102 protein-coding genes, 4 tRNA genes and 1 pseudogene (1 of these 107 cut by a window edge) are annotated in these 113,050 nt (G+C 63.2%); 52 read left to right on the top strand and 55 right to left on the bottom strand.

Annotated features, from left to right (window positions below; all coding sequences use genetic code 11):
• Window positions 1-129 precede the first annotated feature (129 nt).
• From ABID37_RS13655 to ABID37_RS13675, 5 genes are all read right to left on the bottom strand, one after another.
• Window positions 130-819 carry a D-lyxose/D-mannose family sugar isomerase gene (locus ABID37_RS13655; RefSeq protein ID WP_354195626.1) on the bottom strand — a complete coding sequence of 230 codons (690 nt, stop codon included), beginning with the start codon at window positions 817-819 and terminating at the stop codon, window positions 130-132.
• Window positions 820-862: 43 nt separating this feature from the next.
• Entirely contained in the window at window positions 863-1,615 is a 753-nt protein-coding gene (locus ABID37_RS13660) for a heme ABC transporter permease (RefSeq protein ID WP_354195628.1), read from the bottom strand.
• A gap of 60 nt (window positions 1,616-1,675) precedes the next feature.
• A complete protein-coding gene (locus tag ABID37_RS13665) occupies window positions 1,676-3,457 on the bottom strand; it encodes a glucan ABC transporter ATP-binding protein/ permease (protein WP_354195630.1) in 1,782 nt (593 codons plus the stop codon).
• A 274-nt stretch (window positions 3,458-3,731) separates the two neighbouring features.
• Entirely contained in the window at window positions 3,732-12,323 is an 8,592-nt protein-coding gene (locus ABID37_RS13670) for a glycoside hydrolase family 94 protein (RefSeq protein ID WP_354195632.1), read from the bottom strand.
• A 344-nt stretch (window positions 12,324-12,667) separates the two neighbouring features.
• The gene (locus tag ABID37_RS13675; RefSeq protein WP_354195634.1) at window positions 12,668-13,009 is read right to left on the bottom strand and encodes a RidA family protein; all 342 of its coding nucleotides are present in this window, start codon (window positions 13,007-13,009) and stop codon (window positions 12,668-12,670) included.
• 214 nt (window positions 13,010-13,223) lie between these two features.
• Between ABID37_RS13675 and ABID37_RS13680 the strand changes: the two genes are divergently transcribed.
• A complete protein-coding gene (locus ABID37_RS13680; RefSeq protein ID WP_354195636.1) occupies window positions 13,224-13,562 on the top strand; it encodes a protein tyrosine phosphatase family protein in 339 nt (112 codons plus the stop codon).
• A gap of 12 nt (window positions 13,563-13,574) precedes the next feature.
• On the opposite strand, the gene ABID37_RS13685 is transcribed toward ABID37_RS13680, so the two are convergent.
• The 3 genes from ABID37_RS13685 to ABID37_RS13695 form a co-directional block, all read right to left on the bottom strand.
• Window positions 13,575-15,623, bottom strand: a complete 2,049-nt coding sequence (locus ABID37_RS13685; RefSeq protein ID WP_354195638.1) for an oxidoreductase — start codon at window positions 15,621-15,623, stop codon at window positions 13,575-13,577.
• A gap of 161 nt (window positions 15,624-15,784) precedes the next feature.
• Window positions 15,785-16,258: a DUF3828 domain-containing protein gene (locus ABID37_RS13690; protein WP_354195640.1), complete on the bottom strand. Its 474-nt coding sequence runs from the start codon at window positions 16,256-16,258 to the stop codon at window positions 15,785-15,787.
• Between the two features lie 25 nt (window positions 16,259-16,283).
• Window positions 16,284-17,852, bottom strand: coding sequence for a trimethylamine methyltransferase family protein (locus ABID37_RS13695; RefSeq protein WP_354195642.1), 1,569 nt, complete (start codon window positions 17,850-17,852; stop codon window positions 16,284-16,286).
• Between the two features lie 208 nt (window positions 17,853-18,060).
• Between ABID37_RS13695 and mutL the strand changes: the two genes are divergently transcribed.
• Window positions 18,061-19,896: a DNA mismatch repair endonuclease MutL gene (mutL, locus tag ABID37_RS13700; protein WP_354195644.1), complete on the top strand. Its 1,836-nt coding sequence runs from the start codon at window positions 18,061-18,063 to the stop codon at window positions 19,894-19,896.
• 62 nt (window positions 19,897-19,958) lie between these two features.
• Window positions 19,959-20,195 (top strand): DUF2093 domain-containing protein, encoded by a 237-nt coding sequence (locus ABID37_RS13705; RefSeq protein WP_354195646.1) that lies wholly within the window; start codon window positions 19,959-19,961, stop codon window positions 20,193-20,195.
• 67 nt (window positions 20,196-20,262) lie between these two features.
• Here the strand turns inward: ABID37_RS13705 and lpxK are convergent, their stop codons facing one another.
• The 11 genes from lpxK to ABID37_RS13760 all read right to left on the bottom strand — a co-directional run bounded on the left by lpxK (window position 20,263) and on the right by ABID37_RS13760 (window position 32,039).
• Window positions 20,263-21,291 carry a tetraacyldisaccharide 4'-kinase gene (lpxK, locus tag ABID37_RS13710; protein ID WP_354195648.1) on the bottom strand — a complete coding sequence of 343 codons (1,029 nt, stop codon included), beginning with the start codon at window positions 21,289-21,291 and terminating at the stop codon, window positions 20,263-20,265.
• Between the two features lies 1 nt (window position 21,292).
• Window positions 21,293-22,609, bottom strand: coding sequence for a lipid IV(A) 3-deoxy-D-manno-octulosonic acid transferase (gene waaA, locus ABID37_RS13715; protein ID WP_354195650.1), 1,317 nt, complete (start codon window positions 22,607-22,609; stop codon window positions 21,293-21,295).
• A complete protein-coding gene (locus tag ABID37_RS13720) occupies window positions 22,606-23,394 on the bottom strand; it encodes a lysophospholipid acyltransferase family protein (RefSeq protein ID WP_354195652.1) in 789 nt (262 codons plus the stop codon). Before ABID37_RS13720 ends, waaA begins: the two co-directional genes overlap by 4 nt.
• 2 nt (window positions 23,395-23,396) lie before the next feature.
• The gene (locus tag ABID37_RS13725; RefSeq protein ID WP_354195654.1) at window positions 23,397-23,639 is read right to left on the bottom strand and encodes a DUF4170 domain-containing protein; all 243 of its coding nucleotides are present in this window, start codon (window positions 23,637-23,639) and stop codon (window positions 23,397-23,399) included.
• Window positions 23,640-23,720: 81 nt separating this feature from the next.
• Window positions 23,721-24,542: a 3'(2'),5'-bisphosphate nucleotidase CysQ gene (locus ABID37_RS13730; RefSeq protein WP_354195656.1), complete on the bottom strand. Its 822-nt coding sequence runs from the start codon at window positions 24,540-24,542 to the stop codon at window positions 23,721-23,723.
• Window positions 24,529-25,872 (bottom strand): TldD/PmbA family protein, encoded by a 1,344-nt coding sequence (locus ABID37_RS13735; RefSeq protein WP_354195658.1) that lies wholly within the window; start codon window positions 25,870-25,872, stop codon window positions 24,529-24,531. The genes ABID37_RS13730 and ABID37_RS13735 overlap by 14 nt, the downstream gene beginning before the upstream one ends.
• Window positions 25,873-25,980: 108 nt before the next feature.
• Entirely contained in the window at window positions 25,981-26,826 is an 846-nt protein-coding gene (locus ABID37_RS13740; protein ID WP_354195660.1) for a patatin-like phospholipase family protein, read from the bottom strand.
• Window positions 26,823-28,169: a M16 family metallopeptidase gene (locus ABID37_RS13745; protein ID WP_435521564.1), complete on the bottom strand. Its 1,347-nt coding sequence runs from the start codon at window positions 28,167-28,169 to the stop codon at window positions 26,823-26,825. Before ABID37_RS13745 ends, ABID37_RS13740 begins: the two co-directional genes overlap by 4 nt.
• A gap of 3 nt (window positions 28,170-28,172) precedes the next feature.
• A complete protein-coding gene (locus ABID37_RS13750; protein ID WP_435521565.1) occupies window positions 28,173-29,543 on the bottom strand; it encodes a M16 family metallopeptidase in 1,371 nt (456 codons plus the stop codon).
• A 71-nt stretch (window positions 29,544-29,614) separates the two neighbouring features.
• Entirely contained in the window at window positions 29,615-30,169 is a 555-nt protein-coding gene (gene rsmD, locus ABID37_RS13755) for a 16S rRNA (guanine(966)-N(2))-methyltransferase RsmD (RefSeq protein ID WP_354195662.1), read from the bottom strand.
• 1 nt (window position 30,170) lies between these two features.
• Window positions 30,171-32,039 carry a pseudouridine synthase gene (locus ABID37_RS13760; protein WP_354195664.1) on the bottom strand — a complete coding sequence of 623 codons (1,869 nt, stop codon included), beginning with the start codon at window positions 32,037-32,039 and terminating at the stop codon, window positions 30,171-30,173.
• 77 nt (window positions 32,040-32,116) lie between these two features.
• Here ABID37_RS13760 and ABID37_RS13765 point away from each other — a divergent pair, with 77 nt between their 5' ends.
• Entirely contained in the window at window positions 32,117-32,563 is a 447-nt protein-coding gene (locus ABID37_RS13765) for a nucleoside deaminase (protein ID WP_354195666.1), read from the top strand.
• A gap of 24 nt (window positions 32,564-32,587) precedes the next feature.
• Here the strand turns inward: ABID37_RS13765 and ABID37_RS13770 are convergent, their stop codons facing one another.
• The 3 genes from ABID37_RS13770 to ABID37_RS13780 all read right to left on the bottom strand — a co-directional run bounded on the left by ABID37_RS13770 (window position 32,588) and on the right by ABID37_RS13780 (window position 37,355).
• Window positions 32,588-33,253, bottom strand: a complete 666-nt coding sequence (locus tag ABID37_RS13770) for a hypothetical protein (RefSeq protein WP_354195668.1) — start codon at window positions 33,251-33,253, stop codon at window positions 32,588-32,590.
• A 177-nt stretch (window positions 33,254-33,430) separates the two neighbouring features.
• Entirely contained in the window at window positions 33,431-36,352 is a 2,922-nt protein-coding gene (ileS, locus tag ABID37_RS13775; protein WP_354195670.1) for an isoleucine--tRNA ligase, read from the bottom strand.
• Between the two features lie 229 nt (window positions 36,353-36,581).
• A complete protein-coding gene (locus ABID37_RS13780; RefSeq protein WP_354196015.1) occupies window positions 36,582-37,355 on the bottom strand; it encodes a MipA/OmpV family protein in 774 nt (257 codons plus the stop codon).
• Between the two features lie 202 nt (window positions 37,356-37,557).
• Here ABID37_RS13780 and ABID37_RS13785 point away from each other — a divergent pair, with 202 nt between their 5' ends.
• Window positions 37,558-38,112, top strand: coding sequence for an HdeD family acid-resistance protein (locus tag ABID37_RS13785; protein WP_354195672.1), 555 nt, complete (start codon window positions 37,558-37,560; stop codon window positions 38,110-38,112).
• 10 nt (window positions 38,113-38,122) lie between these two features.
• On the opposite strand, the gene ABID37_RS13790 is transcribed toward ABID37_RS13785, so the two are convergent.
• Together ABID37_RS13790 and ABID37_RS13795 are read right to left on the bottom strand one after the other, a co-directional pair.
• Window positions 38,123-39,085 carry a bifunctional riboflavin kinase/FAD synthetase gene (locus ABID37_RS13790; RefSeq protein ID WP_354195674.1) on the bottom strand — a complete coding sequence of 321 codons (963 nt, stop codon included), beginning with the start codon at window positions 39,083-39,085 and terminating at the stop codon, window positions 38,123-38,125.
• A gap of 21 nt (window positions 39,086-39,106) precedes the next feature.
• Complete coding sequence (locus ABID37_RS13795) at window positions 39,107-39,967, bottom strand: TIGR01459 family HAD-type hydrolase (RefSeq protein ID WP_354195676.1); 861 nt, start codon at window positions 39,965-39,967, stop codon at window positions 39,107-39,109.
• Window positions 39,968-40,199: 232 nt separating this feature from the next.
• Between ABID37_RS13795 and ABID37_RS13800 the strand changes: the two genes are divergently transcribed.
• Window positions 40,200-42,128: a TadE/TadG family type IV pilus assembly protein gene (locus tag ABID37_RS13800; protein ID WP_354195678.1), complete on the top strand. Its 1,929-nt coding sequence runs from the start codon at window positions 40,200-40,202 to the stop codon at window positions 42,126-42,128.
• A 56-nt stretch (window positions 42,129-42,184) separates the two neighbouring features.
• Here ABID37_RS13800 and ABID37_RS13805 read toward each other — a convergent pair whose 3' ends face one another.
• Window positions 42,185-43,003, bottom strand: a complete 819-nt coding sequence (locus tag ABID37_RS13805) for a DUF2189 domain-containing protein (RefSeq protein ID WP_354195680.1) — start codon at window positions 43,001-43,003, stop codon at window positions 42,185-42,187.
• A gap of 197 nt (window positions 43,004-43,200) precedes the next feature.
• On the opposite strand from ABID37_RS13805, the gene ABID37_RS13810 reads away from it, so the two are divergent.
• From ABID37_RS13810 to ABID37_RS13825, 4 genes are all read left to right on the top strand, one after another.
• Window positions 43,201-43,716 carry a CAP domain-containing protein gene (locus ABID37_RS13810; RefSeq protein ID WP_354195682.1) on the top strand — a complete coding sequence of 172 codons (516 nt, stop codon included), beginning with the start codon at window positions 43,201-43,203 and terminating at the stop codon, window positions 43,714-43,716.
• A 169-nt stretch (window positions 43,717-43,885) separates the two neighbouring features.
• A complete protein-coding gene (gene groES, locus ABID37_RS13815) occupies window positions 43,886-44,182 on the top strand; it encodes a co-chaperone GroES (RefSeq protein ID WP_035026152.1) in 297 nt (98 codons plus the stop codon).
• 68 nt (window positions 44,183-44,250) lie between these two features.
• Entirely contained in the window at window positions 44,251-45,891 is a 1,641-nt protein-coding gene (gene groL / locus ABID37_RS13820; RefSeq protein WP_354195685.1) for a chaperonin GroEL, read from the top strand.
• 303 nt (window positions 45,892-46,194) lie between these two features.
• A complete protein-coding gene (locus ABID37_RS13825) occupies window positions 46,195-46,374 on the top strand; it encodes a CsbD family protein (RefSeq protein ID WP_354195687.1) in 180 nt (59 codons plus the stop codon).
• Window positions 46,375-46,459: 85 nt separating this feature from the next.
• On the opposite strand, the pseudogene ABID37_RS13830 reads toward ABID37_RS13825, so the two are convergent.
• Window positions 46,460-47,576 (bottom strand): annotated as a pseudogene (locus tag ABID37_RS13830) (metallophosphoesterase).
• A 163-nt stretch (window positions 47,577-47,739) separates the two neighbouring features.
• On the opposite strand from ABID37_RS13830, the gene fumC reads away from it, so the two are divergent.
• The 3 genes from fumC to ABID37_RS13845 all read left to right on the top strand — a co-directional run bounded on the left by fumC (window position 47,740) and on the right by ABID37_RS13845 (window position 49,723).
• On the top strand, window positions 47,740-49,137 hold the full coding sequence (gene fumC / locus ABID37_RS13835; protein WP_354195689.1) for a class II fumarate hydratase: 1,398 nt from the start codon (window positions 47,740-47,742) through the stop codon (window positions 49,135-49,137).
• Between the two features lie 41 nt (window positions 49,138-49,178).
• Window positions 49,179-49,307: a hypothetical protein gene (locus ABID37_RS13840; protein WP_354195691.1), complete on the top strand. Its 129-nt coding sequence runs from the start codon at window positions 49,179-49,181 to the stop codon at window positions 49,305-49,307.
• 125 nt (window positions 49,308-49,432) lie between these two features.
• A complete protein-coding gene (locus ABID37_RS13845; RefSeq protein ID WP_354195693.1) occupies window positions 49,433-49,723 on the top strand; it encodes a Dabb family protein in 291 nt (96 codons plus the stop codon).
• Between the two features lie 19 nt (window positions 49,724-49,742).
• Here the strand turns inward: ABID37_RS13845 and ABID37_RS13850 are convergent, their stop codons facing one another.
• Window positions 49,743-50,300: a DUF1697 domain-containing protein gene (locus ABID37_RS13850; protein ID WP_354195695.1), complete on the bottom strand. Its 558-nt coding sequence runs from the start codon at window positions 50,298-50,300 to the stop codon at window positions 49,743-49,745.
• Window positions 50,297-51,553: a threonine ammonia-lyase IlvA gene (gene ilvA / locus ABID37_RS13855; RefSeq protein WP_354195697.1), complete on the bottom strand. Its 1,257-nt coding sequence runs from the start codon at window positions 51,551-51,553 to the stop codon at window positions 50,297-50,299. Before ilvA ends, ABID37_RS13850 begins: the two co-directional genes overlap by 4 nt.
• A gap of 161 nt (window positions 51,554-51,714) precedes the next feature.
• On the opposite strand from ilvA, the gene ABID37_RS13860 reads away from it, so the two are divergent.
• The 5 genes from ABID37_RS13860 to ABID37_RS13880 all read left to right on the top strand — a co-directional run bounded on the left by ABID37_RS13860 (window position 51,715) and on the right by ABID37_RS13880 (window position 57,405).
• Window positions 51,715-52,842, top strand: coding sequence for an alpha/beta hydrolase (locus tag ABID37_RS13860; RefSeq protein WP_354195699.1), 1,128 nt, complete (start codon window positions 51,715-51,717; stop codon window positions 52,840-52,842).
• Window positions 52,843-53,008: 166 nt separating this feature from the next.
• Window positions 53,009-54,121, top strand: a complete 1,113-nt coding sequence (locus ABID37_RS13865; RefSeq protein WP_354195701.1) for an alpha/beta hydrolase — start codon at window positions 53,009-53,011, stop codon at window positions 54,119-54,121.
• A 204-nt stretch (window positions 54,122-54,325) separates the two neighbouring features.
• Window positions 54,326-55,348, top strand: a complete 1,023-nt coding sequence (locus ABID37_RS13870; RefSeq protein WP_435521566.1) for a tripartite tricarboxylate transporter substrate-binding protein — start codon at window positions 54,326-54,328, stop codon at window positions 55,346-55,348.
• A gap of 76 nt (window positions 55,349-55,424) precedes the next feature.
• On the top strand, window positions 55,425-55,886 hold the full coding sequence (locus ABID37_RS13875) for a tripartite tricarboxylate transporter TctB family protein (protein WP_354195703.1): 462 nt from the start codon (window positions 55,425-55,427) through the stop codon (window positions 55,884-55,886).
• 10 nt (window positions 55,887-55,896) lie between these two features.
• Complete coding sequence (locus tag ABID37_RS13880; RefSeq protein WP_354195705.1) at window positions 55,897-57,405, top strand: tripartite tricarboxylate transporter permease; 1,509 nt, start codon at window positions 55,897-55,899, stop codon at window positions 57,403-57,405.
• A 16-nt stretch (window positions 57,406-57,421) separates the two neighbouring features.
• Here ABID37_RS13880 and ABID37_RS13885 read toward each other — a convergent pair.
• Window positions 57,422-57,507: transfer RNA gene (locus ABID37_RS13885), tRNA-Leu, on the bottom strand.
• 92 nt (window positions 57,508-57,599) lie between these two features.
• On the bottom strand, window positions 57,600-58,592 hold the full coding sequence (locus ABID37_RS13890; RefSeq protein ID WP_354195707.1) for an acyltransferase family protein: 993 nt from the start codon (window positions 58,590-58,592) through the stop codon (window positions 57,600-57,602).
• Between the two features lie 271 nt (window positions 58,593-58,863).
• Here ABID37_RS13890 and ABID37_RS13895 point away from each other — a divergent pair, with 271 nt between their 5' ends.
• Both ABID37_RS13895 and ABID37_RS13900 read left to right on the top strand, forming a co-directional pair.
• Window positions 58,864-59,964, top strand: a complete 1,101-nt coding sequence (locus ABID37_RS13895) for an NADH:flavin oxidoreductase/NADH oxidase (RefSeq protein ID WP_354195709.1) — start codon at window positions 58,864-58,866, stop codon at window positions 59,962-59,964.
• Between the two features lie 76 nt (window positions 59,965-60,040).
• Window positions 60,041-60,280 (top strand): DUF2188 domain-containing protein, encoded by a 240-nt coding sequence (locus ABID37_RS13900; protein ID WP_354195711.1) that lies wholly within the window; start codon window positions 60,041-60,043, stop codon window positions 60,278-60,280.
• A 90-nt stretch (window positions 60,281-60,370) separates the two neighbouring features.
• On the opposite strand, the gene wrbA is transcribed toward ABID37_RS13900, so the two are convergent.
• The gene (gene wrbA, locus ABID37_RS13905; protein WP_354195713.1) at window positions 60,371-60,970 is read right to left on the bottom strand and encodes an NAD(P)H:quinone oxidoreductase type IV; all 600 of its coding nucleotides are present in this window, start codon (window positions 60,968-60,970) and stop codon (window positions 60,371-60,373) included.
• A gap of 181 nt (window positions 60,971-61,151) precedes the next feature.
• On the opposite strand from wrbA, the gene ABID37_RS13910 reads away from it, so the two are divergent.
• The 4 genes from ABID37_RS13910 (at window position 61,152) to ABID37_RS13925 (ending at window position 64,011) form a co-directional block, all read left to right on the top strand.
• The gene (locus ABID37_RS13910; protein ID WP_354195714.1) at window positions 61,152-61,892 is read left to right on the top strand and encodes a competence/damage-inducible protein A; all 741 of its coding nucleotides are present in this window, start codon (window positions 61,152-61,154) and stop codon (window positions 61,890-61,892) included.
• A gap of 69 nt (window positions 61,893-61,961) precedes the next feature.
• Window positions 61,962-62,795: a universal stress protein gene (locus ABID37_RS13915; protein WP_354195715.1), complete on the top strand. Its 834-nt coding sequence runs from the start codon at window positions 61,962-61,964 to the stop codon at window positions 62,793-62,795.
• Between the two features lie 112 nt (window positions 62,796-62,907).
• Window positions 62,908-63,405: a xanthine phosphoribosyltransferase gene (gpt, locus tag ABID37_RS13920; RefSeq protein ID WP_354195717.1), complete on the top strand. Its 498-nt coding sequence runs from the start codon at window positions 62,908-62,910 to the stop codon at window positions 63,403-63,405.
• A 111-nt stretch (window positions 63,406-63,516) separates the two neighbouring features.
• Window positions 63,517-64,011 carry an NUDIX hydrolase gene (locus ABID37_RS13925; protein ID WP_354195719.1) on the top strand — a complete coding sequence of 165 codons (495 nt, stop codon included), beginning with the start codon at window positions 63,517-63,519 and terminating at the stop codon, window positions 64,009-64,011.
• A 71-nt stretch (window positions 64,012-64,082) separates the two neighbouring features.
• Here the strand turns inward: ABID37_RS13925 and tig are convergent, their stop codons facing one another.
• Window positions 64,083-65,555: a trigger factor gene (tig, locus tag ABID37_RS13930; RefSeq protein WP_354196019.1), complete on the bottom strand. Its 1,473-nt coding sequence runs from the start codon at window positions 65,553-65,555 to the stop codon at window positions 64,083-64,085.
• Between the two features lie 362 nt (window positions 65,556-65,917).
• On the opposite strand from tig, the gene ABID37_RS13935 reads away from it, so the two are divergent.
• Both ABID37_RS13935 and ABID37_RS13940 read left to right on the top strand, forming a co-directional pair.
• A tRNA-Leu gene (locus ABID37_RS13935) sits at window positions 65,918-66,002 on the top strand.
• Window positions 66,003-66,113: 111 nt separating this feature from the next.
• The gene (locus ABID37_RS13940; protein ID WP_354195721.1) at window positions 66,114-66,272 is read left to right on the top strand and encodes a hypothetical protein; all 159 of its coding nucleotides are present in this window, start codon (window positions 66,114-66,116) and stop codon (window positions 66,270-66,272) included.
• A 37-nt stretch (window positions 66,273-66,309) separates the two neighbouring features.
• Here ABID37_RS13940 and ABID37_RS13945 read toward each other — a convergent pair whose 3' ends face one another.
• Window positions 66,310-66,894, bottom strand: a complete 585-nt coding sequence (locus tag ABID37_RS13945) for a GDYXXLXY domain-containing protein (RefSeq protein WP_354195723.1) — start codon at window positions 66,892-66,894, stop codon at window positions 66,310-66,312.
• The gene (locus tag ABID37_RS13950; protein ID WP_354195725.1) at window positions 66,891-68,006 is read right to left on the bottom strand and encodes a DUF2157 domain-containing protein; all 1,116 of its coding nucleotides are present in this window, start codon (window positions 68,004-68,006) and stop codon (window positions 66,891-66,893) included. Before ABID37_RS13950 ends, ABID37_RS13945 begins: the two co-directional genes overlap by 4 nt.
• Window positions 68,007-68,243: 237 nt before the next feature.
• Here ABID37_RS13950 and ABID37_RS13955 point away from each other — a divergent pair, with 237 nt between their 5' ends.
• The 3 genes from ABID37_RS13955 to trmFO all read left to right on the top strand — a co-directional run bounded on the left by ABID37_RS13955 (window position 68,244) and on the right by trmFO (window position 70,326).
• Window positions 68,244-68,384, top strand: a complete 141-nt coding sequence (locus tag ABID37_RS13955) for a DUF1127 domain-containing protein (RefSeq protein ID WP_354195727.1) — start codon at window positions 68,244-68,246, stop codon at window positions 68,382-68,384.
• Window positions 68,385-68,432: 48 nt separating this feature from the next.
• Window positions 68,433-68,573: a DUF1127 domain-containing protein gene (locus ABID37_RS13960; RefSeq protein WP_354195729.1), complete on the top strand. Its 141-nt coding sequence runs from the start codon at window positions 68,433-68,435 to the stop codon at window positions 68,571-68,573.
• A 343-nt stretch (window positions 68,574-68,916) separates the two neighbouring features.
• Window positions 68,917-70,326, top strand: a complete 1,410-nt coding sequence (gene trmFO / locus ABID37_RS13965; RefSeq protein ID WP_354195731.1) for a methylenetetrahydrofolate--tRNA-(uracil(54)-C(5))-methyltransferase (FADH(2)-oxidizing) TrmFO — start codon at window positions 68,917-68,919, stop codon at window positions 70,324-70,326.
• A gap of 11 nt (window positions 70,327-70,337) precedes the next feature.
• Here the strand turns inward: trmFO and ABID37_RS13970 are convergent, their stop codons facing one another.
• From ABID37_RS13970 to yajC, 4 genes are all read right to left on the bottom strand, one after another.
• On the bottom strand, window positions 70,338-71,183 hold the full coding sequence (locus ABID37_RS13970; protein ID WP_354195733.1) for a phytoene/squalene synthase family protein: 846 nt from the start codon (window positions 71,181-71,183) through the stop codon (window positions 70,338-70,340).
• A gap of 4 nt (window positions 71,184-71,187) precedes the next feature.
• A complete protein-coding gene (locus ABID37_RS13975; RefSeq protein WP_354195735.1) occupies window positions 71,188-71,577 on the bottom strand; it encodes an Mth938-like domain-containing protein in 390 nt (129 codons plus the stop codon).
• A 40-nt stretch (window positions 71,578-71,617) separates the two neighbouring features.
• Window positions 71,618-74,182 carry a protein translocase subunit SecDF gene (gene secDF, locus ABID37_RS13980; RefSeq protein WP_354195737.1) on the bottom strand — a complete coding sequence of 855 codons (2,565 nt, stop codon included), beginning with the start codon at window positions 74,180-74,182 and terminating at the stop codon, window positions 71,618-71,620.
• 62 nt (window positions 74,183-74,244) lie between these two features.
• Window positions 74,245-74,580 (bottom strand): preprotein translocase subunit YajC, encoded by a 336-nt coding sequence (gene yajC, locus ABID37_RS13985; protein WP_354196021.1) that lies wholly within the window; start codon window positions 74,578-74,580, stop codon window positions 74,245-74,247.
• A 177-nt stretch (window positions 74,581-74,757) separates the two neighbouring features.
• Here yajC and ABID37_RS13990 point away from each other — a divergent pair, with 177 nt between their 5' ends.
• Window positions 74,758-75,672 carry an ATP-binding protein gene (locus ABID37_RS13990; RefSeq protein ID WP_354195739.1) on the top strand — a complete coding sequence of 305 codons (915 nt, stop codon included), beginning with the start codon at window positions 74,758-74,760 and terminating at the stop codon, window positions 75,670-75,672.
• 138 nt (window positions 75,673-75,810) lie between these two features.
• Here the strand turns inward: ABID37_RS13990 and ABID37_RS13995 are convergent, their stop codons facing one another.
• From ABID37_RS13995 to serS, 4 genes are all read right to left on the bottom strand, one after another.
• Complete coding sequence (locus ABID37_RS13995) at window positions 75,811-77,028, bottom strand: peptidoglycan DD-metalloendopeptidase family protein (protein ID WP_354195741.1); 1,218 nt, start codon at window positions 77,026-77,028, stop codon at window positions 75,811-75,813.
• Window positions 77,029-77,135: 107 nt separating this feature from the next.
• Complete coding sequence (locus ABID37_RS14000; RefSeq protein WP_354195743.1) at window positions 77,136-77,783, bottom strand: protein-L-isoaspartate(D-aspartate) O-methyltransferase; 648 nt, start codon at window positions 77,781-77,783, stop codon at window positions 77,136-77,138.
• Window positions 77,780-78,538, bottom strand: coding sequence for a 5'/3'-nucleotidase SurE (gene surE, locus ABID37_RS14005; protein WP_354195745.1), 759 nt, complete (start codon window positions 78,536-78,538; stop codon window positions 77,780-77,782). The genes ABID37_RS14000 and surE overlap by 4 nt, the downstream gene beginning before the upstream one ends.
• Window positions 78,538-79,842, bottom strand: coding sequence for a serine--tRNA ligase (gene serS / locus ABID37_RS14010; protein WP_354195747.1), 1,305 nt, complete (start codon window positions 79,840-79,842; stop codon window positions 78,538-78,540). Before serS ends, surE begins: the two co-directional genes overlap by 1 nt.
• 206 nt (window positions 79,843-80,048) lie before the next feature.
• Between serS and ABID37_RS14015 the strand changes: the two genes are divergently transcribed.
• Window positions 80,049-80,744, top strand: a complete 696-nt coding sequence (locus ABID37_RS14015; protein WP_354195749.1) for a fumarylacetoacetate hydrolase family protein — start codon at window positions 80,049-80,051, stop codon at window positions 80,742-80,744.
• Between the two features lie 57 nt (window positions 80,745-80,801).
• On the opposite strand, the gene ABID37_RS14020 is transcribed toward ABID37_RS14015, so the two are convergent.
• Together ABID37_RS14020 and ABID37_RS14025 are read right to left on the bottom strand one after the other, a co-directional pair.
• Window positions 80,802-81,302 carry a MaoC family dehydratase gene (locus tag ABID37_RS14020; protein ID WP_354195751.1) on the bottom strand — a complete coding sequence of 167 codons (501 nt, stop codon included), beginning with the start codon at window positions 81,300-81,302 and terminating at the stop codon, window positions 80,802-80,804.
• Window positions 81,303-81,466: 164 nt separating this feature from the next.
• Entirely contained in the window at window positions 81,467-82,759 is a 1,293-nt protein-coding gene (locus ABID37_RS14025; protein WP_354195753.1) for a DUF445 domain-containing protein, read from the bottom strand.
• 178 nt (window positions 82,760-82,937) lie between these two features.
• Between ABID37_RS14025 and speB the strand changes: the two genes are divergently transcribed.
• From speB to ABID37_RS14040, 3 genes are read left to right on the top strand one after another with little or no spacing between them, the layout of a single operon-like run.
• Window positions 82,938-83,927: an agmatinase gene (speB, locus tag ABID37_RS14030; RefSeq protein ID WP_354195755.1), complete on the top strand. Its 990-nt coding sequence runs from the start codon at window positions 82,938-82,940 to the stop codon at window positions 83,925-83,927.
• Window positions 83,928-83,955: 28 nt separating this feature from the next.
• Window positions 83,956-84,888, top strand: coding sequence for an N-acetyl-gamma-glutamyl-phosphate reductase (argC, locus tag ABID37_RS14035; RefSeq protein WP_354195757.1), 933 nt, complete (start codon window positions 83,956-83,958; stop codon window positions 84,886-84,888).
• A complete protein-coding gene (locus tag ABID37_RS14040; RefSeq protein ID WP_354195759.1) occupies window positions 84,885-85,727 on the top strand; it encodes an aminoglycoside phosphotransferase family protein in 843 nt (280 codons plus the stop codon). Before argC ends, ABID37_RS14040 begins: the two co-directional genes overlap by 4 nt.
• Here ABID37_RS14040 and ABID37_RS14045 read toward each other — a convergent pair.
• Window positions 85,711-86,805, bottom strand: coding sequence for a COX15/CtaA family protein (locus tag ABID37_RS14045; RefSeq protein WP_354195761.1), 1,095 nt, complete (start codon window positions 86,803-86,805; stop codon window positions 85,711-85,713). The genes ABID37_RS14040 and ABID37_RS14045 overlap by 17 nt on opposite strands.
• Window positions 86,806-86,957: 152 nt before the next feature.
• Between ABID37_RS14045 and ABID37_RS14050 the strand changes: the two genes are divergently transcribed.
• Complete coding sequence (locus ABID37_RS14050; protein ID WP_354195763.1) at window positions 86,958-87,188, top strand: DUF2842 domain-containing protein; 231 nt, start codon at window positions 86,958-86,960, stop codon at window positions 87,186-87,188.
• A 73-nt stretch (window positions 87,189-87,261) separates the two neighbouring features.
• Here the strand turns inward: ABID37_RS14050 and ABID37_RS14055 are convergent, their stop codons facing one another.
• The gene (locus tag ABID37_RS14055; protein ID WP_354195765.1) at window positions 87,262-89,100 is read right to left on the bottom strand and encodes a L,D-transpeptidase family protein; all 1,839 of its coding nucleotides are present in this window, start codon (window positions 89,098-89,100) and stop codon (window positions 87,262-87,264) included.
• A 188-nt stretch (window positions 89,101-89,288) separates the two neighbouring features.
• Between ABID37_RS14055 and ABID37_RS14060 the strand changes: the two genes are divergently transcribed.
• Window positions 89,289-89,684: a rhodanese-like domain-containing protein gene (locus ABID37_RS14060; RefSeq protein ID WP_354195767.1), complete on the top strand. Its 396-nt coding sequence runs from the start codon at window positions 89,289-89,291 to the stop codon at window positions 89,682-89,684.
• Between the two features lie 101 nt (window positions 89,685-89,785).
• Here the strand turns inward: ABID37_RS14060 and ABID37_RS14065 are convergent, their stop codons facing one another.
• Entirely contained in the window at window positions 89,786-90,700 is a 915-nt protein-coding gene (locus tag ABID37_RS14065) for an alpha/beta hydrolase (protein WP_354195769.1), read from the bottom strand.
• Between the two features lie 48 nt (window positions 90,701-90,748).
• On the opposite strand from ABID37_RS14065, the gene ABID37_RS14070 reads away from it, so the two are divergent.
• Window positions 90,749-91,210 carry a MarR family winged helix-turn-helix transcriptional regulator gene (locus ABID37_RS14070; protein ID WP_354195771.1) on the top strand — a complete coding sequence of 154 codons (462 nt, stop codon included), beginning with the start codon at window positions 90,749-90,751 and terminating at the stop codon, window positions 91,208-91,210.
• Between the two features lie 45 nt (window positions 91,211-91,255).
• Here the strand turns inward: ABID37_RS14070 and ABID37_RS14075 are convergent, their stop codons facing one another.
• Window positions 91,256-91,615 carry a gamma-butyrobetaine hydroxylase family protein gene (locus ABID37_RS14075; protein ID WP_354195773.1) on the bottom strand — a complete coding sequence of 120 codons (360 nt, stop codon included), beginning with the start codon at window positions 91,613-91,615 and terminating at the stop codon, window positions 91,256-91,258.
• 178 nt (window positions 91,616-91,793) lie between these two features.
• Here ABID37_RS14075 and moaA point away from each other — a divergent pair, with 178 nt between their 5' ends.
• From moaA to ABID37_RS14115, 8 genes are all read left to right on the top strand, one after another.
• The gene (moaA, locus tag ABID37_RS14080; protein WP_354195775.1) at window positions 91,794-92,789 is read left to right on the top strand and encodes a GTP 3',8-cyclase MoaA; all 996 of its coding nucleotides are present in this window, start codon (window positions 91,794-91,796) and stop codon (window positions 92,787-92,789) included.
• Window positions 92,790-92,872: 83 nt separating this feature from the next.
• Window positions 92,873-93,793, top strand: a complete 921-nt coding sequence (locus ABID37_RS14085; protein WP_354195777.1) for a DMT family transporter — start codon at window positions 92,873-92,875, stop codon at window positions 93,791-93,793.
• Between the two features lie 11 nt (window positions 93,794-93,804).
• Complete coding sequence (gene mobA / locus ABID37_RS14090; RefSeq protein WP_354195779.1) at window positions 93,805-94,422, top strand: molybdenum cofactor guanylyltransferase MobA; 618 nt, start codon at window positions 93,805-93,807, stop codon at window positions 94,420-94,422.
• Window positions 94,419-94,928 carry a molybdopterin-guanine dinucleotide biosynthesis protein B gene (gene mobB, locus ABID37_RS14095; protein WP_354195781.1) on the top strand — a complete coding sequence of 170 codons (510 nt, stop codon included), beginning with the start codon at window positions 94,419-94,421 and terminating at the stop codon, window positions 94,926-94,928. The genes mobA and mobB overlap by 4 nt, the downstream gene beginning before the upstream one ends.
• Before the next feature lie 200 nt (window positions 94,929-95,128).
• Complete coding sequence (locus tag ABID37_RS14100) at window positions 95,129-95,842, top strand: ABC transporter permease (RefSeq protein ID WP_354195783.1); 714 nt, start codon at window positions 95,129-95,131, stop codon at window positions 95,840-95,842.
• Complete coding sequence (locus tag ABID37_RS14105; RefSeq protein ID WP_354195785.1) at window positions 95,839-96,669, top strand: ABC transporter permease; 831 nt, start codon at window positions 95,839-95,841, stop codon at window positions 96,667-96,669. Before ABID37_RS14100 ends, ABID37_RS14105 begins: the two co-directional genes overlap by 4 nt.
• Before the next feature lie 62 nt (window positions 96,670-96,731).
• On the top strand, window positions 96,732-97,601 hold the full coding sequence (locus tag ABID37_RS14110; RefSeq protein ID WP_354195787.1) for an NAD(P)-dependent oxidoreductase: 870 nt from the start codon (window positions 96,732-96,734) through the stop codon (window positions 97,599-97,601).
• A gap of 102 nt (window positions 97,602-97,703) precedes the next feature.
• Window positions 97,704-98,177, top strand: coding sequence for an Lrp/AsnC family transcriptional regulator (locus ABID37_RS14115; protein ID WP_354195789.1), 474 nt, complete (start codon window positions 97,704-97,706; stop codon window positions 98,175-98,177).
• 28 nt (window positions 98,178-98,205) lie between these two features.
• On the opposite strand, the gene ppx is transcribed toward ABID37_RS14115, so the two are convergent.
• On the bottom strand, window positions 98,206-99,741 hold the full coding sequence (ppx, locus tag ABID37_RS14120; RefSeq protein ID WP_354195791.1) for an exopolyphosphatase: 1,536 nt from the start codon (window positions 99,739-99,741) through the stop codon (window positions 98,206-98,208).
• Window positions 99,738-101,942 carry an RNA degradosome polyphosphate kinase gene (locus tag ABID37_RS14125; protein ID WP_354195793.1) on the bottom strand — a complete coding sequence of 735 codons (2,205 nt, stop codon included), beginning with the start codon at window positions 101,940-101,942 and terminating at the stop codon, window positions 99,738-99,740. Before ABID37_RS14125 ends, ppx begins: the two co-directional genes overlap by 4 nt.
• 167 nt (window positions 101,943-102,109) lie before the next feature.
• On the opposite strand from ABID37_RS14125, the gene ABID37_RS14130 reads away from it, so the two are divergent.
• Together ABID37_RS14130 and ABID37_RS14135 are read left to right on the top strand one after the other, a co-directional pair.
• Window positions 102,110-102,355 carry a zinc-finger domain-containing protein gene (locus ABID37_RS14130; protein ID WP_354195795.1) on the top strand — a complete coding sequence of 82 codons (246 nt, stop codon included), beginning with the start codon at window positions 102,110-102,112 and terminating at the stop codon, window positions 102,353-102,355.
• Window positions 102,356-102,406: 51 nt separating this feature from the next.
• Window positions 102,407-103,609, top strand: coding sequence for an FAD-dependent monooxygenase (locus ABID37_RS14135; RefSeq protein ID WP_354195797.1), 1,203 nt, complete (start codon window positions 102,407-102,409; stop codon window positions 103,607-103,609).
• A gap of 34 nt (window positions 103,610-103,643) precedes the next feature.
• On the opposite strand, the gene ABID37_RS14140 is transcribed toward ABID37_RS14135, so the two are convergent.
• The 4 genes from ABID37_RS14140 to ABID37_RS14155 form a co-directional block, all read right to left on the bottom strand.
• Window positions 103,644-104,447, bottom strand: a complete 804-nt coding sequence (locus tag ABID37_RS14140; protein ID WP_354195799.1) for an amino acid ABC transporter ATP-binding protein — start codon at window positions 104,445-104,447, stop codon at window positions 103,644-103,646.
• 18 nt (window positions 104,448-104,465) lie between these two features.
• Window positions 104,466-105,626 (bottom strand): amino acid ABC transporter permease, encoded by a 1,161-nt coding sequence (locus ABID37_RS14145; RefSeq protein ID WP_354195801.1) that lies wholly within the window; start codon window positions 105,624-105,626, stop codon window positions 104,466-104,468.
• Between the two features lie 3 nt (window positions 105,627-105,629).
• The gene (locus tag ABID37_RS14150) at window positions 105,630-106,814 is read right to left on the bottom strand and encodes an amino acid ABC transporter permease (protein WP_354195803.1); all 1,185 of its coding nucleotides are present in this window, start codon (window positions 106,812-106,814) and stop codon (window positions 105,630-105,632) included.
• Between the two features lie 99 nt (window positions 106,815-106,913).
• The gene (locus ABID37_RS14155) at window positions 106,914-107,942 is read right to left on the bottom strand and encodes an amino acid ABC transporter substrate-binding protein (RefSeq protein WP_354195805.1); all 1,029 of its coding nucleotides are present in this window, start codon (window positions 107,940-107,942) and stop codon (window positions 106,914-106,916) included.
• Window positions 107,943-108,386: 444 nt separating this feature from the next.
• Between ABID37_RS14155 and ABID37_RS14160 the strand changes: the two genes are divergently transcribed.
• The 5 genes from ABID37_RS14160 (at window position 108,387) to ABID37_RS14180 (ending at window position 111,635) form a co-directional block, all read left to right on the top strand.
• Window positions 108,387-109,559: a cystathionine beta-lyase gene (locus tag ABID37_RS14160; protein ID WP_354195807.1), complete on the top strand. Its 1,173-nt coding sequence runs from the start codon at window positions 108,387-108,389 to the stop codon at window positions 109,557-109,559.
• 55 nt (window positions 109,560-109,614) lie between these two features.
• Window positions 109,615-109,691: transfer RNA gene (locus ABID37_RS14165), tRNA-Pro, on the top strand.
• 111 nt (window positions 109,692-109,802) lie between these two features.
• Window positions 109,803-110,108, top strand: coding sequence for an ETC complex I subunit (locus ABID37_RS14170; RefSeq protein ID WP_354195809.1), 306 nt, complete (start codon window positions 109,803-109,805; stop codon window positions 110,106-110,108).
• A gap of 49 nt (window positions 110,109-110,157) precedes the next feature.
• Window positions 110,158-110,234, top strand: a tRNA-Arg gene (locus ABID37_RS14175).
• A 447-nt stretch (window positions 110,235-110,681) separates the two neighbouring features.
• Complete coding sequence (locus ABID37_RS14180; protein ID WP_354195811.1) at window positions 110,682-111,635, top strand: glycosyltransferase; 954 nt, start codon at window positions 110,682-110,684, stop codon at window positions 111,633-111,635.
• 161 nt (window positions 111,636-111,796) lie between these two features.
• Here ABID37_RS14180 and ABID37_RS14185 read toward each other — a convergent pair whose 3' ends face one another.
• Window positions 111,797-113,050 carry the 3' portion of a glycosyltransferase family 2 protein gene (locus ABID37_RS14185; RefSeq protein ID WP_354195813.1) on the bottom strand. Its footprint extends 285 nt past the window's final position, so 1,254 of the gene's 1,539 nt are visible here — the last part of the coding sequence; its start codon lies off the right edge, out of view; its stop codon occupies window positions 111,797-111,799.

Consider the following 113,050-nt stretch of genomic DNA (forward strand, 5'->3'; position numbering starts at 1 on the left):
GCATTTCTAACTTGCCGCGCCCTGCCTTCCCAAGCGTGGGAGGCGACATTTCTATTTTGCACAACCCGCGACATTTCTACATCGCCGCCACATGATATATTGCAGGGTGGATTCAAGGATGACGTGCGACTACGCTGCGAGCCACCGCTCATAATCCGACACCAGCAGATGCACCGGCGCCACGTCTTCCTCGATCTGTGAAAAACGGCCGATCTGGTCGCGGAAGATGTTGTCGGTAAGATCGTCGTTCACGGTCGAGACCTCGCCGATCAGCACATCGCCGCCTTCGCCCCAGAATGCATGCCAGACGCCCGGCAGCAGCGTGACGCTTTCGCCCGGATCGAGTTTCAAGAGCCCGCCGGCCGGAAGCTTGCGGATGGTGCCGTCGACGGGAACCGAAACCTCGGCGTCGGGATCGATGCCGCCGCCCTCCTCGGGCATGAACAGTTCCAGCACCAACTTGCCGCCGCCACGGTTGATGATGTCCTCGGCCTTGATGACATGGCGGTGCATCGGCGAAAGCTGGTCCTTGCGCGAGATCATGATCTTCTCGGCATAGAGCATGCCGGCGCCCTTCTTCATGTCCTCGAAGCGGCCGTTGCGCACGGTGAACAGGAACAGGCCGAGTTCATCGAACCTGCCCTGGCCGTAGTCCGTGATATCCCAACCCAGCCGGGCGTCGAAAATGCCGGCGGAATCGGCACGCCGGTCCTGCATTTCCTGCGGCGACCAGTAAGCGAAAGGCGGCAATATGTAGCCGAAGCAGCGGATGAAGGCGTCGGCTTCGCGGATGATTTCGTTGACTTGCGAGCGCTTCATCATGCCTTCCTCTCACAATGGGCGGGCCATGTCCCTGCCCGGCTCATCGTTCGCCACGCGCCGCCAGCTTACGCATCGAAGCGATGCGCCGGCGGCTGATTTCGGTGCGCATCGCCATCATATGCAGGGCGAAGAACAGCAGCGTGAAGCCGATGGCCATGACCAGCAGCGGCCTGAGCAGGCTGCCGTCGATGGTCGGGCCGTCGAGGCGGAACACGGAGGCCGGCTGGTGCAGCGTGTTCCACCAGTCGACCGAAAACTTGATGATCGGAATGTTGACGAAGCCGATCAGCGTGATGATCGCGGCCGCCCATGCGGACTTGCTCGTGTCTTCCAGCGCACGGGTCAGCGCGATGATGCCGAGATACATCAGGAACAGCACGAAGACGGAGGTGAGCCGCGCATCCCACACCCACCACGTGCCCCACATCGGCTTACCCCAGATCGAGCCGGTGACGAGCGCCAACGCCGTGAAACAGGCGCCGATGGGCGCCGCGGACTTCAATGCCACGTCGGCAAGCGGATGACGCCAGACCAGCGTGCCCAATGCCGACGTCGCCATCAGCGCATAGCACATCATCGACAGCCAAGCGAACGGCACATGGATGTACATGATGCGTACGGTCGTGCCCTGCTGATAGTCCTCGGGGGCCGCGAAGCTCAAGTAGAGGCCGGCGGCCAGAAACAGGCAGGCCGCACCCGTCAGCCATGGAATGGCCCTGTCGGCGAAGCCGACGAAGCGCGTGGGGTTGGCGAGGTCCATCCAGTTGGACAGGCGGGTGCGAGAAGCGGTCATGACAAGCTACATAGTCCCGGCTGCTGCCGTGGGCAACAGCCGGAAGGACGCATGCCGATGTCAGGCCGCGGCATCCTCCTGCACGGCGGAGATGCGGGAAAGACGACGCACTTCCTCGTCGTTGAGCAGCCCGCCGGCACGCAGCAGCGCCGCAAAGCGACCGTTGCGCAGGGAGAGTTCGGCGAAGCCACCCATTTCGACCACCCTGCCCTTGTCCATGAACACGACCAGATCGGCGTCGCGCACGGTGGTCAGGCGGTGGGCGATGATGAAGGTGGTGCGGCCGCGACGCAGTTCGTCGATGGCCTGCTTCACCCGCTCCTCGGTCTCGACGTCCAGCGCGCTGGTCGCCTCGTCGAGAACAAGGATCGGCGCGTTCTTCAGCACTGCACGGGCGATGGCGATACGCTGGCGTTCGCCGCCCGAAAGCTGCCCGCCGCGCTCGCCGACGATGGTGTCGTAGCCTTCGCCCTTGGAGAGGATGAAGTCCTGTGCGGCGGCGGCGAGCGCTGCCTCATGGATTTCCTCATAGGTGGCGTCGGCGCAGCCGATGCGGATATTCTCCTCGATCGAGCGATTGAGAAGGCCCGCATCCTGGAACACGGTGGCAATGCAGTTGCGCAGCGAACGGGCGGTGACGGTGCGCGTATCGATGCCGTCGACGAGGATGCGCCCGCGCTGCGGCGTGAACACGCGCTGCAACAGGTTGATGAGCGTGGTCTTGCCGGCGCCGGTCGGTCCGACGATGGCCACGGTCTGCCCGGCAGCCACCTCGAAGGAAACATCGTCAAGGCCCTGCCCCGAATTCGGGAACTCGAAGCCGACATTCTCGAAGCGGATATGGCCGGTGACCTTGCCGATTTCGCGGAGGCCCGCAGGTTCCCGCACCTCGAGGGCCGAGTCCTCCATGCGGTAGAACTCCTCGAGCTTGGCCCGGGCTTCCGAAATCTGGTTGACGAAGGCGGAAACCTGGTCGAGGCGGGCGATCAGCAGCGTCGCGAAACCGGTGAAGGCAATGACGTCGCCAATGCGCAACTGGCCATGCATGACAAGGTAGGAACCGATCAGCAGCACCACCATCATCGAAATGGTGGAGGACAGCCGGTGCAGGGCACTCGCCAGCGCCCACCAGTCGAGCACCGGATACTGCGCATCCAGCAGGTCGCTGACGAAGCGCTTCAGCGCCGCGGTCTCGTGGCCGATGCGGTTGTAGCTCTGCAGCACGGCAACGTTGCTGACGGAGTCCGACACGTGGGCGAACACCTGGTGGTAGTGGCGTTCGACGCTGGCCTGCCCTTCCCGCGTCTTGCGCATCACCAGCCTGCCGATGATGAAATAGAGCGCGCCCAGCACCAGCAGCACCATCGACATGCGCAGGTCGAGGGTCAGCGCGGTGGGGATGAGCAGCATCAGCGCCACAGCGGTGGAAAGATGCTGGCGCATGAATTCCAGCCACAGCGTGAACAACGTCTCGACGGCACGCAGCAGCGTGTGCAGCGAATTGGAGGTGCCGCGCATGTGATGCCAGGCAAGCGGCATGTTGATGATGCGCTCGAAGGATTGCGAGAGCACGTCGCCGCGCAGCCTGTGGGCGAAACGATCCGCGCCGCGCGCCACCAGCACGAAAGCGATGATGTTGAAAACGCCCAGCCCCGCCCAGAAGACGAGCGACGGCACCACGTTGACGCGATCGGAAATGGCGTCGATGACCCGGCCGAACATGATCGGCTCAAGGATGGCGACAATGGCCAGGGTGACGTTGGCGCCGCAAATCAGGGCAACCCGCTTCTTGTCGGCGGCAAGATAGCCGAGCGCTCTCCAGTAGACTTGTAGAAGGGACACTCGTTTACTCCGCTAAACAGTTCATTGTGCAATGCACCATTTCTGGAAACGTATTAAACGATGCGTGCCAGAACAATGCTCCCTTACCGCTTCAGTTCCCGTTTCGCGAACAAAACATAGCTACGGAAAGTAATCTGCCGTGATCAGCTAACGGTTTGAGTTGAAAGGTAAAATGACCGCCATAAGGCGAAATTGCGGCAATCCGCGAAGGGACTGCCGCAATTTTAGCGGGAAATCAGGGGGAACGGGCGCAATGCCTCCCGATCGCCATTCTTCAGGTGGTTTTGACGGCACCCAGCCGGCTAACCGTTTTGGCGGCCGGTAACGTCAAAATTACTTCCGTCTGGCCTTCGTCCAGCGGGAAAGAATTTCCCTTGAGCTTTTTGCCGTTCACTTCAAGCACCGGCGCGGCAGCGGTCGTGCTGCGCTGCACCCGAATGGTCTGGCGCCCGCCGCCCAGCGCAAGCGTGGCCGTATAGCCCTCCCAATGCGAGGGTATGCGCGGATTGACCTCGACGACGCCGCCTCGCCTGCGGATGCCGAGGATCGCCTCGACCGCTGCCCGGTAAAGCCAGCCGGCGGAACCGGTGTACCATGTCCACCCGCCGCGCCCGGCCTTGTCGGCCCCATAGACATCGGCCGCCACGACATAGGGTTCGACACGGTAGTGCTCCGCGGCAGCCTCGTCCGGCGCATGGTTGACGGGATTGAGCATGGAGAAGCACTGATAGGCTTCATCCATCCGCCCCATCTCGGCAAGCGCGATGACATACCATGTTGCCGCATGGGTGTACTGGCCGCCATTTTCGCGCACGCCCGGCGGATAGCTCTTGATGTAGCCGGGGTTCTTCTCCCACTCGGAGAACGGCGGCGTGAACAGCTTGAGGATCTTGTTCTCCTCATCGACCAGCATTTCGCTGGCGCTGTCCATGGCCGTGCGCGAGCGGGCAGGATCGCCCTCGCCCGACAGCACGCTCCAGGATTGGGCGATGGAATCGATCTTGCATTCCTGCGACTCGCGCGAGCCGAGCGGCGTCCCGTCATCGAAGGTGCCGCGACGATACCACTGGCCGTCCCAGGCGCTGTTCTCCAGCGCCCGTTTCAGCACGGCGGCATGTGCCTGCCAGGCCTCGCTGCGTCCCTTGTCTGCCTGTGCCTTGGCGATCGGCGTGAAATCGCCCAGCGTCTTGAGCAGGAACCAGCCGAGCCATACGCTCTCGCCCCTGCCCTCGTCGCCGACGCTGTTCATGCCGTCGTTCCAGTCGCCGCCGAGGATGAGCGGCAATCCACCCGGACTGCTGCGCTTGACGGCGAGGTCGAGCGCACGGGCGCAATGCTCGTAGAGGGCGACGGATTCGCCACTCTTTTCCGGCAGGAAGAAGGCATCATGCTCGCCCTCGCCGAGCTGCTCGCCCTGAATGAAGGGCAGCTTCTCGTCGAGAATGGCCCGGTCGCCCGTCACGTCGATGTAGTAGGCCACGGCATAGGCCAGCCACACCACGTCGTCGGAGATCAGGGTGCGGACGCCGGCGCCGGTGCGCGGCAGCCACCAGTGCTGCACGTCGCCCTCGGGGAACTGGCGTCCCGCCGCATTGAGGATCTGCGCGCGGGCCAGGCTCGGATCATGGACCAGAAGGGCCAGCGTGTCCTGCAACTGGTCGCGGAAGCCGAAGGCGCCGCTTGCCTGATAGAAGGCCGAGCGCGCGCGGATGCGGCACGCCAGGCTCTGATAGGGCAGCCAGTGATTGACCATGAAGTCGAGCGTCTGGTCCGGCGTTTCCACCTGGATGGTGTCGAGGAAACCGCGCCATGCGGTTTCCGCCGCCGCAAGACGGCTGTCGAAGTCCGCCTCCCGGTGCTTCGCGATCAAGGCCGCCGCCTCGGCCGCGGTTTCGGCATCGCCCAGTAACCAGAGCAGGCTGATCTCGCCGCCCGCCGGCACCTCGATGTCGCGCGCCAGCGCGGCACAGGGATCGTCGCCGGCCTCGACCCGTCCGGACAGGGCTGTGCCCTTGAGCACCGCCTGCGGACGTTCGCTCGAACCGCCCTGCCCGATGAATTCGGCGCGATCCGCACTGACGGAGTCAGGCTGGCGGTCGCTGGCGAGGAACGCCACGCGGCCACCGAAGTCGAGATTGTACGGATTGGTGGCCAGCAATGCGCCGGTCGAGGCATCCTGCGAGGGGACAATCGTGCCTGCCGTGCGGGACCGGTGCGTGCCCAGAACCCATTCCGCATAGGCATAGACCCGCAGCCGCATCGCGTTCGCCCCGGAATTGCGGATGCGCAAGCGCGAAATCTTCACAGGGTCGGCGGGGTCGACCACATGCGCAAGCTCCGTATCCAGCACGCCGCGCCGGGCGCGGAAACTGGAAAAACCCTGCCCGTGAGTGGCCTCATAGGTCACGGCCGGATCGCGCACGACCGCCGCGAGCGGCGAGAAGGCGGCCCCACTGTCGAGATCGTGGATATAGACCCCCTCGCCCGGCCGGTTTGTCACCGGATCGTTCGACCACGGCGTGATCTGGTAGTCGCGGCTGTTGCGGCTCCAGGTGAAGCCAGCCCCTTCGGCCGAAGTATGGAAGCCGAAAGCGTCGTTCGACACCACATTGATCCATGGCTGCGGCGTGACCCTGTGGCCGGTAAGCCGCACGACATAGCGGCGGCCGTCGCCCTCGAAACCGCCGAAGCCGTTCCAGTTGGCCAGTCCCTTTCCATCCGCCGGCTTGTATTTGGCGGGCGCCACCGCCGGCAAGGGCAGCGGCACCGGCGCCTCTTCCCGCGAGGCCGGCGCGGCGGCCGAGCCATTCTGGACCTCGCGCGCCTGCAGGGCCGTGATCTCGGCACGCTCGATCTGGTCGCTGATCGTGCCGTTGCGCGTATGCAGGACCACCCGCGCCGAGGTCAGCAAGGTGCGATAGGTCGGCTCATCCATCAGGTCGCGGCGCACCGCGAAGATATGCTGGCGCGGACCGAGTTCGGAGCCGCGCAGGCGGCTGTTCTCGCACAGATAGTCAATCGCCTGCTGCAGATCCTGCACGTAGGAGGACGACTGCTCGTTGACGATGACCAGATCGGCCGTGAGCCCCCGCGCGCGCATATATTCCTGGTAGCGCAGGCCCTGCGCGACGATTTCGAGGTCGGCCAGATCGTCGATACGGATGGCGAAGATCGGATAGTCGCCCGAAATGCTGGTCGGCCACAGGCTGGACTGCTTGCCAAGCCCGGCGGTGATGGCTTCCGAGGGCAGACGCAGGTTCGGATCGGGATAGATCAGGTAGCGCGCCAGGCTCTGGCCGATGGCAGCATCCGCGAGGCTCAGGCCGAGATGGCGGGTCTGGACCTGTGAGCGGGTCCAGGACAGCATGGCCTGACGGGCAAAGCTTTCGGGATGATCGAGCCGGTTGATCGCGTCATCAAGTTCTTCCCTGTTCGAACCCACGCAGGTCCAGAAAGTGAGCGATATCTTCTTGTTGGCGGGCACGCGTACCCTGCGGCGCAGGGCGGCTATCGGGTCGAGTGTAAACCCGGCGCGGCCTTCAAGCCGCGTGCCTCCGTCCATGGCTGCCGGATCGGCGATGGTGCGTCCGCGCCCGATGAAGGCGCGCCGGTCCGTCTCGGCTTCCGTGTCGCGCGCCAGGCCGGTCGGATCGGTGACGAAATGTACGGCAACGATGTCGACCTCGCGCTCGTCGCGCTTGCGCCGGCGGGCGAAGATAGCGCCGTTGTTGGAGGAAATCTCCGTTTCCACGAACATCTTGGAAAAGGCCGGGTGGGCATTGTCCGAAGCCTCGGGCGCCAACACCAGTTCGGCAAAGGAGGTCACCTCGATATAGCGGTCGCTCGAACCGTCGTTGTGGAGCGTCACGCGGCGGCCCTCGCCGTGCCCTTCCGAGATGACGATGCATTCCACTTCCGAACGCAGCGATTGCACGCTCTTGGCGAAGGTCGCCTTGTCGTCGGAGAAGTAGGTCTGCGTCACCTCCCCTGGCGCCTGCTTCGGCTCGACGGTGGCAGACCACCATTCGCCGGTGTCGACATCGCGCAGGAAGATGTAGGAGCCCATCCGGTCTTCCACCGGGTCGGGTTGCCAGCGGGTTACGGCGAGGTCGCCCCAGCGGCTGTGACCGGAGCCGGTGGCCGTAACCATCACCGAATAACGCCCGTTGGACATCAGGCAGGTGGATCGCAAGGCCGTCGCCGGATCGGGGATGATGCGGGTGTCGAGGCTCTGCGTTTCCTGCTCGTCCAGCAAGGGCCGCTCTTCCGCTTCCGTGCGTACCGTATCGGCGGGGATTTCGCGCGGCGCCTTCTCCTGCAGCAGCAGTTCCGCGGATTCGATCACCGGGTCGGAATGGAAGCGGTCACGCAAACGCCCTTCGAACACGACGTTCGCCACGGCGGCGATGGACATGCCGGAATGGTGTGCATAGTAGTTCAGCACCACGGCATGGTCGGCGCCCTCCGGCACACGTTGCGGGGTGAAGTCCACGGCGTCGTGATAGCCGTAGCGTCCCAGCGCGCCGATGCTCCGCAGCCGCTTCAGGTTCTCCACCGCCTCGCGCGGCATGAACTGCGCCGCCAGAATGGTGGCATAGGGCGCGATCACGAGATTCTGCGCCAGGCCGCGCTTGAGGCCAAGGCCGGGCACGCCGAAATTGGTGTACTGATAGGTCAGTTCGCGGTCGCGGGCATTGTAGGCGGCTTCGGAAATGCCCCATGGCACGTTCCGCTGGCGGCCGTACTGCATCTGGCGCTTGATGACGAGATTGCTGGTCTGGTTGAGCAGGCTGCCCTGCGGCTCCTTCATCACCAGCGGTGGCATCAGATACTCGAACATCGAGCCCGACCACGACATCAGCGCGCCGCGAAAGCCGATCTCCACGATGGGGCGGCCAAGCTTGAACCAGTGCTCGGTCGGCAGGTCGCCCTTGGCGATACCGAACAGCGAGGTCAGGCGCGCTTCCGACGCCAGAAGGTCGTAACAGCTTTCGTCAAGCTGATGCTCCTCCGCGCGATAGCCGATGGAGAGCAGCTTGCGCTCATGGCGCATCAGGAAGGAGAAGTCCATCTCGAAGGCGAAGCGGCGCGCCCGCTCGCGCAGGCGAAGCAGGCGTCCCCGCAATTCCTCGACGGTGCGGTCGTCGCTGTGCGAATCGTGCACATGCGCCTCGCAGGTCGCCTCCAGCCGCGCAGCCCAGTCGACCACCACATCCGAACGGCCGGAGCCGACTTCCGCGTGGATGGCCGCCGCCAGCTTTCTGATCTCGCCGGCCAGCACCGACAGGTTGATGGTGCGGATGGACGCCATCTCGGGCTGTTCCTTGATGGTGTGCACCGCGCGGCGCATGCCATCCAGGCGGTCGGCCAGCCGTTGGCGCAGCGGACGCAACTGGCGGCGGTCGTCCGGCAATTCGTCAAGGCTTTCATCGAGAATGGCGACAACGTCGAGCACGCCTTCAAAATCGCCATGGAGATGCACCGACGGCGCTTCCGCCCATTCGGCACAAGTTGCCGCGACCGTCACCAGATGGCCGGCGAGATTGCCGCTGTCGACGGCCGAAATGTAAAGCGGATGCAGCGGCTTCAGCGTCTTGGTGTCGTACCAGTTGTACAGGTGCCCGCGTTCGCGCGGCATGTTCTCGATGGTCGACAGCGTTACCTCGATGCGCGAGACGGCATCGGCCATGCTGATCCAGCCGAAATCGCGCGCCGATACCACGGACAGAAGATAGACGCCGATATTGGTCGGCGAACTGCGCGGCGCCACAACCGGTGCCGGACTTTCCTGGAAATTGTCCGGTGGCAGGTGATGATGTTCCTCGGTGACGAAGCTTTCGAAATAATGCCATGTGCGCCGGGCCGCGATACGCAGCGCGTACATGTCGCTGGGCGCCAGGTGCAGCCGATCCTCGGTTTCGGCCGAGCGGCTGATAACCCAAGCGAAGGCCGGCGAGCCGACCCAGAACAGGGCGAAGAAGAAGGCGACGAACGCGCCGGTCGAATCGTTGAAGACCGGAATGGCCAGGCCGGCAACGCCGATGATGACGGCCCCGTACATGGCTGAATAATAGGAGCCGAGGTCATTCGCCCCGCCCTTGTGAGCCTGCGAGGCGGTGCGCCATTCGAGCAGGTTCTTGCGGGAGACGAAAAGCCGGTAGAGCGTGCGGATGATGGCATCGGTCATCATCCAGGCGGAATGCGCCATCAGCACCATGCGCAGCGCCACCATGGCCGTGCCGAAGGCGATGTCGCGCGCCAGGGCCGAGAAGTGGCCGCGCGGCGTGGAGTCCCGGCTCTTCGGCCACATGCCGTTGACGATGTTGAAGGTCGGCGCCATGAACAGGGTGAGGATCAGCAGCGCCTGCCATTGCGCGGCCTGGGTGAAAGGCAGCAACGTCCATCCGGCAATCGCCGCCATCACCCAGAAGATGGGCGTCAGCGTGCGGCGCAGATTGTCCACCATCTTCCAGCGCGACAGGGCCGGCACCCCCGACAGGGGGTTGATGATGAAGTTGAGAAGCTGCCAGTCGCCGCGTGCCCAGCGGTGCTGGCGCGAGGCATCGACCGAGTAGCGGGTCGGATAGTCTTCCACCAGTTCGACATCGGTGACGAGGGCCGAGCGTGCGAAGGAGCCTTCCACCAGATCGTGGCTGAGAATGGTGTTTTCCTCGAAGCGATCCCGCAGAGCCGCCTCGAACGCATCGATGTGGTAAAGGCCCTTGCCGGTGAAGGTGCCGGCGCCGAACACGTCCTGATAAAGATCGGACACAGCGAAAACATAGGGATCGAGGCCACGATCCGTCGAGAACACGCGCTGGAAGAACGAGGCCTCGTCGCCCGTGGTCAGCGAGGGCGTAATGCGCGGTTGCAGGATCGTGTAGCCGGCATTGACCTTCTTGCTGGCCGCATCGAAATGCGGGCGATTGAGCGGATGGGCGAGCTTGCCGATCAGCTTGGCCACGGCATCGCGCGTGGTGCGGGTGTCGGCATCCAGCGTCATCACATAGACGACGTTCTCCGGCAGCGGGGCATCCGGCGGCATGAAAGTGGTGTCGCCGTCGCCGCGCAGCAGCAGGTTCAGTTCGTGCAGCTTGCCGCGCTTGCGCTCCCAACCCATCCAGACGCCTTGCGAGGGGTTGTAGAGCCGCCGCCGGTGCAGGAGATGAAAGCGCGGCGTGCCCGTCGTCGGGTAGCGCTGGTTGAGACGAGCGATTTCGGCGCGGGCGAAATCGAGGATTTCCATATCGGCCTGGTCAAGCTCCGCATGGCTGTCGGGCCAGTCGGAGAGAAGCGCGAAATAAAGCTCGTCCGAGACATTGGCGAGGTGGTGCACTTCGATATTGCGGATGTTCTCCTCGACATCGTCGCGCGACCCTATCAACGACGGCACCACGACGAGGGTGCGCGCTTCGGTGGGTATGTCGTCCTTGTAGTCATAACCGACGAGACGTGTCGGCTTGAGGAACAGAAGCACCACCGTGTTGAAGAAACCGAGCATACCCTCGCTTGCCGGCACCGCGAACAGCACCAGCATCAGCACGATGGCCCACACCGGCAGGCCGAGCACGGCGAGCGCGTTGCCGCTCAGATAAAGCAGCAGCGCGGTGAGCGCGAACACGGGAACGAAGATGCCCAGCCAACCCGCCTTGCGGAAGGATCGCTTCAGCGACAGGCCGAAAGGCGGGTGATAGCCGATTTCCTTTTCCAGCACCTCGCGGCAGGCGCCGACGAGATAGAAACCGACATCGGAAGGCTCCCCGCCGGCGCCCGGGCGGCCGACCGACCTGGCCGCCATATCGACCGCAGTCTCGGCCACACTGTATTCTGAGCGGCCGGAGCGCCGCGCCAGTTCCTCGATGGCCGTGCGATATTGGTCGCGCGACGAGAAATCGAGCGCCGAATAGTCCGCCTTCTGGCGCAGGACCTCGTCGATGCGGCTGACTTCCTCGAACCAGACCGTCCAGTCGACATCGTTGATGAGGCGCAGGCCGCGGATGATGTTGCCGGTGGTGACGTTGCCGGCCGAAAGCGTCCTATGCTCGGCCATGATGATCTGCTCGGCGTCCGAATCGGATTTCTCCAACTCGCCTTCCAGCCATTCGAGCGCCCTGCCCGCATTCTGCGATCCGTCGCGCAAGCGGTAGAGGAGCTGGGTCGCGAAGGTGGTGTCGCGGGCATAGGCGCCGTAGCGGCTCAGCATTTCCTCGCGTTCGCCGCCGTCGGCCGAGGCAAGCGCCCGGTCCGCGACCTCATTGGCGATCACGCGCATCTGGCGCGCCCGCTCGACCCGCAGGGCAAGCCGGCGCAAATTCTCGATCAGGACAAAGCGCAGCAGGGACGGCAGGGCCCAGATTTCACCGATCTTCATCGGCTCGACGGACTGGAACCCTTCGACGATCGCCTTGAACGTCTGCGCCGAAACGGAGCTGTCCGAATGCGCGACATAGGCCCAGGCGATCGCCAGGGCGCGAGGCACACTGGTGCCGTCCGGAAGCTTGAGGGTCGGCAACTGGCGGTAGAAGCGGCGCGGCAGGTCGCGCTTGATCTGGTAGATGGTTTCCTCGACCAGATAATTGTTGTCGAGCAGCCATTGCGCGGCTGGCGTAATCGTTTCGCCCTTGGCCTGTGCGGAGTTGGTCGAGCGATAGACCTCCAGTATCCTGGCGGCGCTTTCGCGGATACGAGTCTGGAAATCGAAGGTGCCGAGCCCGGCCAGGCTCTGCGTTTCGCCCTCGGCCATCTGCTTGCCGAGCAGCCGCAGCCTGTCTTCCTGGTAGAACTGAGCCCTTATCGGCAATTCCGCCGCCAGGGGCATGGCAGCGGTTTGGGCTTCAAGGCGATCCGGGCTGATCTGAATATTCATTAAAAATCCACAAGGCGAAAAACGAGCGTGGCATCGGGGAGGCCATTGCAACCATAAACCGTTTTAAATGAGAATGGTTGCATCGCGCGACAGGCCGGGAGTCCTGGCTTCTCCCCTGCCTGCCACTCTGGCTGTTTCCCCCAATCCTAGAAGCGAAGCGCGTCGATCGAAAGGAAAGAATTCAGGCTTTTTCGTGTTCTGGGCGGGGTATGGCGGTTGCCGGCGGCCAACTCCGATAACGCTTTGCAACAGCCCTTAACGAAGAGGCCAAAGCGCGTGAGTCCCTGCAGATTGGAACGATGCCGCGCCCTTCGGACAAGACGGGCGCGGCACCGGCACTCTTGTCAGACAGCGGCGGTGACGATGATCTCCACCTTGTATTTGGGAGCGGCCAGCTTGGCTTCGCCGGTCGCACGGGCCGGAGCGTGTCCCTGCGGCACCCACTCGTCCCACACCTTGTTCATCTCGGCAAAGGTCGACATGTCGGAGAGCCAGATGATCGCCTGAAGGATCTTGGTCTTGTCGGAGCCGACCTCGGCGAGCAGCATGTCGACGGTGGCCAGAATATCGCGGGTCTGCGCCTCGACGCTTTCACCCTCACCCACCTGACCGGCCAGATAGGCGGTGTTACCATGCACGACGACCTGGCTCATGCGCTGGCCAACTTCGACACGACGAATGCTCATTTTGTCTTCCTTCCTGAAACCTGTCCGCCCTGACTGGGCAGGGCTTGTGTAGATAGAGCATTCCTCCACGGCAAGCCCGGCAGGGAGCGAAGATGAGGGCATGTCGCAAAAACACCGCGATGGCAGTTCCATATCTTGTCTGCGACCTTCAGCTTTGGCATGAAGGGCGCGCCCGCCGCAGGTCATGCGGCTCCCAGTCCTTCCAGAGGTATCCATGGAAATCCGTCAGATCAGCGAAGACTATTCGGTCACCGGCCAGATCGCGCTCGAGGACGTGGCACAGATCAAGGCGGCCGGCATCAAAAGCGTGATCTGCAATCGTCCTGACGGCGAACAGGTGGACCAGCCCACGCAGGATGCGGTGCGCGCGGCCGTCGAGGCAGCGGGCCTGACCTTCCGCTATATTCCGGTCGTGAGCGGCCAGATGACCGCCGACAACGTCGCTGATCAGGCCAAGGCACTGGAGGAGCTTCCGGCTCCGATTCTCGCCTATTGCCGCTCCGGCACCCGCTGCACCAATCTCTTCCTGGCCATCCAGCAGTCGAAGGCCTGACCTCAGCCCGCCTCAGATACGCAGGCCATAGCGCAGGCCGTCATAGATCGCGGCATGTATATTGCGCGAGGCGACGGCGTCGCCGATGCGGAACATGATCAGGCCGCGTTCGCCGTTGCGGACCGGGAAGATATCGCCGCCGTGCACCAGCCGCTCATAATCGATGGCGCCCCGGTTTCGCGACAGCGGCTTGAGGGCGAGATAGAGGTCATCGAGCGGCGCGGTGCCATGTTCCACCACCACCTGATCGACGCACCGCTCGGCGCTCCAGCCGTCGGCGAAATCCGACCCCAGCGTGGCCACGAGCTGGTTGCCCTCGCGCCGCACCGATCTCAGGCGCGTGTTGATGGTCACGGTGACGCCCTTTTCGTGGAAGACGCGCATATAGGGCACATGGTTCATGCCGCCCATTTCCGGCGCGAAGAACCGCTCCGGTGAAATCAGTTCCAGCTTCGAGCCGGCATTGGCGATCACCTCGGCCGTGCCCATGCCCTGATGGCCGCCATTGTCGTCGAACAGCAGCACGGTCTCGCCCGGTTTGACGCTGCCGGCCATGATATCCCAGCTTGAGGTGACGAGATCGTCGCCGGCCTCCAGAGGCGGATTCTGCGGCAGGCCACCCGTCGCGACCACGACCACATCTGGCGCCAGCGCCAGGACATCGTCCTGCTCCGCCCATGTGTCGTAGCGCATTTCGACGCCCAACCGGTCCAGCTCCGCCAGCCGCCAGTCGACGATGCCGATCAACTCCCTGCGGCGCGGGTTCTGGGCGGCGAGCCTGACCTGGCCGCCGGCTTCACCCGTGGCTTCCAAAATGGTGACGGAATGACCGCGCTCGGCGGTGACGCGCGCCGCTTCGAGGCCGGCTGGCCCCGCACCGACGACGACGATCTTCTTCAGCGGCCCATCCGTCCTGCGGATGATGTGCGGGATGGCCGCCTCGCGCCCGGTCGCGGCATTGTGGATGCAAAGTGCCTCACCGCCTTCATAGATGCGGTCGAGGCAATAGGTTGCCCCCACACAGGGGCGGATCTCGTGTTCGCGGCCTTCCATCACCTTCTTGACGATGTGCGGATCGGCAATATGAGCCCGCGTCATTCCGACCATATCGAGCTTGCCGGTGGCGATCGCATGGCGCGCGGTGGCGACATCGGCGATGCGTGCCGCATGGAAGGTCGGGAACTTCGTTGCCGCCCTCACCTCTCCGGCGAAATCCAGGTGCGGGGAAGAGCGCATGCCGGTGATGGGGATCACCTTGGTAAGCGCGGCGTCCGTCTCGATGGACCCGCGGATGATGTTGAGGAAATCGATGCGGCCGGACCCCGCCAGCCGCTGGGCGATCTCCACGCCTTCCTCCCGGGAAAGGCCGGTGGCGAAATCCTCGTCGGCCACCAGCCTGATGCCGACGACAAACGTGTTCCCGACTGCCTTGCGGATCGCGTCGAGCACCATGAAGGTAAAGCGCAGCCGGTTTTCGAGCGGCCCGCCGTGCTCGTCCTCGCGATGGTTGGTGGCGGGCGACCAGAACCCGTCCATCAGATGGCCGTAGGCCTCGAGTTCGATGCCATCCAGTCCCGCCGCCTGACAGCGCTGCGCGGCGGCAGCATAGTCCGCCACGATGCGCTCCATGTCCCAGTCTTCGATGGCCTTGGGGAAGGAACGGTGCGCGGGCTCCCGCACCGGTGACGGCGCCAGCACCGGCAGCCAGTCCCCCTTGTTCCAGCCGCTGGTGCGGCGGCCGAGGTGGGTGATCTGGATCATCACCTTGCAGTCATGCTCATGGCAGGCATCGGCCAGTTCGGAGAGCCACGGCACGATGGCGTCGTCATAAAGGTGCAGATTGCCGAAGGCAGGCGGGCTGTCGCGCGAGACGATGGCCGAACCAGCCGTCATGGTCAGCGCCATGCCACCCTTCGCCTTTTCCGCGTGATAAAGGCGATAGCGCTCCTTGGGCATGCCGTCCTCGGAATAGGCCGGCTCGTGGCTGGTGGACATGACGCGGTTCTTCAGCGTCAGATGCTTGAGCTGATAGGGCTGGAGCAAAGGGTCCTGGCTGGCCATCGTCTTTCCCGGTATGCGATGCTGGCGGTTCTGTTCGCTAAAGCGTGTCGCGATCTTTCAGATTCGCTCCTTACGCTTTAAGCGATTGTTTTTACGCATGTCGTTGTCCCGAAACCGGTTCCCACTTTCGGGCGACATGCTTGTGTGCCGGATGCCGGTTCCTATTCGGTCTCTCCGGCGAAGCATTCGAGTTCGCTCAGCCGCCAGCCATTCGTCTTCGACGCAATGTCGGCGACCTTCCAGCGGCCATCGATGTTCTTGAGCGACCACACCATTTCGCGGGAGGCGTCCTCGCTGTCGGCAAACAGGTCGAATGTCGCGGTTACCTCGGCCTGGTCGCCATTGACGGTTTCGGAAAGCTTCAGCGTGCGGGCAAGTTCGGCATCGTCGAAATCCTGCGCGTCCAGTGCCGGATCGGCATCTATGCAGGGCAGGCCGTCTGCGCTGGCGAGCGCCGCATCGTTCTGGTCGAACAGCTTTTTCACCGGCTCGACCAGACGGTCACGATAGTCCGGATCGCCCACGAACCGCCCCTGCGTGTAGAAGAACTTCACGGCATCGGATGCCGGGCCGGCCATGGCGGCGGCCGGAACGAGGCTTCCCAGGACGAGGGCAAGCAGCGGCAGTTTCATCATGATCCTCCTGCGATGAACCTGCCTTTCAATACCATGCATCCTCCATAGCGTCCTTGCGGCGCGCCATGAAATCCTGAAGCGCCTCGTCGATCGACTGATCGAGGGGCGGCGCTTCATATTCAGCCAGCATCTTCTTCCAGCGCCGATTGGCACGGGTGGCGGCATCCAGCGAACCTGCCGCTTCCCATTTCTCGAACGGCTCATTGTCGGCGATCTCGGAATCCCAGAAAGCCGTCTCGTAGTTGGCCAGCGTATGGGCGGAGCCGAAGAAGTGATTGCCGGGTCCGACCTCGCGGAAGGCATCGAGCGCCAACTGGTTGTCGTCGATCTTCACGCCGTCGAGATAGGTATGCAGCGCACCGCAGAAATCCGCATCCATGACGAATTTCTCGTAGGACATGGAGAGCAGCCCGTCGAGGAAACCGGCCGAATGCAGGATGAAGTTGGCGCCGCAATGCACCGCCGCCAGCATCGACATGGTGCCCTCGTTCATCGCATGCGCATCCGGCAGCTTGGAGGTGGTGAAGTTGCCGGAACAGCGCAGCGGCAGGTTGAGCCGCCGAGCCAGTTGGCCGATCACCATGGAGCCGACGGCCGGTTCGGGCGTGCCGAAGGTGGGGGAGCCCGAGCGCAGGGACATGGAAGACAGGAAATTGCCGAAGATCACCGGCGCGCCCGGCCGTTCGAGTTGGGTGAGCGCGCAGCCGGCCATGGTCTCGGCCAGGGATTGCGCAATCGCCCCGGCGTTGGTCACCGGCCCCATGGCACCGCCGAGGATGAAGGGCACGATCACCGCGGCCTGGTTGGCGCGTGCATAGGCGCGCAGTGCCAGTGTCATGGTGCCGTCCCAGACCAGCGGCGAGTTGACGTTGACATTGCCGAGGATCACGCAGTTTTCATCGGCAAAGTCGCGCCCGAACACGATGCGGGCCATCTCGATGGAATCCTCGGCCCGGGATTCGGCGGTGACCGAGCCCATGAAGGCACGGTCGGAATATTTGATATGGCTGTAGACCATGTCGAGATGGCGTTTGTTGACCGGCACATCGACCGGTTCGCAGATCGTGCCGCCCGAATGGTGCAGCCATGGCGAGGACTGGGCGAGCTTGATGAAGTTGCGGAAGTCCTCGATGGTGCCGTAGCGGCGGCCCTTGTCGAGGTCCATGACGAAAGGCGAGCCGTAGGCCGGCGAGAACACGACCTTGTTGCCGCCGAGCTGCACCGAGCGCGCGGGATTGCGTGCATGCTGGGTGAATTCCGCCGGCGCCGTCTTCAGCACCTCGCGCAGCAGGCCCGGCTCGAACTTCACCAGCACGCCGTCGACCTTGGCGCCGGCCTTGCGCCACAGATCGAGCGCTACCGGATCGTCGCGAAATTCGATGCCGATTTCGGCCAGGATGCGGTCGGCCGTTTCCTCGATACGGACGAGATTTTCTTCCGACAGGATGTCGTAGGTGGGAATGCCGCGGACGATATAGGGACGGCCGAGCCCTTGCGGCCCATGCGAGCGCTGCTCGCGCCTAGCATGGCGCCCGCCCCTTTCCCGACGCGAAGGTTGACCGCTTGTCTCGGCAACGGCTTCGACAGTACCCATGTCCTCCCCTCCGGATCTGATACGCATTGCACGAATATCATGCTAACTCCGGTCGATCCGGCTGTAACGCCTGAAAATCGTGATTGATCGTATGAGTTTTAATTATGCGACAGGCACCACCCCTCCCCTCGCAGGCGGCATGATTTGGCTGGGGGCGAACGGCACCGGTCGCTTTCTTAGCCCGACAGAATCCGGCTAATGTAGCGCCATGCCGATCCGTCAGCTTTCCGAAACCATGATCAACCAGATCGCCGCCGGCGAGGTGATCGAGCGCCCTGCCTCGGTGGTGAAGGAATTGGTCGAAAATGCGCTGGACGCCGGTGCCGGCCGCATCGAGATCGTCACCGGCGGCGGGGGCCTCAACCTCATCCGCGTGACCGACGACGGCTCGGGCATGAACGCGCAGGAGCTACCGCTGGCCATCGGCCGCCACTGCACTTCCAAGCTCGCCGACGATATCCACGACATCCGCTCGCTGGGTTTCCGGGGCGAGGCCCTGCCCTCGATCGGTTCGGTGGCGCGGCTTTCCATCCGCTCGCGAGCGCAGGACGGCGACAGCGGGGCAGAGATCGGGGTCGAAGGCGGGCACATTACGCCGGTGCGGCCGGCGCCTGCCAATCGCGGCACCACCGTTGAGGTGCGCGACCTGTTCTTCGCCACGCCGGCCCGGCTGAAGTTCATGAAAACCGAGCGTGCCGAAAGCTCGGCGACCAGCGACATCGTCCGGCGCATCGCCATAGCCTTCCCCTCGGTCCGCTTCACCCTGGCGGGAGCCGACCGCACGACGCTCGACCTGCCGGCGACCGTCGATGCGCCGGACGGGCGTCTGGAGCGCATCGCGCAGGTGATGGGGCGGGAGTTCGCCGACAACGCGATCCCCATCGATGCCATGCGCGAAGGCGTCCATCTGCAGGGCTATGTGTCGATCCCCTCCTACACCCGCGCCAACGCGCTCCAGCAATATGCCTATGTCAACGGCCGGCCGGTGCGCGACAAGCTCTTCGCCGGCGCGGTGCGCGGTGCCTATGCCGATGTGCTGCCGCGTGACCGCCATGCCGTGACCGTGCTGTTCCTGACGCTCGATCCGGCCACGGTGGACGTCAATGTGCATCCGGCCAAGGCAGATGTGCGGTTCCGCGATCCCGGACTCGTGCGCGGGCTCATCGTCGGCGCGATCCGCCAGGCGCTGGCCGATGCCGGCATCCGGGCGGCGACCACCGGGGCGGCCGGGATGATGGCGGCCTTCCGCTCCACGCCTCCACCATCGGGCGCCGGCGGCGCGTCTTTCATTCCCCGGAACGGAACGCCGTTTCGACCGGCGGCGGGTTTCGATCTTCAGGTGTCGCCCTATCGGCCGCTCGTCAACGGGCTTGCCGAAAGCCGGCAAGCCGCTTTCACGCCGATGACAGCAGCCAGCGCGGACATGCGGGCTGGCCAGGCGGAAGCCGACGAGCAATTGCAGCGGACGACCCTCGGCGCCGCGCGAGCGCAGGTGCACGAGAACTATATCGTTGCCCAGACCGGGGATTCGCTGGTCATCGTCGATCAGCATGCAGCCCATGAGCGGCTGGTCTACGAGGCGCTCAAGACGGCCTTGCATTCGCGCCCGGTGCCTTCGCAAATGCTGCTTCTGCCCGAAATCGTGGACCTTCCGGAAGACGATGCCGAGCGTCTCGCCCTGCATGGCGAGACCCTGGCGCACTTCGGCCTGCGGCTCGAACGGTTCGGGCCTGGCGCGGTGGCGGTGCGCGAGACGCCTGCCATGCTTGGCGAAGTCGACGTCCCGCAACTGGTGCGCGACCTGGCCGACGAGATCGCCGACCATGACACCACCGAAACGCTGACCGAACGCCTCCATCACATTGCCGCGACCATGGCCTGCCATGGTTCGGTGCGTTCCGGTCGTCGCCTCAAGCCCGAGGAGATGAATGCGCTGCTGCGGCAGATGGAAGCGACGCCGGGGTCCGGCACCTGCAATCACGGCCGCCCGACTTATATCGAGCTCAAGCTGGCCGACATCGAGCGCCTGTTCGGCCGGCGCTGACCCAAACTTGACCTCGCCACTTTTTGCGGCGATGACATGCTGATTGAATCTGGTACGCTTCCATGATGAACCGCTTTGAAGGTCCCGGCAGCCGGGAGGCCCGCATCCGTTATCTCGATGGTGACTTTCAGGTCACCAGCCCCGGCGCTTATGTCCGGTGCGCGGTGACGGGCGAGCACATCACGCTCGACGAGCTGAAATACTGGAGCGTCGAGCGGCAGGAAGCCTATGCCAGCGCAAGGATTTCCTTCGAGCGTGAGCTGGAAATGAACCCGGACCTGCGCAGCCGGGCGAAGTAGCAGGATACGGCACCTCGATCGGACGGCGGGGAAAGCCGCGAACCGGTTCCCGTTTCGATCCGATGCCTTATCCCGCCAGACGCCGTAATTTCCAGCTTTCCACCGTCTCGTTGATGATGCGGGCCGGCGCCTGCTCCTGATCGAATACGGTTTCGATCTCCAGCACGTTCAGATGCTTCAGGAATTCGGGGCTGGCCGCGCCGTGGCGAAGCCGCACCGCATCCTTGGCGGTCGTGATCAGTTCCAGATCCTCCGCCCTGGCCATCGCCAGCAATTCATCCAACTCATCCGCGGCGTAGAAATGATGATCGGGAAAGGGGCGCGTACGAACCACCGTCGCGCCGGCCTTTGACACGGTGTCGAAGAATTTTTCCGGATGGCCGATGCCGGCAAAGGCAAGAAAGCGTCGCCCGGCGAAGCGCCCGGCATTGCACGGCCGGGTCCAGGCATCGAAGATCGGCTTGCCGGCGCGGGCCGCCTGCCGCACCACGGCATCGGCCGCGCTTCCCTCGCCCATGCGCAGGAGCGCGTGGGCATGGACAAGCTGGTCGACCACCCTGGCCCGCAAGGGGCCGGCGGGAATGACGCGACCGTTGCCGAGCCCATAGCGTGCATCCACCACCATCAGCGCGTAGTCGATATGGATGCGGGCGCTCTGGAAGCCGTCGTCCATGATGAGGAAATTGCAGCCGTGCTGCTCCATGAGGAGTCGCGCCCCGGCGGCACGGTTCGCCGTCACCGCTACCGGCGCATGCTCGGCCAGAAGTAGCGGTTCGTCACCGACATGCCTGGCCGCATCATGATGGGCATCGACGATATGCGGGCTGGAAAAGCCGCCGCCATGGCCGCGCGACAGGATGCCGGGCGCGAACCCCATGCTACGCGCCTGCTTCGCCAGCGCGATGGCCACCGGCGTCTTGCCGGTGCCGCCTACGGTGAAATTCCCCACGCACAGCACCGGGGCGGACATCTTCTCGCGCCGCGCCTTGTGCAGCCGGCGACCGGCGACGAAGGCATAGGCGGCGGAAAGCGGCGAAAGGCCAAATGCGCGCCAGTCCGGCTTTTCCCACCAGAAAGGCGGTGCCTCGCTCGCCATGTCAGCCCTTGCCCGCCCGGCTCAGCCTGGCCTGCACGACCAGCGGCTGGATGAAAGGCTCCAGCACCTTCATGGTGGCCGAAAGGGCGCCGCGCATGTCCTGCACGGTTGCGGCGGCGGCCGTCATCATGGTGCGGCGTGCTTCTTCGTTCACCAGCAGATAATTGACGGCGCCGGCCAGCATGTTGCGGTCACGCACCAGCTTGGCCCCGCCCCGGTCCAGCAGCCGCTTGTAGGCTTCGCGGAAATTCTGGACATTGCGGCCGGCCAGGACGGCCGTATCCAGCATGGCCGGTTCGAGCGGGTTCTGTCCGCCGGTAGAGGATAGCGACCGGCCGACAAAGGCGATTTCCGTAAGACGCAGATAAAGCCCCATCTCGCCGATCGTATCGCCGAGCAGAATGTCGGTGTCGGCGGCAATCGGCTGGCCGAGGCTGCGGCGCACCAGCTTGAGGCCCATGGAGCCGATCTGTTCCGCCAGTTCTTCGGCCCGGGCCGGATGGCGGGGCACGACGATGGAGAGCAGGCCGGGATGGCGCTTGCGCAGGGCGGCATGGATTTCCGCCGCCATCTTCTCCTCGCCTTCGTGGGTCGAGACGGCGGCCCATGTCGGCCGATTGCCGATCTGACGCTTCAGGACCTGCAACGCCTTTTCGTCCACCGGAGGGGGCGGCGTGTCCACCTTGAGGTTGCCGGATACGGTAACCGGCCGCGCGCCCAGCGTGCGGAAGCGTTCGCCGTCGATCTCGGATTGCGCCACGACATGGGCAAGGTTCTCGAACAGGGCTTCGGCAAGGCTTGTCCGCTTCTTCCACGAAGCGAAGGAACGGTCCGACATGCGCCCGTTGACCAGAACTTGCGGCACGTTGCGGGCACCGAGTTCCAGGATGGTCATCGGCCAGATCTCGGACTCGGCGATGATGGCAAGGTCCGGCACCCAGTGGTTCAGGAAACGGCTGACGGCCGGCTTGATGTCGAGCGGCACATATTGATGGATGACGCTGTCGCCCAACCGCTCGGTCACCACCTTGGCCGAGGTTACGGTCCCCGTGGTCAGGATGACGTTGACGCCGTAACCGAGGATGGTCTGCACCAGCGGAACGACGGCGATCGTCTCGCCGACGCTGGCGGCATGCACCCAGATCAGCGGCCCGTCGGGGCGCTCCTGCCCTGCAATGCCATAGCGCTCGCGGGTACGGCCCTTGTCTTCCTTGCCCTTGGAGGCGCGCCAGGCCACGTAAGGACCCATCAGCGGATAGGCTGCGGCTCCGGCATAACGGTAAAGGGTCAGCAGGGTGCGGGCGGCGCGTTCGCTCATCGCGCCCCGTCCACCAGGCTGTAGGCTTTTGCCGTCGCTTCGTTCAGCGAACTTGTCACTTCCTGCCTTTTGCGTTCCATTTCCGCATCGTCGGCATCCTTGGCCACGAAGACGGGCGTGCCGACCACGATGGAAGAGCGCCCGAACGGCAGGTTGATGGTCGTCTTGTCCCAGCTTTTTTCCAGCACCTTGCGGCGGCTGGTGGCGATGGCCGCCGGCAGGATCGGCCGGCCGGAAAGACGGGCAAGCAGGACGATGCCAAGTCCGGCGTCGCGCGGGGTGCCATGGGGAATATCTGCGATCATGGCGACGTTCTTGCCGGTCACCAGCGACTTTTTGAGGGCAATCAATGCCTTGGCGCCGCCCTTGTCGAGATGGCGGGCATTGTCGCGTCCTCCCGAGCCGCGCACCGCCTCAATACCGAATTTCTCGACCACCAGCGCGTTGAGCTCGGCATCTGCGCTGCGCGACACCATGGCCACAAGCGGCCGCCCCTTGGGATAGAATACGGGCGCCATGATGTGCTGGCCATGCCACAGCGCAATGATGCCCGGTTCGAGATGGCCGTATTCGCCACCCGCGATGGCGGTCGAACCCTTGGTCAGCGGATTGGTGAGCCGGATGAAGCGCAGCGCCTGCGCCAGCAGGCTGGCGACAGCGGATTTGGCGAAGCGCGACTGCGCCAAGGGCTGGCGAATCCGGCGCCACAGCCGTTTCGACGCCTTCTGGCGCTTGTCACCGGAGGCGGACGAGCTGCTCCGCACCGATGCGGCTTCCTGCTTCATGCTCAAGCGTCAACCTTGTGTTCCGGATCAAGCAGCCTGTGCAGATGCACCACGAAATAACGCATATGGGCATTGTCGACGCTTGCCTGTGCCTTGGCCTTCCAGGCGGCATGGGCTGCCTGATAGTTCGGATAAATGCCCACTATGTCCAGCGCGTTGAGGTCGCGGAACTGGTTGCTGCCAAGTTCCTTCAATTCGCCGCCGAACACCAGATGCAGAAGCTGCTTGTCGTCACCGCTGCTCATGTTCATCCTTTATCGGTAGAATTGCTGGCTTGGTCTAATCCAAACCGGCAAATATTTAAACCTGTACCAATACCCAAACTTCTAAGAATGCGTTGCAGCGCCTTCCGGCTGGGCAATGACGGCGGCAAGCTCGGCCAGGAGTTCGCCACTCCCGGCGATCAGCGCGCCATGGCGGATACGCTCGCCGGCGAACGGCGGGGTACGCCCGGTCGCATCCAGCAGCGAGCCGCCCGCTTCTTCAAGGATCAACGCCGCCGCGGCAAGGTCCCAATCATGGGAATCCGGCTTGACGAAGGAGGCGTCGATGCGCCCGTCGGCGATCATGGCCAGGCGGTAGGCAAGCGACGGCACATAGTCGACCCGTTGGGTGCGGGCGAGCAAATCCGGCTCCAGACGGTCGACGAGCGCCTTGGGACCGGCGATTTCGGGTTGCGGTCCGGGCGCCCTCACCGCAAGCCGCTTGCCGTCGAGAAAGGCCCCGGTGCCATGTGACGTCCAGAAAACCTCGCCCTTCGCCGGACAATCCAGCACACCGGCCAGCGACCTGCCCTGCTCGACCACGGCGACGCTGACGCACCAGGTCGAATTGCCGGCAAGGAATGCCCGCGTCCCGTCGATGGGATCGACGACGAAGGTGCGTCGCGCCGCAAGCCTGCTGCGGTCATCGGCAGTCTCTTCGGACAGCCAGCCATAGTCAGGCCGGGCCTTCAGAAGCGTTTCGCGTAGGAATTTGTCGGCGGCATAGTCGGCTTCGCTGACCGGAGACGTGCCGGCCTTAATCCACACCTGGGGATCCTTGCCGAAATAGCCCATGGCGATGGCGCCGGCCTGCTTCGCGGCCTCGCGCAGAAGGACCAGATCTTCCTCCGGTGCCGGAAGGCCGGGTTTGTCAGCTTCCGGCAAGGGTCATTCCTTCGATGAGCAAGGTGGGTGCCGCGGTGCCGAAATTCCGGTCCAGGTCATTGGCCGGCGTCATGCGCAGGAACATGTCCTTGAGATTGGAAGCGATGGTGACCTCCGAGACGGGATAGGCCAGTTCACCGTCCTCGATCCAGAAGCCGGATGCGCCCCGGCTGTACTCGCCGGTGACCATGTTGACGCCTTGTCCAAAGACTTCAGTTACATAGAAGCCGCTTTTCAACCCATGTATCAGGTCTTGAGGCGAAACCTCTCCGGCCTCGATGGTGAAGTTGGTGGAGGAAGGCGACACCGACGAGCCGTGGCGTGCGCCGCGCCCGTTGGTGACGAGGCCCAGTTCCAGCGCTGCCGAGGTCGACAGCAACCAGTGGTTCAGCACGCCCTTGTCGACCATCACCAGCTTTTCGCCGGCCACGCCTTCGCCGTCGAAGGGACGCGAGGCCTGGCCGCGCCGGCGCAGAGGATCATCGGTCACCGTAATCGCGGCATTGGCAACCTTGCCGCCCATCATGTCGCGCAGGAAGCTGGTCTTGCGGGCGACAGCCGCGCCGTTGATCGCTCCGGCAAGATGGCCGGCAATGCCGCGCGCCACGCGCGGGTCGTAGATAACATCGACCGTGCCCGTCGCCGCCTTGCGTGCGCCGAGGCGTTTCACCGCCCTTTCACCGGCCTTGCGACCGATATCCTCCGGCGAATCCAGGTCGGCGAAATGCTGGCGCGAGGAGAATTCGTAGTCGCGCTCCATGCCGGTTCCCTCCCCGGCGATCACGCTGGTGGAGCGGGAAAACCGCGTCGCCGCATAGTGCCCGACAAAACCGCCGGACGTGGCGAGCACCAGCCCGCCCATGCCCGCGCTGGCGCTGCTGCCGGCCGAATTGGTCACTCCCTTCACGGCAAGGGCTGCGGCCTCGGCAGCCAGTGCATCGTCCTTCAGCCGTTCGGCCGGTATTTCGGTGGCGTCGAACAAATCGAGATCAGCTTGCCGCTTCATCAGAAGGGACGGGTCGGCAAGGCCCTGGTAGGGGTCTTCCGGCGACACCTTGGCCATGGCGACCGCCCTTTCGGCCAGGGTGGCCGGATCGGAGGCCGCCGTTGCCGAAACGCTGGCAACGCGCCTGCCGATGAAGACACGCAGCGAGACGTCCTCGCTTTCCGAGGATTCGGTCCCTTCAACCTTGCCGAGCCGCACCGAGACGCCGGTGGAGCGGCCGAGGATGGCGACCGCGTCGGCCGCGTCGGCTCCGGCCTTTCTCGCCGCTTCGACCAGTACGGAAACACGGTCGGTCAGCTTTGCGGCGTCGATCTTGTCTGTCATGTCGAGTTCCCGTGGCGGGTGAGAATGCAGGCCCTTGCGTCCCCATCTATTGTCGACGCCCCGCTTTCGCAATGGCGAAGGGATATGCAGGCGGTTTTTGCGGCGATATCAATGCTTTTGGGGCTCGTAGCGGGCCTTTGCCGCTTCCTCGACCCTGCGCTTGACCTCGTCCTTGATCGAGGCGGTTTCCTTCATCACCGCATCGATCTTGAGGAAATCGAGCACCCTGAATTTCGAGACCGGCGGCCGGATCAATATGTCGGGCCGGCTCTGGCTCAGCTTGCTGTCGATGATCGATTGCATCATGAGCTGGGTGGCGCCGAACATCAGGTCGACGGAATTCGGACGCCGCAGGCCGTTTTCGACAGGGGCGCCGACCACGTCGATGGCGACCACGATATCCGCCTCATGGTCGACAAGGTCGAAAGGAACGGGGTTGTAGATGCCGCCGTCGATCAGCACCCTCCCGCCGCGCGTCACCGGCCTGAAAACGGCCGGAATCGCGGCCGAAGCGGCCAGGGCCGAGATCAGATCACCTTCCTCCAGCACGGCGAGCTTGTGACCGTAATAGTCGGTCGCCGTTACCTTCAGGGGAATCTGCAACTGGGCAAAGCTGGAGGGTATGATTTCGGGCAGGAATGCCTTCAGGATGCGCTCGACGTTGAACTGGCTGACATGCAGCCCGCCCTTCATCAGGTCGGCGAAACTGTCGGGCCGGGCCTGCCACATGCGGCTGGCGACCTCCGAGCGACGCGACAGGATCGAGCGGGCATAGTCGCGGATTTCGCGGCCCGTCATTCCCGACGCCATGGCGGCGCCGACAATCGCGCCGATCGACGAGCCGGCAATGGCAACGGGCTTGATGCCGAGTTCATCGAAGGCCTCGACGACATGGATATGCGCGAGGCCTCGCGCTCCGCCACCACCGAAGGCTATGCTGAATGTCGGGCTCATTGGACATTTGCCTTGTGCGCTTCGGGGCCGACCAGCATCATGGCCGGCTCGGTGGTGAGCAGTCTGGTGGCGACCCTTTTCACGTCCTCCACCGTAACGGCTTCGAGCAGTGCCGGCCGCCGCTCGATATAGTCCCTGCCAAGCCCGGCGAGCTGCAACTCCACCAATGTGCTGGCGATCGCGCCCGACGAGCTCAGATTGTTGATGGCATAGGCGCCGATCAGATATTTCCGGGCCGCTTCCAGTTCTGCAGCGGTCGGCCCCTCCTGTGCCATGCGCCGGGCCACATCCCGTACCACCTCGATCGTTTCGGCAGCCCTGTCCGAGCGGGTCGCGGTGCTGATCCCGAGGAAAGAGGAATAACGGCGGTTTGAAAGGACCGAATCGACGGAATAGGCGAGCCCGCGCTTTTCGCGCACCTCCTCGAACAGCCGGGAGGTGAAGGTGCCACCGCCGAGGATTTCGTTCATCAGGACCGCGGCGTAGAAATCGGGATCGGTGCGCTCGATGCCCGGAAAGGCCATCTGGATCGATGTCTGGGGCAGATCGTAGGTCACCTTGAGCTGCTGGCCGAGCTTGAGGTCGATGCGCTCCACCGGCTTCAACTGCTGCTTCTCGGGCAGGCTGCCGAACAGGCGGTCGAGATCGCGCTTCAGCGTTTCCGCATCGATGGCCCCGACCACGGCGACATGCAGGCCGCTGCGCGCAAACTGCGCCTTGTGGAAGGCGCGCAGGTCTTCGTCGGTGATGCCGGCGAGGCTCTGTTTCGTGCCTTCATCGGGCTTCGCGTAAGGATGGTCGCCGTAGATCGCCTGCATCCACTGTTTCCTGGCCTGCTCGTTGGGGTCGCGTTCGGCGGCATCGATGCCGGTGAGGATCTGGCTGCGGATGCGATCGATCGGCTGTTGGTCGAAGCGGGGGCTCTCGATGGCAAGACGCAGCAGTTCGAACGCCGCCTCCTTGTCGTCGGCCAGCACCCGCATGCTGCCATAGATATCGTCGCGGCCACTGGAAAAGCGTATTTCCGCGCCCGCCTCATCGAGCTTTTCCTGGAAGGTGTTGCTGTCGAATTCGCCCGCCCCTTCGTCGAACAGGCCGCTCATCAGATTGGCCAGCCCCTCCTTGCCGGCGGGATCCTGAGTGCTGCCTCCTTCAAAGGCGAAGCGCAGCGTGACGATGGGAACCGTGTAGTCCTCCACCAGCCAGGCGGTGATGCCTTTTTCGGAGCGCACCTCCTGTATGTTCACGCCCGCATGCGCAGGCAACGCAAGGAAAAGCAGGAGCGCAAGCAGGGCGACGAACCGCGCACCGGCATGGCTGTACGACATCGAAAGCTTCTGCATGGCTCAGTTCCCGCCTTTCGCCTGCGGAAGAAGATAGCCGGTCGTCGAACGCAACGGCAGGAGGTAGCGGGCTGCGGCGGCTTTCACCTGCTCCGGCGTCACCTTGGCGATGCGCTCCGGCCATTCCTGCAAATCCTGCACCGTTCCTCCGGTTGCCAGCGTGCTGCCGAAGATGTTGGCCATGCCGGACTGGCGGTCGCGCGCGAAGATGGTGGCGCGAACGAAGCGCTTCTTCGCCTTTTCCAGTTCGTCGGCGGTGACGCCGTCGCTGGCTATGCGGGCGACCTCTTTTGCAACTGCCTGCTCGACATCTTCCAGCGAGGCATCGCCGCGCGGCGCGCCATAGACGGCGAAGCTCGTATCGTCCAGCATCGTGCCGCTATAGGAGGCGCCGGCGCTCGCGGCGACACCCTGCTTCACAACCAGTTCCTGGTAGAGCCGGCTGCGCGTGCCGCCGCCCAGTATCTCGGCCAGCAGGTCGAGCGCCTCGGCCTCGCCGGGTTCCGCGGTGCTGTAGGACGGCACCACCCATTGCGCGGAAAAGCTCGGCACGCTCACCCGCCCGTCGGTCAGCGTCACCGTGCGCCGGGTGTTCTGCTCGGGCTCGACCGGGCGCAGGCGCGGCGGCAGGTCGGGCCCGCGCGCGATCTTGCCATAGGTGCGCTCGGCCATGGCCTTCACGGCCTCGGCCTCGACATCGCCGGCCACCACCAGCACCGCATTGTTGGGCGTATAATAACGATCGTAGAAAGCCTGCGCATCGGCGCGGTTCAACTGCTCCATCTCCTGCATCCAGCCGATCACCGGGATGCGGTAGGGCTGGTTCTGCCAGAGCGTGGCGCTGACTTCCTCGTCCAGCAGGGCGCTGGGGTCATTGTCGACACGCGAGCGGCGCTCTTCCAGCACGACATCGCGCTCGGTGGCGATCACCTCCTCGGTGAGGAGCAGATTGCGCATGCGATCCGCCTCGAACGCCATCATCCGCTCCAGCGCGTCGGCCGGCACCATCTCGAAATAGGCTGTGTAATCGTAGGAGGTGAAAGCGTTGTTGTTGCCGCCGATCTCGGCGACGGCCCGGTCGAACTCGCCGGCCGCGTGGTTGCGCGTGCCCTTGAACATCAGATGCTCGAAGAAATGGGCAATGCCGGATTTGCCCGGCGGCTCGTCGGCGCTGCCGACCTTGTACCATACCATATGGGTGGCGATGGGCGCGCGCCGGTCCGGGATCACGACCACTTCCATGCCGTTGTCGAGCACGAAGCTCGAAACCTGCCATTCCTTGCCCGCCGGCGCTTCCGCCAAGGCCGGCATTCCGGCCAGCCCCAGGAACAGAGCCAGCGACGCCACGCAAAGCCGGTACAAGTCTGGTTTCATTGCGGGCTCCGGTTGATCATGCGCCGAATCTCAAGGATTGCGGGTGATGTGAAGGCCGAAGGCGGCGGAAGTCAGGCGGCGGCGATGAAGCGGATCACCGTGTCGCCATAGCTGCGTTCATCGAGGATCGAAAAATCGGGACCGAGTTCGAACGGCACCGAGGCGGCTTCTTCCACAACGCACAGCGCATCCGGTTGCAGCCAGCCGCCGGCCCGGACGCTGCGCAGGGCCCGCTCGCCCAACCCCTTGCCATAGGGCGGATCGGCGAAAACCAGCCCGAACGGCGACATCGTCCCGATATCGCCGATGGCAGTCGCGTCACGGCGGAAGATCTTGGTTCTGCCCGTGAGCCCGAAGGCTTCGACATTGGTGCGGATGAGCCCTCGCCCCTCGGCCGATTCTTCGATGAAAACGGCATGCGAGGCCCCGCGCGACAGGGCTTCCAGCCCCAGCGCGCCGGTGCCGGCAAACAGGTCGAGCACGCGCGCGCCCTCCAGCCTGTCGGGGAACCGGTGGGCCAGCACGTTGAACACTGCCTCCCGCGCGCGGTCGGTGGTCGGCCGGATGGAATCGGTGCGTGGCGTGGCCAGCGGCCGGCCGCGGAGCGCACCACCGACGATCCTCATGCTACGACCTCTTCGGTCCCTTGCCCGAACTCCCACGGCCTGCGGGTTTGCGGGGCGCCCTCGTGCCATGCTTGCCGGCATCGGGCTCGCGCTCGCGTACCGGCCGTGCGCCGGGCGCCATCCACACATTGGCCTTGCGCTGGCCGGGCGGCTCCAGCGGCGGACGCTCCTTCTTGTGCAGACCCTCCTTGCCGCCTTCCGCCTTGCGTGGCGGCTTGCCGCCGAAACCGGGTTTCGGACGGGTGGAAAGCTTGCCCAGCGCCTCGTCGCGGCTGCTCTCGCGCATCTTGCGACGCTTGATGAGGCCGCCCTCGCCTATATCCAGTCGCGACGACTTCTTCGGCGCCGGCCTTGCATCGTCACCCTCGCCATCACGGCGCTTCTCGCCCCGGACCGGCTTGTTGGAAAACGGCTTGGCGATCTCGGCATCGAAATTGGCGCCCGATTCCTCGACCAGCCGTTCGCCCAACTGGTCGCGCAGCATCCGCCCCTTGATCTCCAGCACATGACCTTCCGGCAGTTCGTTCAACTGGAACGGGCCATAGGAGATGCGGATGAGGCGATTGACCTCAAGGCCAAGCGCGCCGAGAATATTGCGCACTTCACGGTTCTTGCCCTCACGCAGGCCGATGTTCAGCCAGGCGTTGGTGCCCTGGACACGTTCCAGCGCGGCTTCGGCGCCGCCATAGAACACGCCGTCGACCGCGATGCCGTTCTTGAGATCGGCCAGTGCCTTTTCATCGACCTTGCCGTGCACGCGAACGCGATAGCGCCGCAGCCAGCCGGTCGCCGGCAGTTCCAGCACCCGCGCCAGTCCGCCGTCATTGGTCAGCAGAAGCAGCCCCTCTGTGTTGATGTCGAGGCGGCCGATGGTCATCAGGCGCGGCAGGCCTTCGGGCAGGACATCGAATACCGTCTTGCGCCCTTCCGGGTCGCGGTTGGTGGTGACGACGCCTGCCGGCTTGTGGAACAGGAACAGGCGCGTGCGCTCGATCGGCGGGATCTCGATACCGTCGACCAGAATGATGTCGTTCGGCTGCACGTTGAAGGCGGGCGAATCGAGCACCGCGCCGTTGACGCGAACGCGACCGGCAGCGATCAACTCCTCGGCATCGCGGCGCGAGGCGATGCCGGCGCGCGCCAGCCTCTTGGCGATGCGCTCGCCCGTCTCTTCCTCAGCGGCGGCCGGACGCGGCCGTGGCTTGAACTGTCCCGCCGGCTTGCGACCGCCGGAGAAGTCCCGCTGGGGGCGATCCGTGCGCGGGCCTTTGGAAAAACCTGAACCGCCTTCACTGCGGCGGACGAACGGCCTGTCGCCCTCTTCCCGCTTGGCGAAAGGCTTTCCGCCGGGACGCGGCCCCTTGCCGAACCTGTTTTCGCCCCGGTTTTTCTCACCTCGGGGCGCATCGCCGTCCTCGCGCGGACGCCTGTCCTGCCGGAAATCGCGCTGCGGCCGCTCACCGCCTTCAGCCCGGCGCTTATCTCCGTCATAGGCGCGGAACGGGCGCTCCTCGCCTTCCCGCTTGCGGAACGGCTTGCCTTCAGGGCGTGGTCCCTTGCGGAAGGGCCGCTCCGCCCGTGCCTCGGCATCCTGGGGCCGGTCGGAGCGCTTGAAATCACGCTTCGGGCGCTCGTCTCGCGCAAAATCGCGCTTTGGGCGTTCGCTGCCCTCGAATTTCCCGGGTCCGTCGGCGCGCTTGGGGCCGTCGAACTTGCGTTTCGGGCGCTCCGGCCGGGAATCTTCTCCCGCGCGCTTGGAAAAGCTCTTGCCCCCCGGCTTGGAGAAGCTCTTGCCGGTACCCGGCCCGCGTTCATGGCGCCCGCCGGACTTCGCGCCGGGTCTGCGTTTTGATCTGTCGTCTTCGGTCATGTGGTGTTTGCTCTTTTGGCGGGCTAGATAGCAGGAGAGCCATCGGCTTGCGAGTGGATAATAGGAGAACAGCCTGCATGAAGCGACCGGACTTCATGGCCCTTGCGCTTCAGCAGGCAAAAGAGGCGGCAAAGCGTGGCGAGGTGCCGATCGGCGCCGTGCTTGTGGCGGATGGGGACATCATTGCCGAAGCCGGCAACCGAACCCGCGAACTCGCCGACCCGACCGCCCATGCCGAGATGCTGGTCATCCGGGAGGCCGCTGCCAAACTATCGGCCGAGCGGCTCGGCGGATGCGATCTCTATGTGACGCTGGAGCCTTGCACCATGTGCGCGGCGGCAATCTCCTTCGCCCGGCTGCGTCGGCTGTATTTCGGCGCTGCGGATGAAAAAGGCGGCGCGGTGGTTTCAGGCGTGAGGTTCTTCTCCCAACCCACCTGCCACCACACACCGGACGTCTATTCCGGCTTGGGGGAAACGGAGGCGTCCGCCTTGTTGAAGGATTTTTTCAAGGCAAGGCGCTAAGCACCTGCGCCCCAAGGATAAAGCCTACCAGGGCAGCCAGTCGCGCAGGCCACCCTTCTTGGTGGCGGCCCGCTTCAGTCGACGCTCCTTGACGCTCTCGTCCTCACCCAGATCGTCCTGTGGCGCGGTGGTGGCGGCCACACGATAGTCGAGCGGCGGCTCGCTCAGATAGCGCCGGGTGGTCGGGCTGCCCTGACGCGACTGGGCAAGGCGCTTCTGGATTTCGGGGCGCTGGGCCTTCGCCACACGGGCGTTCTCGGTGAGATCAAACTTGTCCGAGACCTCCTTCGGAGCTTCGCCCCTGCTTTCGGCCGGCAGGTCGTTGATGATTTCCGATTCATAGAAACGGTTGTTCTGATTGGCCGTCGCGTTGGCACGGATGCGGTCGCGGCGCTGCTCGGGCGATTCCGGCCACTGGGTGCTGGCGGTCTGGACGACATTGTCCTGCGGCGTGGGCAGGTTGCCCTTCTGGCCCGGGGCCGGCTTCACCAATTCAGGCCGCGGCTTGTAGTCGATCTTCTCGCGCTTCGGCGGCGCGAAGGTCAGCGCGCTGCTGAGATCGGTCGCAAGCTGCTCCGTGGCCGTCTTGTCGGTGCCGTAAGTGGGCGAGGAAACGCAACCGGCCAGCAGCAGGCCCGAAGTGGCGAGCGAAGCCAGCACGGCCAAACGGCCACGATGGGTGTCAGTCATGCCGAAGAAACTCACTTAGAGCGGCCCCCTGATTGATGCCGGCCGGACACGGGCAGATTCTGTCCTGTCCTTGTAATGGTAAATCCGGCGACAATTTGTCGGCGGAAGCCATGGTCTTTACCTCAAGCCCGGGCCAAGGGCAACGCGCGCTCGATCTACGCGCTGCCCTCTTGCCGATCAAAGACGGCCAAGCGCTTCCAATTTGCGCAGAACGGCCGCATCGCGGGCCGAGACATCGGGGAATGCGGGGTCGCTTCCGACATCGGCCGTATAGCGCCACGAGCGCGCGCATTTGCGCAGGCCCCGATCAGCCGCCTTCTCGATCACCACGGCAACGCCCGGAACCTCGCGCAGCGTGAAGGCATCGGCCGGCGCGGCATCCCGCGCAACGACGAGATCGCTGGTGATGCCGATCTCGGCGAGATCGACATCGGCGATCGCCTGCAAAAGCGCATCATCGGAGATATGAACGACCGGCACGGCCTCCAGCGACGAGCCGATGGTCTTCTTGGCCCGTTCCAGTTCCAGAGCCCCGGTGATGACGCTGCGCACCTGCCGCACCTTGCGCCATTTCGCGGCCAGTTCGTCGTTGCGCCATTCGGACGGAACCTGCGGGAACTGCTCCAGATGCACCGAGCGCGCCTGCGGGTAGCGGTCCGCCCATGCCTCTTCCGTGGTGAAGGGCAGCATGGGGGCCAGCCACTTCACCACGCAATCGAACAGATGGCGCACCACCTGAACCGCGGCCTTGCGCTTGAGGCTGGACGGCGCGTCGCAGTACAGGGCATCCTTGCGGATATCGAAGTAGAAGGCCGACAGTTCGACCACCATGAAGTCGAGCAATGCGCGGGTGATTCGCTTAAACTCGAAGCCGTCATAGCCGGAGCGGACCACCTCATCGAGCTCGGCGAGCCGGTGCAGCATCAGCTGCTCCAGCTCCGGCATCTCGGCCAGCGGCACATCCTCGCCCTCGTCATGGGCAAGTGTGCCCAGCATCCAGCGGATCGTATTGCGCAGCTTACGATAGGCGTCGATGTTGGTTTGCAGCACGTTCTTGCCGAGCCGCTGGTCTTCCCAGTAGTCGGTCGTCATCACCCACAGGCGCAGGATGTCGGCGCCCGACTTGGCCATCACCTCCTGCGGCACGACGACATTGCCGAGCGACTTCGACATCTTGCGGCCGTCCTCGTCCATGGTGAAGCCATGGGTGACAACCGTGTCGTAGGGCGCCCTGCCCCGCGTGCCGCAGCTTTCCAGCAGGGAGGAATGGAACCAGCCGCGATGCTGGTCCGAACCTTCCAGGTAGACATCCGCCGGCCATTTGAGATCGGGGCGGTCTTCCAGCGTGAAGGTGTGCGTGGAACCGGAATCGAACCAGACATCGAGAATGTCGGTCACCATCCGCCACGGCTCGTTGGCGCGCGAACCGAGGAAGCGCTCGCGCGCGCCTTCGGCAAACCACGCATCGGCTCCTTCCTGCTCGAAGGCTTCGAGAATGCGGGCATTGACCGCCTCGTCCTTCAGGATATTGCCGTCCTCGTCGGCGAACACGCAGATCGGCACGCCCCAGGCGCGCTGGCGCGAGAGCACCCAGTCAGGCCGGTCCTCGATCATGGCGCGCAGGCGGGTCTGCCCTGCCGCCGGCACGAAGCGGGTGGCGTCGATGGCATTCAGGGCGCGGGAGCGAAGCGTGGTGTTGTCGCCCAGGTCCTTGTCCATGTAGACGAACCATTGCGGCGTGTTGCGGAAGATCACCGGCTTCTTGGACCGCCACGAATGCGGATAGGAATGCTTGAGCCGCCCGCGCGCGAACAGCATGTTTTTGGCGATCAGCGCCTCGATCACGGCCTTGTTGGCATCGCCCTTCTTGCCGTTGTCGTCGATGACGCGCGCAGCGCCGCCTTCGCGATCCGGCCCGAACCCCGGCGCGTCCTTGGTGAAGAAGCCGGCATCGTCCACGGTGAAGGGGATTGCCGTGTCGATGCCGCGCGCGGCGAGGTCGCGTGCCGCATCCATCCATGCGTCGAAGTCCTCGCGGCCATGCCCCGGCGCGGTATGCACGAAGCCCGTGCCGGCGTCGTCGGTGACATGATCGCCGGGAAGCATGGGAACCGCAAATTCATAGCCGCCGCCGAAACCGGCGAGCGGATGGGCCAGCGTGATGGCTGCCAGCTCATCGGCGCTCACGTCCCGCAGGCGCTTGAATTGCAGCTTGGCCTTGGCGAAAGCCTCTTCAGCCAGTGCATCCGCGAAGATCAGTTTTTCGCCGGGCTGCGGCCCGAAATCATTCTCGGCTGCCGTAACCTCATACAGGCCGTAGGCAATGCGCGGCGAGTAGGCGACGGCGCGGTTGCCGGGGATGGTCCACGGCGTGGTGGTCCAGATGACGACCGCCGCGCCCGCCAGCGATGATGCGCTGCCGGCCACAGGGAACTTCACCCAGATCGTGTCGCTCTCATAATCCTGATATTCGACCTCGGCCTCGGCCAGTGCGGTACGTTCAACCACGGACCACATCACCGGCTTGGAGCCGCGATAGAGCTGGCCCGACATGGCGAATTTCAGCAGCTCGCCGGCGATGCGCGCCTCGGCGTGGAAATTCATCGTCGTGTAGGGCTTCTTGAAGTCGCCGATCACGCCCAATCGCAGGAACTCCTGCGTCTGCACATCGATCCAGTGCTGGGCGAATTCGCGGCATTCCTGCCGGAACTCGTTGATCGGCACCTCGTCCTTGTTCTTGCCGGCGGCGCGATATTTCTCCTCGATCTTCCATTCGATCGGCAGACCGTGGCAATCCCAGCCCGGGACGTAGTTGGAGTCGTAGCCGCGCATCTGGAACGAGCGGGTGATGACGTCCTTGAGGATCTTGTTCAGCGCGTGGCCGATATGGATGGTGCCGTTGGCATAGGGCGGGCCGTCATGCAGCACATATTTCGGCCGGCCGGCGGCATCCTCACGCAGCAGCTTGTAAAGGTCCATCTCCTGCCAGCGGGCCACGATCTGCGGCTCCTTCTCCGGCAATCCGCCGCGCATCGGAAAATTCGTCTGCGGCAGATAGAGTGTCTTGGAATAATCGATCGTCTCGACGGTATCAGTCATCGGTTCGCCATATCAATTGCCCGGTCGTAACGGACTCTGGGCTTGAAATTCACAATTCTGGAAAATGCGCGGGTTGCGCGCGCCACAATTCCCGGCGGCTCCGGCAGGCGAGTTTCACCTCAGCCCGCCCGGAACACCGGGCTGGTAATTCGTATCGCGAACACAACATGGCGCGGCTGGCGTGTCATGGCCGCGCTTCTAACCCATGAACGGCGAAGAATAAAGGCCGCTACATGGTAAAGTCGAAGCGATAGGTGGCCGAAACGCCGACCGTGAACTGGTCGCGCGAACCGCGCTCGCGCACGATGCTGGAATCGGCCGCCGGCCCTTTCAATCGGGAATATTCGCCGAACAGGCTGGTCGTGACAGGATCGCTGACCTTCCAGGTGATGGCGCCGCCGACACCGATTGCCCGGACACCGCCGCCGGGATCATACTCACTGATGCCGGATCGCCCGCTTTCGTCGGCACTGACACCGTAATAGGCATCGAAATACTTGGAGGACGCGAAGGAAACGCGCGGCCCGCCCGAGATGCGGATTTTCGGCGTGACATCGTGGAAGGCATCGACGGCAATGTCGGCAACCACGCCCTTGTGGGCACGGATGCCCTGCCGCGCCTCGGCGCGCATGCGCAGCCAATCCAGGGGATAGAACTCGAAGAAGCCGCCGACCTCGCCGCCCCATCTGACGGGATCTAGGCCGCGAATGCCGTCTTCGTCATTGTCGCGCTTCCACAGGAACTTGCCGGCCAAACCGACGCGCAGGTCGCCCTGATCGACCAAGGCAAGAGAGATATTGTCGTTGCGCGACGAAAACCGCACCGGGTTGCCGGCCTTGCCAAGTGAAATGATCGGCGTTGCGCTGAGAAGGTACTTCTTGCTGCCCTCGAAATCCGGCGCCACCATCGCGGTCGCGCCCACGGTAAGATACCAGTCGCCGGACAGCCACCCACCGATCCCGTCGGCAGCATTCGCCGCACCGGGCAGGCCAAAAGCGATCATCGCCGCCAGGGCGGATGTGGTCTTCAGCACACGCATGTCTCACCGTTTACGCAATACAAATGGGAGTTGCAGCAACTGTTGCGCGAAATTCGGTAAAATTTGATTTAAATCCGGAATGTTATGGGGGTTGTGGAAGCTGGACGCCGTGCGGCGGCGGTACTAGCCTGTGGTCGTGGACGGGTTCTCAGTCAGGAGAGGAACCATGACTTTCGACAGCAACACGATTCGCGGCGTCACTGACGAAGTGCGCGGCAAATGGGGATGGTTCGTGGCACTCGGGGTGCTGCTGCTCATCCTCGGCGGCATCGCCTTCGGAAATCTGTACATCGCCACCGTCGCCTCGGTCTATTTCGTCGGTTGGCTGATGCTGTTTTCCGGCATTATCGAGATCATCCATGCCTTCGGCGTGAAGACGTGGGGTCGCTTCTTCTTCTGGCTCGGCAGCGGCCTGCTTTATGCGCTTGCCGGCATCTTCGCCTTCTACAATCCGCTGCTGGCCTCTGTGGCCCTGACATTCCTGCTGGCCGTGGCGCTGGTCGCATCGGGTGCCCTGCGCGCATGGGTCGGCTACCAGAACTGGGAGCAGAAGGGCTCCGGCTGGATCGTGACGGCCGGCATCGTCACCATTCTCGCCGGTCTCGTCATCACCCTCGGCTGGCCGGTCAACAGCCTGCGGATCCTCGGCCTGTTCCTGGCCATCGACCTGATCTTCCAGGGCTGGACCTTCATCGCCTTCGGATTGGCGCTGAAGAAATAGGCGGTGGCTGTCAGAAACTGACGGCCGCGTCGAGATCGGACAGCGGCCGCACGCCGGCCAGAACCGCCCTCGCCTCGTCCTCGTCGCGCTTCATCTGCGCGACGAGCGCCTCCAGCCCGTCGAACTTTTCTTCTCCGCGCAGATAGCCGAAGAACGACACTTCGCAGACCTCGCCATAAAGATCGCCGGAAAAATCGAACACGAAGGTTTCCAGCAGCGGCGTGCCATTGTTGTCCACGGTTGGCCGGCGGCCGAAGCTTGCCACCCCGTCATGCAGCGTCCCGTCAGCGCGGCGGAACCGCACCGCATAGATGCCCTCGCGCAGCGCGACATCCGCCGGCAGGCACATATTGGCCGTCGGAAAGCCCAGCGTGCGGCCAAGCTTCTGCCCGCCTATGACCTCGCTCTGCACAGTGAAGCGGTAGCCGAGCAGGCCGGCCGCCTGCGAGACATCGCCCTGCACCAGCAGTTCGCGGATGCGGCTCGAGGAGATGATCTGCGCGCCTTCGTCGCGAAAGGCGTCGACCAGTGTCACGCCGAAGCCATGGCGCTGGCCCGCATCCATCAGGAAGGCCGGGCCACCCTGGCGATCCTTGCCGAAATGGAAGTTGAAGCCGGTCACCGCATGGCAGATGCCCAGATTGTCCTGCAGGATGACGGCGACGAAATCCTCGGCAGACTTCGTGGCGAGTTCCGCCGTGAACGGCTGTTCGACCACCGCTGCAAAGCCCATCTCGCCAAGCAGGCGCGCCTTCATCTCGGGCGGCGTCAACACGAATAGCGGCACCTGCGGGCGGAAGAACTTGCGCGGATGCGGCTGGAACGTAAGCACCAGAGCCGGCACGCCGCGCTTTTCGGCTTCCGCCAGCGCGCGCCGGAGCACGGCCTGATGGCCCCGATGGACGCCATCGAAATTGCCGATGGCCACGACGCCGCCGCGCAAATGCGCGGGTAGCTGCACATTTCCGGGCATGCGCTCCAACATGGACAAGACCTATTGGAGGCGCGGCATGACGGCCACGGGATTGTACCCGTGCTGCGTCAGGAAGGCTGCCAGCCTCTGCGGATCGGGCGCCAGCGGATCGCCATAGTCGCGGGCATGGATGCCGCCGGATATGTAAAGGGCATCGAATCCGTTGCCGACGGCGCCCTTGATGTCGGTCATCATGCCGTCGCCGATTGCCAGAATCTCGCTGCGTTCCAGTTTCCGTCCGACGGCCTCGGAAGCCGCCTTGAGCGCGGCGTCGTAGATCGGAGCATGGGGCTTGCCGGCGATCAGGGTGCGGCCGCCCATCTGGCCATAGTCGCGGGCAATGGCGCCCGCGCACCAGATCAGCCTGTCGCCGCGCTCCACCACGATGTCCGGGTTGGCGCAGATGAACGGCAGGTTGCGCGAACGCAGCCGCACGAGCAGGTCGTGATAGTCTTCCGGCGTCTCGGTTTCATCGTCGAACGGGCCGGTACAGACCACGGCCTGCGCCTCGAACTCCTCGACCAGTTCGACGTCGAGGCCGTCATAGATGTTGGTGTCGCGGTCGGGGCCGATATGGAAAATCCGCCGTGGCGCCTCGGCGATCAGGTCGCGCGTCACGTCGCCGGAACTGACCAGCCGGTCATAGGTGCCGTCGGGCACGCCGATCGCCCGCATCTGAGCGGTGACATCGGCGCCGAGGCGGGGCGAGTTGGTGATCATCACCACCGCCACGCCGCGGTCACGCGCCGCCGCCAGCGCGGCCGTGGCTTGCGGGAAATGGTCGACGCCGTTGTGCACGACCCCCCATACATCGCAGAGCAGAGCTGCATAGCGGCCCGATATGGCCTCGAGCGAAGGGATGATGGGGGAATGAACCGTCATGTCGGCGGGCATGTCCATGGCTGAAAATGGTCGGGTCTGTTGGCTTCGAGGCCCCGGATAAACGATGTGCCTTGGACTGTCACCAGCTTTCCTGCCTCGGCCGGCCACCGCCTGGTTAACGCCGATTGAAAAAGCGGCCGCGTTTTCAGGCGATTTCGCAAACCTGAAATTTATCCATTCCTGCGATTGTGCGCCCTCGACACCATTAATGGGCAGCGGGGGCTGAAGCCAGATGTTGCGGAAATTCCTGGCCGACAAGCGCGGCAACTACGCCATGATCACCGGTTTGCTGATGGCGCCGCTGTTTGGCGCCGTGGCCTTGGCCGTCGACTATTCGGAAATGTCGCGTCAGCGGCTGGACACGCGAAACGCGCTGGACGCGGCCAACATCGCCACCGCCCGCGAGCTACAGAGCGGCGTCAGCGATGCCAAGGCCATCGCCTACGCCAACGACTTCTATTTCGCCAATCTGCGCCATGTGAAGCCTGCCAAGACCAGTCTTGCCGTCAGGCTTCCAAGCCAGGTTGTCGGCGGGGGCACGATGGAAATGTGCGCCACGCTGAATTACTCGCCCTACTTTTTTCCTGCCGCCGCAATGCTGATGGGGCAGCAGTCAAGGGACTTCGACTTCAGAACCTGTTCCGCAGTGCGGCTGAAGAACACGCTGGAAGTCGCGTTGGTGCTCGATAATTCCGGCTCCATGGACTTCAAAGGTACCGGCTCAAATCAGACGCGCATGGAGTTGCTGAAAAAGGCCGCTGACGAGTTGATCATCACAATGGTCAATCAGGCTGACAGTGTGAGGCAGTTGGAAAGACCCATCCAATTCGCGGTGGTGCCGTTCGCCTCTTCGGTCAATGTCGGTAAAACCAATAAAGATGCTTCCTGGATGGATACGCGAGGGGTATCGCCCATTCATCATGAAAACTTTAATTGGAAAAGTTTTAATTGGCAGAATCGTAAAATCGAGAAGCAAAATGATGTGTACGTTAAGGTCGGAAGCGATTGGGGAGAGCAGGCAGGTCAGATTGTCACACGATTTACGCTATACAACGAGTTAAAATACTACAAGGATAAGAACGCGACCCAGACTGCAGCTTTCGCCGAATGGGAGGGCTGTGTCGAACAGCGTCCCTACCCCTATGATGTGTCCGATGAACTGCCCCGGCAGGGAGATCCTGCCAGCCTTTTTGTGCCCATGTTCTATCCGGACAACGCCACCAACGGCTACAATGACTGGCCGACGCGAAACTCAGGCAGCTATTCAGCCACGTATTCCTGGGACCCTCAAGTTGGAAGCGGTTCAAACAAGACAGGCAACAATCCATCTTCCTACATGCCAAAATACTTTGACATGCGGGTGGTGAAAAGTTCGAAAGTCACAGAACAGCTGGGGTTTGTTGCGCCATACCAATCGGAAAAACTTGATCAGGGCAAAGGTCCGAATGCCGGCTGCACCACATCCGCTATCACTCCGCTGGTTGACGTTACCAACACGGCTGGCATGAAGGAGATTAAGGACGCCATATCCGCCATGCAGCCGAAGGGCGGCACCAGCGTGGGAAGTGGTCTTGCATGGGGTTGGCGCGTACTCTCGAACGCTGAACCGTTCACTGAAGGGCGTCCAGAGACAGATCGCGGCAACGACAAGGTTGTCATCCTACTAACCGACGGCGCAAACACATATTATACACCCAAAAGCCTTACTCCCTTGAACGGCAATGATTCACGCGCAACCGACCATGAGCAGCAAGGCTCGATCTACGCCGATTACGGCTTTCAGAAACCTTTTGCCAAAACCTATGACTATGGTCGTCTGTTTATGGGTCTAACCAGCAATATCGATAAGACGTACCAGAACGATGCCAATTACTCGCGTGCCATGAACGAAAAGCTCCAGATGCTGTGCGCCAACGCCAAGGCTGCCAACATAATGATCATGACCGTCGGGCTCGACCTCGAGACAGAGGCCAAGAAGGACGCCAAGGTTCGCGATCAGATTACCGGTCTCAAGAACTGCGCCTCGGAATCTCGGAACCGGCGCGACCCGGATGATCCATCCAAGCCAGCCAAGCTATTCTGGAATGCTGCCGGCAACGACCTGTCGAACGCGTTTCGTGAAATCGCAGACGAACTCTCGAACCTGCGCATCACAAGCTGACAACAGTCTAGGAAACCAAGGCCCGGACGCAAGCACGCGCCGGGCCTTTTGCATTTCTACATCGGCCGCCGCATGGAGCGGTCGGGCTCCACCAGCTTGCGATAAAGGTGCCAGGTCGAATGGCCGAGCACAGGCATCACCACGGCCAGGCCGGCCAACAGCGGGATAGCGCCGATCACCAGAAGGGCGGCGACGATCAGGCCCCACAGCGCCAGGGGAAGCGGATTGGCCCACACGGCCCGCATCGAGGTTTCCACGGCTGCCACGGCGCCGGCGTCGCGATCGAGCATCAGCGGAAAGGCCACCACACTGGTGGCAAGGGCCACCACGGCAAAAATGAAGCCGGCGGCATTGCCGAGCAGGATGAGCATCCAGCCCTGCCTCGTAGTCAGCACCTCATTGAGGAAAACGCCGATGGAGGCTGGCGCCGCCTCGCCGAACAGGCTCGTATAGATGGATTGCGCCGTGTAGAGCCAGAGCAGGAACAGGGCGAACAGCATGATGCCGACGACGGCTATGGACGGCAAGGCCGGTGAGTAGCGCAGCTCCAGCGCATGCCGCCAGGAGGTGTCCATGCCCAGTTCGCGCCGGCGGCTGATCTCGTAAAGCCCGATCGCTGCGAAGGGTCCCAGCAGCGCGAAGCCGGACATCAGCGGATAAACCAGATGAATGGCCCCTGCCCCGGTCGTCCACCGCGTCAGGATCAGCCCGACGACGGGATAGATCAGGCACAGGAAAACATAGTGCGACGGCTTTTGCCGGAAATCATCCAATCCCAGACGCAGCGCGTCCATGATATCGGCGGTGCCGATGCGGCGAACGACGGGCTGCACACGCATGCCGCGCGCGTCCGTCATAACGTGGAAACTGGCCATGACCTTCCTCCCTGCCTAAGCAAGATGGGGCGGTCACCGCCAGATGGCCGCCCCGGGCTGCCACTTCAAAACGGTCGTGTCTTAGCAGATTTCGCTATCGCTGTCGCGCAACCGGGGCGCGTGTGCCGGTCCATTACGGAATTTTTACCGGCTGCCCGGCAAAAGCCATGATCGGCAGCCTATCAGGCGTCATGAGCATGTCCCGATCCGATTTTTCCTTTCCCGTCCTTGAGCCATGCCTCAACCGCCGCACTCTGGTGCTGGGGGCCGGTGCTTTCGCACTTGCCGGGCTGGCCGGCTGCGGGTCGCTGTCCCGGCAAGGCGCCGGCGGCGGGGCATCGACCTCGGCCAGCGCCGCGATGGCTGGAATTCGCAATGCCGAGGGCTTGCCCGTGCTCTCGCCGGACAGCCAGTTGGAGCGGGCCGCGTTGCAGCAGGCACACTATATGGCAGCGTCCCGCAGCATGACCCATACGACAGGGTTCGGAAAAGGGTTCCCCACGCGTGTGAAGAGCAACGGAATCAGGGGCGCGGCGGCGGAAAACATTGCAGAAGGCCGCATGGATGTCGCCCGCGCCATCGACATGTGGATGAACTCGCCACCGCATCGGCGCAACATGCTCGACAGCCGCTTCCATCGCTTCGGCCTGGCTTGGGCCAGCGGTCCCGACCGTCCCGAGTGGCGCTACTGGGCGATGGTGCTGGCGAGCTGAAAAAGGCCGCGCGCATTCATTCGCGCATGAAACGCTTTCCGGTCCTTGACACCGATCTGGCTGCTGACTATCTCATTCGCCGTTAGCACTCTGTTATGCCGAGTGCTAACAGGTCCGGCAGCGCCGGACGGAGGGAATTCTTTCTCATCATTGTGACCGAGGAAATCAAATGGCAAAGACGAAGTTCCGCCCGCTTCATGACCGCGTGGTCGTTCGCCGGGTCGAGTCCGAAGAAAAGACGGCTGGCGGCATCATCATCCCCGACACCGCCAAGGAGAAGCCGCAGGAAGGCGAAATTGTCGCCGTTGGTTCGGGCGCCCGCGACGAGAGCGGCAAGCTCGTTGCCCTCGACGTCAAGGCCGGCGACCGTGTCCTGTTCGGCAAGTGGTCGGGCACCGAAGTCAAGCTCAATGGCGAAGACCTTCTGATCATGAAGGAATCCGACATCATGGGCATCATCGGCTGATCCGGCCGGTCCCATTCTTCAACACTCACTGCAATCCGAATTTCGGGCCACAGGCCCAGGAGTAAGCAATGGCTGCCAAAGACGTAAAATTCTCCCGTGACGCCCGCGAGCGCATGCTGCGCGGTGTCAACATCCTCGCCGACGCGGTGAAGGTCACCCTCGGCCCCAAGGGCCGCAACGTTGTCATCGACAAGTCCTTCGGCGCTCCGCGCATCACCAAGGACGGCGTCTCCGTCGCCAAGGAGATCGAACTGGAAGACAAGTTCGAGAACATGGGCGCCCAGCTCGTTCGCGAAGTCGCTTCCAAGACCAACGACAAGGCCGGTGACGGCACCACCACCGCCACGGTCCTCGCCCAGGCCATCGTTCAGGAAGGCCACAAGGCCGTTGCCGCCGGCATGAACCCGATGGATCTGAAGCGCGGCATCGATCTGGCCGTCTCCGAGGTCGTCGCCGATCTCGTCAAGAAGGCCAAGAAGATCAAGACCTCCGAGGAAGTCGCGCAGGTCGGCACCATCTCCGCCAATGGCGAGAAGGAAATCGGCGAGATGATCGCCGAGGCCATGCAGAAGGTCGGCAACGAGGGTGTCATCACCGTCGAGGAAGCCAAGACCGCCGACACCGAGCTGGAAGTCGTCGAAGGCATGCAGTTCGACCGCGGCTACCTGTCGCCCTACTTCATCACCAATCCCGACAAGATGATTGCCGAACTCGAGGACGCCTACATCCTGCTCCACGAGAAGAAGCTCTCCAACCTGCAGGCCATGCTGCCGGTGCTCGAGGCTGTCGTGCAGACCTCGAAGCCGCTGGTCATCATCGCCGAGGACGTCGAGGGCGAGGCCCTGGCCACGCTGGTCGTCAACAAGCTGCGCGGCGGCCTGAAGATCGCTGCCGTCAAGGCTCCGGGCTTCGGTGATCGCCGCAAGGCCATGCTGGAGGATATCGCCATCCTCACCGGTGGCCAGGTCATCTCCGAGGATCTGGGCATCAAGCTCGAGAACGTCGGTCTCAACATGCTCGGCCGCGCCAAAAAGGTGCGCATCGAGAAGGAGAACACCACGATCGTCGACGGTGCCGGCAAGAAGGCCGAGATCCAGGGCCGCGTTGGCCAGATCAAGGCCCAGATCGAGGAGACCACCTCCGACTACGACCGCGAGAAGCTGCAGGAGCGCCTGGCCAAGCTGGCTGGTGGCGTTGCCGTGATCCGCGTCGGCGGCTCGACCGAGGTCGAGGTCAAGGAGAAGAAGGACCGCGTTGACGACGCCCTGAACGCCACCCGCGCCGCGGTTGAGGAAGGCATCGTCCCCGGCGGCGGCGTCGCCCTGCTGCGCGCCACCCAGGCGATCAAGGCTGCCGGCGCCAATGCCGACCAGGCTGCCGGCATCAACATCGTGCGTCGCGCCCTGCAGGCTCCGGCCCGCCAGATCGCTACCAACGCCGGTGCGGAAGCCTCGATCATCGTGGGCAAGATCCTCGACAACAAGAGCGCGACCTACGGCTACAACGCCGCCAACGACGAGTATGGCGATCTGATCCAGCTCGGCATCGTCGACCCGGTCAAGGTTGTTCGCACGGCGCTGCAGGACGCCGCTTCGGTCGCCGGCCTGCTGGTCACCACCGAGGCCATGATCGCCGACGCTCCGAAGAAGGAAGCTGCGGCTCCGGCCATGCCCGGCGGCATGGGCGGCATGGGCGGCATGGACTTCTAGAAGTTCTTTCACCGTGAATTGGAAAGGGCGGCCGGTGGCCGCCCTTTCTTTTTTGAAAAAAGATACGCCGGCATGGAACTAATTTCACGGCCGGCCGTTCTGGTCCTGTCGAAGCAATTCAAAGGAGAAATCCGGAGAAAGGCTAACGACAAAAGAGACGCCTTCCACACATTCAACGGTGCGGGAGGCGTCTTTTTGCGATGTGTGATGGTTTTCCATCAACTTGTTATTTCCAAAGAATAATCCGGAACAAATCGACAGCAGCTCCGTTGAAGTCGGCGAATCAACCCAGGAGATGCGATCATGGTGAACAAGGATCAGGTGGCCGGCGCGGCCAAGCAGGCAAAGGGCGCCGTCAAGGAAGCCGCAGGCAAGCTGACCGGCAGCAAGAAGACCGAACTCAAGGGCAAGGCGGAAAAGGCAGCCGGCAAGGTTCAGAAAACCTATGGCGACACCAAGGAAAAGGTGAAGAAGGCCATGTAGGCCGATTGACCCTCACGGAATATGCACGCAAAGGCGGTCTGCGGACCGCCTTTTTTCGCGCTCCGCTGACGGGCAGGCAGGCGCTTCACGTGCCCAGCTTTCTGGTGAACGCATTGGTGAAGGCGATGCCGTCCCCATCATCCCTTGCTTCCCCCAGCACCACCTCCATCACACCGTTCGTGACGCGGACAAGCGCAAAACCGCCCATGAAGGCTGCCTTCGGCTTGAATAGATCCAACCCGTTTGCCTCATAGATCATCGGGGTTTCGTGCTGATGGCCGTGAAAGAGCCCGAACGTTGAAAGGCTTTATGACCGCCAGCAAGGCCGCCTGTTCGGCCTTGCTCCACCAATGGGGCTTTCCGGTGCCTGTGTCGTCGAAAGTCTTGCGCTCGCTGTCCCATACTTCGAGCGAGAACGGGTCCCATCCATAATGCTGGAACAGGACGACCGGCCTTCCGTCGGCGGCGTTCGCCTGCAGGTCCTGCCCCAGCCAGTTCAGCCCGCTTACCGCTCCTTCCCGCGTATCGCCGCCGAAGCGATGCAGTTGCACCAGGTGCAGGCCGCCCCAATCCCATGAATAGCAGTCGGAATCGACGTCATAATTCGCGGCTGGCACCGGCGGCTTGAAGAATACGCCCGGCCTGTGGTTCATCTCCACGTAGTCGCGCAGCTCGCGCCGATACCAGTCGACATGGGGCGGTGGTCCGTTCTGGTCGAGATCGTGATTGCCAAGGCCGGCATAGACAGGCATGTGCACCCGGTCGGGACCGACGCCTTGCTGATAGCGCTGGCTGAACTGGAGCAATTGCGTGCCTTCGCTCGGCTGCACGGTCTGGCCCCCACCGTCATCGGTCATGTCGCCGCCGACGACCAGCCCAAGGGGTGTCGCGATGCGCTGCCCCGCAGCCTCCAGATGCGTCGCCTTGCCGTCGATCTCGGCCGGCCACACCTTGCCCGTGATTGCGTTCAGCCCCGCGATGTGGCGCAACAGGTTCGCATCGGTCTTGCCTTCCTGGGCGCAATTCGGGCTAAGGCCACTGGCCATTCGGCAGGCATGGACATCGCAGATGAACAGGAAGGTCGCGTCGATGGGCGGGATTGCGGCCTGCGTGGCGATCGGCAAAAGGGTTCCGGCAGTCCATGCAAGACCTCCGGCCAGCATTTCGCGACGGGACAGCCGAAACAAAATGCGCGCGCTCATGATCCTTCAATTGAGCACGGGAGCGGGGCCTGGTCCAGTTTGCCGCCGCCGCCTATGGCATTGAAACGATTTGGAAGCCCCGGCTTGAAATCTTGGCTTGAAGCCCTCTTGGCAAAGCGATAGGCCGGGGCCACCCCAATTCGCTTGTTCAGGAGACCTGCCCGTGAGCGCTCACAAGACCAGAACCGAAACCGATACGTTCGGCCCCATCGAAGTGGCCGCCGACCGCTATTGGGGTGCGCAGGCGCAACGGTCCCTCGGCAATTTCAAGATCGGCTGGGAAAAGCAGCCGGCCTCCATCGTTCGCGCGCTGGGCATCGTCAAGCGCGCCGCCGCGGAAGCCAATATGGAGCTCGGCAAGCTCGATCCCAAGCTTGGCGCGGCGATCATCGAGGCCGCGCAGGAAGTGATCGACGGCAAGCTCGACGAGCACTTCCCGCTCGTGGTCTGGCAGACCGGTTCCGGCACCCAATCCAACATGAACGCCAATGAGGTGATCTCCAACCGGGCGATCGAGAAGCTTGGCGGGGAGATGGGCTCGAAGAAGCCGGTTCATCCCAATGACCATGTCAATATGAGCCAGTCGTCGAACGACACCTACCCGACGGCCATGCACATCGCCTGCGCCGAGCGCATCGCACACGACCTGCTGCCGGCGCTGAAGCACCTGCACGCCGCCCTCGAAGCCAAGGCCAAGACCTTCGACCATATCGTCAAGATCGGCCGCACCCATACGCAGGACGCAACTCCCCTCACCCTCGGCCAGGAATTCTCCGGCTATTCCCAGCAGGTGAAGAACGGCATCGAGCGCATCGAAATGACGCTGCCGGGGCTGATGCAGCTTGCGCAGGGCGGCACCGCGGTCGGCACCGGCCTCAACGCCCCGGTCGGATTCGCCGAGAAGGTGGCGGAAAAGATCGCCGCCATCACCGGGCTCGACTTCACCTCGGCACCGAACAAGTTCGAGGCGCTGGCCGCCCATGATGCCATGGTCTTCTCGCATGGCGCGATCAACACGGTCGCGGCCTCGCTGTTCAAGATCGCCAACGATATCCGTTTCCTCGGCTCCGGCCCCCGCGCCGGCCTTGGCGAGCTTGCCCTGCCGGAGAACGAGCCGGGCTCGTCGATCATGCCGGGCAAGGTCAATCCGACCCAATGCGAGGCGCTGACGCAGGTGTGCGTGCAGGTCTTCGGCAACAATGCCGCCATCACCTTCGCCGGCAGCCAGGGCCATTTCGAGCTGAACGTCTACAACCCGCTGATGGCCTACAACTTCCTCCAGTCGGTGAAGCTGCTGGCCGACGCATCGGTGTCCTTCACGGACAACTGCGTCGTCGGCATCGAGGCCCGCGAGGACAACATCAGGGCTTCGCTGGAACGGTCGCTGATGCTGGTGACGGCCCTGGCCCCGACCATCGGCTACGATGCGGCGGCCAAGATCGCCAAGACGGCGCACAAGAACGGCACGACGCTGCGCGAGGAAGCGCTCAAGACCGGCCTGGTCAGCGAAGCCGACTATGAGCGCCTGGTGCGGCCAGAGGACATGACCCATCCCGGCTGAGCCATCTGGCTGCCGGGTTGCATTTCGGCTAGTCTGCGGCCATGCGCTACGTGATCATCATCGTGACCATCGCCTGCTTCATCATCTGGGACGGCCTCTACAATGGAGGCCGTTACATCGATGCGTCGGTGACGAGCGTGAAGAACGTCGTGCGCATGGTCACCGGCTAGTTCACCTGCACCATTTTCCGGCGCGACATCCTGCCGGTTGACGCGACGCGGTCTTCCGGACCAGAAGATGTCCGCCCCCGGCCGATGCCGGCAGCCGTTCCCGAACCGATTCCCAGGAGGCCGAATTGATCCGGCACATCGTGTTCTTCACCGTGAAGCCGAGCATGGACGTAGAAGCCGTGCGCGTCGGGCTGATGGAACTCGGGCGCATCCCGCATTCCCGGCATTTCGAGGTGACCGTGAACCGCAAGGTCGATCTGTTCGAGAACGAGATCGACATCGTCGTCTATGCGGAGTTCGAAAACGAAGCCGCCTTGCACGCGTTCAAGGCCGACCCGATCTACGCCGAAACCACCGCCAAGGTGCGGCCGATGCGCGAACTGCGCTTTTCGGCTGACGTGGTGGCGGCAAACTGAACGCCGCACTAAACGGCAGTCAGTCCGCCAAGCCGATTTCGGAAGCTAGTTTCCCCAGCGCAAGGACGGTGCGCCAGTTGCGCGCGGTCGACACCGTCCCCAGCAGGCGGTCGATCACCGGCGGCAGCTTGGAGGCGCTGAAACCGTCTGGCACATGCAGATAGAGAATATTGCCGCTGACATGGAGCCGTTCACCGGCCGCGCGTGCCTGTAGCGCCTCCACATCCTTCTGTTTCGGTTCGTCCTTCAATACGAAGACATGCAACCTCGTTGGGCTGTCGGCGGCTTCCGGAAACGGATTGGCGTCGATGATCCGCTGCCACTCGTCGCGGCTGGCCAGCATGATCTCCTTGTCGAAGCCGAAATCGCGGCGGGCGATATCGCCAATCAGCCTGTGTGTTTCCTGTCGGCCCGTGTCGGAGACGAGAATGGCATTGCCGCTGTTGATGTAGGTGGAGACATGGCCAAACCCGGCCTTCGTGAGCGCCGCACGCAACTTTGCCACCGGCAACTGGGTCGCGCCGCCGACGCCGCGAAACAGCACGATGTAGACATCGCCCGCGGCCTTGCCGCTCATATGATGAAGCTCGCCAGCGTCTCGTTCTCGGTAATGTCCTGATACTGCACGCCCTCAGCCTCGAACTTCGCCTGGAGCGTGGTGAAGTTGCGGCTGTCGCGGGTTTCGATGCCGATCAGCACCGAACCGAAATTGCGCGCCGACTTCTTCAGATATTCGAAACGGGCAATGTCGTCGTCGGGCCCGAGCATCTGCAGGAAGTCGCGCAGGGCGCCCGGCCGCTGCGGCAGGCGGATGATGAAATATTTCTTCAGCCCTTCGAAGCGCAATGCCCGCTCCTTGACATCGGGCAGGCGCTCGAAATCGAAATTGCCGCCGGACACCACGGCCACGATGGTCTTGCCGCGGATTTCCTTGCGGCTGAAATCCTTCAGCGCGTCGATGGTGAGCGCGCCGGCCGGCTCCAGGACCACCCCCTCGACGTTCAGCATCTCGATCATGGTCGCGCACAGCCGGTTTTCCGGTACGAGGCGCGCCGTCTCGGCGGGAAAATCCTTTAGCAGCCGGAAATTCTCGCGGCCGATTTCCGCCACCGCCGCCCCGTCGACGAAGTTGTCGACGCGGGGCAGTTTCACGCGCCTGCCTTCGGCAAGGCTGCGGGCAAGGCTCGGAGCCCCCGACGGCTCGCAGAACAGGAAGCGCGGCGCCTGCCCGGCAGCCTCGAAATATTGGGTCACGCCTGCCGCCAACCCGCCGCCGCCGACAGGCAGCATGACGATGTCCGGCGCCCTTCCCGTGCCGATCTGCTCGATGATCTCCTGCGCGATGGTCGCCTGTCCCTCGATGATGTCGCGGCTGTCGAAGGGCGGCACCATGTGAGCGCCGGCGGTTTCGGTGAACTCCAGCGCCGCGTGATAGCAATCGTCGAAGAAGTCGCCGATCAGCCTGATCTCGACGAACTCCCCGCCGAACATGCGGGTCTTGTCGATCTTCTGCTGCGGCGTCGTCACCGGCATGAACACCACGCCCTTGCGGCCGAAATGGCGGCACACGAAGGCGAAGCCCTGCGCATGGTTGCCGGCGGAAGCGCAAACGAACAGGCTGGCCTTGTTGCCTGCGGCAAGCGTTTTGCGGAAGAAATTCAGCGCGCCGCGGATCTTGTAGGAGCGCACCGGCGTCAGGTCCTCGCGCTTCAGCAGGATGCGCGCCCCATATTTCTGCGACAGGTAGTCGTTTTCCTGCAAAGGCGTTTCGGGAAAAATCTCCCGTATCGCCTGGGCAGCAGTTCCAACCCTGTCGGCGAAGCTTGTCATGGCGCGGTCCTGTGGCGTGAATGAGCATCCGTTCCTGCCGCGATTTTGGCATTTGCGCAACACCGAACCTGTCGCAAACGGACCAGCCTCATCTAAGCGACGCTTTGACTTACTTCCGCCGTGTTCTGCGGGTGGAGGAAGCGGGGCTCTGGCATCATGCCATGCCCACGGCGAAACCGACGGACATCGAAGTGCCCTTGAAGACCCTGCTTGCAATCGCGCTTTCCCTGGTGGTCGCCGGCTGCACCACCAACAGATCGGAAGAAATCCTCGGCAGCGCCCTCGTGCCCGCCGCAGTGACCGATATTGCCGGGAACCACTCGATCTTCATCGCCACGACGCGCAAGCGCTCCACCGACCGTTCCAAGGTGTTCGAGGGGGAACGCTCGGCCACGCTCAATTTCGCCCGCGTCAACGTCACCGTGCCACGCGAGCACAAGGTCGGCCAGATCGAACGCCGCAAGCGCGGCAGATCCGACGATCCGTCAAAATATTTCATGGCCTCCGATGCCGCCGGGTATGAGACGGGGCCGCAGTTCTCCCAGGCGCTGAATGCCGATATTGCCGCGCGCGGCGGCCGCGTCATGGTTTTCGTGCATGGCTACAACACCGGCTTCGATGCCGGCGTGTACCGTGCGGCCCAGATCGCCCACGATTCCGGCTACCCGGGCACGCCTGTCCTGTTCTCCTGGGCTTCGGGCGGCTCGACCACCAGCTATGTCTACGACAAGGAGAGCGCCAGCGTGGCGCGCGACCAGCTCGAGGTGACACTGCGCCTTCTGTCGCAAACCGGTGCGCGCCGCATCGATATCGTTGCCCACTCGATGGGCACCTGGGTGACGATGGAGGCGCTGCGCCAGCTCGCCATCACCGGCGACCGCAACCTGCGCGGCAAGCTGGGTGACGTGGTGCTGGCCTCGCCCGACATCGATGTCGACGTGTTCAAGAGCCAGATGCGCCGCTACGGCAAACCGGAAAAGCCGTTCATCCTGCTTCTGTCGCAGGACGACAGGGCGCTGCGGCTGTCCGGCATGCTGGCCGGTTCGCGCCCGCGCGTCGGCGACTATGCCGGTGCCGACAAGGAACTGGCCGATTATGGCGTGACGGTCGTCGACCTGTCCAAGGCGAAGGGCGCGGATTCCTTCAACCACACCAAGTTCGCCGACAACCCGGTTCTGGTGCGCATGCTGGGCCAGCGCCTGCGCGAGGATGACGGGTTCGCCAGCGACCGGGAAATCACCGACCGCATCCGGCTTGTCACACAGCAGGCCGCCGCCAGCGCATTCTAAAGCCTGAACAGATCCAAGGCAGGGCTGGACCAGGCAGGTTTCTGCCTATATTGCGGATGCAGGTCCAGGCGGCGCCGCAAGTATAGGGCGCCATATTGGGAGCAGCGGTGCTGTGCGCTTGAAAGCCTTGTTCGTTGTCGCTTTTGCTGCACTGCTGGCTGGATGCATGGCATCCAGCCGCCATGAGCTGCTCAATATCTCGTCCTTTCCGGCCAATCCTTCCGATATTTCGGCCGAGCACGAAATCTTCGTGGCCACCACAAGACGCCAGTCGATCGACCAGCCGCGCATCGTGTTCGGTGGCGACCGCTCCCCCAACGTGGCCTATGCCAGCGTCGACATGACCGTTCCCCGTATCCATGAAACCGGCAGGATCGAGCGCGCCAAGGGTCGCGCTCAGGCCGACCCGGCCAAGCATTTCACAGCACGAAGCGTGAGCTTCTACAAGGAACCGTCGCAGTTCGCGCGAGCCATCGATGCCAACGTGGCCCGGCATAAGGACCGGCGCGTGCTGGTCTTCGTGCATGGCTTCAACAACGGTTTCGATGACGGCGTCTACCGCATCACCCAGATCGTGAACGATACGAAATATGACGGGACGCCCATCCTGTTTTCCTGGGCTTCCAACGCAAGGACGACGGGTTATCTCTACGACAAGGAAAGCGCCAACGCCGCGCGCGACGATCTCGAGGCGACGCTGCGCATGCTGGCCAGGAGCAAGGCCAAAAGCATCGACATCATCGCCCATTCGATGGGCACGTGGGTAACGATGGAAACCCTGCGCCAGCTCGCCATAGCCGGCGACCGCGACCTTGGCGGCAAGCTCGGCAATGTCGTGCTTGCTTCGCCGGACATCGACGTCGATGTGTTCAAGAAGCAGATGCTGCGTTACGGCAAGCCCGACAAGCCTTTCGTCGTGCTGCTCTCGGACGACGACCGCGCCCTCCAGCTCTCCACGTTCATTTCGGGCGACAAGCCGCGCGTCGGCGACTATTCCGATGCGGCCGATCTGGCCAGCTACGGGGTCATCGTGGCCGATCTGACGCAGGCCAGCTCCGGCGACAGGCTCAACCATGCCAAGTTCGCCGACAATCCGGTCCTCGTGCAATTGCTGGGCGACAGCCTGAGGACCCATGCGGGCCTGGCGGCGGCCGAAGATGGCGATTTCGGCAGCCCGATGAGCACGATCGGCAAGGACATCGGACAAGCGGTCGGCTCGGTCGCCGACATCGTCATCACCACGCCGTTCAAGGTTCTGTCGATCGCCGCCGGGGGCTAGAAAAGGATCGCGGGACACCCGCAAGGCGGGAAAAGGTCGACGCCAGCGCCCCGCCTGCCCCTGCGTCATGTCGGAGAGCCCGCCCTAATCTCTTGATTTGACTTTCTATTTTACGTTTCTATTTCTCGGTATATAGTCCGATAGTTGTGTTGCGCTGGTGCCCGGATGTCGTGTTTCCTGCACTGGGGTCTGCGCGAGACGACAATGGGATCGCAGATACAAGACGCAAACGATACCCGGGAGGAAAACGTGAAGAAACTGGTTGGCGCCCTGGCGATGGGTGCAATGCTTTCTATGACCGCCGCATACAGCTACGCGGCCGATTATCCGGAACGTCCCATCACCGTCATCGTGCCGTTCTCCGCCGGGGGGCCGACGGATACCGTCACGCGCCTCGTCGCGGAAGCCATGTCGAAGGATCTCGGGCAACAGGTTCTGGTCGAGAATGTCGGTGGCGCCGGCGGTACGCTGGGCGCGGCGCGCGTGGCGCAGGCCGAACCGGACGGCTACACGCTGCTTCTCCATCATATCGGCATGGCGACCAGCGCAACGCTTTATCGCAAGCTGCCCTACGATACGCTCAACGCCTTCGAATATGTCGGGCTCGTCACCGAAGTGCCGATGACCATCGTGGCCCGAAAGGATCTCGAGCCGACCGACTTCAAGGCGCTGGTGGAATACGCCAAGGCCAACAAGGATTCGGTCACCGTGGCCAATGCCGGCATCGGCGCGGCTTCGCATCTGTGCGGCATGCTGTTCATGAGCGCCATCGACACGCCGCTGGTCACCGTTCCCTACAAGGGCACCGGCCCGGCGATGACCGACCTGCTCGGCAGCCAGGTCGACATCATGTGCGACCAGACCACCAACACCACCAAGCAGATCCAGGCCGGCACCATCAAGGCCTATGCCGTCACCACGCCCGAGCGGCTGGAGGTGCTGCCGGACCTGCCCACGACCAAGGAAGCTGGCGTCGACGGCATGGAAGTCTCCATCTGGCACGGCCTCTATGCGCCGAAGGGAACACCGGCCGAGATCGTCGATCGGCTGTCGAAATCCCTGCAACTCGCCCTGAAGGATGAAAATGTGGTCGCCCGCTTCGCCGAACTGGGCACCGCGCCTTCGCCTCAGGAAGATGCGACCCCTCCGGCATTGAAGGAAAAAGTCGAAAGCGAAATCACGCGCTGGAAGCCGGTGATCGAAGCCGCCGGCCAATACGCGGACTGAGGCGAGCATGGGCGGGCGGCTGCAAGGCCTCCCGCCCTGCCACGATCTTTCCCGTCAACCACCGTAGAGAATTTCCATGAAATCCTTGTCTGTCGACAGGACGAACGGCCTGTGCGCCGTATTTTTCATCGGGCTCGGTGTCTTCTTCGCCTTCGAATCGCTTGATCTCGAACTCGGCACAGCGCTGCGGATGGGCCCCGGCTACTTTCCCCTTGTTCTGGCCGGTATCCTCATCCTCCTCGGCGTCGTCGTGCTGATCGATGCCATACGGGTCGAGAGCGAGCCGATCGGCCACATCGCGTGGCGCGGGCTGGTGCTCATCCTTCCCGCGCCGATCTTCTTCGGCCTCACGGTGCGCGGGCTGGGCTTCGTTCCGTCGATCTTCCTCACCTGCCTGATCGCGTCCTTTGCCAGCCAGAAGATGAAGCCGCTGACGGCCCTGATCCTGTCGGCCGGGCTTACGCTGTTTGCACTGATCGTCTTCAGCTATGCGCTCGGGCTGCCTTTCGTGCGCTTCGGGCCTTGGCTCCGCTTCTAAAGGCAAGCTCATGGATCTGTTCAGCAATCTTGCCCTCGGCTTTGCCACCGCATCCACGCTGTGGAACCTCCTGTTCTGCCTGATCGGGGTGCTGCTCGGCACGCTCATCGGCGTGCTCCCCGGCATCGGCGCGACGGCCACCATCGCCATGCTGCTGCCCATCACCTTCCAGATCGGCGATCCGGTCTCTGCCCTGATCATGCTCTCCGGCATCTATTACGGCGCGCAATATGGCGGCTCGACCACGGCGATCCTCATCAACATGCCGGGTGAATCGTCCTCCGCCGTGACCGCCATCGACGGCTATCAGATGGCGCGCAAGGGCCGCGCCGGGGCCGCCCTCGCCGTCGCGGCGATCGGCTCCTTCTTCGCCGGCACCGTATCGACCTTTCTCGTCGCCCTGTTTGCCCCGCCGCTCACCGTCATCGCCCTGAAATTCGGCGCGGCGGAGTATTTCTCGCTGATGGTGCTCGGCCTCGTCTCTTCCATCGCGCTTGCCCATGGCTCGGTCATCAAGGCCATCGCCATGGTGGTGCTGGGCCTGCTGCTCGGCCTGGTGGGAACCGACATCTACACCGGCACGCCGCGCTTTACCCTGGGCATCCGCGAATATGCGGACGGGCTGAATTTCGTCGCGGTGGCGGTCGGCGTGTTCGGTATCGCCGAAATCCTGCGCAACCTGGAGAACGAAAAATCGCGCGACGTGCTGATGGCCCGCGTGACGGGCCTGCTGCCCACCCGTGACGACGTCCGGCGCATGGTCGCCCCCATCCTGCGCGGCACTGTCCTGGGGTCGGCGCTCGGCATCCTGCCAGGCGGCGGCGCCATCCTTGCCTCCTTCGCCTCCTATACGGTCGAGAAACGCGTCTCCAAGACCCCGGAGGAATTCGGCCATGGCGCCATCGAAGGCGTCGCGGGCCCGGAATCAGCCAACAATGCCGGCGCGCAGACCTCCTTCATCCCCATGCTCACCCTCGGCATTCCGGCCAATCCGGTGATGGCGCTGATGATCGGCGCCATGATCATTCAGGGCATCGTGCCCGGCCCCAATGTCGCGACAGAACAGCCGGCGCTGTTCTGGGGCATCATCGCCTCGATGTGGATCGGCAACCTGATGCTGATCGTGCTCAACCTGCCGCTGATCGGGTTGTGGGTGAAGCTGCTGACGATCCCCTACTACGTGCTGTTCCCGATCATCATGGCGTTCTGCTCGATCGGCGTCTACAGCGTGAACTCCAACGTCTATGACCTCTATGCCGTCGCTTTCTTCGGTCTGCTCGGCTATGTGCTGCTCAAGCTGCGCTGCGAGCCGGCGCCGCTGCTGCTCGGTTTCGTGCTGGGGCCGCTGCTGGAGGAGAATCTGCGCAGGGCCATGATCCTTTCGCGCGGCGATCCGACAACCTTCCTCACCCGCCCGATCAGCGCCACCCTGCTCGGCATTTCGGCGCTGGTGCTGGTCGTGGTCTTCCTGCCCAGCATCAAGAAAAAGCGCGACGAGGTCTTTGTCGAAGAGGATTGACGGGACTGCCCCAGGCTGGTGCGGACGGCGGGGATCGAACCCGCATAGCCGAAGGCTGAGGGATTTTAAGTCCCTTGCGTCTACCAGTTCCGCCACGTCCGCGCGGGCTGTTTGTCAGAGGTTTGGGCGGATTCGTCAACAGATGTTTGCAGCCATCGTCGCATTCCCAGGGCTGCCGGCCATCTGGTCTGCTTTCAGGAATTTACCGCCTGTCGCCTGATAGACTTGATTTTCACCGAACTCGGCAGGCCAAGCAGGTCGTTGAGATGGAGCCGAATGGCCGCCATCTGGATGAGCACCGGGATGGCTATCGCCGCCACAGTCGCGGTCGGGATCAGAATGGCCGGGTCATCTATTCCCATGAACCGTAACAACACGGTCCGGACGAAGCCAAGCACGAGAATATGCAGGACATAGATCGACATCGAAAACTGACCGAGCAGGGCCAGAAGACCGCATAACCCCTCAAAGGACTTCGACTGTTCGAGCCTTGCGCACAGTGCCAGCATTGCGGCGATTCCAAGAATTGCAGCCAGAACCGGCAGGCGTTCCGGAATGCCGGCGTAATAAGCGCCAACTGCCGCCAGCAGGAACAAGGCACAAAGCGCACCTGTCGCCATCCGGGAAACCGGCAGCAAAGTCAGCCAGATGCGTTCGCGAGCCAGCATGCCGAGCGTGAAGTAAAAGAAGCCGTAGGCGATATCTCCAACGACGCCGGCGCCTGCGAAATGCAAGGCCACAAAGGCGATGAATGCGCCCGCCGCCAGCATGTCGGTGCGCAACATGGCAAGCACGTAAGCCAGGACATTGCAAAAGAACAGAGCGTAGAGGAACCAGAAGGGCGAGATAGGCACCCACAGGATTTCCAGCAACCGGTCGGCACCGACGGTCGCGTTGACGGCGCTCGAACCGGACAGGGCGACCTGAATGGTGCCCTGCACCAGTGACCAAAGGAAGTATGGATAGACGATCATCCTGAGACGGCCCAGCCAGAAACTTCCGGCCGGCTTGTCTCTGGAACCAGCGAAGAAGAGGCCGGATATGAAGAAGAAGACCGGCATATGGAATGTGTAGATAACATAGTCCGTAAGAACCAACCCGGAGTCCGGCGGCACGATGTTCGCGCTCAACAATCCGCGCAGGCAGTGGCCATAGACCACCAGGATAATGGCGATACCCTTGGCCATATCGAGCGCTTGCGACCGCTGCCCTGTGCTTGTTGACGCCAACGTCATAACCGGCCTTTGGCTGGATCCGGGAACCTTCCGACCTGAAACTGTAGCCCAACCGAGGCAGGCGGCCAGCGTCTCCTTTTGGCGAATGGCGCCATCGGATGGAGATAGGCAACCGCGCTGGAGGGTCACCTGCCCCAATCGATTTCGGAGCTTCCGGATAACCCAGCGGGTGGCAACGAAGCGGCATTCAACCTAAATAGCCAGGACTTGTACGGAGCCATTCATGACTGCAGCTCTTTTCCAGCCGATCACGCTCGGAAATCTCGCCTTCCCAAATCGCATAGCCGTGGCGCCCATGTGCCAGTATTCCGCCGATGACGGTTCGGCCAGCGATTGGCATCTCCAGCACTGGATGAACCTCGCCATGTCCGGCGCCGGTATGGTCACCGTGGAGATGACCAATGTCGAGCGTCGCGGCCGCATCAGCCATGGCTGCCTCGGGCTCTATAGCGAAGCCAACGAGGCAGCGGCCAAGCGTGCCCTCGATGCGGCAAGGCGCGTGGCGGCGCCCGGCACCAGATTCGGCACCCAGCTCGCCCATGCCGGCCGAAAGGCCTCCTGCCGGCGGCCTTGGGAAGGTGGCGGCCCCTTGCAGCCCGGCGAGGACCCGTGGCCGATCGTCTCTGCCTCGGCGATCCCCTATGACGAAGGCTGGCAGACGCCACACGCCCTGAGCGAGGACGAGATCTGGCAGGAGGTCGATCACTTCGCGCAGGCCGCCCGAAGGGCGGAACATGCCGGATTCGACTTCATCGAATTGCACGGCGCGCATGGCTACCTGATCTTCCAGTTCCTGTCGCCCCTCTCCAACAGGCGGGCGGACCGTTGGGGCGGCTCGCTTGAAAACCGGATACGCTTTGCCGTGGAGGTTGCGCGCGCGGTGCGCAAGGCCGCCCCTTCCCTCATGCTGGGCATCCGCCTTTCCGTGAAGGAATGGGTGCAAGGCGGCTTCGACGTCTATGATGCGATCGAAGTCGCAAAGGTGCTCAAGGGCGAAGGCATTTCCTATATCTGCTGCTCCAGCGGCGGCAATTCCCCGCTACAGAAACTTCCCTCCGGGCCCGGCTACCAGGTCGATCTGGCCGAAGCAGTACGCAAGGGCGCCGACATTCCCGTCCGCGCTGTGGGCCTGATCACCGAGCCGAGACAGGCGGAAGCAGTGGTTGCCGAAGGCAGGGCGGATATGGTCGCCCTCGGCCGTGCCTTCCTTGCCGATCCGCGCTGGGGCTGGCGTGCGGCAGCCGCTCTTGGCGAAGAGATCCAGGCAGCCCCGCAATTGCTGCGCTCGGTCACCACCATGCGGCATTGGGTGGAGCAGGCCTGACAAACGTCAGGCAACCAATGACGGGTCGCCGCGTTCTGCAATCACCTCTACAACAGGTGATGAGCGGAGAACGAGGATGGCGAAGGTCGTCTATAAAATCGTCGAGCATGACGGGGGCTGGGCCTATCAGGTCGGCTCGACCTATTCGGAGACTTTTCCAAGCCGCGAGGCCGCGGTTCGGGCTGCCGAACAGGCAGCGCAGGAACAACAGATTTCCGGAACCTCGGATGGCATCCAGTACGAGGACAGTTCCGGCAACTGGCACGAGGAACTCTCCGACGGCCGCGACCGGCCGGAGACGGAGGTTTCGGAGTAGCCGTCCCGTTCAATTTCTGTTCGATGGCTCAATTCCAAGCAAAAAGGGCGGCCAGTGGCCGCCCCCTTGCATGGCAAAGCCGTTTGAGCCTTAGCCGTGCAGCTTGGCCGCGATCTCGGCCACCCGCTTGCCCTGGAAGCGCGCGCCTTCCAGCTCCTGCGCCGAAGGCTGGCGCGAACCGTCGCCTTCCGTGGTCGTGGTCATGCCGTAGGGCGCGCCGCCGCGCACCACATCGTTGCCCATCTGGCCCTGATAGGCATAGGACAGCGGCACGATGATCATGCCGTGATGCTGGAGCGAGGCCTGCGTGCTGATCAGGGCCACCTCCGCGCCGCCATGCTGGGTTGCGGTGGACGCCATCACCGAAGCAACCTTGTTCACCAGCGCGCCTTTGGCCCACAGCGGGCCGGTCTGGTCGAGGAAGTTCTTCAACTGGGAAGCCATGGCGCCGAAGCGGGTGGAGGCGCCGAATATGATGGCGTCATAATCCGCCAGTTCGAGCGGCTCCGCGATCGGTGCTTCCTGATCGAGCTTGTAGTGGGCGGCCTTGGCTACTTCCAGCGGCACCAGTTCGGGAACCCGCTTGACGGTCACGTCGGCGCCGGCCTCGCGCGCGCCTTCGGCCGCGGCCTTCGCCATCTGCTCCATGTGACCCCAGCTCGAATAATAAAGGACAAGCACCTTCGCCATTTCCATCTCCACGGTTGCGGCCGCGGACGCCACGTCCGCTTCGAATACCGGGGCAATCTAGGGCGGTGCATGTTCATGGAAAAGTACCCCGGCGCCGACACACCGTTCACAAATCCTGCATCTTTGCGCAGTTCGCGCCAACGGGTTATGGGAAGGCGATAAAATGTTCGAGGAGTCGTTCATGACCGAGATTGTCACCGCCGCCATGCTCGTCATTGGTGACGAAATCCTGTCCGGGCGCACCAAGGACAAGAACATCGGGCATCTTGCCGATATCATGACTGCCGTGGGGATCGACCTGAAGGAGGTTCGCATCGTCCCGGACGACGAGGACGACATCGTCGCGGCCCTCAATGCCGTGCGCCAGCGCTATACCTATGTGTTCACATCCGGCGGCATCGGGCCGACGCATGACGACATCACCGCCGATTCGGTAGCAAAGGCCTTCGACGTTCCCTGTGAATACGATACCGCTGCCTACGCCATGCTGGAAGCGCATTATGCGAAACGCGGCATGGAGTTCACCGAGGCGCGCAAGCGCATGGCGAGGATGCCGCGCGGGGCCGCCCATATCGAAAACCCCGTCTCGGTCGCCCCCGGTTTCCGCATCGGTAACGTCCACGTCATGGCCGGCGTGCCGTCCGTCTTCCAGGCCATGCTGGACAAGGTCGTCCCCACGCTGAAGACCGGCGTGAAGATGCTGACCGCTACGGTCCCCTGCCCCCTGGGCGAAGGCGTCATCGGCGGCCCGCTGTCGGAAATCCAGAAGGCGCACCCGCTCACCATCATTGGTTCGTACCCGAAATTCGGCGAAGGCAAGTTCTGGACCGAGCTGGTGGTGCGCGCCCGCTCCGAGGATGCGCTGGAGGCAGCCCGCAAGGATGTCGAGGCCATGGTGAGGGACCTTGGCGAAGCAAGTTGAGGCGACACGGAACCGGAAGCGTTCCGGCGCGTTTAGCTTGGCCATTTTTCTATCGAAAAGGGGCCGGCCATGTCGTTCAAGACCATTGCAGCCATATTGCAGGGCGAGCAGGAATTTCAGCGCGTACTCGATTGCGCCATTCCGCTGGCTTCCCGTCTCGAAGCTCACCTCGTCGGCATCCATGCCGAGGTTCTGCCTGTGCCCTACACGGCGGCGGCGGGCTTTCCTGACACCGACTTCATCCAGGTTTCTACCGAACTGAACAAGGAAGCCACGCTGAAGCTGCGCGGCACCTTCCACGAACGCGTCGAGGATGCAGGGCTTTCCTTCGAATGGCGAACGCTTGAAAGCTTCTCCGGCGACGGAACGCTTGCGGGCCTGCCCAATGTCCGCGCCGCGGACCTGATCGTCGCTGCCCAGCGCGACGTGGAAAGCGACGACGGAACCGATGTCGAAAGCCTCGTCTACGATGCCGGACGGCCGGTTCTGATGGTGCCGCATTCCGGGCCGATCCTTTCCTCCTTCCGGCGTGTCCTGCTGGCATGGAACGGCAGCCGTGAAGCGGCGCGGGCGACGTTCGACGCCCTGCCCCTCCTGATCGAGGCGGATCAGACGGACATACTGATCATCGATCCGCCGGAAAGCTCCGACGACACCCCGGATGCCGCAGGCTCCCGCATCGCGGCTTCCCTGGGGCGGCATGGCGTATCGGTGGGCGTGTCGGTTCGCAATTCCCAAGGGCAGTCGGTGGAAACCCTTATCCAGGATAGGCTGGCCGCCAGCGGCGCCGACCTTCTGGTGCTCGGTGCCTACAGTCATTCATGGCTGCGGGAACTGCTTTTTGGCGGAGTCACACGCTCCATTCTGCGTTCCGCACCGGTCACCGTCTTCCTGTCGCGCTGAATAGCAGGGGTCGGTTGCAGCCGGCCCTTGCCAAGCATGTGGATTTCCGGCTAATTCCGCCCGCATTCCATATCATCTGCGCGCTCCAGCGCGCCTGCGGAGTGTGCCCGAAATGTCCCTTCCCGACAAAGCTTTCCCGGTATCCTGGGATCAGTTCCACCGCGATGCCCGCGCCCTGGCGTGGCGGCTGTCCGGTGCCGGCCAGCAATGGAAGGCCATCGTGTGCATCACTCGCGGCGGACTGGTGCCGGCGGCGGTCATTTCACGCGAATTGGGCATCCGTGTCATCGAGACGGTCTGCGTCGCCTCCTATCACGACTACAGCTCGCAGGGGCAGTTGCAGGTGCTGAAGGAGATCAGCCCGGTTCTCCTCGAGAATGACGGCGAGTCGATCCTGATCGTCGACGACCTGACCGATACCGGAAAGACCGCCGGAATCGTGCGCGCCATGCTGCCAAAGGCCCATTTCGCCACGATGTATGCCAAGCCGAAGGGCCGCCCGCTGGTCGATACCTTCGTGACCGAGGTCAGTCAGGATACCTGGATCTATTTCCCCTGGGACATGGGTTTCACCTACCAGAAGCCGATCGCCGACGATCAGGTGGGCTGAAAACCCCAGCCTGCGCCCGGAAGGCCAATGTGAGCGGATTTACTTTTCCTACACCATGAATGGCGTAGGCTTACCAAGCTGGCAAAATGATTCCATCCGGGCGCTGCTTCGATGCTGACGGGGCCACAATCTCACGCACATCTCGCCGAAAGGGTGCGCAAGCTGTTCGGCACGGTGCCATGCCGTTTGCAAGTGGCTGCCCTGCCCTGGCACGAGGTGGGCGGCGTGGTCGAGGTCATGCTCATCACCAGCCGCGACACCGGCCGCTGGGTGCTGCCGAAGGGATGGCCGGAAGCGCGCGAGCCGCTGTGCGATGCAGCGGCGCGCGAAGCCGATGAGGAAGCCGGCATTTCCGGCCGCATATCTCCCGTCGAGGCCGGCCGCTATTTCTATGCCAAGACAATGTCCGGCGGTCACGACGTGCCGTGCGAGGTGCTGGTCTTTCCCCTGCTGGTCGAGAACATGACGGAACGCTGGAAGGAAAAGCGCCAGCGCACCCGTTGCTGGATGACCGGTGAAAAGGCGCAGAGCCAGGTCGCGGAACCGGATCTCGCCGAGATCATCGGCCACTTCTGCGCCAACCGGCATCTCTACGCAGCGGTCTGAATTCCACCATTCCCAGATACAAAAAAGGCCGCCCGAAAGGCGGCCTTCCTGTTTTCCGGGAAAGGGAGCCGTTACTCGGCGTCCTTCTCAGCCTTCTTCTTCGGCGCAGCCTTTTTCTTCGGAGCTTCGGCCTCGCCTTCCTCGGCCTTGGCGGCAGCCTTCTTCGGCGCGGCCTTCTTCTTGGCCGGCTTGGCTTCAGCTTCGCCGTCCTCGTCCTCGGCCAGAAGTTCTTCCTTGCTCACCTTCTGGTCGGTCACGGAAATCTCGCCGAGCAGGTGGTCCACCACCTTCTCCTCGAAGATCGGGGCGCGCAGCGTGTTCAGCGCCTCGGGGTTGCTGCGGTAGAACTCGAACACTTCCTGCTGCTGGTTGCCGGGGAAGCGACGGACCTGCTCGAACAGGCCGCGCTGCAGTTCCTCGTCCGAAACCGTGACGCCGGCCTTCTCGCCGATCTCGGCCAGAACCAGGCCAAGGCGCACGCGGCGCTCGGCCAGGCGCTGATACTCGGCGCGGGCCTCTTCCTCGGTGGTCTCTTCATCCGCGAAGGTGCGACCGGCCGCCTCCAGGTCGCGGTTGACCTGATTCCAGATGTTGGTGAATTCAGCTTCCACCAGCTTGGACGGCGCCTCGAATGCGTAGGCGGCGTCGAGCTGGTCCAGAAGCTGGCGCTTCACCTTCTGGCGGGTGATCGAACCGAACTGGCTCTCGATCTGGCTGCGCACGATCTCGCGCAGGCGATCAAGCGATTCGAGGCCCAGCGCCTTGGCGGTCTCATCATCGATCTTCAGTTCGCCCGGCTTGGCAACTTCCTTGACGGTGACGTCGAAGGTGGCTTCCTTGCCGGCCAGATTGGCAGCCTGGTAGTTCTCCGGGAAGGTGACGACGACCTGCTTTTCATCGCCGGCCTTGGTGCCGACGAGCTGGTCCTCGAAGCCCGGAATGAATTCCTTGGAACCCAGAACCAGCGGCTGGTCGGAGCCGGTGCCGCCGGCGAAGGCTTCGCCGTCGATCTTGCCGACATAGTCGATGGTCAGGCGGTCGCCTTCGGCGGCCTTGCCATCCTTCGGCTCGTAGCTGCGGGTGGATTCGGCCACGCGCTGCACCTGCTCGTCGATCTCCGCCTCCGGCACGTCATAGACCGGACGGTTCACCTTGATGTCGGCGAAGTCCTTGATCTCGATCGGCGGGATGACCTCGTAGTTGAGGCTGAATTCGAAATCGGCGCCGCCTTCAAGGATCTTCTCGGCTTCCTTCTCATCCTCGGTCATGATGACCTCGGGCTGCATGGCGGCCTTCTCGCCGCGCTCGGTGATGATGGAGCGCGCGTCGTTGAGGATCTCATTGACCACTTCGGCCATGAAGGACTTGCCGTAGACCTTGCGCAGATGCTGCACTGGCACCTTGCCCGGGCGGAAGCCGTTGATGCGGACCTTGCCCCGGGCATCGGTCAGGCGCGTCATGAGCCTGGCTTCCATGTCGGTAGCCGGCACGACGACCTTAATCTCGCGCTTGAGGCCGGAGTTGAGCGTTTCGGTGACCTGCATCATCAAACCTTTATCTTGACCCATAAGACTGCAAAACGGCCCCTGCCGTTCACAGCCTGCCGGTGCATTCTTCCGGGGTTGGCTTCGGGGCGAAGCCGGATGAACCGGTCAAGGCTTGACCCAATCATCCGGGTAACGCTCCAAAATGTGAATAAGTCTTTGTTGTTCCTACTTCTTTTCACATTTTGCAGAAGCGGATCGTCGCATCCCGTCACATTCGATCCGCCTTTTGTCACAGGCGAGGCCAATTTTCAACCATCTTCGCGCCGTTGCGGGCGCATGTAAAACGGCCACCGGGCGGTCTCGTTCCCGTCACTGAACACATTGACAGCGACCGGCCTTCATGGGATTGGCGAGGCCGCGCGCATGTGGCGGAACTGGTAGACGCCCCGGATTTAGGTTCCGGTGCCGAAAGGCGTGGGGGTTCGAGTCCCTCCATGCGCACCAGCATCCAAAGATGCCTGCGAAACGTGCCGTCACCCGCGGACCATTCGGCAGGCATCGTCTTCAGGAGGCCGACAGGGCGTTGTCCCAGGTCTGATAGAGCAGAGCATCAAGATGACACGATCCGACAAGGGTGAAGGCGTTTCACCGCGCAACGCCGACAAGCCATTCCGTCCCGACGTGGAACTTTATGATCCCTGGAGCCGGCATTTCGCCTCCGACCATCACCGCAACGAGTTCCGCAAGGCGCTCGAGGCCGGCGAGGACGAATAACGCCCCGTCGCCGCCGCGCGGCCGCCAGACGGCCAACTCAGTAGAGCGGCTCCTCGAACAGCATGTTTTCGCCATCCATCAGCGCCTTGACCTGCGCCGTACCGGATGACGAGACAGCGGCCCGGACGCCGAAGGGCCGCACGCGCATGTCGCGCTCGATGGCGCGGCCCTCGCCCTCGGGCACATAGAAGCGCTCGATGCCATAGGTAACACGGACCTCTCCATCCACATGCGCGAGGTTCAGAGACGGAACCTGGCCGACAATATCCACTTCATCGGCTCCTGCCGGATTGGGCGGTGTCTTGAGCCAGGCGCCGCCGGCACGCCAATAGCCATCCTCTTCCCTGCGCAGGCGCACGGTGACGCTGTGCGTCGGGACCAGATCGTGCCGGACCTCGCCGATGTCGGCGATCATGGAGAGCGGCAGGCGCGAGATGTCGTAGTTCAGGATGACATAGTCTCCGCGCAGCAGATCCCTTGGGTCGACAGGCTCGACCTTCAGCAACACCTCGCGGCCGTCGCGCAGGACGGCGGCCCGGCCGACAATCATCCAGCCGAGGAACCCCACCTGGACGAGCGCCAGCAACAGCGCGGACAGGACAAGCTTCTTGCCATTGTTCATGCCCCGCTCCTTTCGGCCTGCGACCGGCCCATCCGGCCTTCAAGCCGAATGATGAGCGCGGCAAGAATGCCCAGCAGCACGGCGGCGAACAGGAAGAAGCCGGCAGTCCCCAGCATCGTGCCCATGGTGATGCCATAGATCAGGCACAGCTCGATGGCGAAGGCCAGATAGGCAAGCCCGCGCAGCCCGCGGCTCTGCGGTCCTTGCAGAAGAAGGGCTGCGACAATTCCGGCCAGGGTTACGGCGGCCGCTATTATAAAGCCGGGTCCCCCTTCCAGTTCGACCTGGATCAGCGCCATGGCCACCAAGAAGGCGATCAGGGCATGCAGCGGCAAGCGGCCGTTGATGCGCACGATGTTGTCGGTTTCGCGCGGCGCGATATGCGCAACCGCAAAAATGCCCGCCGAAACGCAGGCCATCAGGAAGCCGACCTCGAAGGCATCGCCATCCGCCGCCAGCCATGTGACATAGGCGACGAGCGACAGCAGGATCAGATGGCGCGCGGCCTGGCTGCGCGTCCAATAGGAAATGGCGAACAGGGCCGCCGCAATCGGCAGGAACAGAAGGGGCGTCTCCAGGTTGGAGAGCGTGCGCAGGCCGCCCAGGAGCGAACCGGCGAGCCATGCATCGGCAATGCCGACCGCCGCCACGGTGAGCGGGCCGGAGCGCAGGACAAGGGCCGCGACAGCGGTGGCGGCACACCAGGTCAGCATGGCGGCCGACTCGTCGCCGGACATGTGATACATCTGCCCGATCAAGGCCATGGATGCACCGAAGGCCGCCGCCGCGACGATCCAGGCCGCCTCGCCGAATGCGTCGTGATCCCTGCTTTTCAGAACCGCGCCACCGACGTAACCGCCGATTATCAGCGCAAACAACACAGCGACCCGCAAGAGCCGGGGAAACGCTTCCCAATTGGCGGCGACGAAGATGAGGATCGCCGCACCGAGCAGCAGCGTCGCCATCATGGCCAGCACGGTGCCGGACCCGAAGGAATTGCGGTCCCGCCGCTCTGCATCGGCGACCAGTTTCGCTGCCGTCAAACGGTCAATCAGCCCGGCTTTGGTCCAGCGCTCGACGTCTTGCCGAAGCCGCACAACGTAGCGGGCCATCATGCCTTTTCCATTAAATTAGTCGATTTAGAAAGCATCATTTCCAAGCCGTTGTTCAAACGTCCTTTTTCGAATTTGGCCTTTTTATGTCACGGGTGTGAAACCGTCAGGATATTGCATTGCACAAAACGCATTGCTGCCATGCATCATCCGCTCTTTCAAAGCCCGCCGGTCGGTCGTATCTAAGCTGCGTACGAAGACGACAGAAACCGCAAGAACAATAAGACGAGCAAGACCATGAACCTGATCCGCAATTACCGCAACTGGCGCCGCTATCGGGAAACCGTTTCCGAGCTGAGCCGCCTGAGCAACCGTGAACTGAACGACCTCGGCATCAGCCGCGGCGACATTCACTTCGTAGCCCGCAAGTCGGTCTAACCCCTTCGGGGTGGCCATCACCCCGAACAGTTTCGCTGGTAAAAGACGATGAACCTGATCCGCAGCTATCGCAATTGGCGTGCTTACCGCAACACGGTACATGAGCTGGATCGTCTGTCTAACCGCCAGCTCGATGATCTTGGAATATCGCGCCACGAGATCGAACAGGTCGTGCGCCGGGTGTTCTAGGAACGAGATTTCATCGAGGCGACCTCCTCCCCGCCCCGATGGATAAGGTCAGCCCCTCCTCCTCCCAATAAAGGCTGACCACCCAAACGGCGCCCGCCGGACCTCCTCCCCCGGCGGGCGCTGTTAAAACCCGAGATTTAGCTCCCCCTGGAGCAAAGAGTTTCGTCGAAGCCGACCTCCTCCCCGGCAACGACGATCGGTCGATCTTCTCCTCCTCCCTAGGATCGACCACCCAAACGACACCCGCCGGACCTCCTCCCCCGGCGGGTGTTGTCGTTTCGGGACCCCACGGCCAAGCGTGCCGCACATTGCATTCCACCAGCCAAAGGATTAAGTGCGCGGCATGAGCATCAAGCCCGTTCACATCATCGGCGGCGGCCTTGCCGGATCGGAGGCCGCCTGGCAGGCGGCGCAGGCCGGCGTCCCCGTCATCCTCCACGAAATGCGGCCCGTGCGCGGCACCGACGCCCACAAGACCGAGGGCCTGGCCGAACTCGTCTGCTCCAACTCGTTTCGCTCGGACGATGCCGAGACCAATGCGGTCGGGCTCCTGCATGCCGAGATGCGTCTCGCCGGCTCGCTCATCATGGAATCGGGAGATACCCATCAGGTCCCGGCCGGCGGCGCGCTGGCGGTCGACCGCGACGGCTTCTCCCAAGCTGTGACGGCGAAGCTGGAATCACATCCGCTCATGACCATCGTGCGGGAAGAGGTGTCGTCGCTGCCGCCCGAGGAATGGGACCAGGCGATCATCGCGACCGGCCCACTGACGGCCCCGGACCTTGCTGCGGCCATTGCCGCGAAAACGGGCGCCGACGCGCTGGCGTTCTTCGATGCGATCGCTCCGATCATCCATTTCGACAGCATCGACATGAATGTCGCCTGGTTCCAGTCGCGCTACGACAAGGTCGGCCCCGGCGGAACCGGCAAGGACTACATCAACTGCCCGATGGACAAAGCCCAGTACGATGCCTTTATCGAGGCGCTTCTCGCCGGCGCCAAGACCGAGTTCAAGCAGTGGGAAGGCACCCCCTATTTCGACGGCTGCCTGCCGATCGAGGTGATGGCGGAGCGTGGCCCGGAAACCCTGCGCCACGGCCCCATGAAGCCCATGGGCCTCACCAATGCCCATAACCCGACCGTGAAGCCCTATGCCGTCGTGCAATTGCGGCAGGACAACGCGCTCGGCACGCTCTACAACATGGTCGGCTTCCAGACCAAGCTGAAGCATGGCGAGCAGGTCGCCATCTTCCGCACCATCCCGGGGCTGGAGAATGCCGAGTTCGCCCGGCTGGGCGGGCTGCACCGCAACACCTATATCAATTCGCCGGAACTGCTGGACGGTACGCTTCAACTGAAGGCACGGCCGGGCCTGCGTTTTGCCGGCCAGATCACCGGCTGCGAAGGCTATGTCGAAAGCGCCGCCATCGGCCTGCTGGCCGGACGCTTCGCCGCTGCCGCGCGGCAGGGCCGTCCGCTTTCAGCTCCGCCGGTCACCACCGCCTTCGGTGCGCTGCTCAACCACATCACCGGCGGCCACATCGTCTCGGACGACGAGCCCGGCAAGCGCTCGTTCCAGCCCATGAATGTCAATTTCGGCCTGTTCCCGCCCGTCGAGGTGCCGAAAGTCGAAGGCAAGCGCCTGCGCGGCAAGGAAAAGACCTTGGCCAAGAAGCGAGCCATGACCGCGCGCGCCTTGCAGGATTGCGGCGCATGGCTGGCCACGGGCGAAGTTACAAAGGCCGCCGAATAACCTTCCGGCGGCTACCGCCAGCCCCGCATGGCATGGCGCCACAAAAGCCAATGACGGCGCAGATGCGAAAGTGAGATGCCGCCGTCGAGAACGGCGCTCTCCCTGCCCTCCATGCGCCGCACCCAGGCGGATGTCATGGCCAGCGGCAGATAGGCCGGGCGCAATGTCTCGGGAAGCGATGCTGCATTCTTCTCGAAAGCCGACAGATGCTCCCTCGCCAGCGCGACCATGGCCGCCACGGCGCGCTTCGCCGTTTCGGCGTTCTCGCCCTTGATGAAATCCTGCGGTGAAGTACCGACCGCCCGGAGGAGATCTGCCGGGATGTAGCACTGGCCCCGCGCCCGATGCAGCGGCAAAAGCAGAAGCAGACCGGTCATGGCCTGCGCGCAGCCGGCGTGCCCCGCCAGTTCGGAAAAGCCGGACGCCTTGTCCGGGTCGAGCACCACGGACGCCAACTGTATGAGGGTGCACGCCGTTTCGCCGCAATAGCCTTCGAGATCGGTGCGCGAGGGCATCGGATCGTCGTAAAGGTCGAAAATCCGGGCTTCGAGATAGTTTTCGAAGGCAGGCAGCGGCAGGCTGTAGTCCTTGATTGTCGCGCGAAGAGCGTCGGCAACCGGTTGCCCGGTTTCTTCGCCTGGATAAGGGGCGGCCAGCATATCGCGCCACCATTGCAGCCGAACCTCGCCCGGTAGGGCCTCCCTGATACGGTCGCGCACCCCGGCAATCTCGGCGTTGAAGGCATAAAGCGCCATCAGCGGCGCGCGTTTCCCAGGCGGAGCGTAGAGAGTGGTCAGATAGCGGTCGTGATCGGCCTCGCGCACGGCCTGCGTGACCAGTGACGAAGCGTTTTCCATGGAATCAGTCGACGGCGATGAGTGCGGCCGCAACGGCGCGGTCGTCGGCAAGCAGCACGTTGTAGGTGCGCACGGCCGCACCGGTCGACATCGGGTCGGAGGTGATGCCCGCTTCCTTCAACGTCGCGCGCAAGTCCCGCGGGATGGGGCGCAGATCCGGGCCGGTGCCGACCAGGAAAATCTCGACATCGGCCGCCTCCGCGAGGAGGCGGCTGAAATCATCGGCGGTCAGCCTGGCCGGATCCTGCGGCTCCCAGCCATAGATGCCGGAGGGAAGGCACAGGATCGACCCTTTGTGCGACATATCGGCAAAGCGGAATCCGCCGTTGCCATATGCCTCAATGGGCGCACGACCGGGGAAATGCGCTTCGCGTATGACGATGCCCTGCCCCATCTGCAATCACCGCCGGCCCTTGCCTTCCGCAGCCATTCGCTCAGCCGCCCGAGGCGGGAGCTATCGTGGATGACGGTCCCTTCTTGGACGTGTCTTCCTTCTCGAACAGGCCCGGACGCAGCTTGAACAGGATCAGCATCGGGCCGGCAATGAACACCGACGAATAGGTGCCCACGAAGACGCCGACGATAATGGCGAAGACAAAGGACGATATCACCTCGCCGCCGTAGAGATACAGCGACAGCAACGCCAGCAACACGGTCAGGCCCGTCAGGATCGTACGCGACAGCGTATGGTTGAGTGCCAGATTGATGACTTCTTCGATCGGCATCTTCTTGTATTTTCGCAGCATTTCGCGAATGCGGTCATAGATCACGACGGTGTCGTTGATCGAATAACCGACCACTGTCAGGATGGCTGCAACACTGGAGAGATTGAACTCCAGCCCGAAGAACACATAGATGCCGACGATGACGATCACGTCATGGGCGGTCGAAACCACCGCGCCGACGCCGAACTGCCATTCAAAGCGGAACCAGATGTAGATCAGCAGCGCCAGCATCGAGACCAGGATACCGATGGTGCCGGTCTTGGCCAGTTCGCTGGAGACGGTCGGGCCGACGGTTTCGACCCGGCGGAAATCATAATCCTCCGCGAATTCGCTCTTGATCTTCTCCACGGCGGATTGCTCGGCATTGTCGCCGGCATCCTGTGCGGCGACGCGCACCATCAGTTCGCCTTCGTTGCCGAATTCCTGCACCTGCACATCGCCGAGATTCAGTTCCTCCAGGCGCGAGCGCACATCGGCGGCGTCCGCCTGCTGCGACTTCGCCTGGATCTCGATCATCGACCCGCCCTTGAAATCGACGCCGTAGTTGAAGTCCGTGACGAACATCATGGCAACGATGGCGACTGAGACGGCACCCGACAGGGCAAAGGCCCAGTTGCGGAAGCGCATGAACGGCAGCGACGGTTCCAGCGGCAGATAGTGCACGAGGCCCTTGGGGAATTCGGTGGGCCGTGCGCGCTTGATCCAGAATGCCACCATCCAGCGCGTCAGGGTGAAGGCGGTGAACACGGTGGTGACGATGCCGATGCCGAGCGTGACCGCGAAGCCGCGCACCGGGCCGGTGCCGATGTAGAACAGGATCACCGCCACGATGAAGGTTGTCAGATTCGCGTCCACCACCGTGGCAAGCGCCTGCTTGAAGCCCTGATCGAAGGACTGGACGATGGATTTCCCGTAGGATCGCTCCTCGCGGACGCGCTCGAAGATGATGATGTTGGAATCGACCGCCATGCCCATCGTCAGCACGATACCCGCGATGCCGGGCAGCGTGAGTGTCGAGCCGAGCGCCGTCAGGATGGCGATCATCATGGCCACGTTGGCGGCCAGCGCCAGATTGGCGATGAGGCCGAGCCTGCCATAGACCAGCAGCATGCAGACGATGACCAGAATGGCGCCGACGGCAGAGGCGAACTTGCCGGCGCTGATCGAATCCGCGCCGAGGCTCGGGCCGACCGTGCGCTCTTCCACGATGGTCAAGGTGGCCGGAAGCGCGCCGGCGCGCAGCAGAACGGCGAGATCGTTGGCGCTCTGCGGCGTGAAGGAGCCGGAAATCTGGCCCGACCCGCCGAGGATCGGCTCATTGATGCGCGGCGCCGAGATGACCTGGTTGTCGAGGATGATGGCGAACAGCTTGCCGGTGTTCTGCTGCGTCGCCTGGCCGAAGCGCGAGGCGCCCTTCGAATCGAAGCGGAACGAAACCACCGGCTCATTGGTGCGCTGGTCGAAGGTCGCCTGTGCGTCCACCAGATTCTCGCCCGAAACGATCACCCGGTTCTCGATGAGATAGGGGATCGGCGGATCATCGCGCGAGAACATGACGGTGGAGCCTGCCGGCGGACGCCCTTCCATGGCTTCCTGCACCGGCACCGTCTGATCGACCATCTGGAATGTCAGCTTCGCGGTCTGGCCCAGAATATCCTTCAGGCGTTGCGGGTCCTGCAGGCCGGGCACCTGGACCAGGATGCGGTCGTCGCCCTGACGCTGGACGATCGGCTCGGTGGTGCCGAGCTCGTTGACGCGGCGGCCCACCACCTCGATCGACTGGTTCAACGCCGTGGCGGTGCGATACTGGATGCCCGCATCCGTCATGGTGAAGCGGAGCACGCCGGGCTCCGGTTCGTCCATGGACATTTCCGTTACGCTGCCGGAGCCGAACAGGCCGGAGGAAACCGGCGTGGTCAGCGATGTCAGCGCCGCCTTGGCGGCCGCTACCTGGCCGGCATCGCGGATGCGCACCTGCACGACCTTGCCGGTGCCCGACAGGCCCGTATAGCCGATACGCGCATCACGAAGCTGTGTCCGGATTTCGTCTCGCGCACTTTCCAACTGGGCCTTGATCAGGTCGTTGGTATCGATCTTGAGCAGGATGTGCGACCCGCCCTGCAAATCGAGGCCGAGCGTCATCTGCTTGGTCGGGAACCAACTCGGCAGCGAGGAGATCAGCGACTGCGGATAGATATTGGGCAGGGAAAGCAGCACGCCCAGCAGGACGACGGCCCAGATCGAAAACGTCTTCCAGCGCGAGAAATAAAGCATAAGTCGAGAACCTGTTGGCGTGCCCGTAGGCTATGCAATGGGGCCATCGGCCCGCATTACGGTTATTTCTTGGCGTTCTGGTTCGCCACCGGCTCGCCCTTGACGCGGACGTCGGCGATGGTCGAGCGCAGCGCAGTCACCTTCATCCCGCCCAGGTCGATCTCGAGCTCGTTGTCGTCGATGACCTTGGTCACCTTGCCGACGAAACCGCCGCCGGTAACCACCGTATCGCCCCGACGAATGGCCGCGAGCATCTCGCCGCGCTTTTTCATCTGCGCGCGCTGCGGGCGGATGATGAGGAAATACATTACCACGAAAATGAGGATGAAAGGCAGTATGCTGACGAACATATCGGGTGCGCCGCCTGCGGCCTGCGCGTATGCCGGGGTCACGAACATGAACAACTCCTGGATTGTAAGGAAAGCCGCAATCCGGCCAGAAAATCCGGCCGGAATATAGTCGCTCAAGCAGCCATTGCAACCGCGCTCGGCGGCCAATCCCGCGCTTTTCGCTCCATTCCGTGCGTGCTACAGCCTGTTCGTTCCTCAATTGACAGATACGAAACAATATTACCCATGACCGATAACAACATCGATATCCTCACCCGCAAGCTCGACCGCCTGATCGAGGCCGTGAACCGCCTGGCGCCGCCGCAGGCGCCGCCGAGCGACCTCGAAGCGGCCGATTGCTTCGTATGGCAGGCCGAAATGTCGTTTCTGGAGCCGGTGCACAGCGTCAACCGCGTCGACATCGACCTGATCAAGGGCGTGGATCGGGTGCGCGACATATTGGTGGACAACACCGAGCGCTTCGCCGCGGGCCTGCCCGCCAACAACGTGCTTCTGTGGGGCACGCGAGGCATGGGCAAATCGTCGCTGGTCAAGGCTGCCCACGCGACAGTCAACGCTTCGGCCAAAACCGACAAGCCCCTGAAGCTGATCGAGATTCACCGCGAGGACATCGACACGCTGCCGAAGCTGATGTCCATCCTGAAGGCCGCGTCCTATCGCTTCATCCTCTTTTGCGACGATCTCTCGTTCGACCACGACGACACCTCCTACAAGTCCCTGAAAGCGGCGCTGGAGGGTGGTGTCGAGGGGCGTCCTCACAACGTGATCTTCTATGCGACGTCGAACCGTCGGCACCTGTTGCCGCGCGACATGATCGACAACGAGCGTTCGACCGCCATCAATCCCTCGGAAGCCGTGGAGGAAAAGGTGTCGCTGTCGGATCGCTTCGGCCTGTGGCTCGGGTTCCACAAATGCTCGCAGGACGACTATCTGGCCATGGTGAGCGGCTATGCCGGCCATTACGGGCTGGACGTGGAGGAAGAAAACCTGCGTGCCGAGGCCTTGGAATGGGCGACCACGCGCGGCAGCCGCTCGGGCCGCGTCGCCTGGCAATTCATTCAGGACCTGGCCGGCCGGTTGGGCAAGCCGCTGGATCCCCATGCGACCGGCAAATCGCGCGCAGCCGATCCGGCGGTTTGATCGAACATCGGACGGAGAAGCGGCCACCGCCTTTCCGTCCCTCCTTTCCTGCCAACTGAAAAACCCGCCCTTTTGCAAGGGCGGGTCGAGCGGGCGGGCCGGACTGGAGGTCAGGCGGCCCGCTACGGGTCGTTCCTGTTATTCCAGGAGGGTCGACGGATCGACCGGCGCCGAATTCTTGCGAACCTCGAAGTGCAGTTTGGGCGACGTGGCGTTGCCGCTCATGCCCGAAAGCGCGATCTGCTCGCCGCGCTTGACCGTCTGGCCGCGCTTGACGTTCAACTCGCTGGCATTGCCGTAGACCGTGACCAACCCGTTTTCGTGCCGCACCAGAACGGTATTGCCGAACTCCTTGAGGCCATCGCCGGCATAGATGACGACGCCGTTTTCGGCCGCCTTGACCGGCGTGCCCTTCGGCACCGAGATATCGATGCCGTCGCCGCCCTGTCCGAAGCCGGAAATCACCCTGCCCCGCACCGGCCAGCGCATCTTGCCGATGCCGGTCGAATCGGGAGCGACCGCGCCGTCGTCCTCGACCTGCTCGACCGCCTTGGTCGCCTGCTTGGGAGGCGTGTAGGAGGCAAGCTTCTCGCTCGGTGTCTGCTGCTGGGCGACCGGCGGCGTGGAGGCTGTCTTGACCGGATCGACATTGGCCGGCTTTGCAGCCGCCACCGTGGTCGTGGTCGCCGCCGCACCTGCCGCACCCGGGAGCTTGAGGGTCTGGCCGCTGCGAATATTGCCGTCGGCAAGTCCGTTGGCCTGCTGCAACGCAGCCACGCTCACTCCGGTCTTGCGCGAGATTGCCGACAGCGTATCGCCCTGCTGCACCGTGTAGCTGCCGCCAGCGGCCGGCTTGGCTGGCTGCGGCTGGGCCGCCACCTGCTGGGGCTGGGTGAGTGTCGGCGCATTCGCGAGTCGCTTTGTCTCTTCGCCGGCGGACTGGAACGGCTTGTTGGACGGTGTCGGCGCGGGCTGCGCCTGACGGACGGTCCCGGTTGTCGTGGTATCGACCGCCGGAGCGGAAGCCACCTGAACCGGGGCCGGCGCAGGAGCCGGCTGGGCCTGTGCGACGGAAGGCTGCGAAGGCGGCGGCAGCGAAGAGCGTCCGACCGAACCGGAGCTGTAGCCACCGCCCGTCGACACAGGCTGGGCAGCGACATCGCCGGGGTATGGCTGGGAAGCCTGCCCGTAGTTGCCGACATTGGCCTGCGGCGTCGAGGCCGTGGTGATGCCATCCAACCCATCGGCGAAGCGCATTGCGCCCGAACTGCAACCCGATGCTGCGGCGGCAATCACGAGGACGGCACAACCTCGCGCCAGATTGCGCCCTTTTGCCTTCAAAACGCTGAACTGCATGACACTACCCGCGCTGACCCGGAACGAACTGGGTACGATTAAAGCGCGTTAATGTTACTGGTCGGTTAAACCATTAAATTCAGCGGAAATTTTCTTAAAAGCTGTGGTCAAATGACGGCTGCGATGCCGTGAAGGATCGGCTGAAGGCGCACGATGCCGATGTCTTCGCGTTCGAAACGGCTGCCCACCTTGGTCAGCTTGGCCACCACCTGCTCGCCCTCCTCCGGCCCGATCGGCGCTATCACCACGCCGCCGCTGGACAGTTGCTCGAGCAGGAAACGCGGCAGGCTCTCGAAGGCTGCCCAAACCACGATGCGGTCGAAAGGCCCCTCGTTGGGCAGGCCGTTGGACCCGTCGGCATGGCGCACGATGACGTTGGAGATGCCGAGCGCCTCGAAGCGCTGGCGCGCCTGATCGGCCAGCGTCCTGTAGCGCTCGACGGTCACCACCCGCCCGGCCACCCGGGACATGACGGCGGCCGTGTAGCCCGAGCCGGTGCCGATCTCCATGACCCGCATGCCCGTTTCCAACGCCATGGCGGCGAGGATGGCCGCCTGGATGTCGGCGCCCTCGATGGCCTCGCCGCACTCGATCGGCAGCATGCGCTCCGACCAGGCGACCGCGCTGAACTGCGGTGCAAGGAAGCCGCGCCGCGGCGTGGCCTCGATCGCGGCGATGAGCGCCTTGGGAACGGTTCCCTTGCCGCGCAGGCGCAGCAGGAAGGCGGCAAACCCCTCGCGATCGTCGTCCGTCATGCCAGAGCCTTGGTCAACTGATCGCGGATTTCGTAGGCGGTGAAGTCGAGTTGCAGCGGCGTGACCGAGACATGGCCGTTCTCGATCGCATGAATGTCGGTGCCGGCCTTGCCGTTGCTTTCGCCCCGGCCGAACCGCATCCAGTAATATGGCAGGCCGCGCCCGTCGCGGCGCTCGTCGATCCACAGGCGATGAACGACCTTGCCCTGCGATGTCACCTGCGTTCCCTTCACGTCCTGCGGCGCGCAATTGGGGAAGTTGATGTTGATGAGCACGCCTTCCTGTTGCGGCATGGCCAGAAGCTTCTTCAACAGGGCAGGCGCAAGCGCTTCCGCCGTCTCGTAAGGCACGACGCGCTCCTCGCCGTCATGGCTGTAGGCCTGGCTCAAGGCGATCGAGCGAATACCGAGCAGCGTACCTTCCATGGCGCCGGCCACCGTTCCCGAATAGGTCACGTCGTCGGCGATGTTGGAGCCGGAGTTGATACCCGACAGAACGAGGTCCGGCATGCCGGGCAGGACCTTGCGGGCGCCCATGATCACGCAGTCGGTCGGCGTGCCGCGCACGGCATAGCGCTTCTCGCCGATCTTGCGCAGGCGCAGCGGCTCCGAGATCGACAGCGAGTGCGCATAGCCGGACTGGTCGTTCTCGGGGGCCACGACCCACACATCGTCCGACAGCGTCCGGGCGATACGTTCAAGCGATTCAAGGCCTTCGGCATGGATGCCGTCGTCGTTCGTGAGCAGGATGCGCATTATTTCACTTCGATCTTTTCGAGACCGCCCATATAGGGCCGCAGGGCATCGGGAACAGCGATGGAGCCGTCCTCGTTCTGGTAATTCTCCATCACCGCGATCAGCGCGCGGCCGACGGCCACGCCAGAACCGTTCAGGGTATGGACGAACAGGTTGCCCCGGCCGTCCTTGTCCTTGTAACGGGCATTCATGCGCCGAGCCTGGAAATCGCCGCAGACCGAGCAGGAGGAGATTTCGCGATAGGTCTTCTGCCCCGGCAGCCACACTTCGATGTCGTGGGTTCGGCGCGCGCCGAAGCCCATATCGCCGGTGCACAGCACGACGGTGCGGAACGGCAGGCCCAGGCGCTTCAACACCTCTTCGGCGCAGGCCGTCATGCGCTCGTGCTCCTCGATCGAGCTTTCGGCGTCGGTGATCGACACCATCTCGACCTTGTAGAACTGGTGCTGGCGCAGCATGCCCCGCGTGTCGCGGCCGGCGGAACCGGCCTCCGAACGGAAGCACGGGGTCAGCGCGGTGAAGCGCATCGGCAGCTTTTCATGCGCTGTGATCTCCTCGCGCACCAGATTGGTGAGCGGCACTTCGGCGGTGGGAATGAGGCCCAGCCTGTTCTCGCCATGGGGCACGAAGAACAGGTCTTCCTCGAATTTCGGCAGATTGCCGGTGCCGAACAGCGCATCGTCGCGCACCAGCAAAGGCACCTGCACCTCCGTGTAGCCATGCTCGGTCGTGTGCAGGTCGAGCATGAACTGGCCGAGCGCCCGTTCCAGCCGCGCGAGCTGGCCCTTCAGCACCGTGAAGCGCGAGCCGGACAGCCGCGCCGCGCGCTCGAAGTCCATGAGCCCGAGCGCCTCGCCAAGGTCGAAATGCTCGCGCGCCCAGTTGGGAGGCGGCGTGACCTTGCCGACCTTGCGCAACTCGACATTGTCGTTCTCGTCCTTGCCCACCGGAACATTGTCCAGCGGCAGGTTGGGAATCACGGCGAGCGCGTCGTTCAACGCCTTGTCCAGACGGCGCTCTTCCGCCTCCCCGTCCTGGATGAAGGATTTGATGTCACCCACCTCGGCCTTCAGCTTCTCGGCCAGTTCCATGTCCTTAGCGGCCATGGCCTTGCCGATCTCCTTGGAGGCGGCATTGCGGCGCTCCTGCGCCTGCTGGAGCTTCAGCACATGGGCGCGGCGCGCCTCATCGCGGGCGACAAGGTCATCTACCGTCGACTTCGCCTCGGCCTGCGACCACGAACGCTTCGTCAGTGCATCGACAAGAGCGTTGGGGTTCTCGCGAATCCACTTGATGTCAAGCATGGCAGGCCTGTTCCCTGGTGAAGTGTCATGGGCCTAAACCGCATCCCAAGACGTTTCAAGCTTGGGCCATGGCAGGGACCGCAATTTTTCACCGATTGGCCCGTTTCTCGATGTCGCTTCTTGCCGATCCGGGGAATTGGGAGGAATGTGCGCTTCGCCGCGCACGGCAAAACAGAATCACAGCAAGCGCGAAAGTCCAAGAGCCGATGACCGATTTCGTCCTGCCGCCGCCGCCCGTCCCTTCCGTCGCCGTTCACGACAGCAGGCAGCGCTTCGCGGTGCGGCGCATCTTCTGCGTGGGGCGCAATTATGCCGCCCATGCCCGCGAGATGGGCAATGACGAGCGCGAGCCGCCCTTCTTTTTCACCAAGCCGGCCGACGCCCTCGTGGATTCGGGCAGCACCATTCCTTACGCCGCACTGACCCAGAACCTTCATCACGAGATCGAACTGGTGGTCGCCATCGGCAAGGGCGGCGTACTGATCAGCCGCGATGCGGCGCTCGACCATGTCTGGGGCTACGGCGTCGGCATCGACCTTACCCGGCGCGACCTTCAGGATGTGGCCAAGAAGATGGGCCGGCCGTGGGATTGGGCCAAGGCGTTCGACCAGTCCGCGCCGTGCGGGCCGCTTGTGCCTGCACAGGCCAGCGGCCATCCGCAGAAGGGGCGCATCCGGCTTGCCGTCAACGGTGAGGTGCGCCAGCAGGGCGATCTCGCCGACATGATCTGGCCGGTGCCGGACATCGTGGCGATCTGCAGCGAAGCGGTGGAGTTGCAGCCGGGCGACCTGATCTTCACCGGCACGCCTTCCGGCGTCGGACCCGTCGCCGTCGGCGACCGCCTCAGCGGCGAGGTTGAAGGCGTCGGCACGGTCGAACTGGAAATCGGACCGCCACGTTAAACAGGGGCATTCTGGCGAACGCGCCCCTGCGGCTCCAGTTCGCCGGACGCAAATACCCTAGGAGGCCGAGGTGCGTGGGCCGGCCTTCCGGCGTCTTTCGTAGAACATCACCAGGGTCTCCGCGATCAGCGCCGGCTTCTCCTCGCCCTCGATATCAATGGTGTTGAGGAATTTCATCAGATACTGGCCGGGCGCCTTCTCCTGCATCGACAGCAAGGTGGCGCGCAGGCGTACCCGGGAGCCGACACGAACCGGCGACAGGAAGCGCACCTTGTCGAGCCCGTAGTTGAACGCGGCTTGCGTGTTCTCCGGAATGGCGTCGATTTCCTGGCAGAGCGCCCCGATGATCGACAGCGTGAGATACCCATGGGCAATGGTGACGCGCAGCGGGCTTTCACGCTTCGCGCGCTCGGGGTCGACATGCAGCCACTGACGGTCACCGGTGCATTCGGCGAACTGGTCGATCCGCGACTGGTCGACCAGCGTCCACGCCGAAACGCCAAGCTCCTGCCCGATCATGGTCTTCAGTTCATCGAATGTCGGTGGTCGCTTTTCCATTTCGCCTTTCCGGCACATGCCGTACGCCTGTTTCACCCCCGGTTACGACAACCTGGCACCGAGGGCAATGTTTCCCGAAGACTGGCCAGACATTTCCCAGGAACCGGCTTCATCGAAAAGATCAACCGAGCTCGGTGAAATCCGGAGACCATTCCGATTCCTGTTCAGGTAAGGAATATCCTCTCGAAGACATAGAGCACCACGCCGGCAATTCCACCCACGATCATGCCGTTGAAGCGGATATATTGCAGGTCCTTGCCGATATTGATTTCGATCAGCCGGGTAAGCTGCGCAAGATCCCACCGCTTGACCTGATCGGCGATGAAGCTCGACACGCCGCTTTTCTGGCTTTCGACGAAAGCGGCCAGCGCCACGATGAAGCCGGCGTTCATGTCGGCCTTCACTTTCGGGTCCTGTGCCAGATGACGGCCGATCTCCACGAACATGTTGGTCAGATGCGACTGGATCGCCGTATCCTTGCCCGTCGCCCCCTGTTCGATGAAGCTGCGCAAGCTGCCCCACATGGTGCCGACCAGATCGCGCATCTCCGGTCGCGCCAGCAGGTCGCGCTTCAGCTTGTCGGCACGTTTGGCGTAGTCTTCCGACGTCTTGAGCTGGACGATGAAGCCCTGCACGAAACGGTCGAATTCCTCGCGCAGCGGATGGTCGGGGTCGGCCATGACGTCGTCCAGCAACGTTGCCGCCGAAGCGACGATCTTCTTGAGGAGATAGGCGTCGGCCCGGAAAAGGTTGAACAGCGTCGGCAGCTCGGCGCGGATCTTTTCCCGCATGGCCTGCAAGGCCTTCTCGTCGGCCAGGAAACCGGAGACGCCGCGCACCAGCTCGTCGAACAGCTTCTGATGCCCTCGGTCATGGGTGAAGGCCGACAGAAGATCGGCGGCAAGCGGCGCCACCTGCACCTTCTCCAGCTCGTCCATCAACCGGCGCCCGACGAATTCGCGCAACCCGGACTGCTCGACAGCCGCCAGCATCTGCGGCACCAGCCGTCCGATGAAGCGCGACAGGCCGGCGGCGCGTTTCTCGTCCGCCAGCCAGTCGGCCACAAGGGCCGCGAAATCCACCTGCCTGAGCTTTTCGCGCACCGGCCCGGGCGCCAGGAAATTCACCTCGATGAAACGGCCGAGATTGTCGGCAATGCGGTGCTGGTTGGCGGGGATGATCGCGGTGTGCGGGATCGGCAGGCCGAGCGGCCGCCTGAACAGCGCCACCACGGCATACCAGTCAGCCAGCCCGCCGATGGTCGCGGCTTCAGCGAAGGCCGCGACCAGCCCCATGGCGGGATAGCTCGGCTCCAGCATCTTGGCAGTGGCGAACAGGGCGACGCAGCCCAGCAGCGCCATCGCCGCGGCAAATTTGGTGCGCCGCAGCGCCGCGATCTTGGCTTGGTCCTGCGAGGCGGCATCGCCATGCGCGACATATGCTGTCGAATTTTCCATTGCATCGGCCCGTTCGATTCTCCCGGCCATTATCGGCCCGGCGATGTCATGCAGCTATGGCTTGCAACCCGTCTTTGCCAACATCGCCCCTCCCCAGCATTAAACCGCCGAGGCGCTGGCAAGTTGCCCGTCACTTCTGTACTTGTTGCACCCCGTCCGTGACGTTCAAGGAGCGAGCATGCCCTCGAGGACCATCGACCATGCCTTCACCGCGCGGAGCCAGCGCGGCGCGGCCGCCGATCCCACCTATGCCGGCGCGCTGTCCTTCATGCGTCGCAAGTTCACCAAGGACGTATCCAGCGCCGATGCGGTCGTCTGGGGCGTGCCGTTCGACGCGGCGGTCACCAACCGGCCGGGTGCGCGCTTCGGGCCGCAGGCGATCCGCCGCGCCTCGGCGATCCTCGACAACGATCCGCAATATCCGTTCTCACGCGACCTGTTCGAAAATCTTTCCGTGGTCGACTATGGCGATTGCCTGCTGGACAGCGGCAATCACCAGAAGACCCCCGCCACCATCGAGCGCGAAGCGACGAAAATTCTGAAATCCGGCGCCTTCCTGCTGACGCTGGGCGGCGATCACTTCATTACCTGGCCGTTGCTCAAGGCCCATGCCGCCATCCACGGCCCGCTGGCGCTGGTGCAGTTCGACGCCCATCAGGATACATGGCCGGACGACGGCAAGCGCATCGACCATGGCTCCTTCGTCGGCCGGGCCGTCAAGGAAGGCATCATCGACCCCGACCGTTCGATCCAGATCGGCATCCGCACCCACGCGCCGGAAACATTCGGCATCAAGATCCTGCATGGCCATGAGGTGGAGGAAATGCGCGCCGCCGACATCGCCTATGCCATCGTGGAGCGCACCGGCGGCCGCAAGACCTACCTCACCTTCGACATAGATTGCCTCGACCCTGCCTTCGCGCCGGGTACCGGCACCCCGGTGGCCGGCGGGCCTTCCTCGGCCCGGATGCTTTCGACGCTGCGCCAGCTTGGACAGGTCGACATCGTGGGCGCCGATGTCGTAGAGGTTGCGCCGGCCTACGACCATGCCGATATTACCGCAATCGCCGGCTCGATGATCGCCATGCACTATCTCGGACTTCTGGCGGAACGGAAGGCCAAGCAGGAAGACGGCGCCAACAACACCCATTACGGGCAGGACATCTGAGTCCCTCCCGGCTTTCAGGCAGACAGGAATGAAACCGAAAATCTTCATCGACGGCGAACACGGCACCACCGGGCTCCAGATCCGCACGCTGCTGGCCGGGCGCGACGACCTGGACATCATCTCGGTGCCGGTCGAGCGCCGCAAGGAGAAGACGGCGCGGGCCGAATATCTCAACGCCGCCGATGTCGCCATTCTGTGCCTGCCGGACGATGCCGCCCGCGAGAGCGTGTCGCTGATCAAGAACGATATGACGCGCGTCATCGACGCCTCCACGGCGCACCGCGTCGCCGAAGGCTGGGACTACGGCTTTGCCGAAATGGACAAGGAGCAGCCGGCACGGATCGCCGCCGCCATGCGCGTGGCCAACCCCGGCTGCTGGCCGCAGGGGCCGATCGCCACGTTGCGTCCGCTGGTCGATGCCGGCCTGCTGCCGGCCGACTTCCCTGTGACCATCAACGGCATCACCGGCTATTCCGGCGGCGGCCGCACCATGATCGAGGACTACGAGGCAAAGGGCGAGAATGCCTGCGAATTCTTCCCCTATGGCCTCTCGCTCCAGCATAAGCACATTCCCGAAATCAAGGCCTATGGCCGGCTCACCCGCGATCCGATCATGCAGCCGGCAATCGGCAATTTCGCGCAGGGCATGATCACCATCGTGCCGCTGCAGCTGGGAACGCTCGACTACATCCCGAGCGGCGCCGATCTGCATGCAGCCATTGCCGACCACTACGCCGCCATTCCGGGTTCCGTGGTGGAGGTCGCGCCCTACGAGCAGGTCGAGCGCGTGCCGGATATCGACCCCCAACGCTACAACGGCACCAACCGCATGAAGGTCTATGTGTTCGCCAATGACGAGCGCGCACAGGCGCTGCTCATTGCCGTCTATGACAATCTCGGCAAGGGTGCGTCGGGCGCGGCCGTGCAGAACCTGGACCTCATGATCGGCAAGGATCTTTGACGACAAGGCCGGACTTTCCTCCCCACTGGAAAATAATCGGGGCGCGGCTGATTGCGGACACATTCAGCAGCCGGGTCTGGAAGGTTGCCCTCGAAGACGGCTCGCCCGCCGTGGTCAAGGACCTGAAACCGTTCGACGACGTAGAGGACGAGTTGCGCGGCGCGCACCTGCTGGCATGGCGTGACGGCCATGGGCTGGTGCGCCTGCTCGCCCAGGACGGCAATCGCATGCTGCTGGAGTTCGCCGGCGAGCGGCACCTCACGCAAGTGCTGGAAACCGAGGGCGACGCAGCCGCCACGGAGATCGCCGCCGAAGTGATGCAGCGTCTGCACGCGCCGGGCGAGAACCCTGCCCCATCCGGCTTGCAGCCGCTGTCCGAGCGCTATGAGGCCCTGTTCGCAAAGGCCGATCAGGATCGCGCTGCCGATATTGCCTCTTCCTATGTGCAGGCCGCCGCGCTGGCGCAGCAACTGCTCGACGATGCGCGTGGCATATGTCCGCTGCATGGCGATATTCACCACGAAAACATTCTCGAAAGCCCGCGCGGCTGGCTGGCCATCGACGCCAAGGGCGTGCTTGGCGACCCGGGCTTCGATGCGGCCAACCTGTTCTACAATCCGCTGGAGCGGGACGATCTGTGCATGGATGCCGAGCGTATCGCCCGCATGGCGGCGCAGCTTTCGCGCTCCATGGGCCAGGATCCGCGCCGGCTTCTCGACCACGCCTTCGCCTATGGCTGCCTCTCGGCGACCTGGCATCATGGCGACGGCAATGTCGCCGACGAGGGCCGGGAACTGGCCGTGGCCGCCGCCGTGTGCGCCGTCAGGTCGGGTTTCTGATCTCGCCGGGCAGCGGATAGGCACCCTTGGTGCCGCGCCAATGCGCGGCGGCGAATCCCAGCACCACCAGCGCGAAACCCTGATGCGTCAGTGCAAGGTGCATGGGCACCTGCATCACCAACGTGGCGATGCCGACGATCGCCTGTATCAGCACCAGAATGAACAGGAGCACGGCGCGGCGGGCGTGGGTGCTGCCCGGGATGCTGCGGCCGGTGGCTATCATGTGCCACAGCGCCACCACGAACAGCGTGTAGGCGCCGATGCGGTGGACGAACTGCACCGTCTTCGGATTTTCGAAGAAATTACGCCAGACCGGCTCAAGCAGCAGCAGGTCGCCGGGAATGACCTTGCCGTCCATCAACGGCCATGTCGTGTAACTGAGGCCGGCGTGCAGCCCGGCGACCAGACCGCCAAGATAGATCTGCACCATGACCAGCAGCGTAAGAATGCCGGCCAGTCTTTGCGTCCGGCGCCCGGCCGGGGCTTGCGAATGCGGTGCCAGACCGCGGGCCACCACCATGGTGGCCATGAAGATCAGGGAGGCGATGGTGAGATGGGTGGCGAGCCGATACTGGCTGACCGAGACACGCTCGACCAGCCCCGACGCCACCATCCACCAGCCGATGGCGCCCTGCAAGCCGCCGAGCGCGAGAATGCCGATCAGCTTGGGCGTCAGGCCGCGCTCGACACGCCGCGTCACCCAGAAGAAGACCAGCGGAATGGCGAAGAGGAAGCCTACGCCCCGCGCCAGCAGGCGATGCGCCCATTCCCACCAGAAGATGCCCTTGAACTCGTCCAGGCTCATGCCGTGGTTGATCTTCTCGTATTGGGGAATCTGCTGGTATTTCAGGAACTCTTCCTGCCACTCCGCCTCGTTCAGCGGCGGGATGACGCCATGAATGGGCTTCCATTCGGTGATCGACAGGCCGGAGCCGGTCATGCGCGTCGCACCGCCGACGAGGATGAGGGCAAACAGGACGACCAGCACGCAATAGAGCCAGAAGCGGACCTGCGCGCGATTCCTCAACAGACGGTCCCGATCGGGCACGGACGATGCGTAATCGGCATTGGCAGCCATTGCGGGTCTCCAGCAACTCGAAGGAAGCGGCGGATAGGTGGACCATGGCGCGGTTGCTGGCAAGGCCGCACAGCGCGGCACGCCGTCGCGCCGCTTTGGCTTGCGCCAGGGATGCACACGCCCTATGCGAAGGAAACGGAAAGGATCGCCAGATGCCAGTTCGCCTCAAAAAGCTGATCGGAACGATCCTGCTGGTGCTGCTCGTGGTGGTCTATTCCATCGTCGCCACGCTGATCGCCGTGGCCCAGCTTTCGCAATCCGGGCCGGTCGTCCACCTGCTGTTCTTCCTGATCGGAGGGTTGGTGTGGATCCTGCCGGCCATGCTCATCATCAAATGGATGGTGCGCGAACCGAAGCCGCGCAAACCGGCGCGCAACGGTTAGAGAGTTTCTCTAACCATTTGTTTTCACGCAATTCCGGACGCAAAACCGCTTCGCAGCTTTGCTGGAATTGCTCTTAACTCGACGGTGCACGCACCGCTTCGGTCGCGTCGATCGCCTGCCGCAGCCTTGCATCCCGGCCATAGACATCGCCGAAATACTCCACCTTGCCCGACATGTCCGGCCAGGCGGTGAAATAGGCCACGTAGACCGGAATCCGGCGCGTCACCTTTTCGGTCGAATGTCCTTTTTTGAGCTTGTCGGCGATGTGGTCGACCGAGGTGCCAAGCACGGCAGCCGCCATGCCGCGCGGGTCCTGCAAGCGCACGCAGCCATGACTCAGCGCACGCATATCGCGCTGGAAGAACGATTTCTGCGGCGTGTCGTGCATGTAGATGGCATGCTTGTTGGGGAACAGGATCTTCAGTTCTCCCAGCGCATTCGCCTCGCTCGGCGCCTGGCGCACGTTGAACGGCACCTTGCCGCCATATTGCGACCAGTTGATGGAGGACGACGGGATGCGGCGCCCCTTCGCATCCGTCACCTCGTAGCCCGACCGGTCGAGATAGCCCGGATCGCTGCGCAGCCGCGGCAGCATCTCGTTGACGATGATCGATTGCGGTACGCCCCAATAGGGATTGTAGTCCACCTGCTCGATCTCGTCGTAAAAGAAGCTGGTCTGGTTGGTCGTCTTGCCGATGACGGTGCGCGTCTTCAGCTTTTCCTCGCCGCCCTCGATATAGCTGGCGGTGAAGGCCGGCTGGTTGATGAACACGCGCGGACTGCCAAGGTCGGAGGGCAGCCAGCGGATCTGCTCCATGGCGATCCGCACTTTTTCCAGCCGGTCGGCCTTGGATTCGCCAGCCACCACGGAAACGGTGCGCGGGCCGATAATGCCGTCCGGCTTGAGGCCGGCCTTTTTCTGCACTTCCTCGAATACCGGCACCAGTTCGGGATCGTAGGTCTCGCTGCCTGCCAGGCGCGCCAGCGTCTCGCCATGCCGGGTGCGCATCTCGTCATCGAGGCCGCGCTGGATCAGCGTCAGCAGCTTCGGCAGCTCAGGGCTCGACTGGCCCGGTTTCAGCAACAGCTTTGGATCGACGACGATCTCGTTTTCCGCACTCGCCTCCAGGGCTTCGAGCTCGACGCGCAAGGCCTCGTATTCCGGATTTTGCGGATGGCGCGATTCCAGATAGGCGCGAACCTCGCGGGTATGGGCGAGAATGCCGAGGACACCGGGCAGGTTGATAGACTTGGCTGGGAAGTCATAGTAGCCCGAGATCCGGTTGGGCTGCACGCGGCCCTGGCGCGCATCGCGAACATATCGAAGCACCTTTGCCGACAAGGCCATCTCGAAGCGCATGAGATCGTCGGCGCCCTGCCCCGTGGCCGGCACGTCAACCGCATAGTCGGCCGGAAAGAAACCGTGACTTGCCGCGTCGCCAAGCACGCGTACGGCTTCGCGGGCCTTGTCGTCGATGGCGCCGTTCGAAATCCAGACGAATTCCGGATTGGCGGTGTAGTGATCGACCAGCGCCTTGGCGATGGCCGGCTCGGCCAGCAACTGGAACCCTTCGAGCCCGCCCAGCGCCTGGCGGAACGCATCGGCATTATCCGCAGGTGTGAAAGCCGCCTTCTGCGGCACAGCCATCAGCGCCGTGAAATCCACCTGCGTCAGCTTGTCAGGCTTGTAGGTGTTGTAGCCCGGGCTCGAAATCCTGGTGATCGGCGCTGCTTTCCTGGGCGCCGGCGGTGGCGGGAACTCGCCTTTCAGAGGTGCCGATTGCCGCCTCGACTGCCCGCCGAACAGCATGTCCATCAGGGTCTGGGCATTCGAGGGCTGCGCGCCCATTGCAAGGCTCGCGCCAAGCACGGCCAGCGAAACGAGCCGTATCCTCTTCCCCAATAGCTGCATCAACGACCACCTGCTCTGGAAGCGACCCCGGCTTGTCGAGCGCATCGGTCCACCCGACCTTCCAAGGGCAATTATATTGATTCACCCCTGTTTGGTTAAATTTGTCTGAATTTTTCGGCCCGGGTGGCCACCAGCGGCTCGCTGTGCCATCAATTCCCGCCAGCAGACATTGAGTGGAGGAATGGCGCATGAAGAAGGGATTCCGTGCCTTGCTGGACGAGGCCAACGCCGAGGTCGAGGCCATTTCGCCTGACGAGGCCGCCGCGCTTCTGGGCGACGAAAGCGTCACCTTCGTGGACCTGCGTGACCCGCGCGAGATCGAGCGCGAGGGCAACATGCCCGGCGCCCGGCACTGCACGCGCGGCATGCTGGAGTTCTGGATCGATCCGGAAAGCCCCTACCATAAGCCCTTCTTCGCCACCGGCAACACCTTCGTGTTCTTCTGCGCCGGCGGCTGGCGCTCGGCGCTCGCGGCCAAGACCGCGCAGGACATGGGCCTGGAGCCCGTCAAGCATATCGGGGGCGGCTTCGGCGCCTGGAAAAAGGCGGGCCTGCCGGTCGAGCCCGCAGTGAAGAAGTCGTGAAACCAAAAGCGCCATAACAATTCAGGTTCGCTTGCCGCTTTAGATTGTTGTTTTCACACATATTTTACCTCGGAAACAGTTCCTGTTTCGAGAGATTTTCTTCAATGCAGCAGCATCCGCACCTGACGGTCGCGGGTGACAAAATCCACTGCCCGCCCGACGACGGTCTTGTCGGCGAGGATGCGGCGATGGCCAAGCCCTTCCGCCCAGTGCACTTCGACGTGAGGTCCGGCACGGCCATAGGCTCGCGCCTGCTCGGCCGATACTTCGCGATCGTCCGGCGCGTGGATCACCAGCGTCGGCAGGGGAAGCCCTGCAAGCTGGCGGTCGCCGAGGAAGTCGCCGAGCGGCCTTCCCGAAATCTGCCGCACGCGATCCGCCATGATGTCCTGCGAGCGGGGGCCGACATTGAGCATGCGGCTGTAGCCCTCGAACACCATCGGCAGCGAACTGGGCGCCGCGATCAGCACCAGCCGCTTCGTCTGCAAGGGGGCGATCCCGGCAATCGCGCCGGCTGCGGCGTTCACCGCCACCGCGCCGCCGAAGGAATGGCCCACCACCGCCTCGAAAGGTCCGAACCAGTCGCCCACGGCGCTCGCGGCCTCGACCGCATTGACCATGGTGAGCTTGCGGCCGCCCGACTGGCCGTGCCCTGGCAGATCGAGCGAAACCACCCGGTAGCCGGCATCGCGATAGCCGGCGATCAGGAACCGCATATATTCGGTGCGCGAGCGCCAGCCATGCAGCACGAGGACCGTGCCGGGCTTGCGCCGCGACGGTTCCGGACGGAATTCATGCGCCGTCACGCGCCCGTGGCGCGTCGTCAGGCAGTGCCGGCGGGCGCCTTCCATAAAGTCTGCCGCACTCTGCACCGCCTTGCGCTCTCCCGGCGTCAGCTTGCGGGGATCGGGCGTGCGGCAAAACAGGGCGAAAGCGGCGCGACCCGTGACACCGGGAGCCAGCCTTTCGCCGACGCCGAACATGCACCGGATGACCTTCTGCCGAAATGGTGCCATAGTGTGAAATCCAAAACTGGTTCAACAGTGAACATTATTAGTTCAATAATGAACAATAAACAAGAGCTTCCCTGGGACAACCCCCGCTTTCGCAACTGGGTGTCGGTGGCGCGCGCCTGCCACGCGCTCGAACGCACGCTGGCCGTGCGGTTGGCTCCCCTGGACCTGAAGCCGGCGCAACTCGATGTGCTGATGAACCTCTATCGCCATCCCGGCATGTCGCAGCACGACCTTGCCCGGAAACTGCTGGTGGGGCGCTCGAACATCACCATGCTTTTGCCGCAGCTCGAAAAGCGCAAGCTTGTTCGGCGTGAAGGCGACCCCAAGGATAAGCGCATCCTGCGGCTGGCGCTGACGGCTTCCGGCACCGCGCTGCTGATGGACGCGCTGAAGGTCTATAATGGGCTGATCGAGATCGCGATGGCCGAATCGACACCGGACCAGTGCGATCTGGTCGGGGACCAGATGCGACGGGTTGCCGAAGTGCTCGACAAGGCCCGCGAAGGATGATCCTACAGATTCGAGATAGCTTGCAACCTGCTGTAAAATACAGAATCAGCGGTTCCTGTCCCGGCTCAATCCCTTTTCGGCCAACTCATCCAGATAGGCCTGCCAGCGGCTATCCTTCTCCGTGCCGAGTTCGGCGAGATAGGTCCAGGTGAAGATGCCCGTGTCGTGGAAATCGTCGAACGTGATGCGTACCGCGTAATTGCCGACCGGATCGATGCGGGTGATGGCGACATCGCGCTTGCCCGGCACAGTCACCCGCTGCTCGGGCGAATGCCCCTGCACCTCCGCCGAGGGCGAGAGCACGCGCAGCATTTCCGCCGGCAATTCGAACGGCTCGCTCCCCGGGAACGTGACGGTCAACAGCCTGCGGTCCTTCGAAACCCGCAATTCGCTCGGCGCGGTCATGGCGGCATCCTTTTCGACATGCGTCGGCTATCGTTACAGCACCCGCATGCCGGCCGCTACAGATGACGATATGTCGCGAACGACACGGCAATTCGTCTTGAACAGGGCCGCGCTTCGTATCACATAGTAGTATATAACGCTTGCACATGCCGAGCACCGGGAACTGTGGGAACGCCCAATGGACATGATCGACCCCTTCGGTCGCGCCATCACCTATCTGAGGGTTTCGGTCACCGACCGCTGCGACTTTCGCTGCGTCTATTGCATGGCGGAAGACATGGCCTTCCTGCCCAAGAAGGATCTTCTGTCGCTGGAAGAGCTGGACCGGCTGTGCAGCGTGTTCATCGAAAAGGGCGTGCGCAAGCTGCGCCTGACCGGCGGAGAGCCGCTGGTGCGCAAGAATATCATGCACCTCGTGCGCGAACTCTCGCGCCATCTCAGGAGCGGCGCGCTCGACGAACTGACGCTGACCACCAACGGCTCCCAGCTCTGGCGCTTTGCCGGAGAACTCGCGGACGCAGGCGTGCGGCGCATCAATGTTTCGCTCGACACCCTCGACCCCGACAAGTTCCATGCCATTACCCGCTGGGGCCATCTGGACAAGGTCATGGCCGGCATCGATGCCGCCCAGGCGGCCGGGCTCGACATCAAGATCAACGCCGTCGCGCTGCGTGATTTCAACGATCTGGAACTGCCCGAGATGTTGCGCTGGGCCCACGGCCGCGGCATGGACATGACGGTGATCGAAACCATGCCGATGGGCGAGATCGACGCCGACCGCACGGACCAGTACCTGCCGCTTTCGGTGCTGCGCGCGCAGCTTGAACGGCAGTTCACCCTGACCGACATTCCGTTCAAGACCGGCGGCCCGGCCCGCTATGTCGAGGTCGCGGAAACCGGAGGACGCCTCGGCTTCATCACGCCGATGACCCACAATTTCTGCGAAAGCTGCAACCGGGTGCGCCTCACCTGCACCGGAACGCTCTATATGTGCCTCGGACAGGAGGACGCGGCCGATCTGCGCGCGCCGTTGCGCGCCTCGGAAGGCAACGAGCTTTTGTCGGCCGCCATCGACGAGGCCATCGGCCGCAAGCCCAAGGGGCACGACTTCGTCATCGACCGCCGCACCAACCGCCCCTCCGTATCGCGCCACATGAGCGTCACCGGCGGCTGACCGGGCCATTTGCGGCCCATGGGCCATTGCCGTTTCCCTCCCGGCTGATACAGATTCCGGAGCCAGCCGGAGGGGACACATTCTTGGATATCTCCCACAATATGCGCGGGGCCCTTTACATGGCCGTCGCCATGGTCAGCTTTGCGAGCAACGACGCCATCACCAAACTGATGTCGGAGTCCATGAATGTCGCGCAAGTCATGCTGGTGAGAGGCGTTTTCGCTTCCACGGTCATCGTTCTGATCGGCTGGCGCAGCGGCGCCTTTTCCCGCATGCGCTTGCTGTTGCAGCCCCTGGTGGCCTTTCGCGCCGTCAACGAGGTCGCCGCGACCGTCACCTTCCTGCTTGCCCTCGCTCATCTGCCGATCGCCAATGTCTCTGCCGTGCTGCAAGCCCTGCCTCTCGCCGTCACCATGGGAGCGGCGCTGGCTTTCGGGCAAAGCGTGGGGTGGCGGCGGTGGCTGGCCATCTGCGCCGGCTTCATCGGGGTGCTCATCACGGTCAGGCCGGGCTATGAAGGCTTCAGCGCCTATTCCCTGTTCGCCCTCGCCAGCGTCGGCTTCTGCACGATGCGCGACCTTGCCACCAGCCGCCTGCCCGACAATATCCCGACGCAACTGGTGTCCGCCGTCACTTCGGTGTCGGTAACCCTGACCGGCGCGATCCTGCTCGCGCCCATGGGCGGCTGGAGCGCCATGGCTCCCTCAGGCGCGATGCTCCTGGCACTCAGTGCCATGCTGCTGTTGCTCGGCTATCATTTCATCATCATGGCGATGCGAACCGGCGAGATATCGTTCATCTCCCCCTTCCGGTACACGTCGCTTCTGGCCTCGATCCTGTTCGGCCTCATCATGTTTGCCGAGGTGCCGGACCTGCCGATGACCGTCGGTTCGACGATCATTGTCGCTTCGGGCCTCTATACGCTCTATCGTGAACGCGCCGTCGGCAGATACAAGACCGCCGCCGCAAGCGCCGGCGCCAGCATGGGGCCGGACGGCATATAGGAAATGACGGAATGCGCGAGGCGATTGCAGGATTGATACTGGCCGGCGGGCTCTCGAGCCGGATGGGCGGCGGTGACAAATGCCTGCTGAACCTGGCCGGCAAACCCCTGCTGCGCCATGTCATCGACCGTACCGAACCGCAACTCGATGCGCTGGCGCTCAATGCCAACGGCGACCCGCACCGCTTTGCCGCCTTCGGCCTGCCGATCCTGCCGGACACGGTGCCGGGCTTTCCGGGTCCATTGGCCGGCGTTCTGGCCGGCCTCGAATGGATGGAGGCGCAAACCTCGTTCCGCCGTCTGGTGACGGTCGCCGGCGACACTCCCTTTTTCCCGCACGATCTCGTTGTCCGGCTCGCATCGGCAGCGGATGAGGCCCCGAACGCGATAACCATCGCCAGAGCGGCCGGCCGCGAACATCCGGTTTTCGCCCTGTGGCCCGCCGGCATGGCCGCGCCCCTGCGCGCCTATCTGGCCGAAGGCGGTCGCAAGGTTTTCGATTTCATCCATTCCCGGCCTTTCGTCTGTGTCGATTTCCCGGCCGCGACGGGCCTCGCCCCCTTCTTCAACATCAACACCAAGCAGGATCTGGCCGAGGCGGAACGCATGATGGAGGGCGACAGCCAATGAGCCGGCGTATTTTCGGAATCACCGGATGGAAGAATTCCGGCAAGACGACCCTGACCGCGCGGCTGGTGTCGGAACTGGTGGCACGCGGCTGGAAGGTCTCCACCGTCAAGCATGCGCATCACGACTTCGACATCGACAAGGAAGGCACCGACAGCCACCGCCACCGCCAGGCCGGTGCCCGCGAGGTGGCCATTGTTTCCGGCCGCCGCTGGGCCCTGATGCACGAACTCGACGGCGAGGATGAACCCGCCCTTGGCGATATCCTTGCCCGGCTCGCGCCTTGCGACCTCGTGCTGGTGGAAGGCTACAAGCGCGAATCGCATCTCAAGATCGAGGCCCGGCGGCGCGGTGCGCGAGATCACACGCCGCTGGCGCGCAACGACGCCAATATCGTGGCCGTGGCCGCCGATTTCCCCCAACCCGGCGAGGTGCTGCCCGTATTCGACATCGACGATGTCGCGGCCATCGCCGATTTCATCGAGGTCGCCACCGGGTTGAGTGCCTGAGAACGCCTTTTCGTCGCAGATTGAACGGAAAACAGCCTTGCCGCAGCGTCACCGCGAGCCTGTCACAAAGCGGTTTTTGCGGTTGATTTTCAAATGGAAACAATGGGAGTATCGACCCATCAGCGGCCCGGGAGAACCGCCTGCGAATGCCGTTCAGGCATTCGTGACACCAAAATCGAACGACAAACAAGCGGGGGGTGATGCAAGGCGTGTGGACGCTGCTCAGTTGGGGACCTGAGGGCTGGATGGACGAGATCGCCTATGGCGTTTTCGTCACCGTCAGCCTGGCCCTGGCGACCCTGCCCGTCGGCCTGTTCATCGGCTTCCTGATCGCGCTTGGCAAGCAATCGCCGGAGCGCTCGCTAAGACTTGCGGCCGACATCTACACCACCATTTTCCGCGGCCTGCCCGAGCTTCTGACGCTGTTTCTGGTGTTTTATGGCGCGCAGATCGGCATCCAGCAGGTGGTGCGACTGTTCAACCCCAGCGCCGCTATCGAGGTCAACAGCTTCGTCTCCGGCATGATCGCGCTGGGCGTGGTCTTTTCCTCCTATGCCAGCGAGGTCTTCCTTTCCGCCTTCAGGGCCATTCCGCAGGGGCAATATGAGGGCGGCTATGCCATCGGCCTGTCCAAATTCCAGACCATGCGCCTCGTCGTGCTGCCGCAACTGGTGCGCATCGCCCTGCCCGGCCTCGCCAATCTGTGGCTGATCCTGCTCAAGGACACGTCGCTGGTGTCCGCCATCGGCCTGACGGACATATTGCGGCAATCGGGCGTGGCGGCGCGCGTTACGAAGCAGGCCTTCCTGTTCTTCGGCCTTGCGACCCTGATCTATCTCGCACTGGCGATCCTGTCGTCGATCGGCATCGGCCTCATCGAGCGCCGTGTCGGCAAGCAGGAGGCGCAGCGATGAGCAGCATCGACCCGACCGCCGGCGAAGTGATGCGCCCGCCCCTGCCGGAGCGCGGATGGCCACGCCAGCGCATCATCGGCTACATATTGGTGGCGCTGTGGACGCTCGCTCTGCTCGGCCTCGTCGCCTATCTCGTCTCGGCGTGGAAGCCGGACATGTTCTGGAGATACGCCCCCGGCTACGTTTCCGGCGTCTGGATAACCATCAAGCTGGTGGCCATCTCGGTGGTGATCGGAGCGCTCCTGTCCGTGCCTGTCGCCTATGGGCGCATGTCGCACAACCCGGTCATCTCAGCCCTTGCCTACGCCTATGTCTATTTCTTCCGCGGAACGCCGCTGCTGGCGCAGGCCTTTCTGGTCTACTACGGCTTCGGCTCGTTCCGCCCGCAGCTCGACGCCATCGGCCTGTGGAGCTTCTTCCGCGACGCCTTCAATTGCGCCCTGTTCGCCTTTTCCCTCAACACGGCCGCCTATCAGGCTGAAATCCTGCGCGGCGCCATAGAAAGCGTGCCCAAGGGTCAGTGGGAGGGTGCCGCGTCGCTCGGGCTGCAGCGCCTGGTCACGCTGCGCAAGGTCATCCTCCCGCAGGCGCTCATCGTCGCGCTGCGCCCCTACGGCAACGAACTGATCCTGATGGTGAAGGGCTCCGCCATCGTCGCCATCATCACCGTCTACGACCTGATGGGCATCACCCGCCTCACCTATTCGCGCACCTTCGACTTCCAGTCCTACCTGTGGGCGGCCATCATCTACCTGCTGATCGTCGAAACGCTGCGCCACGGCATCGACTGGATCGAAAGACGCATCACCCGCCATCTCAAGCGCTGACTCCCCTAACCCGTCGCAATGCTTTAAGACGCCACCGAAGCAGGCTTGAAAGGACGCGAACGATGGCGACAGTGGCATTCCTCGGACTGGGCGTTATGGGCTATCCGATGGCGGCTCACCTCAAGAACAGGGGCGGCCATGACGTCACCGTCTACAACCGCACCACGGCAAAGGCCGAGCGCTGGGTGGCGGAACATGGCGGACGGCTGGCAAAGACACCGGCCGAAGCCGCCGAAGGCCAGGACTTCGTGTTCGCCTGCGTTGGCAATGACGACGACCTGCGCTCCGTAACGATCGGGCCGGACGGCGCCTTCAAGAGCATGAAAAAGGGCTCCGTCTTCATCGACAACACCACCGCCTCCGCCGAAGTGGCCCGCGAGCTGGCGGCAAAGGCCGATGCAGCCAGGTTTTCGTTCCTTGACGCTCCCGTTTCGGGCGGCCAGGCCGGAGCCGAGAACGGCGTGCTGACCGTCATGGTCGGCGGCGATCAGGCGGCGTTCGAACGTGCGCGTCCGGTCATCGATTCCTTCGCCCGCATGGTGGGGCTGATGGGACCGGCAGGGGCCGGCCAGCTCACCAAGATGATCAACCAGATCACCATTGCCGGACTGGTGCAGGGCCTCGCCGAGGGCATCCATTTCGGCAAGAAGGCCGGCCTGGACATCGAAAAGGTCGTCGAGGTCATTTCCAAGGGCGCTGCCGGCTCCTGGCAGATGGAAAACCGCCACAAGACCATGAACGAGGGCAAATACGATTTCGGCTTCGCCATCGACTGGATGCGCAAGGATCTCGGCATCTGCCTTGCCGAAGCCGACCGCAACGGGGCGGCGCTTCCGGTTACGGCGCTGGTCGACCAGTTCTACAAGGATGTGCAGGCGATGGGCGGCGGCCGCTGGGATACATCCTCGCTTCTGGCCCGCCTCGAACGCTGAACTCTCGCCCCCCTGTAACGGAGCAGCATTCTTGCTTGCTCACACCCTTCAATCCGATAATCATTGCATCCCATGGCCAGCGCATCGCAAGAACAACGCAAAATGACCCTCGACCGTATCGACATCGCCATTCTCGATACGTTGCAGAAGGACGGCCGCATTCCGAACGCCGCGCTGGCGGAAAAAGTCGGCCTGTCGCAATCGGCCTGTTCGCGCCGGCTCGACAATCTGGAGCGTTCGGGAACCATCAGGGGTTACCATGCGCGGCTGTCCAATGCCGCGCTTGGCCATCACACCACGGTCATCGTCCATATCTCGCTGTCCGGCCAGTTCGAAAAGACGCTGTCCGACTTCGAGGCCGCCATCAAGCGCTGCCCGAATGTGCTCTCCTGCCATCTGATGTCCGGCGAATACGACTACATATTGCGCATCGCTGCGCGCGATCTGGCCGACTATGAGCGCATCCACAAGGAATGGCTGTCGGCCATGCCGCACGTCACCCGCATCAACTCGTCCTTCGCGTTGCGCGAGGTGGTCGACCGCACGGCCCTCGGCATGAAGCCGGAAATGGCCTGAACCGGTCATTGCCGGTTTTTGATGCCCGCTACTTGGCGGCGACCACTGCCGGCTGTCCTTCGACAGCCAACGCCATGCGGCGCCCCAGCACCTTGCCGAGCTGGGCCAGCCGGCCGGCGGGCCGTTCGCCATAGAGCCCGGCAAGGTTCGACGGGATGATGAGCGCCAGAACGCCGTCGTCGCGCAGTTCCCATTTGAGTTGCGGGATGACGCCGGGCATCGCGGCCGAGAGCAGATAAACCACCCGCATCGTGCCGGCGAGAATGCGGGCACGCTCCAGATAGCGCGGCGTGGCCAGCGACCGTATCTCGGCAGCCGATTCGCTGAACAGCCCTTCGTGCCGGAACAGGTTTGTCAGCGCCAGATAGGCGCGCCCGGGATGGTCGACCCCGAGAAAAGCCGCATGCGCAATGATGTTGAGCGACTGGGTGCCCCGATATTCGGGATGCGCGCGCCAGCCGATATCGGCCAGCAGGCAGGCGGCCTTGCGGTAGCGCGCCTCGTCCACCGTTTCCTCGACGCCGAACATGTCGAACGCCCGGCCGGTCCAGTCCGCCAGCTCCTGCGCGTGGGTATAGGAGCGGGACCGCAGCCGCGCCAGTTCCTCGCAGGTGGAAAGCAGCGGGTCGGTCTCCTGTTCCGCCGCCGTCAGCAGCGAATAAAGATAGCCTTCGCGCACGCCCACCGCCGACACCACGATGCGCGCCGGGTTCATGGCGTTGATGATTTCGCGCTGGACGATCGCGCCATAGGGCAGCAGTGCGCGGCGCGCCTTCGAGACACCCTCGATGCCTTTGATGCGCTCGATACTGCCCTTGGCCACCTGCTTGAGGAACGACAGCGCGCTGGCCGTGTCGATTTCATAGTGATGCATGACGCCGAGCGGGTAGCCGGTCTTTTCCATGTGCAGCCGGGCAAGGTTTCGCCATGTGCCGCCCACGGCATAGAAGGTGCGTCCCTGTCCTGCCTTCAGCAGCGTGGCCTTGGCGACTTCGCTGCGCGCGATCTTCGCCGCCTGCTCCAGCGAGTTTCCGGCCATGTCCTGGAGGCGCAGGCCACCCAGCGGCAGCGTGATGCCCTCGCCGATCGCCTCGCCGTCGATATCGACCAGTTCCAGGCTGCCGCCGCCGAGATCGCCGGCAATGCCGTTGGCGGGCTGGAAGCCCGAGATCACGCCCAGCGCCGAATAGTAGGCTTCCTGGCGACCGCTCAGCACATGGATTTCGGTGCCCAGCACCTCCTCGGCACGGTGGATGAAATCCGGGCCGTTTTCCGCCTCGCGCGCCGCCGCCGTCGCCAAAACATGCATGTGCACGGCGCCGGCCTGGTCGGACAGGCTGCGGAAACGCCGGAACTCCTCCATCGCCCGCGTCACCGCCTCGGGATCAAGCCTGCCGGTCGAAACGATGCCCCGGCCAAGGCCGGCCAGCATCTTTTCGTTGAACAGCACGGTCGGAGAACGGGCCAACCCCTCATAGACGACCAGCCGGATCGAGTTCGAGCCGATGTCGATGATGGAAACCGGTCGCCGGTCCTGAAGCCGGCCTTGCGATGCGGCCATCATCCGCCGGTCGTCGAATCGATTTTCTTGCGGCGCTTGAATTGAGCGATCCGCTTCGGCGCATGCGACTTCAAGGCATCACCCCGTCCCGACAGGCTGGGATTGGTCATGAAATATTCCTGCGCATTGAACGGCTCCTCGCCATCTTCGGGCACGACGCGCCGCGACGTGCCATCCGGCAATACTTCGAAACTTTGCTGGTTGTCCACCAGATTGCCGAGCATGATCTGCTCCAATATCTGCTCGTGCACGGTGGAATTGGTGATCGGCACCATGGTTTCGACACGCCGGTCGAGATTGCGCGGCATCAGGTCAGCCGAACTGATGTAGACGATGGCGTCGTCGGACGGCAGGCCGTGGCCGTTGCCGAAGCAATAGATGCGGCTGTGCTCGAGGAACCGGCCGACGATCGACTTGACCCGGATGTTCTCCGAAAGGCCCGGCACCTGCGGCCTGAGACAGCATATGCCGCGCACCACCAGATCGATCTCCACGCCGGCGCGGCTCGCTTCGTAAAGCGCATCGATGACCTGCGGGTCGACCAGCGAGTTCATCTTCATCCAGATGCGCCCGGGCCTGCCCTCGCGGATGTGGGCGATCTCTCCTTCGATATGGCCGAGGATGCGGCTGCGCAGCGTGTAGGGCGACAAGGCGATTGTCATTTCATCCGCCGGCTCCGCGTAGCCGGTGATGAAGTTGAAGATCTGCGCCACGTCGCGCGCGATCTGCGGATCGGTGGTGAAGAAGGACAAATCCGTATAGATGCGCGCCGTGATCGGGTGGTAGTTGCCGGTGCCAAGATGCACATAATTGCGCAGCCTGCCGTCCTCGCGCCGCACCACCAGGGACATCTTGGCGTGCGTCTTCAATTCCAGGAAGCCGAAGACCACCTGCACGCCCGCCCGTTCGAGGTCGCGCGCCCAGCGGATGTTGGCTTCTTCATCGAAGCGCGCCTTGAGCTCGACCAGCGCCGTCACCGATTTGCCGGTTTCCGCGGCATCGATCAAAGCGCGCACGATGGGGCTGTCGTTCGAGGTCCGGTAAAGCGTCTGCTTGATGGCCACGACCTCCGGATCGACCGCCGCCTGGCGCAGGAACTGCACCACCACGTCGAAGGATTCGTAAGGGTGATGGACGACGATATCCTTCTCGCGGATGGCCGCGAAACAGTCGCCGCCATGCTCGCGGATACGCTCGGGAAAGCGCGGGTTGAACGGCGTGAACTTCAGGTCGTCACGGGCAACGGCGACGATTTCCGAAATCTGGCTGAGAGCCAGCGGCCCGTCGATGACGCTGATGCGATTGCCCGCGACACCGAGCTCGCTGGCCACGAAGTCGCGCAGTTCCTCCGGCATGCGGCTGTCGAACTCGATGCGGATGACCGAACCGCGCCGTCGTCGCTTCAACGCCGTCTCGAACAGGCGCACCAGGTCCTCCGATTCTTCCTCGACCTCGATATCGCTGTCGCGGATGATCTGGAACGTGCCCGAACCCTTGACCTCGTAGCCGGGAAACAGCCGTCCGATATAGAGCCCCACCACGTCCTCGAGCGTGACGAAGCGGACACGCCCCTTGCGATCCGGCAGGCGGATATAGCGCTTGAGCGCCGGCGGCAGGCGCAACAGCGCGCTCATGTCCTCGCCCTCGCGCAGATGGCGCAACTGCAACGCCATCGAGAAGCCTAGGTTGGGAATGAAGGGGAACGGGTGCGCCGGGTCGATCGACAGCGGCGTCAGGACGGGGAAGACCTGTTCGCGGAAATGCTCCTCCAGCCAGACCTTTTCATCCTTGGTGAGCGCGGAGACGCTGACGGTCTCGATGCCCTCGCCGTTGAGCAGGGCCATCAATTCGGCCAGCACCTTCTGCTGGTCCTCCTGCAACCTCTCCACTTCGCGCAATACCTGTTCGAGCTGCTGTTCCGGCGTGCGCCCGTCCGGGCTTTTCAAGGTGATGCGCTGGCGCACCTGCCCGGCAAGGCCGGCCACGCGCACCATGAAGAACTCGTCGAGGTTGCCGGCCGAGATCGACAGGAAGCGGACGCGCTCGAGCAGCGGATGGCGTTCGTTGCGCGCCTCCTCAAGCACCCGCCTGTTGAACTGCAACCAGGAGAATTCGCGGTTGACGAAACGGTCAGGGTTGCCGCTTTCGGTCGCGGCCACATCCGAAGTGGTGAATTCTGCCTGTATCGGCCTCAATTCGCTCATATCCCCGCTTTCTCCACCGCCGGCAAGGTCGATACTCCCCGGCCTGCCAGCCGGCTACACGTTTCACATTATCCTCTGGCAGGGTTTTGCGACAGTTTGATTTCAGCGCGCTTGCAAAGAACGGTCTTATGTTCCAAACGCTGGATAACAGCTCGAAGGAGATGATCATGGCTGGCGGTATCATTCCCCACTTCCAGAACGATCAGGGTCACGCGGCGATCGAGATCGGCGTCAAGGAATTCATGTGCGTCGGAGCCAACCCGCCGTTCGACCACCCGCATGTGTTCCTGGACATGGGCGCGGACGACGAAAAGGTCTGCCCCTATTGCTCGACCCTTTACCGTTTCAACGCAGAGCTCGGGCCGGCCGAGACCATTCCTGCCGGTTGCGCCTATATCCAACGCGTCGCCTGACCCGCAGCTGGTCCGTTCCCCCGGATGACGAAAGAGGGCAAGAGCCCCGTATTGATCGCCGGGGCCGGCATCGCCGGCCTTACCCTGGCGATCGCGCTGGCCCGGCGTGGTATCTCAAGTCATCTCTACGAGCAGGCGCCGCAACTGGAAGCCTTCGGTGCGGGCCTGCAACTTTCTCCCAATGCCTCGCATGTGCTGGCACGGCTCGGCGTGCTGTCGGGCCTGCGCCCGCAGGCCGTGCAGCCGCAAGCCGTCCGCCTGCGGGATGCCTCGACGCTGCGCCTGCTGACCAGCGTTCCCCTTGGGCAAGAAGCCGAGCGGCGCTGGAGGGCACCCTATCTGGTGGTGCATCGGGCGGACTTGCAGCAGGCGCTTCTGGCCGAGGCAGCCACATGGGCCGAGATCGAGCTGACGAAGGGAATGCAGTTCACCGCCCTGGCGGCCGATGCCGGCGGCGGCATCGACGCCCGTTTCCTTGATCAAGGCGGAAAAACCCGGGAAGTCCAGGGCGCCTTGTTGGTCGGCGCGGACGGTGTCTGGTCGAAGGTGCGCCGAAACGTCCCCGGTTCGGCGCAGAGCCGTTTCAGCGGGCAGATTGCCTGGCGCACGACGATCAAGATCGACAGCGAGGCAGGATCGGCCTTTTGCGGGCTGGCCGACACTGACTGCGTCACCGCCTTCCTGCATGGCGATTTCCATCTCGTCGCCTATCCCTTGCGGGCGGGAGCCGAGATCAATCTGGTTGCTTTCACACCCGCCGAACGCATTGCGGAAGGCTGGGCCATACATGCCGACCCATCGATCCTGCTGCAGGCCGTTGGCCGGAGCGCGCCCCAATTGGCAAGGCTCGTCGAGATCGCAGGGCCATGGACGGCGTGGCCACTGCATACCGTCGACCCCAAAGGCAGGTGGACCGCGCCGGGCATCGCCCTGATCGGCGATGCCGCCCATGCGGTGACGCCCTTTGCGGCGCAAGGTGCCGCCATGGCGATCGAGGACGCGGTCACCCTCGCCCATTCATTGGCAACGGCCTCGAACACGCGGGAAGAGCTTTCCCGCTGGGAAGAGGGGCGCAAGGCGCGCGTCAGCAGGGTCGCCAAGCGTGGGGCGCTGAACAAGCTGGCCTGGAACGCTGCCGGGCCGGTCGCGCTGGCCCGCAATGTCGTGCTCGGCCTGCGCTCGCCGGAACGGCTCGCAGCCGACCTCGACTGGCTCTACGGCTGGCGCCTGCCGCAAGCCGAACTTGAGATCTGACAGCGATCCGCCTGCGGCGAGTGCCTGCAAATCCTCAGTGCAGGATCTGGCTGAGGAATAGCCTGGTGCGCTCGTGCTGGGGATTGTCGAAGAACTCGGCCGGCGTGTTCTGCTCCACGATCTGACCCTGATCCATGAAGATCACTCGGTTCGCGACCTTGCGTGCGAAGCCCATCTCGTGCGTCACGCACAGCATGGTCATGCCCTCTTCGGCAAGGCTCACCATCGTCTCCAGCACTTCCTTGACCATCTCAGGGTCCAGCGCCGAGGTCGGCTCGTCGAACAGCATGATCTTCGGCTTCATGCACAGCGAACGCGCGATCGCCACGCGCTGCTGCTGGCCGCCCGAAAGCTGGCCCGGATATTTGTGGGCCTGCTCGGGAATCTTGACCCGCTCCAGATAGTGCATGGCCGTCGCCTCGGCCTCCTTCTTGGGAACCTTGCGCACCCAGATCGGTGCCAGCGTGCAGTTCTCCAGGATGGTCAGGTGCGGGAACAGGTTGAAGTGCTGGAACACCATGCCGACCTCGCGGCGCACCTCGTCGATCTTCTTCAGGTCGTTGGTCAGTTCCTTGCCATCGACGATGATCTTGCCCTTCTGGTGCTCCTCCAGCCGGTTGATGCAGCGGATCATGGTCGACTTGCCCGAGCCCGAAGGCCCGCAGACGACGATGCGCTCGCCCCGCATCACCTTCAGGTTGATGTCCTTGAGGACGTGGAACTCGCCATACCATTTGTGCATGCCGATGATCTCGATCGCCACATCGGTCTTCGAAACCTGCATCTTGCCGGTATTGACCTGGATTTCTTCCGCGCCGACTGCGTTTTCGGTGGCCATGTGCGGTTCCCTTGTTTTCTAGCGTTTGTGCCCGGTATCGAGCCGGCGCTCCATATATTGCGAATAGCGTGACATGCCGAAGCAGAATATCCAGAAGATGGCGGCAGCGAAGATATAGCCGGTCTTGGCGGTCTGCGGCGTCGCCCAGGTCGGATCGCCCGAGATGTTCTGCTTGACCACGCCGAGCAGGTCGAACATCGAGATGATGAGCACCAGCGTCGTGTCCTTGAACATGCCGATGAAGGTGTTGACGATGCCCGGGATCACCAGTTTCAGGGCCTGCGGCATGATGATGAGGCCCATCTTGGGCCAGTAGCCGAGGCCGAGCGAATCCGCGCCCTCATATTGGCCCTTGGGAATTGCCTGCAGGCCGCCACGCACCACTTCCGCCATATAGGCCGAGGCGAACAGCGCCACGCCGATCAGCGCCCGCAGCAGCTTGTCGAAGCTCACGCCCGGCGGCACGAACAGCGGCAGCATGAAGCTGGCCATGAACAGCACGGTCACCAGCGGCACGCCGCGCACCGTCTCGATGAAGACAATCGACAACAGCTTGACGATGGGCATGTGGGAGCGGCGCCCGAGCGCCAGGAGGATGCCCAGCGGCAGCGAAACCACGATGCCGACATAGGAGATCACCAGCGTGACCATGAGGCCGCCCCACAGCGGCGTTTCGACATAGCGCAGGCCGAATATACCGCCGACCAGAAGGAAGAAGGCGACGAACGGGAAGACGCCGAAGAACAGGATGGCATTGAGCCGCTTGTAGGGCACGCGCGGTATGAGCAGCGGCGCCAGCAGCGCGATGAAGAGCACCCCGGTCAAGACCACGCGCCAGCGCTCGTCCATCGGATAGCGGCCGAACATGAACTGGCCGAAGCGGCCGCTGACGAAGGGCCAGCAGGCGCCGGACCAGCCGGCGGGAAGCTGCCCGCCCTGCTCCGTCGTCAGGCAGGCGGTGCGGTCGGTGCCCGTCCACACGGCGCCGAAGAAAAGCCAGTCCAGCATGCGCGGCAGAAACGACGCGATTGCCAGAAGCGCGATGACCGTGAGCACCGAGTCGAGGGGTGTGGCGAACAGGTTCTTGCGCACCCATGCCGTCAGGCCGACCTGCGAGCGCGGCGCCGTCTCGGCAAGGACCATTTCAGTACGCACCCAGGACATGTCATGTTCCTGCATCGCTCACCTCTCCTTCAGCGCCATCTTGGTGTTGAACCAGTTCATGAGCAGCGAGGTAATGATGCTGATGCTGAGATAGACGGTCATGAAGATGACCACCACCTCGATCGCCTGGCCTGTCTGATTGAGGATCGTGCCGCCCACCGCATAGAGATCCGGGTAGCCGATGGCCACGGCGAGCGACGAGTTCTTGGTCAGGTTCAGATACTGGCTGGTAAGCGGGGGAATGATGATGCGCATGGCCTGCGGGATCACGACCAGCCGCAGCCCGTCATTCGACCGCAGGCCGAGCGCGGAATAGGCCTCCGTCTGTCCCTTCGGCACACCCATGATGCCGGCCCGCACGATCTCGGCGATGAACGACGCCGTATAGAACGAGAGCGCAAGATAGAGCGACAGGAATTCCGGCCGCACATTGGTGCCGCCGGTCAGGTTGAAGGTGCCTTTCTGCGGATAGTCGACAGAAATCGGCATGCCCGAGACCACATAGGCGAGAAGAGGCAGGCCGACGATCAGCGCGACGCTGGTCAGGAACACCGGGAACCGCTCGCCGGTAGCCATCTGACGCGCCCTGGCGCGCCGCGCCACATACCACGACAGCACGATCGCGGCGATGAAACCGGCCAGGATCAGGCCTGATCCCGGTTCCCACACCAGCCGCGGGAAATAGAAGCCGCGATTGTTGAGATAGGAGCCGAGGGGAAGCGACAGGCTGTCGCGCACGCTTGGCAGCACCGCCAGCACACCCTGATACCAGAACAGGATGACGAGCAGCGGGGGAATGTTGCGGAATATCTCCACGTAAACCATCGCCAGCTTGCGGATCAGCCAGTTGTTGGACAGCCGCCCGATGCCGACGAGGAAGCCCAGTATGGTCGCGGTCACGATGCCTGCCGCCGCAACGGCCAGCGTGTTGGCGATACCGACCAGCAGCGCCCGGCCGTAGGACGAATCGGATGTATAGTCGATCAGGCGATCGGAAATATCGAAGCCCGCCCGACCGCGCAGGAAGGCAAAGCCGGTGGAAATATTGGAGCGGCGCAAGTTCTCGATGGTGTTGTCGACGATCCACCACACGCCGAGCGCAAGCAGAACGACCAGAAGGACCTGGAAGAAGATACTGCGAACCCTCGGGTCGTAGATCAGCGGGACCCGCGCGGACTCGTCTCTGATGACATCTTGTGACACATGGTTCCCCTTAACCTGGTGTCGGATCCCGCCGGCTCTTGTGTTGTTGTCCCGGCGAGAACGAAGGCCGGGGAGACTGGCTCCCCGGCCCTTTTATGCTTAGCGGATCGGCATGCCGTATTGCAGGCCGCCCTTCGTCCACAGCGCATTGATGCCGCGGGCGATCTTGAGCGGGCTTTCGGCGCCGACATTGCGCTCGAAGATTTCGCCGTAATTGCCTGTAGCCTTGATGATATTCACCACCCAGTCATTGCTGAGGCCCAGATCGGTGCCGATCTTGGTTTCCGCCTCGGTGCCGAGCAGACGGCGAATGTCGGGGTTGGAGCTGTTCTTCATCTCATCGACATTGGCCTGTGTGATGCCGGCTTCCTCGGCATTCAGCAGCGCGAAGTAGGTCCACTTGGCGATATCGAACCACTTGTCGTCACCCTGACGCACCGAAGGCCCCAGCGGCTCCTTGGAGATGATTTCCGGCAGAACGACGTGGTCGTCCGGCGCCGACATCTGCAAGCGCACCGCATAGAGGCCCGACTGATCGGTGGTGTAGGCGTCGCAACGGCCCGCATCATAGGCCGCATTGGCCTCTTCGAACTTCTCGAACACCACAGGATTGTATTCCATCTTGTTGGCGCTGAAATAGTCGGCGAGGTTGAGTTCGGTCGTCGTGCCGGCCTGCACGCAGACCGACGCGCCCGAAAGCTGCAGCGCGGAATTCACGCCCGGCAGCTTCTTGGCGTTGATCATGAACCCCTGGCCGTCATAGTAGGTGACGCCCGCGAAGTTGAGGCCGAGCGCCGTATCGCGGTTGACCGTCCAGGTGGTGTTGCGCGAGAGGATGTCCACCTCGCCCGACTGCAGCGCGGTGAAACGGTCCTTGGCGCTGAGGCCGGTGAACTTCACCTTGGTGCCGTCGCCGAAGATCGCGGCGGCAACGGCACGGCAGTAGTCGACGTCGAGGCCGGTCCATTCGCCCTTGTCGTTCGGTGCCGAAAACCCGGCAAGCGCCGTGTTCACGCCGCATTGCAGAAAGCCCTTGGCTTTCACATCGCTCAGCGTATCCGCGCTCGCCGCACCGGCAGTGATGCTGATCGCGGCCGCGCTCAGGATACCAATTGCCAATTTCTTCATAACCCACTGACCCTTTTCTGTTATCCGGGATACGACCCGGTTTTCGTCGTGCCTCCGTGGCCGTCCGCAGCCACGCATCCCGGGATGTGATGTCGCCTTCGACCCATAACCCGCTCCCATTCACGAACCTCATCGAAGGCGATAATCTTCGTGAGGTCAAGAAAAATGAATGATTGGGCCAGCGTTTCACCACCCTGCGAAAGAAGGGGTTGATATTTCAGGCTGAATCGCCCGAAAGCGGGCGCCAAAGTTCCCTTGCGGCAGCCTCGACAATAGCCTGAAAGCGACACAAACTGCCGCCGACCCATCGGTAGACGACATAGGCCCGAAGCGCCGCCGACACCTGTGGATCATCGCAACTTCCCGGGCTGGCGGGCTCGCCAAGATTGCACCTTGGCGCACTCGGCTCTAAAGCTCTTTCATCTTCTTCTAGGGCGATCTCACATGGTCAAGAACAGCATGGAACTGGGCGTCAACACGCGGCTTGCGCATTGCGGCAACGATCCGCGCGATTTTCACGGCTTCGTCAATCCGCCGGTCGTCCATGCCTCCACCGTGCTTTTTCCGGACTCGGCCACGCTGGTCAACCGCGCCCAGAAGTACACCTACGGTACCCGCGGCACCCCGACCACCGACGCCCTGGCGACGGCCATCGATCAACTGGAAGGCTCTGCCGGCACCATCGTCGTTCCCTCCGGCCTGGCGGCCGTCACCGTTCCGCTGCTGGCCTTTTCGGACGCCGGCAGCCACGTGCTGATCGTCGATTCCGTGTACCATCCCACCCGGCATTTCGCCGACACCATGCTGAAGCGGCTGGGTGTCGAGGTGGAGTATTACGATCCGCGGATCGGCGCCTGCATCTCGGCCCTGATGCGACCCAACACACGCGTCGTGTTCACCGAATCACCAGCCTCGAACACCTTCGAGATGCAGGACATCCCGGCCATCGCCAAGGCCGCGAAGCAAGCCGGCGCGGTGGTGATGATGGACAACACCTGGGCCACTCCCCTTTATTTCCGGCCGCTCGACCACGGCGTCGACATTTCCATCCACGCCGCCACCAAATATCCCGCCGGCCATTCCGACGTGCTGCTCGGCACGGTTTCGGCCAATGAGGAGCACTGGCCGCGCCTGCATGACGGGCTCATCACGCTGGGCTGCTGTGCCGCGCCGGACGATGTCTACCAGGTGCTGCGCGGATTGCGAACAATGGGCGTCAGGCTGGAGCATCACAGCAAGAGCGCGCTCGACATCGCACAGTGGCTGGAAGGCCGACCCGGAGTTGCCCGCGTGCTGCACCCTGCCCTGCCCAGCCACCCGGACCATGCCCTGTGGAAGCGCGATTTCTCCGGCTCGTCCGGCATCTTTTCCGTGGTGCTGGCCGGCGGCGGCCAGAAACAGGCCCATGCCTTCCTCGATGCGTTGCAGATTTTCGGGCTTGGCTTTTCGTGGGGCGGATATGAAAGCCTGGCCGTCCCGGTGTCCCTTGGAGACCGCACGATCGCCAAGGGTCCCTACGAAGGGCCCGTCATCCGCCTCCAGATCGGGCTGGAGGATGTGGAAGACCTGAAAGCCGATATCCAGCGCGGGCTTGAAGCCGCCGCTTCCGCTGCATAGCCCACTTTTTGCCCTTGCCATCAAAGGCCGAAACCAATAGGCAGCAGCATGGTTTCGGAGTGTAGCGCAGCCTGGTAGCGCACCTGATTTGGGATCAGGGGGTCGCGTGTTCGAATCACGCCACTCCGACCATCTTCACCAGCCACGGAAAGCCCGACTGCGGCGTTTGCGGCCTTGCCGCCGCGCGCTTTGCGCAGTAAGCAGTCGGCAACGGCTGACGAGCCGAGCAGCAAAGAGGTTTCCATGTCCGCGCGCATCTTCAGCCCCGCCAAGACGGCCATGCAATCGGGTACCGCCAAGACCGGCTACTGGATTCTGGAGTTCGAGCCAGAGCAGCCGCGCAAGATCGACCCCTTGATGGGCTACACCTCGTCCGGCGACATGAAGAGCCAGATCAGGATCAGGTTCCAGAGCAAGGAAGAGGCGATCGCCTATGCCGAGCGCGAAGGGCTGGCCTACCGCGTGCAAGAACCCAATCCGCCCAAGCGCCGGCAGATCTCCTATGCCGACAATTTCCGGTATGACCGCCGCACGCCCTGGACGCACTGACGACAGCCGAGTTTCCCGCCGCCCGCGCAATGAAGCGCGGCGGCTGGACGGTCCCGTAGCTCAGCTGGATAGAGCACCGGCCTTCTAAGCCGATGGTCGCAGGTTCGAATCCTGCCGGGATCGCCAGTATCCGCAATTTTTTTCGTTGTCAGGATTTTTCTTGCAGTTGTTCTTAGAAACCCTTTGCTCCAATATTATTTGAGCCGCCAAAAATTCCCGCTTCACTTAAAAATTTAAATCCTTGCAGAAATCTTGCTGCACGGTTTCTTCTGGCCTAAGCAGTAGTTGGGGTTATTATTGTTTGGGGGACCGCACCATGCTTATGTGCGGAAAATGCGTCGGACTCGGGTGCGTTTTTGATTGTCCGCGTTGGCCGGACTGCAGTTGTCCGGATGGGACTATCGATGACGATTGCCCGGGAAAAACGGTCGTCTGCTCCGAATGCAATGGAACGGGAAAGGCCCGTCCCGCATTTCAATCCAATGAAGACCGGCAAAGGAAAGCGCAACGTTGACTGTGCATACGAAGGTGGACTAGGAAACCTTTCCGTCGATATAGAACCGGAGTGGAATAATGGCGGCTAGGCGCAAGGTGCTTTTTATCGGCCCCGGGGTGAAGGCGACTAACCAGGTCTGGGGCGGCTCCATTGCGACCTCGTACAATTTCCTTCGAAGCATGGAGCTTTCCAAGCGATATGAAGTGCAACACATTGATCGGAGGCACATAAAAGGCCCTCGGGAATTGTACGACACATTGAGATCGACAAATTACGATGTGCTCCACGTGGATGATGCCGGGAGCGGGCTTCAGATATGCTATTCAGCCGGCGTTCTGCCCGATGTCATTGGCCCTATCTCCCGCGCTCCCAACGGCGTGAAGGAGTATAAGATCGGAGGCGAGCTCTGGGAATCGATTTACACTCCGGAATGGTTTTATCAGGCTGTTGTGATCCGCCTGAACGCCAACGAGGAGCGCGCACCCTACTATAAGGATAAATATCTTAGAATTTCACAAGGCGTTGACACGGAAAAGCTACGTCCGGAGACCAATCCTAGGGAGAGGCGCTATGTTCTATGGGCGGGTGACGCCAATCGTCCCGCCAAAAACTATGCTCTTATAGAAGAAATTATATCCATAACGGTGCTGCCCGAGCCTTATGAATTCAAGGTCATGTCGGGATACCAGGTTGAGGATTACTGGAATACTCTTAATGACACAGTGATACTTATAAACACTAGCAAGTATGAGAGTTTTTGTGCAGCCATATTCGAGGCGAAGGCCAAGGGCGTACCAACAATATACCGGCAAAAACTTCATAACGACCGCTTCCCGGATGGCCGCATACAAGTTCCCTATACCGCTGAAGCTTATCGCGATGAAATCCTCAAACTCCTGGGCGATCCTGAACTCCTCGAACAGGAAGGTCGCATGAGTCGCGACTACTGCGTCGAGAACGCCTCATTCGAGGTCATGAAGAACTCATATGAGGCAGCCTACGATATCGCCTTTGCACGCAAATCATCCTAATGCCATTATTCGATGGAGTCCGTGTTGCACCTCCCGTTTCAGTCTTGCTGGGAGTTAGAGCGGGGAATAGTCGCAATGCTGGTTGCCCTTGAATTTCCCCATTTTTAAGCAACCAAAAATGTTCAGAAGCTGGCCAAGCGACGACATAGAGCGGTAGTAAATTACTCGTACGACTCGCCCGCGGTGACAAAGAATTGGCCGGCATCGTGACGTTGACGGTACATCGTGCGGTATCTGCAGCGCGCCGACGCCATTGTTCCTCCATCCGTTATTCCGGTTCGCAGAGAACCCGTCAACGAGGATTTGGACCAGTCGGCGAACAGAAGTGGCTTCGATATTTTTACGACCGCATCTCCGGCGACCGCTCGCAATCTCGATAGGAATTCTGAATCTGCTCCGAACGGGACTGTTTCGTAGAAACCCAGATTCTGCGCTACCCAACTCCGCCTGTAGCATAAAGAGGACTGATCCTCCTGGACATAGCCGCGCTGCCGCGGCTTGATGCCGATATCCTTGTTGATGCGGAGCAGGCTGCCGATTGTCGCTACAGACTCTTGGTTTGCCATCAAAGGCGCGACCAGTTCCTCGATCTTGACTGGGTGCGCCCAATCGTCGGAGTCGTTGCAGGTGAAGAATTCACCCTTGGATTCATGTAGTGCCCTGTTCCTGGCTCGGTATGTGCCACCATTCTGCGGTTGGCTGAATACGCGCACCCGAGGGTCGCGCTTTGAAAACAGCGTTGCAATTTCGACCGTGGCATCGCTGCTGCAGTCATCGACCACCAGCACTTCGATGTTCTTGTAAGTCTGGCGCAGAAGGCTTTCGAGCACCGGCCCCAGGGTTGCCTCTGAATTGAAGGTCGACATGGCTATACTCACCAACGGATCAGCCCAGAATCCCTTGTCCGTGGCAGAGGTCAGATTTTTTACCGAGATGCCCTTGTCATCATTTTTCAGGCTTACCTCCGACAACTGAAGCATGGCCAGAGCCCTATTGAACTCTGTCACCTGCCCAACAAAATCGCCGCGCCGCAATCTCAGATTCGACCAGAACAGGAACAAATCTGATGAAGCCGAGGAGCCTCGTGATCTTAGGCCATGCCTGAGGCACGCCTCCTCGCCAAGATAATTCAATGCCGTATTATTGGCAAATATCTCTTCCTTCAATGTCATCTTGAACTTCGTTTCGCCAGCAATTTGATCGAAAATTGATCCCAGCAGATGTTTGTCTTCAAGAAGATATGCCTCACCCAGCATCCTGAGGAGCGAACGCTGATCGAAAGCACCCAAAATCAGGGTATCCCGAGCGAATTCATTCGCTTCCTTGAACTTTGCGAGCGAGAGCAAGGCAATGAAATAGTCTAACCGGAATGTGGGATGTAACCAAAGACGCGTTGGGATCTGTGACGATGCGGC

Source organism: Aquamicrobium terrae (assembly GCF_040545735.1).
In the GTDB taxonomy this organism is placed as follows: Bacteria; Pseudomonadota; Alphaproteobacteria; order Rhizobiales; family Rhizobiaceae; genus Mesorhizobium; species Mesorhizobium terrae_A.

Bases quoted from the DNA above. Each gene is read 5' to 3' on its own strand.
- ABID37_RS13690 (WP_354195640.1), bottom strand. From the start codon at position 16,258: ATGATGAAACTGCCGCTGCTTGCCCTCGTCCTGGGAAGCCTCGTTCCG.
- ileS (WP_354195670.1), bottom strand. From the start codon at position 36,352: ATGACTGATACCGTCGAGACGATCGATTATTCCAAGACACTCTATCTG.
- ABID37_RS14130 (WP_354195795.1), top strand. From the start codon at position 102,110: ATGGCTGGCGGTATCATTCCCCACTTCCAGAACGATCAGGGTCACGCG.
- ABID37_RS14140 (WP_354195799.1), bottom strand. From the start codon at position 104,447: ATGGCCACCGAAAACGCAGTCGGCGCGGAAGAAATCCAGGTCAATACC.
- ABID37_RS13865 (WP_354195701.1), top strand. From the start codon at position 53,009: ATGGCATCCAGCCGCCATGAGCTGCTCAATATCTCGTCCTTTCCGGCC.
- ABID37_RS13735 (WP_354195658.1), bottom strand. From the start codon at position 25,872: ATGACAGACAAGATCGACGCCGCAAAGCTGACCGACCGTGTTTCCGTA.
- ABID37_RS14100 (WP_354195783.1), top strand. From the start codon at position 95,129: ATGCAAGGCGTGTGGACGCTGCTCAGTTGGGGACCTGAGGGCTGGATG.
- ABID37_RS14020 (WP_354195751.1), bottom strand. From the start codon at position 81,302: ATGGAAAAGCGACCACCGACATTCGATGAACTGAAGACCATGATCGGG.
- ABID37_RS13655 (WP_354195626.1), bottom strand. From the start codon at position 819: ATGAAGCGCTCGCAAGTCAACGAAATCATCCGCGAAGCCGACGCCTTC.
- rsmD (WP_354195662.1), bottom strand. From the start codon at position 30,169: ATGAGGATCGTCGGTGGTGCGCTCCGCGGCCGGCCGCTGGCCACGCCA.
- ABID37_RS13970 (WP_354195733.1), bottom strand. From the start codon at position 71,183: ATGGAAAACGCTTCGTCACTGGTCACGCAGGCCGTGCGCGAGGCCGAT.
- ABID37_RS13695 (WP_354195642.1), bottom strand. From the start codon at position 17,852: ATGGGTACTGTCGAAGCCGTTGCCGAGACAAGCGGTCAACCTTCGCGT.
- ABID37_RS14065 (WP_354195769.1), bottom strand. From the start codon at position 90,700: ATGGCACCATTTCGGCAGAAGGTCATCCGGTGCATGTTCGGCGTCGGC.
- waaA (WP_354195650.1), bottom strand. From the start codon at position 22,609: ATGAGCGAACGCGCCGCCCGCACCCTGCTGACCCTTTACCGTTATGCC.
- ABID37_RS13750 (WP_435521565.1), bottom strand. From the start codon at position 29,543: ATGAAACCAGACTTGTACCGGCTTTGCGTGGCGTCGCTGGCTCTGTTC.
- ABID37_RS13900 (WP_354195711.1), top strand. From the start codon at position 60,041: ATGGCGAAGGTCGTCTATAAAATCGTCGAGCATGACGGGGGCTGGGCC.
- ABID37_RS14060 (WP_354195767.1), top strand. From the start codon at position 89,289: ATGAAGAAGGGATTCCGTGCCTTGCTGGACGAGGCCAACGCCGAGGTC.
- ABID37_RS13795 (WP_354195676.1), bottom strand. From the start codon at position 39,967: ATGACGGTTCATTCCCCCATCATCCCTTCGCTCGAGGCCATATCGGGC.
- ABID37_RS13925 (WP_354195719.1), top strand. From the start codon at position 63,517: ATGCTGACGGGGCCACAATCTCACGCACATCTCGCCGAAAGGGTGCGC.
- serS (WP_354195747.1), bottom strand. From the start codon at position 79,842: ATGCTTGACATCAAGTGGATTCGCGAGAACCCCAACGCTCTTGTCGAT.
- ABID37_RS13670 (WP_354195632.1), bottom strand. From the start codon at position 12,323: ATGAATATTCAGATCAGCCCGGATCGCCTTGAAGCCCAAACCGCTGCC.
- ABID37_RS14055 (WP_354195765.1), bottom strand. From the start codon at position 89,100: ATGCAGCTATTGGGGAAGAGGATACGGCTCGTTTCGCTGGCCGTGCTT.
- ABID37_RS13675 (WP_354195634.1), bottom strand. From the start codon at position 13,009: ATGAGCATTCGTCGTGTCGAAGTTGGCCAGCGCATGAGCCAGGTCGTC.
- ABID37_RS14145 (WP_354195801.1), bottom strand. From the start codon at position 105,626: ATGCAGGAACATGACATGTCCTGGGTGCGTACTGAAATGGTCCTTGCC.
- ABID37_RS14115 (WP_354195789.1), top strand. From the start codon at position 97,704: ATGACCCTCGACCGTATCGACATCGCCATTCTCGATACGTTGCAGAAG.
- ABID37_RS14050 (WP_354195763.1), top strand. From the start codon at position 86,958: ATGCCAGTTCGCCTCAAAAAGCTGATCGGAACGATCCTGCTGGTGCTG.
- ABID37_RS13975 (WP_354195735.1), bottom strand. From the start codon at position 71,577: ATGGGGCAGGGCATCGTCATACGCGAAGCGCATTTCCCCGGTCGTGCG.
- ABID37_RS13705 (WP_354195646.1), top strand. From the start codon at position 19,959: ATGATGAACCGCTTTGAAGGTCCCGGCAGCCGGGAGGCCCGCATCCGT.
- groL (WP_354195685.1), top strand. From the start codon at position 44,251: ATGGCTGCCAAAGACGTAAAATTCTCCCGTGACGCCCGCGAGCGCATG.
- ABID37_RS13880 (WP_354195705.1), top strand. From the start codon at position 55,897: ATGGATCTGTTCAGCAATCTTGCCCTCGGCTTTGCCACCGCATCCACG.
- ABID37_RS13790 (WP_354195674.1), bottom strand. From the start codon at position 39,085: ATGCCCGGAAATGTGCAGCTACCCGCGCATTTGCGCGGCGGCGTCGTG.
- ABID37_RS13840 (WP_354195691.1), top strand. From the start codon at position 49,179: ATGCGCTACGTGATCATCATCGTGACCATCGCCTGCTTCATCATCTGG.
- ABID37_RS14075 (WP_354195773.1), bottom strand. From the start codon at position 91,615: ATGACCGCGCCGAGCGAATTGCGGGTTTCGAAGGACCGCAGGCTGTTG.
- ABID37_RS14180 (WP_354195811.1), top strand. From the start codon at position 110,682: ATGGCGGCTAGGCGCAAGGTGCTTTTTATCGGCCCCGGGGTGAAGGCG.
- moaA (WP_354195775.1), top strand. From the start codon at position 91,794: ATGGACATGATCGACCCCTTCGGTCGCGCCATCACCTATCTGAGGGTT.
- ABID37_RS14155 (WP_354195805.1), bottom strand. From the start codon at position 107,942: ATGAAGAAATTGGCAATTGGTATCCTGAGCGCGGCCGCGATCAGCATC.
- ABID37_RS13825 (WP_354195687.1), top strand. From the start codon at position 46,195: ATGGTGAACAAGGATCAGGTGGCCGGCGCGGCCAAGCAGGCAAAGGGC.
- surE (WP_354195745.1), bottom strand. From the start codon at position 78,538: ATGCGCATCCTGCTCACGAACGACGACGGCATCCATGCCGAAGGCCTT.
- ABID37_RS14070 (WP_354195771.1), top strand. From the start codon at position 90,749: ATGAACAATAAACAAGAGCTTCCCTGGGACAACCCCCGCTTTCGCAAC.
- lpxK (WP_354195648.1), bottom strand. From the start codon at position 21,291: ATGGCGAGCGAGGCACCGCCTTTCTGGTGGGAAAAGCCGGACTGGCGC.
- ABID37_RS13800 (WP_354195678.1), top strand. From the start codon at position 40,200: ATGTTGCGGAAATTCCTGGCCGACAAGCGCGGCAACTACGCCATGATC.
- yajC (WP_354196021.1), bottom strand. From the start codon at position 74,580: ATGTTCGTGACCCCGGCATACGCGCAGGCCGCAGGCGGCGCACCCGAT.
- ABID37_RS13725 (WP_354195654.1), bottom strand. From the start codon at position 23,639: ATGAGCAGCGGTGACGACAAGCAGCTTCTGCATCTGGTGTTCGGCGGC.
- ABID37_RS14025 (WP_354195753.1), bottom strand. From the start codon at position 82,759: ATGGAAAATTCGACAGCATATGTCGCGCATGGCGATGCCGCCTCGCAG.
- wrbA (WP_354195713.1), bottom strand. From the start codon at position 60,970: ATGGCGAAGGTGCTTGTCCTTTATTATTCGAGCTGGGGTCACATGGAG.
- ABID37_RS13780 (WP_354196015.1), bottom strand. From the start codon at position 37,355: ATGATCGCTTTTGGCCTGCCCGGTGCGGCGAATGCTGCCGACGGGATC.
- mobA (WP_354195779.1), top strand. From the start codon at position 93,805: ATGCGCGAGGCGATTGCAGGATTGATACTGGCCGGCGGGCTCTCGAGC.
- ABID37_RS13960 (WP_354195729.1), top strand. From the start codon at position 68,433: ATGAACCTGATCCGCAGCTATCGCAATTGGCGTGCTTACCGCAACACG.
- ABID37_RS13745 (WP_435521564.1), bottom strand. From the start codon at position 28,169: ATGCAGAAGCTTTCGATGTCGTACAGCCATGCCGGTGCGCGGTTCGTC.
- ABID37_RS14045 (WP_354195761.1), bottom strand. From the start codon at position 86,805: ATGGCTGCCAATGCCGATTACGCATCGTCCGTGCCCGATCGGGACCGT.
- ABID37_RS13685 (WP_354195638.1), bottom strand. From the start codon at position 15,623: ATGGCCAGCCAGGACCCTTTGCTCCAGCCCTATCAGCTCAAGCATCTG.
- ABID37_RS13910 (WP_354195714.1), top strand. From the start codon at position 61,152: ATGACCGAGATTGTCACCGCCGCCATGCTCGTCATTGGTGACGAAATC.
- ABID37_RS13870 (WP_435521566.1), top strand. From the start codon at position 54,326: ATGGGATCGCAGATACAAGACGCAAACGATACCCGGGAGGAAAACGTG.
- trmFO (WP_354195731.1), top strand. From the start codon at position 68,917: ATGAGCATCAAGCCCGTTCACATCATCGGCGGCGGCCTTGCCGGATCG.
- ABID37_RS13765 (WP_354195666.1), top strand. From the start codon at position 32,117: ATGAAGCGACCGGACTTCATGGCCCTTGCGCTTCAGCAGGCAAAAGAG.
- ABID37_RS13915 (WP_354195715.1), top strand. From the start codon at position 61,962: ATGTCGTTCAAGACCATTGCAGCCATATTGCAGGGCGAGCAGGAATTT.
- ABID37_RS13860 (WP_354195699.1), top strand. From the start codon at position 51,715: ATGCCCACGGCGAAACCGACGGACATCGAAGTGCCCTTGAAGACCCTG.
- ABID37_RS13945 (WP_354195723.1), bottom strand. From the start codon at position 66,894: ATGAACAATGGCAAGAAGCTTGTCCTGTCCGCGCTGTTGCTGGCGCTC.
- ABID37_RS13990 (WP_354195739.1), top strand. From the start codon at position 74,758: ATGACCGATAACAACATCGATATCCTCACCCGCAAGCTCGACCGCCTG.
- ABID37_RS14170 (WP_354195809.1), top strand. From the start codon at position 109,803: ATGTCCGCGCGCATCTTCAGCCCCGCCAAGACGGCCATGCAATCGGGT.
- ABID37_RS14000 (WP_354195743.1), bottom strand. From the start codon at position 77,783: ATGACGGACGACGATCGCGAGGGGTTTGCCGCCTTCCTGCTGCGCCTG.
- ABID37_RS13805 (WP_354195680.1), bottom strand. From the start codon at position 43,003: ATGGCCAGTTTCCACGTTATGACGGACGCGCGCGGCATGCGTGTGCAG.
- ABID37_RS13895 (WP_354195709.1), top strand. From the start codon at position 58,864: ATGACTGCAGCTCTTTTCCAGCCGATCACGCTCGGAAATCTCGCCTTC.
- ABID37_RS13850 (WP_354195695.1), bottom strand. From the start codon at position 50,300: ATGAGCGGCAAGGCCGCGGGCGATGTCTACATCGTGCTGTTTCGCGGC.
- speB (WP_354195755.1), top strand. From the start codon at position 82,938: ATGCCCTCGAGGACCATCGACCATGCCTTCACCGCGCGGAGCCAGCGC.
- ABID37_RS13950 (WP_354195725.1), bottom strand. From the start codon at position 68,006: ATGGCCCGCTACGTTGTGCGGCTTCGGCAAGACGTCGAGCGCTGGACC.
- mutL (WP_354195644.1), top strand. From the start codon at position 18,061: ATGCCGATCCGTCAGCTTTCCGAAACCATGATCAACCAGATCGCCGCC.
- groES (WP_035026152.1), top strand. From the start codon at position 43,886: ATGGCAAAGACGAAGTTCCGCCCGCTTCATGACCGCGTGGTCGTTCGC.
- ABID37_RS13940 (WP_354195721.1), top strand. From the start codon at position 66,114: ATGACACGATCCGACAAGGGTGAAGGCGTTTCACCGCGCAACGCCGAC.
- ABID37_RS14105 (WP_354195785.1), top strand. From the start codon at position 95,839: ATGAGCAGCATCGACCCGACCGCCGGCGAAGTGATGCGCCCGCCCCTG.
- ABID37_RS13875 (WP_354195703.1), top strand. From the start codon at position 55,425: ATGAAATCCTTGTCTGTCGACAGGACGAACGGCCTGTGCGCCGTATTT.
- secDF (WP_354195737.1), bottom strand. From the start codon at position 74,182: ATGCTTTATTTCTCGCGCTGGAAGACGTTTTCGATCTGGGCCGTCGTC.
- ABID37_RS13890 (WP_354195707.1), bottom strand. From the start codon at position 58,592: ATGGCCAAGGGTATCGCCATTATCCTGGTGGTCTATGGCCACTGCCTG.
- ABID37_RS13720 (WP_354195652.1), bottom strand. From the start codon at position 23,394: ATGAAGCAGGAAGCCGCATCGGTGCGGAGCAGCTCGTCCGCCTCCGGT.
- argC (WP_354195757.1), top strand. From the start codon at position 83,956: ATGAAACCGAAAATCTTCATCGACGGCGAACACGGCACCACCGGGCTC.
- ppx (WP_354195791.1), bottom strand. From the start codon at position 99,741: ATGATGGCCGCATCGCAAGGCCGGCTTCAGGACCGGCGACCGGTTTCC.
- ABID37_RS14125 (WP_354195793.1), bottom strand. From the start codon at position 101,942: ATGAGCGAATTGAGGCCGATACAGGCAGAATTCACCACTTCGGATGTG.
- ABID37_RS13740 (WP_354195660.1), bottom strand. From the start codon at position 26,826: ATGAGCCCGACATTCAGCATAGCCTTCGGTGGTGGCGGAGCGCGAGGC.
- ABID37_RS13770 (WP_354195668.1), bottom strand. From the start codon at position 33,253: ATGACTGACACCCATCGTGGCCGTTTGGCCGTGCTGGCTTCGCTCGCC.
- gpt (WP_354195717.1), top strand. From the start codon at position 62,908: ATGTCCCTTCCCGACAAAGCTTTCCCGGTATCCTGGGATCAGTTCCAC.
- ABID37_RS14160 (WP_354195807.1), top strand. From the start codon at position 108,387: ATGGTCAAGAACAGCATGGAACTGGGCGTCAACACGCGGCTTGCGCAT.
- mobB (WP_354195781.1), top strand. From the start codon at position 94,419: ATGAGCCGGCGTATTTTCGGAATCACCGGATGGAAGAATTCCGGCAAG.
- ABID37_RS13810 (WP_354195682.1), top strand. From the start codon at position 43,201: ATGTCCCGATCCGATTTTTCCTTTCCCGTCCTTGAGCCATGCCTCAAC.
- ABID37_RS13955 (WP_354195727.1), top strand. From the start codon at position 68,244: ATGAACCTGATCCGCAATTACCGCAACTGGCGCCGCTATCGGGAAACC.
- ABID37_RS14110 (WP_354195787.1), top strand. From the start codon at position 96,732: ATGGCGACAGTGGCATTCCTCGGACTGGGCGTTATGGGCTATCCGATG.
- ABID37_RS13760 (WP_354195664.1), bottom strand. From the start codon at position 32,039: ATGACCGAAGACGACAGATCAAAACGCAGACCCGGCGCGAAGTCCGGC.
- ABID37_RS13660 (WP_354195628.1), bottom strand. From the start codon at position 1,615: ATGACCGCTTCTCGCACCCGCCTGTCCAACTGGATGGACCTCGCCAAC.
- ABID37_RS14015 (WP_354195749.1), top strand. From the start codon at position 80,049: ATGACCGATTTCGTCCTGCCGCCGCCGCCCGTCCCTTCCGTCGCCGTT.
- ABID37_RS13995 (WP_354195741.1), bottom strand. From the start codon at position 77,028: ATGCAGTTCAGCGTTTTGAAGGCAAAAGGGCGCAATCTGGCGCGAGGT.
- tig (WP_354196019.1), bottom strand. From the start codon at position 65,555: ATGCAGGTCACCGAAACGCTCAACTCCGGCCTCAAGCGCGAGATTAAG.
- ilvA (WP_354195697.1), bottom strand. From the start codon at position 51,553: ATGACAAGCTTCGCCGACAGGGTTGGAACTGCTGCCCAGGCGATACGG.
- ABID37_RS13680 (WP_354195636.1), top strand. From the start codon at position 13,224: ATGGAAATCCGTCAGATCAGCGAAGACTATTCGGTCACCGGCCAGATC.
- ABID37_RS13785 (WP_354195672.1), top strand. From the start codon at position 37,558: ATGACTTTCGACAGCAACACGATTCGCGGCGTCACTGACGAAGTGCGC.